Source organism: Desulfofundulus sp. JL263-se, from assembly GCF_056316025.1.
The window spans coordinates 1195001-1310343 of the sequence record NZ_CM149993.1; the positions used below are offsets into that span (position 1 = coordinate 1195001).

Below are 115343 nucleotides of genomic sequence, written 5' to 3' on the forward strand. Positions count from 1 at the left end.
TCCAGGGTGGCCGAAAATCCTCGCTTTAATAGAACCGGGTGATCAATTCTGCCCAATTCCCTGAGCAGGGTAAAATTTTGCATATTACGGCTGCCCACCTGGATTACATCGGCATACGTACATACCAGGTCCAGGTTTCTTACGTCGGTCAACTCTGTTACAACGGGCAGGCCTGATTCTTTTCTTGCTTCGGCCAGGATTTGCAGGCCTTCCTTCCCCAGTCCGTGGAAAGAATAGGGGGAAGTGCGGGGCTTATAGGCGCCGCCCCGCAGTATATGCACTCCCATTGCTTTTAAGCGGACGGCAAGTTCGATGGTATCCTCCCTGTTTTCCACCGCGCAGGGCCCGGCAATTATGGTAACGCCGCTGCCGATTTCAGTGTTACCGACTTTGATTACGGTATTATGGGGGTGGTTTTCCCGGCTTACCAGCTTATAAGGCGGCAATTGTCTCACCCCCCTGTTTTTTGAGCGCAGCTTTGATATCGGCAACCCTTTGGCTGACTTTTGCCAATAATTCCACAGTACCCCTATATTTTTCAACTAAACTTACGAGGCTGCTGCCGACAACCACGGCATCACAGTAGGCTGAAACGGTTGCCGCGCTTTGGGGGCCTGAGATTCCAAATCCCACCGCCACGGGTAAATTTGTATATTTCTTGACCCTCGAGGTGAATTTATCCAGGTCTGTTTTTATACTGTCACGTACTCCGGTAACTCCGGTAACCGATACGCAATAGATGAACCCCTTCGCTGCTCTGCAAGTGGCAGCTATTCTTTCTTCACCGCTGTTGGGGGCGATAAGGGGCACCAGGGCTATCCCCGTTTCTTGCAAAACCCTCCGCAGGGGCCCGGATTCTTCCAGTGGGAGGTCGGGGACAATAAGGCCGTCAATTCCGGCGTGGTACGCGGCATCCGCAAATTCCCGGAGCCCGTACTGGAGAACAGGGTTATAATAGGTCATTAAAACCAGGGGAATATCGGTTTCCTCGCGTATGGCGGCGGCAGCCTTAAAAATTCCGGCAATGGTTGTTCCTGCAGACAAAGACCGGGTGGCGGCTTGTTGAATTGCCGGCCCGTCGGCTACCGGGTCAGAAAACGGGATGCCCAGTTCCAGGGCGTCTGCCCCTGACTTTGACAGGGATACTGCAAGTTTTATACTCGTTTTCAAGTCCGGGTCACCGGCCATGATATAAGGGATGAGAGCTTTTTCACCTCTTTCTTTCATATGAAGCAATTTATTTTCCAGTTGATTAATCATAATTCTACCCCCATTTTTTCCGCCACGGTATTGACATCCTTATCTCCCCGGCCGGAAAGATTTACAATCAACAGGCTATCTTTAGAAAGGGAAGGCGCGAGGTCGATTGCCGCAGCCAGGGCGTGGGCGCTTTCCAGGGCCGGGATAATTCCCTCGGTACGGCAAAGTACGGAAAAGGCATTGAGGGCCTCCTTATCCGTTACTGACCGGTAGGTGACACGGCCGGTTTCTTTTAGGTAGCTGTGTTCCGGGCCTACTCCCGGGTAGTCAAGCCCGGCGGCGATGGAGTGAACCGGGGCCACCTGGCCGTTATCATCCTGCAAAAGATAGCTCAGTGCCCCGTGCAGTACCCCGGGGCGGCCCCGGGATAGCGTGGCCGCGTGTTTCCCGGTATCAAGCCCCTTGCCGGCGGCCTCTACACCTATTAGTTTTACATCGTTATCTTCCAGGAAGGGATAAAATATTCCCATGGAGTTGCTGCCCCCTCCCACGCAGGCGATAATGTAATCGGGGAGGCGGCCGGCCTCTTGCATTATTTGCCGCCTGGTTTCCTCTCCAATGATTTTTTGAAAGTCCCTGACAATCATGGGATAAGGGTGGGGCCCGGCCACGGAGCCCACCAGGTAATAGGTGTTTTCAATGTTGGTTACCCAGTCACGCATGGCCTCGTTCATGGCATCCTTGAGGGTTTTACTGCCGGTTTTTACCGGTATTACTTCCGCTCCCAGCATTTGCATGCGAAATACATTGAGGGACTGCCGCTTTATGTCTTCTTCGCCCATGTAAATGGCACATTGGAGACCGAACATGGCCGCGGTGGTAGCCGTGGCCACACCGTGCTGGCCTGCCCCGGTTTCGGCAATGATACGGTTTTTTCCCATGCGCCGGGCCAGGAGTGTCTGGCCCAGGGTGTTATTAATCTTGTGGGACCCGGTGTGATTCAAGTCTTCCCGTTTTAAATAGATGCGGGCACCGCCCAGGTGATCGGAAAGGGTGGCCGCGTAATATAAGGGCGACGGTCGTCCCACATACCGTTCAAGATAGTATGCAAATTCCTTATGAAATTCCGGGTCAGCCTGAACTGTCCGGTATGCCTTTTCCAGTTCTATTAGAGCGGGCATGAGTGTTTCAGGAACGAAACGACCCCCGTAGGGGCCGTAATATCCCTTGGGGTCGGGTAAAGTGTTCATAAAAATGCCTCCTTGGCCTTCTTAATAAATTCCCTGATTTTTGATATATCTTTTATTCCGCCTGTTTCCACCCCGCTGGAAACATCTACGGCAAAAGGCTTTACAGTTTTAATGGCTTCCATAACATTATCCGGATTTAATCCCCCGGCCAGGATTATAGGTTTAGTTGTTTTAATTTTCCCGGCTATGTTCCAGTCGAAGGTTTTTCCGGTACCGCCGGCCATTTGAGGGTGGTAGGTGTCCAGCAGTATGGCATCGGCCTTTACAGTATCGATTTGTGTCACATTAAGCTTATTCTTGACTTTTATGCATTTAATGACCGGCCGGCTAAGATCGGAATAGTCACCCGTTTTTTCCTTCCCGTGGAGTTGGATTATATCAAGGTTGCAATATGCGGCAATTTGATTTATTTCGGATGTTGACGTGTTGACGAAAACGCCTACGGTATCAACACCCGGGGGTAATGATGATATAATCTCCCGGGCCAATTGCGGTTTGACATAGCGCCTACTCTCAGGGACAAATATGAAGCCCAGGGCGTCTGCTCCTGCCTTGGCTGCCTCTAATGCCGTGTGAATGTCCTGAATGCCGCAAATTTTTACTTTAACCCTCATATCCCGGTCAAGGAAAATCTCAGCCCACCTCCCGGGTGTTGACGGAAAGCAGTTCTTGAACTGCCCTGTCAAGGTTGGCCTGGCGCATTAATGTTTCACCTACCAGGGCGGCATGGACATTATGTTTAGCAAGTTTTTCCATATCAAGGGGGGAGCGAATGCCGCTTTCACTGACAACGGTTATGTCGGGGTCGGTAATTTCTTTCCGTAGCCGTAAAGTGGTATTTATGTCAGTCCAGAAGGTGTCCAAATTTCTATTGTTTATCCCTATAATTTTGGCCTTGGCGGCTAAGGCTTGCTGAATTTCCTCCTCGTTATGGGCTTCCACCAGTACTTCCAGTCCCAGTTTTTCAGCCAGCTCCATCAGCTCTGTGAGTTGGTCAAAAGAAAGGATTTTGACTATGAGCAGTACAGCGTCGGCTCCCAGGGCACGGGCCCGGTATAATTGGTAGGGATCGATTATAAATTCCTTGCATAATACCGGCAGGTGGGTGTTTTTACGCACGTACCCGAGGTATTCCGGCTTTCCCCCGAAGAAACTGGTGTCGGTTAAAACCGATATGGCTGCCGCCCCGGACCTGGTATAGGCCCGGGTAATGTCGATCACGTTAAAATCCCACCGGATTAACCCTTTAGAAGGAGAACGTTTCTTCAGTTCCGCTATCAGCGTGATTTTACCCGGTTGGCGCAATTGGGAAGCAAAGGACCTGGCGGGAGGTAACTTTTTAATTTCCTTTTCCAGTTGCCACAGGGGAATAATTTCTTTTATCCTGGCTACTTCCATTTTTTTGACTTTTACTATTTCCGAGAGAATGGAACCCGGTACTGTTTCCTTCATAGGCCAGACACTCTCTTTCGGGCATGTTCCCGGGTAAATGCCACCAGTTGCTCCAGCTTCTCCATGGCCAGCCCGGAATCTATGATTTCTGCAGCAATGGCAATGCCTTCCTTGAAATCCTTTGCCCTGCCGCCGGCCACCAGCCCGGGTGCGGCGTTTAAAAGGACGGCGTCCCGCTGTGGACCTCGCTTTCCGGCTAAAATTTCCCTGGTTATGATTGCGTTTTCGCGAGGGGAGCCCCCTGCCAGCGCTGAAACCGGTGACCTGGGAATGCCGAGGTCGCTGGGATCCAGGGTGTATTCCCGCACCTGCCCTTCGTTAACTTCGCACACAATGGCCGGCCCGGAAGGTGATATTTCGTCCAGGCCCCCGTCACCATGTACCACAAAGGCCCTTTTTGTTCCCAGCCTGGCCAGGACCCTTACCAGTAGGCTGGTGAGCTTCGGGTGATATACTCCCACAATTTGCAGGCCGGCCCCGGCAGGATTGGTCAGGGGCCCCAGTATGTTAAAAACGGTGCGAAAGCCAAGTTCCCGGCGCGGGCCGGCAGCGTGCTTCATGGACTGGTGCAGCGCGGGTGCGTAAAGAAAGGCCATACCCACCTGTTCCAGGCATGCGCACAGGCTTTCGGTACTTAAATCCAAGTCCACACCCAGCGCTTCGAGGACATCGGCGCTGCCGCAGCTGCTGGATACGGAACGGTTTCCGTGTTTGGCCACTTTCATTCCTGCGCCCGCTAAAACCAGGGCCACGGTGGTGGAGATATTAAAGGTTTGGCTTCCGTCCCCGCCAGTTCCGCAGGTATCTATCAACAATGGGTGCCGGAAGTTTACAGGGGTGGCCCGCCTGCGCATTACCCTGGCAAAGCCGGTAATTTCGTCTTCCGTCTCTCCCCTCAGGCGAAGGGCTGTAAGCAGCGCGGCAATTTGAGCCGGGGTGGCCTCACCGCTCATAATGATTTCCATTGTTTCCTCGGCTTCATGCTCAGTCAGGTGCTCTCCTGCTACCACTTTGTGCAACTTGTCTTTTAACACTCGGCTCTCCTCCTCTCTTCCTGGCTCATATTTTCTTCAACCAGTTGTAAAAAGTTCCTCAACAAATCGGTGCCGTACTCAGTAAGTAAGGATTCCGGGTGAAATTGTACGCCCTCCACAAACATATTCTTATGTCTCAGTCCCATAATTTCGCCGTCGCCCGTCCAGGCGCTTATTTCCAGGCACGGGGGCAGGTTTGCCCTGTTTACCGCCAGCGAGTGATAGCGAACTACTTTAAAGGGACTGGGGATTCCGGCAAAAATGGTTTTTCCGTCGTGATAGACTTCGGAAATTTTTCCATGCATGATTTTCCGGCTCCTGGTAATCTCGCCGCCAAAAGCTTCACCAATTACCTGGTGCCCGAGGCATACTCCCAAGATGGGCAGCCGCCCGCGGTTGTGTTTCACCAGGTCCAGGGATATCCCTGCCGATGTCGGGGTGCCCGGGCCCGGTGATATAACCGCGCAGTGGTAGTTACCGCTGAAAATTTGGTTTAATGTAATACAATCGTTTCTATGGACCGCTACCTTTTGTCCCAACTTGGTGAAAACTTGGACCAGGTTATAGGTAAATGAATCGTAATTATCAATCATCAGCAGCATTGCCTTACCTCCAGTCCTTCAATGCCCAGGGCCTGAAGTAATGCAGCGGCCTTGTTCACCGTCTCCTGGTATTCTCTTTCCGGTACCGAATCGGCAACGATACCTCCGCCGGCCTGGATATGGGCAGTTCCGCGGGATATTACCAAGGTACGTATGGCAATGGCGGTGTCCAGGAGATTGTTAAATCCCGCATAGCCCACCGCACCGGCATAAACACTCCGCCGCGCGGGCTCCAGTTCATCAATTATTTCCATGGCCCGTATCTTCGGCGCGCCGCTTACCGTGCCCGCCGGGAAGCAGGCCTCCAGTGCCTGGAGGGGGGTTTTTCCCGGGGCAAGTGTCCCTACTACGTCTGATACCAGGTGCATTACGTGGGAGAATCTTTCCACCCTCATAAAGCTGGGGACTTCCACGCTTCCGGGTGTACATACCCGTCCCAGGTCGTTGCGCCCCAGGTCTACCAGCATAAGGTGTTCGGCCCGCTCCTTTTCATCTTGCAAAAGATCCCTTTCCAGTTCTTTATCCTTTAAGGAATCGCTGCCTCTGGGCCTGGTTCCGGCGATGGGTCTGGTTTGCACTGTTTTGCCGGTTACCCGTACCAGCATTTCCGGGGAAGTTCCCAGGATTACCGGGTCACCGAAGTCCAGGTAAAACATATACGGTGAAGGATTCAGCGACCGCAGGCGGCAGAAAGTGTCGAAGGGATCCGCTGCATAATGGAGGGAATATCGCCTTGATAACACCACCTGCAATATTTCTCCTGTCCGAATGTAATCCAGGGCCTTTTCCACCAGGGGAAAATATTTTTCCCTGGGTATGTTGGTTCGGAGAGAATTTGAACCGGTGAAAGTAGATTTACACGGCTTTTTTACAGGCTTTGGGCCGTTAATTATTTTTTCTACATTATCCAGGTGCAGTTGGGCTCTTTCATAGGCCTTTGACGGGTTATCCCCCGGTTCGGCCAGGGTAATAATTTTAATTACGCTTAGCAGGTGATCAAATACTATTATGGTTCCGGGAAACATAACCAGGCAGTCGGGCAGGTTAAGTTCGTCGGGAGGAGCGTCAGGTAATTTTTCCAGGGAACGGACCATGTCGTAGGCAAAGTAACCCACGGCACCGCCGTGGAAGTGGTGCAAGCCGGGTATTTCCGGTACCTTATATTGATTAAGTAGCTGCTCGAGCACCCTGGTGGGGGGGCCGTTTTTAATGTGCTTACTTTCCCCTTTGTAAACAGCCTTTCCTGAGCAGTCTTTGCTTGAATAACACAGTAAGGGGTTAAACCCAATAAAAGAATACCGTCCGCCTTCAACACTTTCCAGGAGAAAGGAAGGGCCTTGTCCGGCAGATTTAATCTTTAGATAAACGGAAATAGGGGTTTTTGTATCTTTGGGGAGCTCTGTGAAAACAGGAATGAGGTTATTATGACGGCTTAATGTTATAAAGTCCCGGTAAGGTGGATAAAACACGGGGATAACTTCCTCCTTGGGAGCTGACGGAGGGGAGGGTAAAAAACAAAAAACCGACACTCAGATGAGAGCCGGTTGCTTTTAAAGTAATAATTGCACCCACCTCATCTCAGCTCAGCTCCAGAATTTTAAAACTAATCTCTACTCACCTATTCTCAGCTGTCAACTTTATTAACTTAAGGTACATCTTAGTATATGTCTGAGTAAAAGTCAACTATTTTTTGCAGTCTATTGATCCATCATCAAAGAGTTTTTTCAGGCATAAACTCCTTTTTTATGCCGGAGAAGGTTATAAACGAATTTTTTGCCGGGCATCCCTCGAAATTTTTTACTTTGATTTATAATATAAAGGCGTAAAGGGATTAAAGCACGGCGTGAAGAATAATTTTAATTTGGGAAAGTGAAGGGGGTGCGAATTTGAGCAGGCCCGGTCTTAGTGCCGAAGAATGGGAGAAGCGTAACAGTGAATTAAAGGAACAATATGCTGCCGAAATAGATAATCTTCAGATTCCGGAGGATTTGACTGCCCGGGAACTTACCGGGTTTATGGCTGAGCTGGACCGCTTGTACAGCCAGGCCCGCCTGGATTATTATCAAACCCGCCGGCTTTACGAACTCGTAAAAAGAACTCAAAATCTCGCCATTAAAAGCGTCCAAAGTCGTATGACCGAGCGGGGTAGAACGGAGAAGGAGCGGGAAGGCCTGGCCATAGGCCAGTTGAGAAATTCTCCCTTGCACGGAATGAAAGTAGACATCTTTACAGCCCTGGACTTGGCCGAGGACGGCTATATGTTTATGGAGGAGGTTATCAGGGCCCTGGAAGGAAAATTTCGCCTCCTGGATTTGTATTTAAAGGCTATGCAATTGAAGGGCTAGGAGGGGCAAAAGGTGCCTGTGTCAATCGATAGCCTGGATTTAATGAAATGAAAAGCGAGCCGGGGAAGTTCCGGCTTTGTTTTTTAAGAACTTTAGTGTTATTAAAGTTATGGAAGGGGTGTAACTTTCGGTGGCCTAGTCAAAGGCATATTCCCTGGTAAGCCCCTGAGGTAAAAACCCATGTTAGCAAGCGGCGCCACAAGAGTAGCCTTGACAGCCGGGGCCCCTACGTGTGGTACAGTGGATGGACCGGCGGGGCATGAGGTAATATGCTGGCATATTCCCCGGAGCCGCCCCGCCGGCATTTAAATGAAATACCACATGCGGGGTGAATGTCAAGGCCGCCGCTCCTCCGGGAAACTGGAAAGGGTTTGCCTGCCTGGTTTAGTGTTTTGTTATGGGAGTCTACTTGATTTTTCAGAAACAGTACAATGCATGAAGCCACAAAAAAAATTGATACAAACCAAAATGTCTTTTATCACAAATCTTATGGGGCATATAATGCAAATTTATATGGTGAATTAACTACTCCAGACGGAATTAGTTGGGGAGTTACTGTAAAAAATAATTATTACTCAGATGGCGACGTTAAGCTTGAGGTGTGGCCATCAGATTGGCGTCCCAAATCGCTAATTATCCCAGAAGGCTGGCGAGATTATGGTGGCTATAACTCAGAAGACGTACTTTTACCTCTTAACAAATCAAGAAAGGTTGAAGCACTTATTATTGTAAGCGGTGATAAATTATGGTGGGCTGATACTGAAACCACGACTATAGATTTTACTTCTAAAATGCCCATAGAATCAACATCTAGCTTATCAATTAATGATATTTATGTTAGCAAATCAAATAACAAACAAATTAAAATAGCTAAGTCGTTTGGGACCAAAGCTAAAGAATTTAATAAGCTACTTAAAGATGAGCATATCATAGCACGAGTTGGTAACAAGTCAATTACCCTTAAAGAATTTGCGCTTAAAAAACTAATAAGAGCTGCACATCTTTTGATGGCTTATGCATAAGGTTTTCCTCCCTGGGTAGAAATCATTAGTCATAGTTAAATATTTCGATGTTTTTAACTGTTTTCCTGGCAGGGAGGGTAGTTTTATATGGGTTATCCCTATTTTTCTTGATTTTACATGTGATCATAATGAATTACTGTGGAAGACCATCTCGTTCATGACAAGGAATAGTATTTCCCCTGTGCTCTGCTAATATCTGACATTTGACTGGGGGGGTTGCGACTGTATCTTTTACAGTATGACATTCTTTAGCCAGTTCTTTAATGGTTTTGTTTGCTAAATTTTGCATAAATGGTCATCTCCTTTTGTTATAACCATTTACACAAGACTCTTTACGCTCTCCTACTGATTTTTTTTAAGGTAATTTTCTATTTCAATTATAACCATCAACCATTTATCATCTTCCCAAAATGCTATACCTTGACTCACTTCAAAATTGTTTCCTAGTTTCAATGAAATCATTTTATTAATATTAGAAATAAGCTCTAACTCTTTTTTTAATTTTTTTTGTATTTCAAGGTTTGCATTTATGTTGCATTTGTTGGCATTAGTAGGTATGGATTCCAAAAACAAGTATAATTCATTAATATTTTTTTCTAAATAACCATGATAATCTGTTAACCTTATACTATTGTTTATTTTTTTATAATCATATATAAGTCGGTTAATTTTAAACTGGGCATACCACGCATTATTTTTCTGAGCAATAGCTTCTTCAAGCGGAATCGACCCATTGTTTAACCAAGTATTAAAAGATTTTTCTATGCTTTTTAAAAAAATAAAGTAATTTATACAATCATGTGCCATCCTTTTACCTAATACTTTTTTATAATTCAAGTTTTGATTATAGTATTTACTTAAGCATGTAAATATAAAAGTACCGATAATAATAATGCAAAGCCATAAAATTACACTTTTTTTATTAAGCATAAATTCTCACCCCAAACCAAAAAAAAGTAAAAGCCCAGATCGTAGCTTGAGTACCTTATATACTAACAATTTGAGGTTATTTTACCATAAACAAGTGTTAATGCACAAAATAATAAAAGTCCAATTATGCTTGAGAATAGCGGAATTGCCAAGTTTTTTACGCTTTTTTAAAGAGAAGATGTGTTTAACAGTAACCAGTTTGTTAATTTTATCCAAGCTAATAAAAAATTACAAGGAGGTCAGTAGTGTTGCAAATATTTCATTTGAGTTACTGAGTTACGTTGGCAAGGGGTTTACACATTGGAAATCCGTGCTGCCGAAGCCCGCAATCAGGCCGACTTAAATAACAGCTGTTCTTGGTGAGCCTCGAGGCAATTTCAATCAAAGTAGCGCCGTAAGGGAAGTCTTGACAGACGGGGTCCTTGCGTATGGTAAAATGGCGTTTTCGACGGGGGTTGTATAATTTTCTCACATGTTCCCGGAGCCGCCCGCCGGCAGTTATTACGAACCATACGCGGGGTGGCTGTCAAGACCGCTACTTTTCCTGGCTATATAACCAATCAGCTTTCCGTCCTGGCTCATGAGACAGCCCGGTACCGGGGCATGTGCATGCCGGTGTTTACTGGCTTCTTTGTCCAATTCCCAATCTGTTTTCTCCTTTTCCTTCTCGGACCATAAGCAGGATGTTTCTGGACATAGGCCAAAATAGCCTCTTCAACATCCGGAGGAGTCTGGTTGGGCCAAATCTTTGGGGCACGTTCTTTATCATATAAGCCAGCCTTACCCTGTTCTTCATATCGTTTGAGGACCTTGTAAAAGGTGGTATGAGACATCTGGCACCTTTGAGCTATTTCCCGGCGGCTAATAACTTTCATGGTATCGAGTTAATGGCTTGCTTTCTGCAGCGTAGTACGATAGGATGAGTATATACAGTCAGCTCTCCCTTCTAGTGGTTGTTGTGGTAAACACTATTATACGGAGAGCGCTGTGGCTGTGGATACTCGACTATCTGGGGCAAGCCCAGGTGGTTGATTTTGTTTTTTCACCTTATTCCAATCTGTCAGCCCATACTCAACTTAACACAACTATCAAAGGTATTTGGTCATGCTTAAAAATAAAGTGATAATTATATAGCTTATTATTAGGCCACTAACAGCTCTATATTTCTTTCTTAATAAAAATGCTATAATCAAGAACAGAAACGTTTGCAAATACCTGGCGTAAATATCTGGTATTTTAAAAATAAAAAACAAATTGTCGGCCACAATATTTATTGAATAAACTAGAATTAGTATTAACATAATTATAAAAATATTATATATTCTAGAAGGCAATTAAGCACAACTCCTTATATTGAAAATGCAAAAAACCATTGTATTCCAATGTAATTAGTATTATATTATCTTACTTTGAAGAAGCAAGGGTGAATTATATATCTCCACCCTTACTTCCTAGCATCTGTGTGAGGAATAGTTGATTTAAAGCCGTAGATCATCATTAATAAAAAGTAGGCTAAATAGTAGCATCCCTTAAAAAATGGAAATTTAAGTGTAATTGATTATGCTGCCATTAAGTCAAATGGCTCTCTTAATATTCCGTGAGTGGCCCTTTAATGTATATGACCCAATACTTACCTTAAGTACCCTATTTTGCCGTAGAAATTTCTGCGGCGTTAGTTCACATACCCCATCACAATATTCTTCGGTCGGCTTTTATACAGGCACTACGCCGGGAGGTAGGAGTGCCGCGACCGGCTGGAGTGGCAGGTTGCAGTAAATTCCCTTTAGAGAACTGAAAATGGACTTGGTTAAAGCTTGCCTATAAGGAATTGGAACATTTTAAATTCCATCTTAGGGACAAAATCCCGGCAGAATACCCCGCTTTTTCAGCGGGGTTCTGTCTTTTTTGGAGTTCCAATAAGAAACCCTTTGGTGTTTATTGCAAGCTCAGGACAGGGATGAGCAGGTGTCAGTAACAAGTAAACGGTTTTAGGTTTTTTTAGTGATAATTATTCTAAAACGTGAAACTTTAGACATTTTATATTGCTCGATCGTCTTAAATATGCGGCAATAGACGGCAAATATATTGAGTTTTGAACCTTAGAAAAGTATTATAATTAAAACTTTCAGAAAAAAGGGGTGCCTTAAATGAACCGGATGCTTTTGGTGTTAAATGGGGCTAATTATTCAAAGGCAGCCGTCCGGAAGGCAGTGTGGTTGGCTAAAAATTATAGCAATATAAAACTAGATATGCTTTATATCAATCCATCGTGTTATGAACTGTACTCCAACCTGCCCGGTTACTGTTTCTGGCTGCCGGATAAGGAGTTTCAAAAGATCGCAGAAGATTTAAGAAATAGGGTGATGAAGGAATTAGTGCCAATTTTTGCAGAAATGGAAGTAGTTCCGAACATTATCGTGAGGAATGGAGATATTGATAGGGAAATTGGTGAATTGGGCAAGTACGGAAATTATGACAGTATATTTATTGCCAGTCCGTCCAGGTATTGTGGGAAAGGTAATAAATGGCGGAAGAAATGGCTTCAAGAAATATCCGCCAGCCTTATTTGTTTAGTTTAAATACCACCTTGTTAACAAGGTGGTAAAAAAATTTTTTTAAAAGAATTGCTTTGAGGTAATAATTATGCTATAATCCTTTATTAAATAAAATAAAAGTTCAAAATCAATGAAGGGGAAAAGTAAACCGGCCCCAGTTTCTACAGAGAGGGGACGTCGTGGGCTGAAAGCGTTCCTGAAACATGACCGGTTGAAGTTCTCTCCGGAGATGCCGGCTGAAACCATTGTATAGGCGGTAAGTAGGCTTGGACGTGATCTCCCTACGTTACAGGGGAGCGGGTATCGGAATGAAATATTCCCGTACCTTGTAAGGAGGGGTCTGTGCTTATCAGCACAGGCAATCAGGGTGGTAACGCGGAAAGCATAAAGCTTCTCGTCCCTGCCGGGCGGGGGCTTTTTTTATTGTCCCACCAGTGCTAATGGTATGGTGAATTGTTTCATTCCCGTACTCAGTCAGAAATGAGTGGGCCTTTATTCCCAAAGGTCAATTGGGGTGGTACCGCGGAAGTCCGCCGCTTTCGTCCCCTTGTGGAGAAAGCGGCGGCTTTTTTTATTAAATAAATAGAATGGAGGGAAGTTTTATGGTTATTGTTATGGATGTAAACGCGAAGGAAAAGGACATAAATGTTGTGATGGAGAAGTTGGCCGAGTTTGGTTTTCAAGGACACCTGATAAGGGGTGTCAAGCGGATAGTTATTGGAGCGGTAGGAGACCGGGCAGTTATAGATTCTTTAGGTTTAGAAGCACTGCCCGGTGTGGTAAAGGTGGTACCTATCATGCATCCCTTTAAATTGGTAAGCCGGGAAGTAAGGAATGAAGATACTTGTGTGATGGTGGGTAACACTGCAATTGGCGGTGGAGAGCCGGTGGTAATAGCCGGGCCGTGTGCCGTGGAAAACAGGGAGCAACTTATGACTACCGCGCGCCGGGCTGCAAAAGCCGGGGCCCGTATTTTAAGGGGAGGCGCATTTAAGCCGCGAACTTCGCCCTATAGCTTCCAAGGTTTGCAGGAAGAGGGTCTTAAACTTATGTCTGAGGCAGCGGCTGAAACCGGTTTGGCAACTGTAACGGAGGTCGTAGATGAAGCAAGTTTGGAACTTGCCCTTAAATATGTTGACATGGTACAGGTGGGGGCAAGGAATATGCAAAATTTCAGATTGCTGCAGGCCGTTGGGCGGTGCGGCAAGCCGGTTCTCTTAAAGAGAGGGTTTTCTGCTACGGTGGAAGAGTGGCTTATGGCGGCGGAATATATTGTATCAGAAGGTAACGCCGATGTGGTGTTATGTGAAAGGGGAATCCGTACCTTTGAAAAATACACCCGTAATACCCTGGATTTAAGCGCGGTTCCCCTGGTGAAGAGTTTAAGCCACCTGCCGGTGATAGTTGATCCCAGTCATGCTACCGGAAAGCGGGAACTGGTTGCTCCCATGTCCCTGGCGGCTATTGCGGCTGGTGCCGACGGGCTGCTCATAGAAGTACACCCTGAACCGTGCCGTGCCCTTTGTGATGGTCAGCAATCATTAACGCCGGATGAGTTGGATGCCCTAATGTTGAAAATTGCCAATTTAAAAGAGATTATTGCCAGGATAGGGGCCTAAAGTTAATTGCGGGGTGTGAATAATGATAACTCATAATATTAAAAATCAGATATCCCGAATTGCATTCTTGGGGCCGGCAGGAACTTTTTCCGAAGAAGCGGTTACCAAGTATTTAAGTGGAAGAAAGGCTTACCCGGTGGCCTGTAAAACTTTAGATGAGATTTGCAGGGGCATCCAGGAATGTCGGTGGGAAGAAGGTCTCCTTCCGGTGGAGAATTCTACCGAGGGGGCGGTGGGCCGGACAATGGATCTTTTGGTGGAATATTCAAGCCTGAAAATACGTCAAGAGATTTTGCTTCCTGTAAGGCACAACCTTATGGCTCCGCCCGGGGTGACCGTGGAGCAAATTGAATTGGTGGTTTCTCACCCACAGGCCCTGAACCAATGCCGGCGCTATCTGGAGAAAAATCTTCCGTGGGCAGCTACCAGGGAGATGGCCAGCACCGCCCATGCGGCTCGGGAAGTAGCCAGGGGTAACCGTCCCTGGGCGGCACTTGCCTCCGCGGTGGCCGCGTCAACTTATGGCCTTAAGATTTTAGCCCGGGATATTAACGATTGCGGGGAAAATGTCACCAGATTTTTAGTATTGGGCAGGGAGGAGGCAAAACCTGCCGGGGCAAATAAAACCTCCATAATACTTACTGTCAATGATCGTCCCGGGGCGCTTTATTCCGTCCTGGGTGAATTCGCCCGCCGGGGAATCAACTTGACCAGGATTGAATCCCGCCCGTCCAAAAAAAAATTAGGGGAATATATATTTTTTATAGATTTTGCCGGACATAAGGATCATCCTGAAGTCGCCGAGGCTTTGCAAAAAATCAAAGAAAAATGTGTAACTTGCCAAGTTGCCGGTTCCTATCCCGCTGCTTTAAAAATCACTTATAATTATCCTTTGGATTATTCCCTGGGTGATTTACGCCGGAATATAGATATGGTGGACCGGGAAATTTTAGATCTCCTGGCCCACAGGATGACTCTTTCAGATCAGGCTGCCCGGTATAAAAGGCCGGGTGAGGTAAGGGATAAGGAAAGGGAAAAGGAAGTTTTGGAGGGCCTGGCAAAAGAAGCACGGGAAAGGGGTTTGGACCCGGTTATTGTGATGGGCCTGTTCAAAGTAATTCTTAGTTACTCTGTCAGCCGCCAAAATGCCATTCTTTCTGGGCAGATCCCCGTGCCTTCTGCGGCGGTCCAGGCAGATGTATAAAAAAGCCGGTGCTTCCCGTTGAGCAAATTGCATAGCACTGTCGGCGGGGAGCACCGGCCATTACCGTTAAACCGGTATCCAACTCCCAACCACCTTTTTCAGGGCAGCTCGGGGCGCCATTGTGCATTAGGGAAGGAGTATGTGACCGTTAGCAGGATTATTATTGACGGGCACCGATATGGTGTATATAAAAAAGATAATAGGAATTGGGCCTATTTTGTCCTTTAAAAAGAGCTCCCCCCGGGCCAATCAACCCAGGGAAACTAGGTGGTATTAAGTGTTAAAAGAGAAGGGACTGGAAAAAGTTGAAGCAAGATTTTCTCATACTTTAAAGATCCTGTTGGAAATTAGCCGGGTTATTCATTCCAATTTAAGGTTGAGTGAAGTTTTTCAAGTGGTATATGCGTATTTACCTCATCTGTTGGATTTTGATGTGGGAGGGTATTACCTAAAAGATTTAAAAAACTTTAGACTTAAGCAAAGTTTGGCACTTGATGACGAATATATATCCGTTCTTGGACAAAAGGGTCCCAAAAATTTATTGCTGAAAAAAATTGAAGCCACCTGCCGGGCCTGGATTTGCAGCCAGTTTATGACACCTGGCCAAATAAAAAAACATCCCTTTTACCGGGATATACTTGCGCCCCACGGAATTTTTTACACCATGGGGGCGCCTATTCTTGTAAATGGGATGTTTCTCGGGAGTATTAATTTGGGCCGAAAGGAAGATAAAGGGGACTTTACAGTTGATGAGCTGAATCAGCTTGAGATGGTGGCCAATATGTTGGCCGCGGTGGTGCAGGGATGTTCCAGGGCCTATTATCAGAATGAATTTGAATGTAAGTCAGAAGAATGTCAATCTGCTCCTGAGAAGAAGCCGGCTGATAAGACGGGTAACCAGCCGGGATGGATGCAAATGCTTGGTAATATGACCACTGTAGTGGCCAGAGAGATCAGAAACCCGTTAGTTACCATGAAAATGGCATTTTATTCGCTGGCCCGCAGCGTTGCCAATAATGCGTTCCTTCAACCTGACCTGGAGCAAATGGAATATTCATTACAGTGCATGGATAAAACTTTGGATTTTTTATTAAGCCTTTCCCGGGACTTGGAATTGAATCCCGTGCAAGTAGATATTAATCGTCTATTGGATGAGGTATTGGAAATGATCCGTTCTAATTTGGACCCGGAAGTCCTGGTAATAAGGGATTATGCCCCAATACCTCCGGTTGTTATTGACAGGGAAAAAATGCGGGCTGTCTTTAACAATGTTATTGAAAACGCCGTGAATGCCATGCCAGCGGGAGGAACATTACGGGTTATTACCTTTGGCAATGAGAAGCGAGTCCGTATTATCATAGAAGATAACGGGCTAGGGATGAATCATACGGGTTCCCGTTTTTTTGACCCTTTTATCAGCTCCAAGCCCCAAGTTGCGGAATTGGGGTTTACCATTTGCAAGCGAATTGTAGAGTCCCACGGTGGTAATATAAAAGTGCGAAGCAATATTGGTAAAGGAACAGCCGTTTGCATAGATATACCAATGAAACTGGAAGAGCCTAATGCATAGTAAAAAACCTCCCTTACGGAGGTTTTTTGTTTGATTACTGATTATATATCTCTTCCTTTTGGGCCTATATTCCCCGTTCAACTGCATTATTTTTACCGTGCTTGTGTTCACTTTTTAGTTGGGCTTTCTGAGGCCTGGATTCCCGGGGCTGGGGTGAACCCGGTGGGCGGTGGGTGGCAGCAAGGGTTTCCGGTTGGTAATACTTATTTATTCTGGGCACCTATTAATCCCCCTCTACAGGTACTTTTTTTATTATATTGCGTTATCGGGTGAAAGGCTAACCCAGGTGATTTATTCAACCTCAGGAAGTGCGTGCCATCGCTGTGTCTTTTCTGTGCTTTGTAAGATTATCGCCGGCTTTAAGATGTTCCGGTTTACGAATAAGCTGGGAGGAAAGGAACCCAGCCTGGACTTAACATATTCACCTATATTGCAAAAGCGGGCGAAAACTTTAACCCTGTTACGCCCGCGGTCAAATATTGGGGCGTACTTTTTCAGCAGCAAGTCGGGATTTGCGGCGTTTTGTTTATCGACAATTTCTACTTGTTTTAATTTCAGGTTTTTGGATGCTGCCTGGTGAAAAAGTCTTTTAACGTAAAAATCCGTTGCCGGCAGACTGTATCCGATAATTACTATATTATCCGCGTGCAACAAAGCCTTATAGGCCTTGTGCCAAACAGTTTGCAGCACTTTACCGCTAAAATCCTTTTTTAATGTAGGGGGGACTATTATCCAGTCCAAGTTATGGTCGGGCGGCTCTTCCACTCCGGGATATTCTTTGTTGCGCCGGTAAATAAGGCTATGCGGATAGGCATCTTCTCTGGCGAATATATAAAAATTACCGCAATCTTGGCAGACCATCCAATTAAATGAACCATGCATTTTTAAGAGATGAACCCTGGAATGCCTTTTTAAGTTAACAGGATAGAAGGTATGTTTATCAATTATCCGAAAGCCGGGCAGTCCGTAACCGTCATCTAAGTACCATACCGGGCAATGTTGAATAAGGGCATTATCAATTAGCAGGTCGTAGTTAAAAGAGATAACGCAGTCACCGGGCCGTAAAAATGAGGCAAGACGGGCATGATAGGGACACGGCTCGCCGTAGAGTACCTTTTCAAAAGTTAGGGCCATCAAGGTAAGAAAATCCCGGCGGGCTGCTTTTAATTCCATTAGCTTGCCGGGAATTTCACAACGTTCTATTTCTATGTCCAGGAAAGTTAATATGTCTTCCATATCAAGGTTAACTTCCGCCAATCGCTCCAGGGGTGTACCGTAATGTTGTTCTACGAATTTTTCAAAATGATGGTATGTAATATGGCGGTCCCCGAAATTCCGCTCTGCACATTGATGAATGTTTCTTACCCGGTACGCTATTTCAAAGAAATTTTCAGCCACAGGGCTCCGTTCGCCTAAAAATGATCCTTCATAGCCGGCACTGGCTCCCGCACCCAATATATATACAGTAGGCATGCTTTGGCACCTCAAATCTTGCTATGTTGAAATTAAAAGTGGCACTCTTTTAATAGCATACCCGGCAGGGTTAAATTAATTATAAAAAATAAACACAAAAAAATACGCTTGTTTTAAGCGTATTTTTAATGTAAAGTTTTCTTATATTCTTTTAGAATTTCATTTGTTATTTCTTCCAGCTTCTTAATGGCTTCTTCGTCAATTAGTTCGTGTATTTTCAACATATGACCGGCTACTTTTTCAGTTAAAAAGATAGGGACTCCGGTTCGTACAGCTAAGGCAATAGCGTCACTGGGACGAGCGTCCAGCAATATATTTTCGTCTCCCTTTAACAAGTGAAGTTCGGCAAAAAATGTATTATCCCTCAGGTCATTAATTACAACTTTGGAAACTGATACTCCAAGGCTGTTAAACAGGTTTAGCATTAAATCGTGGGTTAAAGGTCGCGAAATATTATGGGCTCCCAGTGCCATAGCAATGGAATGTGCTTCGAACATACCCACCCAGATAGGTAGCACTTTTTTCTGCTCATTGTCGGTAAGAAGTATAATGGGACTGCCTGTTTCATCATAGGCCACGCCTTTTACCACTACACTTAACATGCCGTACACCTCCTGCCAAATTTGCCGTAAAATTCCCCTTTGGTGTTCGGCTTACAGTTATATATGCTAAAGGGAAAGGCATCATTCTTGGATTTAATGATATTTTATCAGTTTTCATATTATTGTCAAATTTATAAGGGGTTAAGCCCAGGGAGGTATCCCGGTACGGCAAGGGTTTAGGGATTATCTACGGGGAAATTAAGTTTTAAAGGGGCTTAGGTTATCCGGCAGGGTGGGTGGTAAGAAACGGTAAAATGTTAACCCCAGAGCAACTATATAAATATAATCGGTACCAGATAGACTTCCATTTGGTCTTCATCGGATTTATCCTTTTGCTGCACGGGGTGTTGTGTTTGCTCCTTATCCATTTAACCACCTCCAGGCAGTAATTTTTTAATTATTTAGAATATTTTTTAAAATCCTGATGAGTTGCGGATAACGCTATTATATTCTAAAGTTTGAATTTCGGTCAATAGCTTTTAAGATTCTTTCTTACATACATAAACATGCTCTTTTTTTACCTGTACAGTATATATTCAGCGGCAGTTTTGTAGGCCATCAAGCATACTTGTTGCTAAATTAATCAAATAAAAACTGCCTGTGCAGGCGTTTTTTATGGGGTAAAAATTTTGGTTGCTACTTGAAAATTATATTTAAAATCCAACCTATAATTGATGTAAATAATGCTCCCCAAAAAGCTCCTCCGAAACTGTATACGTGAAAACCGGGAACGAGGAGTGCGACCAGCCCGAAAGTAACGGCATTAAGCACTAATATAAATAACCCTAAGGTAATAATGGTGAAGGGTAAGGTGAATAGCATCAGAATGGGCCGGATAAAAGTGTTTATAATTCCGAGGGAAAGTCCTGCCAGTAATGCAGGTATCAATCCCTTTATCTTAATGCCTGCCACGAGGAAGTCGGCCAGTACCAGGGCCAGGGCGTTGACAAGAATCATTGTAATCCAATTCATATAAATGCACCCTTTTTAAATAATTAGCTAATTTCTTTTATTTTTACGTGAACTGTGCCCGGGTTTCCATTTATTGTCCGGATAAATCCCAGGATAATTATACACTATAATACTGGATTTAAAAAATTTATTTTATATGGAGGTGCTTGGATGGTTCAAGGTTGGACTGATTTTGAAAAAGGTGTTGAAGTAAGGCCTTCCTTCGGAAACCAGGTAAATATTATTTACAACGGATTGTTGTCTAAAGCAGGAGCAGATCAGGTATACCTGCATTGTGGCTTCGGGAATCCCGAAGATTGGCGCGATGTTCAGACCTTGAGAATGGAACGTACTGCCAGGGGTTGGGAAAAGAGTGTTCCCATGAAAAACCATTCCATGGCTTTCTGCTTTAAGGATAGCGCAGAAAATTGGGACAATAACAACGGCTATAACTGGATTGTTCGTGCATAGTGATTTGTATCCCGGTACCCGGTACCGGGGTTTTTTATTTTCCGTCATTTTAATTCAGAAGGGAATGGATGGAGTACATAGAAGTTTACAATATAGTTGCTGCAAATTTTTATATTCGCGAGGAGGTAATATGGTGATTTATCCTTACTTGGGGCACCGGCCTAAAATAAAGGATACCGTTTTTATCGCCCCCGGGGCCATGGTGATTGGGCGGGTGGAATTGGATGATGATGTAAGTATTTGGTATAATACGGTGGTGCGTGGGGACGTGGATATTGTTAAAATTGGCCCGCGGACCAATATACAGGACGTTTGTGTTTTACACGAGGATGAGGGTTTCCCTTTGATAATCGGTGCAGATGTAACGGTGGGTCACAGGGCCGTCCTGCATGGGTGTACCGTTGAGGACGAGGCATTTATAGGAATGGGAGCCATTGTGCTGAGCGGAGCCAAAATTGGTTCCGGGGCGGTGGTAGGTGCAGGGGCCCTGGTTTTACAAGGGCAGGAGATCCCGCCGGGTATGCTGGCTCTCGGTTCCCCGGCGAAGGTGGTTCGGGAGCTTTCCGAAGAAGAAAAAGTAAATTTTCGTCAGATGGCTGACCGGTATATGGAAAGGGCCCGGCAATACAAAGGTACATAACAAAAAGAATCCCCTTGTAGGGGAGTAAATGAGTGAAAAGCAATCCGCGAGGGTTAATAGTATTCCCGCAGTTTTAATTGTTATGTTAGGTTCTTTAAATTTATGACAGGTATTTTAAAAAAGTTAATGGTTTAAGTAGAAGTTTAAAATACTTTCCCTGTTTTCCCGTATATCATCAAGGTAACGCCAGCGCTTACGGACTTTTTTGATTAAGTCCATGTTTAGCCGGAAGTAATAGATTCCTGGAGCATTTCCACATTGTTGTAGTCCATGTCCGTCCGGGCGCGCTACAAAACTGCGGCCGGTCACCCTGCGGCCGTCTCGATAACTGGTTAAAGTGTTATTGGCCATGGCCACGTAAACAGTATTTTCCGCCGCCCGGGCGGCCCCCAGCCACTGCCAGAGATCCATCCGCGAGTCCGGTATGTTAGCCGGGTTGAAGATAATTTCCGCTCCTCTGAGGGCAAGGTTTCGTACCACTTCCGGGTAAAAAAGATCAACGCATACTGAAACTCCCATTTTTATACCTTTATATTCGATTACTGGCAATAATTTACCTTTTTGAATAAATTTTCTTTCATTAATGGCATGGGAGGGAAATTGTTTTTCGTATGGTATAATTACCGGTGATTTTTTATAAATAAAAGCTCCCCGGGAAACGGACATCTGTCCTGTTCGCACAAACCCGGCGCCTGCCACCAATAAGCAATCCCTGGGCAGTAGTTCCTTTATTTCAAGGGAAGCATTCAAAAAATCTTTCCACGGCATAAGTGATGTGCCCAGCCAGTCTTCAGGCAGTAGAACGATATCGGCATTTTTAATTTGATAAGCATATTCCCGGGCTTGAGTTAGATTTGATTGAAGTTCTCCAAGCTGGCGGGGAAACTGGATGATGGCAAGGGTAATAATATTCATTCTTTGCACCTCCGCTTACTATAATAACAAAGAAAAACTCCGGCATAATACCGGAGATTAAAAAATTATTTTTGCCTGGTAGCAATTATATTGTAAGTGTTCCCGTCATGGCTTCCCCGGGTTTGATATGTAAATCCGTTTTCATCAAGTAGCCCGAAAATGTTATCTGCCTGGTGCGCGTCTGCCGATTCCATTGTAATGGTTAAATGCTCGTCTTTGCCTATCCTGGGAAGGATAGATTTTACCCGTTCGAAGGCTTCCCGGTCAATTGCCGGGCCCAAATGAAGGGTGATGTCGCCCATGGATACCACCTCCGATAAATTTATTTGGTAAAGTTTTCCCGGTAACTTTAGTTTTATGCAGCTAAGAGTGCTAAAAGCTTGAGCATATTAAGTAATGCAGCAGAAATTTTTAAAACTATTACAGAAGGTGGTTTTGAAGACATCGTGGGAAAGCATTCGTATTTAAAATGGTTTAAGGCTAGGGTTAAAAGGGCTATTAAAGACTACGGGATGATAAAAAACGGGGACCGGGTTGTGGTGGGGTTGTCCGGCGGCAAGGATAGTGCGGTTTTATTGGATGTGTTAAGCCAAATCCGCAGGGAGATACCTGTTGATTATGAACTCCATGCCGTTTTGATTCATATGGGCTGGCCAATGGACATCGATACTTTGGAGCGGTTTTGCAGCGAGCGGGGGGTGCCTTTCACCTGCAAATACACAAATATCGGTGAAGTGGTTTTTGAACATCGAAACGAAAAAAGCCCGTGTGCCTTGTGTGCCAACCTGAGGCGGGGTGCGCTAAATAATACTGTTCGCGATCTAGGATTTAACAAACTGGCCCTCGGGCATCACCTGGATGACGCCATAGAGACATTCTTTATGAGCCTTTTTTACACGGGACAATTTAAAACCTTCTCGCCCTTGACCTATATGGACCGTAGCGAAGTTACCCTTATCCGTCCCCTTATTTATCATAGCGGCAAGACTGTGCAAAATTTTAGGCAGAGGTATGAGCTGCCCGTGGTGAAAAATCCATGTCCTGTAGCCGGTAAAACAAAGCGGGAAGAGGTGAAGGGGATTGTAAACTATCTCGGGGGAATTTATCCGGACCTTCGCCGGAGCTTTTTAACTGCTTTGCAGTCCCTGGACCCCCGTAATCTTTGGCCGCCACCGGTTAATAAGCGAAGACTGCCGGAGGAAAATCCCCCCGAGTAAAAAATATGTAACCCGCACCGGGTTACTTTTGGAGTTGGACCAATTTTTTCAGTATTTCCAGGTCCTTTGCTATTATATTTTCAAGCTTTCTGTTATAAGTGATTGCTCCGGGGTGGTGGATGGGGAATACTTTGGATTCACCATAGAAAAACAGGTTTCCGTGCCAGTCGGAAATTGATGCCTTTGGATCGCCCAGCAATTGCCGTAAAGGAATGTTACCGAGGGTAATTATCAGCCTGGGAGTAACGATATTTAATTCTTTTTTCAGGTAATAGGAACAGGCCCTTATTTCCGATGCGTAGGGGGCGCGGTTTTTCTTTCCCCTATACCCCACCGTGGGACGGCATTTCACGGTATTTGTAATGAATACTTCATTTCGCGACAAATTAAGGCGGCTCAAAAAGTCATCAAAATTACTTCCCGCCATTCCCACAAACGGGGTGCCCAATTCCGTCTCCCTGGCCCCGGGGGCCTCACCCACAAAGGCGATATTTGTCCCCCCTTCCGGATAATAGCCTTTTACAACGGTAGTAGTACCTTTAAGAGGACAATCAATTTGACAATTAACGAGCTCGGTATATAGCTTTTGAAGTTCTCCCGTCATTATAAAAAATCACCTCAAAGTTTTCGATTTTAGAAGTATAATACTATATGTCCTTTTTTAATCCCTTTAATGATTGGGTGAAGATTAAATGAAAATAATTTCCCTTGTGCCGTCTTATACCGAAACACTTTTTGCCCTGGGTTTGGGCCCCGAGGTTATCGGGGTGACCGAACATTGCGATTTTCCACCGGAGGCCAGGGATATTGAAAAGGTGGGCACCTTTGCCGGGCCGGATGTACGGAAAATCATGGCCATGAACCCCGACCTTGTTTGCGCCGATCCTGTTTTACATAAAAAATATATAAATCAACTTTTAACTGCTGGCATAAAAGTATACTCCCCCTGGCTGCAAAGGGTGGATGATGTTCTGCGTAGTATGAAGGAAATTGCCCAATTGTGCGGCCGAAGAAGAGCCGTGGAGGAAGTGGTGGCACCCTTGCGGGACAGGGTAAATCGTATTAAAAGGAAAACCGCCGAAAATTTCCGCCCCCGGGTGTTTCGTATCATGAATGACAATCCGATAATAACCCCGGGCCCTTATTCAGTTCAATACGATGCCATCAGACTTGCCGGCGGGCTTCTTATGCCCATGAAAAAAAAGGCTTACCTTAAAGTGTCCTGGGAAGAACTGGTTAGTTTCGATCCTGAGGTCCTGCTGTTTTGTGGCAGAAAAAAAGGGGAGCCCAGGCGCCCCCGCTGCAAGGGATGTCTATTAAAGAATCCACCGTGCCAGAGGCAGGTGGATGAAGTCATTACCGAAAAATGGTCAGTTATAACCGCCGTCAAAAATAACAGGATTTTCCCTTTATCTTGTGATCTTTTATGCCGGCCGGGTGTAAGGTTGATAGACGGTATTGAAAAGCTCAGTGAATATATTGCATTTTGAGATTGACGTTAAGAAACTTGCTTAGGGGCGGTTGAAGTTTATAAACCTTGAGAAGGAGGTTAAATAAATGAATGTAACTGAACTAATTAGCTGGAATTATGAGCAAAAATGCCAGAAGGCGGTACAAGCCCTTGAAAAAAACGGGTTTACCGCAATTTATTGCCCAACCAAACAGGAAGCAATTGATTACATAATGAAGGAAGCCGAAGACGCTGAAACAATTGGCTTTGGCGGCTCTATATCCGTAGCCGGTTTGGGAGTTGCCGGTAAACTAGAGAAAATGGGGAAGGAACTACTGATACACGGCAAGCCCGGACTGTCGCCCGAGGAAGTATTGAATATCATGCGCCGCCAGCTTACCTGTGACCTCTTCCTGGCGGGAACCAACGCTCTAACCCTTTGCGGTAAGTTAGTAAATATTGACATGACGGGCAACCGGGTGGGTTCAATGTTCTTTGGGCCCAAAAAAGTGATTGTAGTGGCCGGGCGTAACAAGATCGTTAACGATATAGAGGAAGCGGTTAAGCGGATTAAAAGATTTACTGCTCCGGCCAACGCCAAGCGCCTTAACATGGATACCCCCTGCGCTAGAACAGGTTTTTGCCAGGATTGTAATTCACCGGACCGTATTTGCCGCATCATGACGGTCATTGAGAAGAAGCCGAGATTAACCGATCTGCGCGTGCTGGTAGTCAATGAAGATATGGGTCTTTAAATGTCATAAATAAAATAAGAGCCTTGTCAACATATTGCTGACAAGGCTCCTTTTTTGTGCGCCCGGCATGGGCGATAACTTGGGGGTGAAAGTCCCCTGCGGGGGTTGGCAGCACCAACCGCTAGCCAACGGCAAGGGTGTCCACGGCGACGTGGAATCCGAAGGAAGCCCGAGGCAAAATCCCGACCCGAGGACCACGAACCGCGGGCGAGGCCGTCATATTCGGGCGAGCCTGCAAGACAAGGCAAAGCCCAATGCTGCCAAGGGGTATGGCGGTAAACGCGGCGGGTGTGGGAGGAAAGTTATCGCTCTTACCCGGGGAGGTCTGCCGGATATGCCCAGCACTCAGAACTTGAGTGCTGGGTAACCCGGGTCGAGAGGCCCGGCTGAACCGGCAGAAGTCAGCAGAGGTCATAGTACCTGCTTCAGACGTCAAAGCAGGGAAGGACCGAACACCAGGTGGAGGGATGAACTTGGCAAGTTCGCGAGACATGCGAAGACAGCAGAAAACTCCAAACGGAGCCTGCCCGCGGGAGGAAGCGGTGAAGCCGCGGGGGACCGCGGGAGGGCCGAGTGTGTCTCCGGCACGACCCGAGGATGCATCCCGCGAAGGAAATGATAACAACCTGCTGGAAGCCATGCTTGCGCGAAGCAACATGCTGGCGGCACTAAAGAGGGTAGAGCAAAACAAAGGAGCCCCCGGGGTAGATGGAGTGACGGTTGAATCCTTCCGTGCCTATCTGCGAGAGAACTGGGAGCGCATACGTAAAGAACTGCTCGCCGGGACCTACAGGCCGCAACCCGTGCGCCGGGTCGAAATCCCGAAACCGGGCGGCGGAGTGCGACTTCTGGGAATCCCAACCTTGATAGACCGCTTAATCCAGCAGGCACTTCTGCAGGTACTGACGCCCATATTCGACCCTGGATTTTCACCCAACAGCTATGGATTCAGGCCCGGGCGTCGCGCGCATGATGCCGTGCGCAAAGCGCGGCAATATGTGCAAGAAGGTTATGAATGGGTAGTGGACATCGACCTGGAGAAATTCTTCGACCAGGTGAACCACGATATCCTCATGGCCAGGGTAGCGCGCAAAGTCAAAGATAAGCGCATACTCAAACTAATCCGGCTATACCTGCAATCCGGGGTCATGGTAAATGGTTTGGTCCTGGTAACGGACGAGGGCACACCACAAGGTGGGCCTCTAAGCCCGCTACTGGCCAACATCATACTTGATGACCTGGACAAAGAGCTGGAGAAGCGGGGACACCGCTTTGTCAGGTATGCTGACGACTGCAACATCTATGTTCGCAGCCGCCGGGCCGGAGAAAGGGTCAAGGCCAGCATAACCGCCTACCTGCAGAAACGGTTAAAACTCAAAGTAAACGAGACCAAGAGCGCGGTAGACCGTCCATGGAAGCGCAAATTCCTTGGTTTTAGCATGTACAAAATCAAGGGGCAAGTGCGCATCCGCCTGGCCCCTCAAACCATCAAGCGGCTGAAGGACAAAATCCGGGAACTAACTTCTCGAAGCAAAAGCATAAGCATGGAAGAACGCATCCAGCGGATTAACCAGTACCTGATGGGTTGGGTAGGATATTTTGCACTGGCCGACATGTCCAACAGATTAATGGATATTGAAGGCTGGTTACGAAGGCGCCTGCGCATGTGCCTGTGGAAACAATGGAAACGGGTTCGCACCCGTTACCGGGAATTGCGGGCCCTCGGTCTCCCGGAATGGGTCGCACACCAGCTGGCGAACACCCGTAAGGGATACTGGCGCATAACCGGCGGCCCATTAAACAATGCCCTGAACACTGCCTACTGGCAGGCCCAGGGCCTCATGAGTTTAACCGAGCGTTATCATTTTATTCGTAGCGCTTGGTGAACCGCCCAGTGCGGACCCGCATGCTGGGTGGTGTGAGAGGACGGGGGTTAATCACCCCCTCCTACTCGATTACAGATTCTTTTCCAGTTTTCGACGGGCCGTGTCAAAATCATTGAGGGCGTCGAGAATAGGCTGCGGGGTAGACATATCCACCCCTGCCTTTTTGAGTAAGTTAATGGAGTAGTCTGAGCCACCCGACTTAAGAAAATCCAGGTACCCGTCAAGGGCGGATTTTCCGTTTAGTTTTGCTTTATTAAGTATTTTTCCGGCTATGCTAATGGCGGCAGAGACTCCGGTGGCATACTGGTAAACATAGAATGAATGGTAAAAATGGGGTATCCTTAACCATTCAAAGGTTAATTCTTCATCAATGACAAAATCCTTGCCGTAATATATTTCGTATAAGTCCCTGTACAGCGACCTGAGGGTTTTGGGGGTAATGGGCTGTTCTTTTTCAACCAAATTGTGAACCTGCATTTCGAAGTCGGCAAAGAGCGTCTGGCGGAAAAGGGTGGACCGGAGGCTGTCCAAGTGCATGCTTAACAGGTGGGCCTTTTCCCGGGACGAGTTGCTTTTGGATAACAGGTAGTGGTAAAGAATTGTTTCATTTAACGTAGATGCCACTTCCGCCGTGAAAATCGTATAATGCGAATTAGTATAAGGCTGATTTTCATTGCTGTAATAACTGTGCATCATATGCCCCAATTCGTGGGCAAGGGTGAAAACGTCATCCAATGTGCCGGAGAAGTTCTGCAATGAGTAAGGGTGGCAGCCGTAAATCCCCATGGCGTAGGCGCCTGACCTTTTCCCCTTTTGGGGGTAGACGTCTATCCAGCGCTCGTCGAAAGCCCTCCGGAGTATACCGGTATAATTTTCGCCAAGCACGGACAGCGCTTCCAGTACCAGGCTTTTGGCTTCTTCAAAGGTATAAGAAATGTTGGCTTTTTCAACCAGCGGGACAAAAAGATCATAAAAGTGGATTTCCTTCAGGCCCAGTACTTTTTTCCGCAAGGCAATATAGTCATGCAGGACGTTTATGTTGTCCCGTACCGTTTTAATAAGGTTATCGTAAACCTCGAGGGGAATAAAGTTTCCGGCCAGGGCCATCTCCCTGGAAGAATTGTATTTCCGGGCCCGGGCCACGAAAACGTCGTGTTTTACCGACCCGTAGTATGCTGAAGTAATTGAATTTTGATGGGTTCCGTAGGTAGATAAAAGGGACCTGAAGTATCTTTCCCGAAGGCTCCTGTCGTAGGAATTTAGACATTTCCGGTAATTGGTTTCATTGGCAACAACAGGCTTACCGTCCTCGCCCTCAATTTCTGGAAATTCAAGATCATTAACTGTTATATCATCATAAATCTTTTTGAAGGAATTTCCCAGGGATGCCATTTTTGCCAAGATTTCTTCCATTTCCGGGGCCAGGACATGTTCTTTTTTGCGGAAAAGTTTCTCCAATGTGTGGGAATAGGTATTCAATTCCGGAATTTCTTTCTTGTATGCTTCAAATGTCTCCGGGTTCATCTGCAGCAGTTCCGGTTCGAAAAAAGCCAGGCGGTCGCTGGTGGTGGATGCCAGTGCATCAACCCTCTCGAATCTGCCCTTTGCCTCATCGTTTCCCATGTTTGTGTCAAATTCCATGCGGGCATAGCTGTAAGCCCTGGCCAGTTTCATATTAAGTTCATCGCTGGTTTTCAGGGCATCGAGCAGGTTTTGGGCAGAGGATGCGATCTTTCCCTTCATGCCGGCAATTTTGTCGGCCAGGCCTTTAACCTCTGTTAAGGCTTTCTCCCATTCCCCCGGCGATTTATAAATATCAGTCAGGTCCCAGGTATATTTTTCTTGGCTCATGCTCTCCTCCTAAGATTTTTAATTATTATCACTGGCCCGGTGGCCTGTCATGTTTCTATAATATGGGTGACAACAACCTGGCGCTGGATTCCTTGAATCGGGTCAAAAATCCCTTGTTTATGCATTCTTCGTAAGTTACCAGCCGGCTGTCTTCAAGGTCCTTATAAAAGTCTTCTTCCAATCTCTTAACAATATTTTTATCGTAGATAAGGGCATTTACTTCAAAGTTTAAATTAAAGCTGCGCATGTCCATATTTGTTGTCCCTACCGAGGCCACCACTCCGTCGACAAGAAGCACTTTGGCATGCATAAACCCCTTCTGGTACAGGTAAACCTTGACTCCGGCCTCGATTACCTCCGGAAGATATGACATGGAAGCCCAAAATACAATACGGTAGTCAGGTATACTGGGTAAAATTAATTTGACGTCCACGCCGCTCAAAGCGGCTGTTTTTAAAGCCATTAATATACTTTCATCCGGTACGAAGTAAGGAGAAGTTATATAAATTCTTTCCCGGGCCGAGACAATGACTGCAAAATGTGACTGAAGTATGCTGGCCCACTCGGTATCGGGACCGCTGGTGGTTATTTGAACAGGCAGGGAGCCGTATTGGGGGAGTACCGGGAAATATTTGGGGGAAGTTAATTTCTTTTTTGTTGCAAAGTGCCAATCGTGCAGGAAAATTCTCTGCAAGAAATATACGGCTTCGCCCTCCAGTTTCATATGGGTATCCCGCCAGAACCCCAATTTACCCTGGCCCAGGTATTCATCTCCTATGTTAAGACCTCCAACATAACCCACCATGCCGTCCACTACTACAATTTTCCGGTGATTGCGGTAATTTATTCTGCTTTGGAAGAAGGGAAACTTTACCGGTAAATATACTGCTATCTCCGCGCCTGCCTCTTTCAGGGGATTCAGATAATCAGCCTTGAGCTTTCGGCCTCCCACCCCGTCGTAAAGCAGCCTTACTTCAACGCCTTGCCGGGCTTTTTCAATCAGCAATTGATGAATCTTGCGGCCGATATTATCGGGTTTAACAATATAATATTCCAGGTGCAGGTGGTCTTTAGCCTTGGAGATGGAATCCAAAATAGCAGCAAAAGTTTCCTGGCCGTTTGTGAGTACCCGGGCCCGGTTATTGATTGTGAACGGGGCGCTGGAGTTGTTTAAAACTAGGTTAATCAATCTTTTATGGGAATTGATGTTTTGGTACAATTTATACTCCGGCTCCTGGAGCATTTTCAGTTGATTTCTTATGACCGAGTCCAATTCCAGCACGTCACTATCTCGGAAATGCCGCCGGACTTTTCTCTTTTTGCGCAGGTTTTGGCCGAAGAGTATATATAAAATAAAACCCAAAACGGGAAAAGCCAACAAAATCAAGAGCCAGGCAACGGTTCTGGAGGGATTTCGATTTTCCAACATTATTAAAATGGCAATTAATATAGTGGAAAGGCCGAATACTACCGTAATAATTTCGGCAACTACTCTCCAAAAGCCATTTGCTTGATTCGTTAAGGGGACAGCAGTATTTACAACCGGTTGTGCGCTGCCCGGGTAAGCCGCTGATAATAAAAAAAATACCGGAATAATGCAGGCCAACACTAGTAAAATTAAGATACATTTTTGTAGTTTCATGTTAATCACCATCAGTTTTTGCCCGTTGTTACTTTAATTATGCAGGCCTGCGCGTGTTAAATCAATGACAAGGTGAAAGGGAATGAGGAGGGCCCGAATTACCGGGCCCTCCTATTTATTAATGGAAGTTACTCCGAAAATATCATAACCATTGCAAAACTCATCTATGTTCTTAATATCCAATATTTCCGGATCGTTAATAATTTCGATAATATGGGCTAAATGCTGACCTATTCTAAGATAGGCATTTATTAAATCTAAGTGAATAGTGCTTGTATTTTCCGACTCGCTGATTCCCTTACTTAGGCGTTGAATATGGGCAATCCGGGATCTGAATTCCAGGTCTACAATTTCATCATATACGGACCGGGCTTTACCAATCATCTCGGAATCATTGGTCAATATTACGTTATTTACTATGTTCGCCAGTTCGTATAGTTTTTTATAGAGATGGTCCAATTCCCGCTTACCTTCTTCGGAAAATTCACTGTTATTAATTTTTTTACTTTCCGCCAGGTAGAGGATGTTTTTTTCAATTATATCACCAATGGTTTCCAGTTCGTTTACTATATTTATTAAGCTTAAACACTTATTAAATTCCTGCCTGGAAAGGGGATGTCTTAACACCTGGATGAGGTATCGCCTGGTTTCGATGGTATGCTTGTCGATTTTGTTTTCTGTCTGAAGAATGGACTCTATCAGGTTTGAATCGTAATTGTCCAGGGAAATTTTGGCATCCCTTAACATTTTTACCGTGTTATCGGAGATATAAATAACTTCTTTTAAAGCCACGCCTATGGCCAGTGACGGAGTTTCAATCAAAGAATAATCCAGGTACTGGGGTTCCGTTTTGGGTTCTTTCTTTTCCGGCACAATTTTTTCTAAAAAAACTGCAAAATAAGAAGTAAACGGTAAAAACAATACTGCAATGGCAACGTTAAAAAAGGTATGAGCATTTGCCACCTGGAAGCCGGGATCTGACGTAAGAGACATTATTAACTTGGCAAAAGGCAACGTTAGCGGAAGGAATAAAAGAACTCCCGCTGTTTTAAACAACAGATGGGCGGTGGCCACCCTTTGTGCTTCTCTGGAGGAGCTGAGGCTGGAAAGCACAGCGGTAAATGACGTTCCTATATTTGCCCCGTACATCAGGTAAATGGCCGGTATTAGTGTTAACATGCCCTGGATGGTAAGGAGCATTATGATTCCAATAGTAGCTGCACTACTATGTATTAAAAAAGTAAACAGGGCTGCCACACAAATGGCCAGCAATGGGTTATTGCTCATTTGCAGTAAAGCATCTTTAAAATATTGAGAATCCCGCAGTGGGTGCATTGCGTCGGCCATTATTTTCAAGCCGAGGAACAGAAGGCCAAATCCCAGTAGCGCCTGGCCTATCCTTCTGTATTTATCACGCTTGGTGAAAAAGATTATGGTTGCCCCGATCCCTACAATAGGAAGGGAAATTTCCGTTACCTTCAAGGCTATAAGCTGGGCGGTAACAGTTGTACCTATATCAGCCCCGAGGATTATCCCCAGAGTTTGTTTTAAGGTAATAATGGATGCACTGGTAAGGCCAACCAGGATAACGGTGGTAGCGGTGCTGCTCTGAAATAATATGGTAACCAGGGCACCAACTATAAGGCTGATAATTTTATTCTGGGTTAAAGAACTTAAAGCATTTCTTAACCTGTGCCCGGCGATTTTCTGCAGGCCTTCACTCATTATATACATGCCATACAATAAAAGACCCATTCCACCTATTACGCTTACAATTATATATAGGGTCATTTCGTTTCACCTCCTTATCTTTCTGGATATCTCTGGATAATTAACCATTGTGTTATTCGTTAAACCAACCAAATAATTAACGGAAATATAAAAAATATCTCTTTATTTTAACATATATAAAGGTTATTTCCTATCCGTAGTTAAGGTTATTGATGCATATACCAGAAATCACCTGCCCGGGTTTGTGACATATGTCACAACCTTTGGAGAAATATTAATATAATGTTATAAATTTGTCAATTTAATGTTAAGAAGTTTGAATTTTAAAAATATTGCAAAAACCTTATTTCTTCCAAATAAAAAAAAACCTGTCCAAAACCTGTCCAAAACCTGTCCAATTATTAATTACAGACGGTCCTTCTTTATACTAAGCTCGATATTACTTTTTTTAATATACGTTTGAATAAATTTTTTCCAATCTCCCCCTTTTACCGGGGTGCCTGTTTTAATTATTTCTTTCTTTTTATGTTCAGGGCACACGTAGACCAGTGCCCGTACTTTCCAGGCCAGGTCGGGTAAGCGAACTTCCCTTTCCACCCGCTCATAAAGGTTATCCGGATGCCCCGGGCCGAAGAAATCTTCTAATTCGTCCAAAAGTCCCAGCATTGAAGAATTTTCGTGTATTTTCATAACTTCACCGTAAACGATGTCGCGGCTGCCCGTTACCAGCATGGGATAGCCGCAGGGCAGGTGATATAGTGTACCGGTGGTAGTGGCCCTTAAGCACTGTAAAATATGATCTTTTATTAAATGGTGGTTGGGCATTCCTCTCATCAGGGTGCCGTAAACGAAAACCCAGGGCATTCGACAAAACCTCCTTGACAAATAATATTATAAATCGATACCTTAAATCCTTTTTTACAAGTGAAATTAAAATTAAGCATTATTTAACAATACAGTTGACAAGACACCTGTAAAGACAGATAATAAAAAATAAATTTGCTGGGGAAAGTGGGTGTCTCTTTTTGCAAATTATTGAGGTGGATTATGTAATCATTGGAGCGGGGGTTGCCGGGCTTTCCTGTGCCCTGGAGGCCTGTAATTCCGGAAGTGTGGCGTTACTTTCCAAAGATAAATTGCCGGCAGGCAATACTCCTTTGGCCCAGGGTGGCATTGCCGTGGCTATGGGCATTGGGGATTCGCCGGAGCTTCATTACCGGGATACCCTGCTGGCCGGGGCGGGGGTATGTGACGCTGCCGCGGTGGATGTATTGGTTAGGGAAGGCATCAGCCGGGTTAAGCAGCTTATAAGCATGGGATTTCCTTTGGACAAAGGTGAGGGCGGGCATCCTCTTTTTAGGAGAGAGGGTGCCCATTCCAAATCCCGGGTGATTTCGGCCCGGGGGGACGGCTCCGGCAGGGCACTGGCGGAAACTCTTATTTGCCAGGTAAAAAAGCGGGAGAATATTTTTGTACATGAGGAAACAACCGCCATTGACCTGATACGGGACGGGGACAGGTGTACGGGGGTATTGGCGGTGGACATTTCTAAAGGAGAAATCCTGGTTTTTATATCCCGGGCCGTGGTTTTGGCCACGGGCGGGTGCGGGCAAATATTTGCCCATACCACCAATGACATTCATTGTACCGGTGACGGGTTTGCCCTGGCCTACAGGTGCGGGGCCCGGCTGGAAAACATGGAATTTGTGCAGTTTCATCCAACGGTGCTGAATACTGAGGAAAACCCCATGTTTCTTATTTCTGAAGCGGTCCGTGGAGAGGGGGCCGTTCTTGTAAATGATAAGGGGCAGCGGTTTATGTTTCGTTATCATCCCTGGGCGGAATTGGCGCCCCGGGATGTGGTGGCCAGGGGGATTTTTGCTGAATTAAGCAAGGGAAATGGCGTCTTCCTCGATGTTTCCGGTTTGGGAAATGATTTCAGTACGCGTTTTCCTTCCATTTACGCCGCCTGTAAGGAGCGGGGATTAAATGCGCCGGGTGATTTAATTCCGGTTGTGCCGGCGGCCCATTTTATCATGGGCGGGGTTAAAACCGATTTGGACGGGCGTACCAGCGTAAAAGGACTCTATGCCTGTGGGGAAGTGGCCTGTACGGGGGTGCACGGAGCCAACCGCCTGGCCAGTAATTCCCTGCTGGAAGGGCTGGTTTTCGGTTACAGGGTGGGACGGGCAGTGGCCATGGAGGGCTTGCCGGCAGTAGGGCCTCAAGCGGTTAAAAACTTGCTGCCTGTCCAGTTTCGGGAAGCATATGCCGGGTATCCGGATGCAGATGACAAATTGTGCATTTTGAAAGAACTCCGGGAATTAATGTGGGATAAGGTGGGCTTGGTTCGTTCCGGCCAGGGACTTTTCCAGGCGATCAGGCGCATTAATGAAATAGAAGCATCCCTGGAGCCGGGAGATTTTATCCTGAAGAATATGGTTACGGTAGCCGGTTTGATTGCTAAAAGTGCCTTGGCCCGCCGGGAAAGCCGGGGAAGTCATTTTCGTTCTGATTTCTCTGGAAATCAGAAGACCAGCAGCCGCTTACAGGATGCGTGCATCATTTAAGGCAGAAGGGATGAGCCAATTTGCTGATTGAAAAAATTATCCGCCGCGCCCTTGAAGAAGACCTGGGCCGGGGGGATATCACCAGTCAGGCGGTGGTTCCTCCTGACTTGAACGCCAAAGGTCACTTCATAAGCATGTCTGAAGGTATAATAGCTGGAATTGGTGTTGCCGAAAAGACTTTCAAAGTTATTGATCCCCGGGTGCAAGTGGAGCCCGTGGTCTGCGACGGTGGCGCCGTAAGCAGTGGGACCATTATTGCACGGGTGCGCGGAAATGCCCGGAGTATACTGGCTGCGGAGAGGGTAGCACTGAACTTTCTACAACGCCTGTCGGGAATTGCCACCGCCACTTCGCTGGCGGTGAAAGCAGCCAGACCATTTGGGGTGCAAATAGCCGACACCCGCAAAACAACTCCCGGGCTGCGTGTATTGGAAAAATATGCAGTTACCGTGGGGGGAGGGCGAAATCATCGCCTGGGTTTGGACGACGCTGTTTTGATTAAGGATAATCACATTAAAATGGCCGGGGGCGTCAAAAAGGCTGTTCGCCTGGCCCGGGAAAATACTGGCCACCTGGTAAAAATTGAAGTCGAAGTGGAAACTTTAGAACAGGTCCGGGAAGCCGTGGAATCTGGGGCCGATATAATTATGCTGGATAACATGAGCCTGGATGATATGAGGCGGGCTGTGGAAATAATTGGGGGAAAGGCACTGGTAGAGGCTTCAGGGCAAATAACGCCGGATAAGGTTGCCCGGGTTGCTTCCACAGGCGTGAACGTAATATCCCTGGGTTGGATTACCCATTCTGCCAGGCCTCTGGATATAAGTTTAGAATTAAAATAATTTCCTTGGGTGGTGTTATATAATGGCTTGTAGAATTTTAAATAATAGGGAGCATACTACAAAATATGCAGGCCTAACCGATGAAGAAATAATGGAACGTATCCAACGGGCCAAAGGGAAATTGGGTTCAAAGTTATTAATTTTGGGCCACCATTACCAGCAGGATCAGGTTATTCAATTTGCGGACCTGCGGGGGGACTCCTTTCTACTGGCCCGCAGGGCTGCCGAATGTAAGGAGGCCGAATACATTGTTTTTCTCGGCGTGAATTTCATGGCCGAGACGGCGGATATTGTAACTTCTTCTTTTCAAAAAGTAATTATTCCCGATTCCGGGGCGGGCTGCATAATGGCCGATATGGCGGAAATCAGCCAGGTACGGCAATGCTGGGAGGATGTTCAAAGGCTTTTCCCCGGTGGCGTAATACCCATTACCTACGTAAATTCTTCGGCGAAGGTAAAAGCCTTTTGCGGCAAAAACGGAGGTTTAACCTGTACTTCAGCCAGTGCCGTAAAGGCATTCAGGTGGGCATTGGAGCAAGGTAAAAGGATCTTGTTTTTTCCCGATGAGCACTTGGGGCGTAATACAGGGGTAAAAATTGGGGTTAATCCGCAAGAAATGGCTGTCTGGGACCGGCACCGGGGTTTGTTAACCGGTTGCACAAATCCCCGTATTATTTTGTGGAACGGCTACTGCCCGGTGCACCTGGGGTTCAGCCGGGAGAGAGTTCGAGAGATTCGAAAGAAGTATCCCGGCATAAGGGTGGTAGTTCACCCGGAATGTCCCCATGAAACGGTTTGTGAGGCAGATGAAAATGGTTCAACTGAATATATAATCAAGTGCGTTGAAAATTCTCAGCCGGGTTCGGTATGGGCCGTGGGCACGGAGATAAATCTTGTAAAAAGACTGGCTAACAGTCATAATGATAAAAAGATTATTTCATTAGATGAAAAAGTAAAGCCGTGCCCGGATATGATGAAGATAAATATACGAAATCTTTTGTGGTGTTTGGAAGGTCTTTTAAACGGAAGAGTTGAAAATCAGGTAATAGTGGAGCCGGAAACGGCAGAGTGGGCCCAAATAGCCCTTCGAAGAATGTTAGCCACCGGGTGATACTTAATGAGCCGAGAGCGCAGGGAAAAGATTCTCTTAATTCTTGATGAAGCTTCGGAACCTGTCAGCGGTTCCTGCCTGGCAAAAAAATTGGGGGTAAGCCGCCAGGTTATTGTGCAGGATATAGCCATATTGCGGGCTAAGGGGTATGATATTATGGCTACTCCCCAGGGGTATATTTTACCCCGGGGGGCGGGTAATGTTCAAAAGGCGGTACTGGCGGTGAAACACGGCCCGGCCGATACGCAAGATGAGCTCAATATAATGGTGGATCACGGCCTAAAGGTGCTGGATGTTTTGGTGGAACACCCCATTTACGGGGAATTGAAGGGATATTTAATGCTTGAATCCAGGCAAGACGTAAAGAAATTTATAGAAAGGGTCAAGAAGGAGCGAGCGCCCCTTCTTTCATCCTTGACAAACGGTGTTCACTTGCATACCGTTGAATACCGTAAACAGGAGGACCTGGAAGGGGTGCGCCGGGCATTACGAAGACGGGGCTTTTTAGCGGGTGATTGATACAGATACTATTGAAACTTTGCGCCATGCTTAAAGCGCTGTCCGCCAGGCGCTCCTATCTTTCCCGCCTACGCGAGGGTAAGAAGGCCAGCCTGCCCAAATTTGAGAAAACAGTTTCGGTAATGGTGCGGCAGGACTGCTGCTCAATACATCAACTGCCTTCTGGCACATGGATTGTCAAGTTTCCCGTCTCTCCCGGCAGAAGTCAGACAGCAGTACCGCTTGCCATTTCTGAATACCACGCCGGGAGACTCCAGGACCTGGCAGGAGGTTCCTGCCGCCAGGGGTCCACGGAGATATGGCGGAACAAAAGAGGCGAGTGGTATGTGGCCATATTCCTTATCTACGAAACACGTCTTAACGAGCCAGGCGGCGTAATTGGGGTTGACTTCGGTATCGTCAAACTGGCCGTCCTGTCCAATAACGTGTTCTTTGACGGCCGCCAGGTAAGGTGGCGTAAGGAACGATGGGCAGAACGGGGGAAAGCACTCCAGCAGGCGGGCAGGCTCTCCCGCGTCAAGAAAGAAGCCGGCCGCGAAGAAAGGTGGATGCGCTGCATTAACCACTACCTCTCCAATCCAGCACTCAATTTATTGAGTGCTGGGTGCTCCCCAATTTATTGGGGAGAGGATGTCACATTTTAAGACCAGCATCTTTTCGGGCGCTTCAAACAACACAGAGGAGGAGTTTCCTTGAAAAAACTTATAACGCCTTGTACCGGTGGTTGTCCGGTGAATACTGATATACCCGGTTACATAAGTGCTATTATCAACGGGAATTACGTTGAAGCATACCAGATAATTAGAGAAAGAAATCCCTTTCCCTCCGTTTGTGCCTGGGTATGTTCCCACCCGTGTGAAGATAACTGTCGCCGGGCCCAGGTGGACGAACCGGTAAATATAAGGGCCCTGAAGCGGTTTGCTGTTGAGCGGGGAAGTGAAATAGAAGTAAAACAAAAAGACATCACTTTTAATGTTGGAGATAAAGATCTCCCCGGAGGTGACGTCGCCGTAATAGGTGCCGGACCCTCTGGTCTCACTGCCGCCTACGATTTGGCACGCCAGGGGTTTTCCGTAACTGTGCTTGACCGGTACAGCAGGCCCGGCGGCCACTTCTTTGCATCCCTCCCCCTTTACCGGCTGCCACGGGAGGTTTTATACCGGGATGTACTTGTTCTTCAAGAGTGCGGGCTGGATATCCGGTGCGGAGTGGAAGTGGGAAAAGATATTACCTTGGAGGAGTTGCGGCGTAAATACCGGTCAGTGGTATTAGCTGCCGGATTGCAAAAGAGCAAAATGCTCCCCATTCCCGGGGGGGAACATCCCGCGGTACTTGCGGCCTTGCCTTTCCTTCAGGGGGCCAACCTGGGTAATCCCGTATCAATCGGCCAAAGGGTTATTGTGGTTGGTGGCGGAGACGTGGCCATAGATGTTGCCCGTACGGCTTTGCGTCAGGGAGCCAGTGAAGTAGCTGTGGTATGCGTTGAGGCCCGGGAAGAAATGCCTGCCCATGAATGGGAAGTTCGAGAGGCCCGGGAAGAAGGTGTGGCGTTCTTTAGCCGGTGGGGGCCAAAAGAAGTTATAATCGAGGATGAAGGGAAAATTAAAGGTCTGGAGGTGCAAAGGGTAACGCGGGTTTTTGACGAGAAAGGGCGTTTCAGTCCCCAATTCGACGGAAACGTCACCGAATTTATGCCGGCGGATAACATAATACTGGCTGTGGGACAGGCTGCGTCCCTTGATTTTGTAAAAGGTTATTTAGAGGTGGACGCGCGGGGAAATGTTGTGGTTAACAGAGAAACCCTGGCTACCAGTGCAGAAGGAGTTTTTGCCTGCGGTGAAGTGGTAAACGGGCCGGGTCCGGCCATTTCTGCAGTGGCTTCGGGACATAAGGTGGCCGAAAGGGTTGCGGCATATCTGACGGGGAAACAGTTACCGGAGAAAGAGGAGGTAAAAGTAATAGGGCAACTTCCTTTTGAGGTTGCTGAGCATGTAATTTCCCGGGGCAGGGAAAACTTATTCCAAATTATTCCGGAAATTCGCGTTAGAAACTTTGAAGCTTTTGAAGTTGGATACAGTGAAAAGCAGGCCCTTGTTGAGGCCGGAAGGTGTCTTCGCTGTGGCCTGGGTGCCGAGGTGGATATCTCCCGGTGCGCAGGTTGTTTAACCTGTCAGCGGGTTTGCCCCTTTGGGGTGCCTGCAGTGGAAAGCAGGGCAAAAATATCCCCCGATGCCTGTCAGGCCTGCGGTATATGTGCCGCAGCCTGTCCGGCGGGGGCTATTACCATACTGGGATTAAAGAAGGAGCATAGGAGTAAAAACGGACAACCCGGTAGTTTCCCCTTAAAGATTTACGTATGCCGCCGGGTATTGGGAAGGGAAATTGTTCCGGGCTTTGAAAAAGAAATCCAGGAGTTTCTCTGTTTAGATTTAAAGGTTCTTCCCTGTGCAGGTGCTTTACGTAAGGACTGGGTGCTGAGGGATTTTGAGCAGGGCGCCTGCGGTGTTGCCCTGGTTTCTTGCGGTGACGGTTGTACCAGGGATGGTATTTCCAAGTGCCGGGATGCGGAATTTAATGCTGCTTATAATCTTTGCAGCAAAATCGGGATAGACGGTGGGCGCCTGGCTTATTTTAGCCCCAAAAACAGCGGTAGTTTGTTACAGGAATTAAGCCGCTTCGCCCGAAAGGTGGCCCGCATGGGCCCGCTGTGGGAAAATTTATAAAAACCACCTCCGGTAATGGGGGTGGTTTTTAATTAGTGCAGGATTTTTTATCCGGGTTGTGGAAAAAGTCAAAACGGTACAGGCAGGCAATTTTAAGGAGGAATGGAATCTTGACCAGGAAAAGGGGAACCCCGTATGCCACGGGGCAATTGCTTATAATGACCATAGTATTGTTATTACTATACAGTTATTTTTATTATGCGTATTACACTGCGAGACCTTACCTTTCAGCTCCTTTTTCTGTCCCGGTATGGATTTCCAGTATATTGCTTTCCCTGATGACCGTGCTGGCGGGGGTACTTATTGAGTTGAGTCGTTTCTGGGGTTGGGTTATACAGTACAGGTTCAAGCAGGAGCTTTTGATACTCCAGGGAATACCGTCAGGCTTGCTTGGATTGGTGCCTAATGCCGTGTGGACATATTATTTTGGCTCCCATTATCCTTTTTGCTTTTTTGCTGACCCGGCAGTTTCCGGAGCTGCCGGTATTTGGTTTGGGATTATTTTAATAAGATCGCTGGTGGAACAAAAGAGAATTGGGGAAGAAGAGGGCAGTGAAAAAATTAATTGAAAAAAAGGAGGTGCGGATATCTGCAGAGTTCCGGGGTCCTCTTTTTTTTCGCCGGGAGCTTCGCTTTTTCAAAAACCATTGTTTTAAGGGGCTGATTTCTTTCTGGTGCCTGCTGAAAATTTTATACGGCCCGCGCGGGAATGGCACGAAGTCGCTGTCTTCTTGCCAATGTCCAACACGGGACAGTTTGCAAAGAAACAAATTCTACCTGCCAAATATGAGGAACTATGTCATATTTTTACCCTGTTTGCTACGATATCTTCACTATGCTATATTTATATAGGTAAGCGGTTTTGAAACATAGTTTGTATTCTTTGGGGAAGTGATTAAATAATGCATGTTACCGGCTCAACCAAAACCAAATGGATAATTGCTGAACTGACCAGGCAAAACCAACGGCTAGCCATTATTAACCAGATAGCCAAAAGTATTAACGTACGGATGAGCTACGAAGATATTATTAATCAAATGGCAGCCCCCTTAAAGGGCGTTATTTCGTATGACCTATTGAGTTTTTGCCTGCTGGAAAACAATAACCTGGTGATCAAGGCCAGCATACCCAAGGACCCAAAATTATTAGGAGTCGGTACCGTTCTGCACAATTACAATTCTGCGCCCTGGCAGGCTGTTAAGCACAAACAATGCTACCTGCGCCAGGATATTTGGCACGAAACCCATAAATACCAGGAAGATGACCACCTGCGTACCATCGGTATAAAATCGGCCATTATGGCGCCGCTTTTGGTCAAGAATGAAGTGATCGGCACACTCAATTTGGGCAGCCAAAAAGCATATGCTTATTCGGAAAAGGACTTTGTATTTGTGCAACAGCTGGCTGACCAGCTAGCGGTTTGTATCCAGAATTCGCAGCTTTACAACGAAGTATTTAAAGCGAAAAAAGAATGGGAACAAACTTTTAAAGCCGTACCGGACCTGATTATTCTTATGGACCCCGCACGCACAGTCCTGCAAGTGAACAATCACATTAACGGCAAGAAACCACGGGAACTGGTGGGTAAAAATTGCTGGGAAATCCTTCCCTTCTGCAATAATAGTTGTGCAACCTGCCCCGTGGAAATAACCCTTAACACGGGGGAAAGCATTTCCCGGGAAATAAACCTGCCTAGTTCAAATAGAATTTTAAATATTTTTACTTATCCCGTTTTAAATGAAGTACGCGCCGTACACAGCATGGTCATCTATATAGTCGACGTCACGTCCAAGAAACAAATGGAAGCCCAACTGTTTCAATCGGCCAAACTGGCAGCTATAGGTGAAATGGCTGCCGGTGCCGCTCACGAGCTAAACAGCCCGCTTACGGCGGTTATAGGCAACGCCAATATTTTATTAAGAAGGGCCGACCCGCAAGATAAAACGTATAAGCTTCTGCAAGACATAAAAAAGTGCGGGCAGCGCTGTAAGAGCATCATTCAAAACCTGCTCACTTTCGCCCGGCAAGACACTTATATTTTCGAACCGGTAAACATTAATGAGGTGGTCGAAAACAGTCTGTCCCTGGTTGCCTATCAAATTCAGAAGTGCGGTATTACCATTGATACAGAATTGACCCCAAATATACCCCCCATCACGGGCAACGGGCGCCAACTGGAACAGGTAATCATAAACTTCCTGCTCAACGCCAGGGATGCCCTGGACGGTATGGAGGAACAAAAAATAGTGGTCACTACGGGTATGAAGGAAAGGGAAGGGGTACCGGTCGTCGAAGTAAGCGTTGCCGATACCGGCACGGGGATCGAACCACAACACTTGGAGTATATATTCAACCCCTTCTTTACCACAAAAAAGGAAACCAGGGGTACGGGATTGGGGCTTTCGGTGAGCCTGGGCATAGCCGAAGCCCACGGAGGGACAATAGAAGTTGAGAGCAGTCCGGGATTTGGCAGCAAGTTTTCCCTTATCCTGCCTTGTAAATAACTATATTGGGGAGAGGTGCCATGAACCCCCGCATTCTAGTCGTTGACGACGAAACTGAAATAGGAACTTTTTTCAAATTTCTCCTGGAAGAAGAAAAGGGTTACCAGGTAAGTGTGGCCAACAGCGGGAAGGAAGCAAAAACGTACTATTCCCGCCAGCCGTTTCACCTCGCCCTGGTCGATCTGAAGCTGACGGATACTGACGGCATCGCCTTGCTCAAAGAGATAAAGATGTACCAGCCGGAATGCAATGTTATTATTATGACTGGCTACAGCACGATAAAATCGGCTGTTGAGGCCATCAGGCTGGGAGCTTTTGATTACATTGAAAAACCGTTTGACGAGCTGGACGAGCTGGAAGAAATAGTGGACCGTGCTTTAAGAAATGCCGGCACAAGTAATTGGAAAAATGAAGAACTAGGCGAAAGGGCGCGGCAATTTGGCATAATTGCGGGTCCAGACAGCCCGCTACTCAATTTACTTGACCTGGCCATAAAAATAGCGCCCAAAAACATTACGGTGCTGCTAAACGGCGAAACGGGTACGGGCAAAGAAGTACTTGCCAGGTTCATACACTTGAACAGCCACCGGTCGGACAAGCCTTTTTTTGCCGTTAACTGCGGGGCCTTTACGGAAACCCTGCTGGAAAGCGAGCTATTCGGTCACGAAAAAGGTGCCTTTACCGGGGCTCAGGCTTCCCGCAAGGGAGTATTCGAACTGGCGAACAACGGAACCCTTTTCCTTGACGAAATAGGAGAAGCCAGCCCGGCCATTCAGGTGAAGCTCCTCCGGATACTGGAAACGGGGGAATTCATCCGCGTCGGTGGCGAAATCCCGCGCAAAACGAATGTGAGAATAATTGCAGCTACCAACATCGACCTGAAAAGTGCCGTGCGGGAAGGAAATTTCCGGGAAGACCTTTTCTACCGCCTTGATGTGGTAACTTTAAACCTACCCCCCCTGCGCGAGCGTAAAAAAGATATTCCTTTGCTGGCCCGGCATTTTATTTTCAGAAACTCTCCTCCGGAGAAGGGAAATAATATTAAATTCAGCCCGGAAGCAATGGAACTACTCAAAGCATACCACTGGCCCGGTAATGTGCGGGAACTGGCGAACGTGGTCACCCGGGCCCTGGCACTGCGCAACTCGGATATTATTGGAGTTGAGTGCCTGCCGGAAAAGATAACCGGCATAAATTTAAGCCGCTACCGGCAATACGGAGACATTGAGTGGAAGGACCTGGATTCCCTGGTGCGCTGGTGGGGTAGCCTGCTGCCCCCCCTTTTGAAGCAAATGCCCGATCTTAACCTGGAACATTTACGTACTTTGATGAAAAATGTAGAAGCGGGCATAACCAGGGAAGTTATCGAAAACACTCTGCGGGAAGTGGGGGATAGTCAAATCGAGGCAGCAAAAAAATTGGGAGTAACCCCGAGGGTTTTACGTTACCTGAGAAGGGAAAAAGGTAAGTAACCCGGCACAAGTCGCAATGTGCCGGATTTTTTATTATTGCATCATAACTCTGCCGATTTTTCGGCATTTTTTTTTGAAAAAAACGATAATTCGGCACAATAAAATTGTTCACAGTGTCCTGCTGGCGGAATTTTTCTGCTTTTTTAATGATTTAAGCAACTGGCACGTCAATTGCACAAAGTAACTGAAAAAAGTAAGGCAAAGGAGGTTAGACCATGTATCAAGATTATCTTATGCCGGATTCCGTGAGCGATGCCCTGTCCATATTGCAAAAATATCGCGGTAAGGCACGCATCATTGCCGGCGGGACAGATTTAATACTTGATACGCAGGAAAGGAAGCACGACCCCGAACTGCTGGTTGATATCACCAGAATAACTGAGTTGCAGGAAATTTCCCAGGATGGCGACTTTATTAAAATAGGTGCCGGGGTCACCCACAATCAAGCAGCTAAATCGCAGCTGCTGAAAGAAAAAGGCCTGGTATTGGCGGAAGCCTGCAGGACGGTAGGATCCCTGCAAATAAGGAACATTGCCACCGTGGTTGGCAACGTGGTTAACGCCCAGCCCGCGGCTGATGCGGCCGTTGCCCTGGTGGCACTGGGAGCGGAGGCGGAAATTGCAGGTTTCGACGGCACTAAGCTGGCACCAGTGGAAAAGCTTTACGCCGGGGTAGGCAAATCCGTCATCGACAGCACCTCTGAAATAGTAACCGGCGTAAGGTTTCCCGCCTTGCAGTCCATGCAAGGTTCTGCTTTTATGCGCTTGGCCCAGCGTAAGGCCCTGGCCCTGCCCATGCTTAACGTGGCAGTAGTAGTATCCCTGGACGGGGATAAATTTGAGTGGGCCCGTATAGTGATGGCGCCGGTGGGCCCGGGACCCGTAAGGGCCACAGAAAGCGAAGAGCTGCTGAAGGGCTCTCCCGTGGACGATGCCGTAATTGAAAAGGCCGCGGAGGCCGCCAAGAATCAAGCCAATCCCCGCAGCAGTGCCCTGCGCGGTTCAGCTGAATACCGCCGCGAGGTGCTCAAGGTCTTGGTCCGCCGCGCTTTAGAACAAGCCGTGGCCCGGGCCGGTAACTAACCCATCACTGTACAAGGAGGGAAGCCAAAGTGAGTAAAAAAGTAGTTGAATTTACCCTCAACGGAAAGCCGATCAAAGTGACCGTATCACCTTCGGACACTTTGCTTGATGTGCTACGGGATGAATTAAAACTTACCGGCACCAAAAAAGGTTGCGGTAAAGGAGAATGCGGTGCCTGTACCGTCATTCTGGACGGAGAAGCCGTTAATTCCTGCCTGGTACCGGTTTTAAAAGTAGCGGGGCGCAGCGTTGAAACCATTGAAGGCATCGGTACCCAGGAAAAACCCCACCCGCTGCAGGAAACTTTCATGGACCTGGGTGCAATCCAGTGCGGTTTCTGCACCCCCGGTATGATTATGTCCTCCAAGGCTCTCCTGGATAAAGTAGCAAATCCCACCCGGGAAGAGATTAGGGAAGCAATTGCCGGCAATATCTGCCGCTGTACCGGCTACGTCAAAATTGAAGAAGCAATAAGAGCGGCAGTAGATAAAATGAAAACCCAAAACTCATAGCAGAGGAGGGATAGAGCAATGAAAGAATACAAGGTTGTGGGAAAAAACGTTCGCCGGCTTGACGCCTGGGAAAAGGCCACAGGTACGGGAACTTTTACTACCGACCTTTACCTGCCCGGTATGCTTTACGGCAAAGTTCTGCGCAGTCCGTATCCCCACGCCAGAATTAAAAGGATTGATACTTCCAAGGCCGAGCAGTTGCCGGGAGTGGAAGCCGTTATTTGCTATAAAAATACTTCCCGCGTAAAATTTAATACTTCTGCTACGATGACCTTTACCGTACCGCCCCTGGAGCCGGTACTGGACCAGTATATTTTTGACGAAGTGGTACGTTATGTTGGTGACGAAGTGGCTGCAGTGGCCGCCACCAGTGAAAAAATCGCTGCCGAGGCCCTCGAGTTGATTGAAGTAGAATACGAGCCCCTACCGGCGGTATACGATCCCAAGGAAGCCATGGAACCCGGGGCGCCGGAAATCCACCCCTGCAAAGCCGGGAAAAATATCCCCGGGGAGGTAATCAATTTAGCCCTCGGTGATATCGAACAGGGGTTCCGGGAAAGCGACCTGATAGTTGAAGACGAGTTTAAACTGCCCATTGTCAAACAGGCACAAATGGAAACCCAGGCAGCTGTTGCCCAAGTATCCAGCGACGGGAGTATTACCGTATGGTCTACCACCCAAACCCCGCACCCCTCAGCGCAAATTTTGGCCCACGTTTTCCAGGTGCCTGTTAGCAAAGTTCGCGTCTTGAATCCCCCTTATATTGGGGGAGGCTTCGGAGTTCGCATAGGCCTTAGTGCCAAAGCAGAACCCATTGCAGTGGAACTGGCCAAGAAAACGGGTAAACCCGTAAAAGTAGTTTACGACCGCAAGGAAGACTTTATTGCTTCCGATACCAGGCACGGCGGATACGTTTACGTAAAACTCGGCGTTAAAAAGGATGGTACCTTCCACGCCCTTCAGATGAGAGGGCTTCTGAACACGGGGGCGTACTGCAGCTTCGGCGCTGAAACGCCGGGCGTCCTGGGTGCCATGGGCCTCGCCGTGTACAGAGTGCCTCACCAGAAGTACTACGGTCACAGCGTATATACAAACTGCACTCCCGCCGGGGCCATGCGCGGTTTCGGCAACCCGCAGGCCATGTTCGCCCTGGAGTCCGTGGTGGATATCGTTGCTGAAAAGCTGGGCATGGATGCCAAGGAACTGCGCCTGAAGAATATCATTAAACCCGGGGACAAGTGGGTACTTCCTTACCCCTGCCAGTCCACGGGCCTGGCGGAGTGCATAGAAAAAGGCGCCAAAGAAATAGGCTGGGAACGCCGTGGTAAGCTCAACAAACCCGGAGACAAGGTGCGCAGGGGTATCGGTATGGGCGTGGGTACCCACGTGAGTAACGCCTGGCCCTTCTGCGGTGATTTTTCCAACGCCTATGTGAGCATTAAGAGCGACGGTTCCGTCCACGTGGCCACAGGCGTACCCGACATGGGCACGGGCACACGCACCACGCTGGGACAGTTTGCTGCAGAAACTATTGACGTAAGCTTCGACAAGGTCTCGGTTTCTATTGCTGATACCCAGTCCACACCGTTCGATATCGGTAGCCACGCCAGCCGTACCTGTTACGTTGCCGGCCAGGCCGTAATTAAAGCAGCCCAGGAAGCACGTTCCCAGGCCCTTGCCTATGCAGCCGAGATGCTGGAAGTGCCCGTGGAGAGCCTCGACATAAAAGATGGCATCCTTTACTGCAACGGAGAACAAAAAATGACCCTGGCGCAGTTAGCAATGCACGCCCACCTGCATAACAAGCAGTTCTTGGGCGTTGGCAAAGTTATTCCCAGCAATGCACCACCATGGATGGCACACTTTGCGGAAGTGGAAGTGGATACGGAAACCGGTCAGGTCAGGGTAATCAAGTTGGTTGCAGCCCACGATGTGGGCAAGGCCATCCACCCCGTCATTGTTGAAGGACAGCTGGAGGGTGGTTTGGCCCAGGGTATGGGTTACGCCCTCAGCGAGGAAATCAGGTATAACGATAAAGGTAAACAACTGCAGGACGGTTTCCATAAATACATGCTCCCCACAGCGGGTGACATGCCTGAAATAAAAGCAATTTTGGTAGAGCCCGGAGACCCCACCGGCCCGTGCGGCGCCAAGGGGGTAGGAGAAACCGGGCTTGTACCTACCGCCGGGGCCATCGCTAATGCCATTTATAATGCCATAGGTGTACGTTTTAAGGAAATACCAATTACCGAAGAAAAAGTTTTCCGGGCTCTCAACAAGCTTTAATAAAGTAACTTGCGGCTGCCCTAGCACACGGGGCAGCCGGATTATTGTAATTGATAAAGGTTAAGGAGGGAAGGAAAATCAACCATGTTTAAAATTTTGGACAAACAAGAATTTTCCCCGGTAATTAAACAAATGGTTATCGAAGCACCGAGAGTGGCCAAAAAATGCCAAGCCGGACAATTCATCATCCTGCGCATTTACGAAGAAGGCGAACGCATTCCTCTGACCATAGCCGATTTTGACCGGGAGAAAGGAACCGTTACCGTAGTGTTCCAGGAAGTTGGTAAGACCACCATGCAGCTCGGGACCCTGGAAGCTGGAGACTACATTCAGGATTTTGTTGGACCCCTGGGTGAGCCGTCTCACATAGAAAACTTCGGCACTGTCGTGTGCGTGGGCGGAGGCGTCGGTATAGCTCCCGTGCATCCCATAGCCCGGGAGCTTAAAAGAGCGGGCAACCATGTCATCGGTATTATTGGCGCCAGGAACAAGGAACTAATGTTCTGGGAAGACAAAATGAGGGAAGCGTGCAGCGAGTTGCACGTGACCACCGATGATGGTTCTTATGTACGTAAAGGGTTTGTAACTGACGTATTGAAGGAAATCATCGAGGAGCGGGGTAAGGATAATATCGCCCTGGTCCTGGCCATCGGCCCCCAGCCCATGATGAAAGCCACCTGTAACTTGACCAAGGAATACGGGCTAAAAACCATCGTCAGCCTCAATGCCGTGATGGTGGATGGTACGGGCATGTGCGGGTGTTGCCGCGTTACCGTGGGCGGCGAGACAAAGTTTGTGTGTGTGGATGGCCCCGAATTTGACGGCCACCAGGTGGAATGGGAAGAACTCGCCCGCCGCTCGGCTATTTACAAGCCGGAAGAACAGCGCGCCGTTGAACATTTCAAAAAATGCCAGTGCGGATGCGGAGGTGGCAAATAATGGCCGATAATGAAAAACCTAAAAAAGAAATCATTCCTAAAAAGCACCCCATGCCCGTCCAGGACCCCGTTGAGCGGTCACGTAATTTCAATGAAGTAGCCTTCGGGTACGACGAAGAAACAGCTGTTGCTGAAGCCAAGCGGTGCCTCAATTGCAAAAAGCAGCCCTGCCGCCAGGGCTGTCCCGTGGAAGTTGACATACCGGCTTTCCTGCAGTTAGTAGCTGAGCGGGATTTTGAGGGCGCCATTAAGAAAATCAAAGAAAAGAACGCCCTGCCCGCCATTTGCGGTCGCGTGTGTCCACAGGAAAATCAATGTGAAAGCTATTGCACGCTGGGCAAGAAATACGAAGCCGTGGCTATAGGGCGCGTGGAGCGTTTCTGTGCCGACCGGGAACTGGAAAAGGGAGTGACCCTGCCTGAGGGAGCTCCTCCCACCGGTAAGCGGGTTGCCGTTGTAGGGTCCGGTCCCGCCGGTCTCACCTGCGCAGCTGACCTGGCCAAGAAGGGTCACGAGGTCACCATCTTTGAAGCTCTGCACGTGGCCGGCGGCGTTTTGATGTACGGTATTCCGGAGTTTCGCCTGCCGAAAAGAATTGTTCAGGCCGAGATTGAAAACTTAAAGAAACTGGGCGTTAGGATAGAAGTCAACTCCGTGGTGGGCAAAGCCACCACCGTGGACGAACTCATGGAACAGGAAGGGTTTGACGCCGTGTTTATCGGCACGGGAGCAGGTCTTCCCTACTTTATGCGCATACCGGGCGAGAACGCCTGCGGCGTTTATTCCGCCAATGAATTTCTCACCCGCACCAATTTGATGAAGGCCTACCTCTTCCCCGACTGGGATACCCCCATTAAGGTAGGTCGTAGGGTCGCCGTAATAGGCGGCGGTAACGTGGCCATGGACGCGGCTCGTACGGCGCTGCGCTTGGGAGCCGAAGAATCGTGGATCGTATATCGCCGTTCCCGGGAAGAACTTCCGGCCCGGGCCGAGGAAGTGGAACATGCTGAAGAAGAAGGCGTAAAATTTGCCCTTTTGACCAGCCCGGTAGAAATTTTCGCCGATGAAAACGGCTGGGTCAACAGCATGAAGTGCATCAAATACGAGTTAGGCGAGCCGGATGAATCCGGTCGCCGCAGACCCGTACCGATTGAGGGTTCGGAATACACAATGGAAGTGGATACAGTAGTTATTGCTATAGGTCAGGGACCGAACCCGCTGGTGCCCCGCACCACCAAGGGGTTGGAGTTAACCAGGAAAGGGACCATCGTGGCGGATCCGGAGACAGGCGCAACTTCCAAGCCCGGCGTTTTTGCCGGTGGGGACGTGGTTACCGGTGCTGCCACCGTTATTTTGGCCATGGGTGCCGGCCGTAAGGCTGCTAGCGCCATTCATGAATACCTTAGCAAGTAGAGCAAGTAGTTACTTTACAATAAAGACGCCGAGGCAGTACAAAAGTCCCTGCGAAAAGGCCGCAGGGACTTTTTGATCATATATTTATTGCCGCCCAGAGGGCAATGACGATACTGAAAACGGCCAGAGCCAGATAATCGACAGGTTTCATTCTGACATCCCTGTAACAGGTCCTGGTAGGGTAAGCTCTAAAACCCCTGGCCTCCATTACCATGGCCAATTCCCGGGCCCGCCACCAGATGGTGTATAACAATGGTCCGAGTATAAAGGACAATATTTTGACTGACTTTCTCAGGTGCACCTTTTTTAAATCAACACCGCGCAATTGCAGGGCATTTAAAGTATCACTAATTTCCTGCGCGAAAAGTGGCAGAAAGCGACAGGCGACTTGGACCATAAATACTATTTCATAGGGAATCCTGGCTTTACTTAAAACCGGAACCAGATCCCTTATACCCGACGAGAAAAATAAAAGTCCGGAGCAGGTGATTACAGCCAGGCGTAAGGCCACAGCAAACCCGTAAGCCAAGCCCCCTGTCGTTATAATACTAATCCCCTTAAAGGCAACCAAAACAGATCCCGCAGGTTGGAAGATGCTGCCCACAAACAGCAAAACCATAACAACCGACCATAGTTTTATGATGCGCCGGGACAGCCCGGTCAAGGGTACTCGTAAAATAAAAAGAATGATAATACTGAGGCCCAGGAGCTGCAACAAGACAACAGGATTCTGCCAGATTACCGCCAACAGGCTTAAAACCGCAGCCAGAAACAACCGCACCCGGATATCAAGCTCCATCAAAAACCACTCTTCCCCCCGCCATTTCAATCCTGCGCCCGCCAAATCTCTGCAAAAAACGCTGGTTATGGCTGATAACTATTAGTCCCATTCCCTGGGACCAAAGATCTGCCAATAGTGTTTCCAAGATGCCCAGCTGGTAGCCGTCAAGGCCCTTGGTGGGCTCGTCAAGAATCAAGCAGCGCGGTTTAATTGCCGTTATAGCAGCCAGGGCAAGCAATTGTTGTTCACCCCCGCTTAAGGTAAAAGGGTGACGGTGTCGTAAAGGCCAAAGTTCAAAATACCTCAGGTGCTCTTCCGCGCGCACGCGGCATTCTTCCCGGCTCATACCGTGCCACTTAAGGGCAAAAGTTACTTCATCGTAAACTGAAGGGCAGAAGAGCATCTGAACGGGATTTTGCAGTAATAAGCCGACCCTTTTTCCTATTTCACCGGGTCTATATGTTTTCAGGTCGCGGCCTTCCAAAAACACCGCTCCTTGTTGGGGGACCAGCATTTTCACCATTAATTTGACCAGGGTGGACTTTCCGCTACCGTTTCTCCCGGTAATGACTACCTTTTCGCTGGCGGAAAAGTTGGTAGAAACCTGATCGACTGCTTTGGATTTCTTACCGGGATAAGTATAACTAACTCTGTCCAGGCGTAAAAAATCCATTCCTCAGCCCCCGACAAAAAGTTTATGGTCACGCAGGAACAGGTAATCGGATAAAATTTCTTCCCTTGGCCCCCGGCGAATGATCCTGCCGTTTTCCAGAACAAAAATTTTATCCGTACTTTTTAAGGCTTGCCCGGTGTGATCAACAACGACCAAAGTCTTCCCCTGCTGCCGCAATTTTTTTATTACCCTGGTTATTTTTTGTATTCCCTCTTGGTCAAGGTGGGCCAGCACTTCATCAAAGATTAATATCTTGGGATCCAGGGTGAGCACACTTCCCAGGGCCACCAGTTGCTTTTCCCCGCCGGAAAGGTGGTGAGGATGCTCCAAGAGCAACCTTTCCAGTCCCAACATTTTAGCCACGGTATTTATTCTTGTTTTGATCTGCTCCCGGGGTAGGCAAAAATTTTCCGGGCCAAAGGCAAGCTCGTCCTCCACGGTGGGAGAGAAAAGCTGGGCGTCGGGGTCTTGCAGAACCATACCCACCAGGGAAGCAAGTTTGCCCAAAGGGGTTTCCCGGGTATTGCAACCAAATACCTCTATTTCCCCCGTCATTTTACCTGTTAAATAATGGGGGATTATTCCGGCCAGGCAGCGGCAAAGCGTGGACTTACCGCTACCGCTCAGGCCGATTATACCCAGAGCTTCCCCCGGACGTACCTTGAAAGTCAGATTGGACAAAACAGGTGCACTCCCGCCGGCATATCTAAAGGACAAATTATTAACTTGAATTGCCTTCACCGGACAGCCTCCACGCTTACAACGTATTTGCCTGCCCGCCGGGCGAATTCATCTTTTAAAACCGCAGTGGCAAAGGGGCCAATGCCCCCTTCGGGCTGTGGTTTTAAAATCTTGCCATCCATCGCGTAGATCAGATAAATATTATCCTCTTCGAGAACCTCACTCATGTCATAACTGATTGTATAGCCATCACGGGCGGTGACAATAACCTGCCGGTAGTCATGCAATAAATCTGGATTACAGGCCTCCAAAACATTTTTTAGAGCGGTCCCGGTGAATTCATGCGTTTCCTTGCGCCCGTTAATACGAATTCTGTAGGAAAAGTCCCGGGCCGGCAGTGACTGCAGGCGGGAAATATCGATTGTACATAGCTTTTCCCCGCTTGCTTTAACTACCAAACCTTTTTCACCCGTATTGGCTGCTTGGCGCATTAGATAATAAGTTGATCCGGTTAAAAGCAAAAGGGCGACTAATAAAATCACAGCGGCTCTATTACGCATTTATCTTCTTCTCCTTTTGAAAATTTTCTACAACTACAACTAACCTGTAGGCCACCAACCCGCCCAGGGCCCCGGATAAAGCGGCAACACAGAGAGAAAAAATAAGGGGAACGACAGGCAAGCGGAAAAAAACTACATTGGAAAGAAAAGTCCCCCCGATATTGGCCAGGAGCCCTGCATACATGGCCGTCAGCAAGTTGTGCACATATTTCGGCGTTACGAGCAGGCCCAATTCCACGAGTAAAACCGGAAAGGTATATGTAACCAGGGAAAGAATGCCGTGACTACCAAGAACACCGGTAGAAATCATCATCACCGCCTGCACTAGGCCGGTCAGAAAAGCCGTTCCCCTTTTTCTTACCAGCCCGCAAGCCAGCACTATCCACAGCATGAACACCCCGCCGGCCACAACCCCGGCGGGAACAAACAGGGGTCCGGTAACCACGCGGGCCAGCATATAGACAAAGGGTTTGGTTGCCACCCCTGCCGCAGCCAGCAGGGCTATCAGAATAAAATCAAAAGGAGTAAATTTCTGCAAGAAACGCTTGCTCACCAAAACCACCACCTGTACATGATTTAGGCTCGCCGGCCCTGAAACCAGATCAATGCGCTACGGCGGATATTGGGCAGCCACAAGTGCTCTCCCCGCCGCGCGGCTATTTTTCGCACGTGAGCCCGCAGGTCTGCTCCGGGGAAAGGCAGCCGCTCGGCCAGAAACCTTTCCCCTTCGGCTATATCAGCCACGGGCTGGCCGAAATCATAACTTACCAGCTCCAAATTATAAGGGACATCCAATTCCTTTAGAATCCTGATCGTATCCGTATAGGTGGTCGTGTGTTTCTTCATCTCCATCCCCTGGCGGCGAAAGAGGTCCGCACTGCCAAAGGAAGACCTATACCGCTGGGCTGGAACAATTAGAAATATAGGCCCCGAGGTAATCTCGGCCATTTTTTGCAAGCTTGGTTTCGAGGCCAGAACAGCGGGGCCGCTGTAGGCACTAACCAGCGCGTCGATCTTTTCCGGCGCTTCCCCGGGCCAGGTACCCTTTATGCACTGGATGTTAGAGAGACCCATTTTTGCCTTTGTCGCCGCCAAAAACTTCAATACTACGGGGTCTTCATCCATGGCAAATACCTTTTTAACCATGGGTGCCAGGTGCAGGGCAAAGGCTCCGGGCCCGCAACCAATATCCAGCAGGTGGGCGGAGGGCTGTAGAAAAGCCGACATTTTTTCAATAAAAACCCGGGGGTAATCACTGTTCCATATGGCAGCAAGATAAAAGTTCATGCTCGCGGCATCCCATTTAAACATAGCTCTCGCCACCCTAAATGCACTAAATTCATTCCTTGTTCACCGCTTGTAAAAACCTTTCAATTTGCTTTCCCACTTGGTTTTGGTGCCCGGGCAACAATTCGACACATTTTACGTCGGCTCTTTCCCGTACCCGGTGCAAAAAAGGGTTCGTTTCTAACTTTAATACCCCCAGAGCGCGTATTGACCCATCCAGTGCCGCAAATACGGCCGCCTGGAAAAGGGGGGCATTTAATTCCAAATGGCCCAGTTCATCCAGCAGTAGAATTCTCTTTCCTTGCTGCAGCGCTTCGGTAATGCTTTTCACGCCTACCGTCTCAAATACTTCCGGGAAAGCCTGCCACCGGTTGTCCTCCGCCCTCGCTACTATAACGTTGGTCAATCCCGCAAAAGACGGCGCTTCCAGGTTCAACCGGTAAGGTTCCCCCGACTGCAGGGGCACCAGGCGAAAAGCAATATATTCTGAGCGGTAAAATACCCTCTGGATGAAAAATCCTCCGGCAACCGGCAGGTAAGGCCTTAAATAATCTCTTATCAGAGATGATTTCCCACCCCATCTTTTTCCCGTTATAAACAGGTGTTTTCGCATAAGTCACCCATCACCCTTCGCTATTTGCATCCAAGTATAACGGCGATGAAAAAATTATTAATTTTTGCCGAAACCGCACACCGGGTACCGGCAGTCTTTACAGTTTTGACACAGGCCTCCAACGCCCATCCGGGTTATATCTTCCCTTAAAACACGTTCCCCAGCCAAAATGCGGGGCAGAAGAAGATCAAGGATAGTTGTGGGAGCAAAGATAACACAAGCGGGAAGCCCCATGATAATCGTTCCTTCCAGCTCGGCCAGCATAAACATCGCGCCGGGAAGTACCGGTGAACCGTAAGTTATGATCCTGGCACCTGTTTGTTTAATAGCTCCGGGCGTGCGGTCATCCGGGTCAACGGACATTCCCCCGGCCACAAAAATAAGATTGCGGCCGTTTTTATGGAGATTTAAGATGGCCTCAGTAATTTTTGCGGGGTCATCGGGCATGTAAACTTGTTCCCGGATAGAATAACCGAAACCGGCCATTTTTTTCTTTAAAACGGGTCCAAAAGCATCTTCTATACGCTTGTAATACACTTCATTGCCGGTGATAACCGTACCGATGTTAAACGGTTTATATGCCAAAACCTTGATAAACCACCGGTATTTTTCCTGCATGGCCTCAATATCTTCGATCGCCTTTTCCTCGATGGTGAGGGGTATTACCCTTGTGGCGGCTACCGTTTGTCCTTGATTGACCGCTTGATTATCATGCAAAGTACTCAGGCACATGTTCCAAATGGAATTTATATGGTTTACAGCGTCCTTATTAATTTTTAACAGCCCGTCCCGCTCGGCCTTAAAACTAACCTTACCCTCATGGGGCTCACTGTAAATCAGCCCCGGCCCGGCCACCACCCGGGCTATTCTTTGGGCAGCTTCATTTTCATGGATGTGCCCTGGCGGGGGATCCCATACGTAAATGTGATCCTTGCCCATTTTAAGCAATTCCGGGATATCTTCCGGCTTGATGACATGCCCCTTTTTAAAAGCGGGTCCCTTGAATTTTCCAGGCACAATTTTAGTCAGGTCGTGGCTCAGAACCATTCCTACGCTCTTCTCTACCGGAATTTTTTTCACTATTGTTACCTCCCAAGAATCTGCCGTTTTAACTAGTAATAAAATTACCGTGTCCCTGTCCCGTTGATGACCTCAATATATAAAACTCCTGAACCGCCGCATAGCATACCCTCATCAGCCAAGTCCCGTTCCCAAAGTACGGCTTGCCCGCCCGTCTCGATTAGTTCCAATGCCTTTTTTACCGCTGCCAGTTCCAGGGCTCCCCCACCTATGCTGCCCAAGGTGCTTCCGTCGGCAAACACCAGCATTTTGGCACCTGCTTTTCGTGGGGTGGAACCGCGGGTACTGCAGAGTGTAACCAAAACGGCCTTTTTACCTTGGCTGTATACATCGACCACTGCTTTCACAATCTTACTGTTCATTCCCAGATCCCCCCTTTTATTTCCTTAAGGGGTAATCCCGAACCGCCATTTTCCCTGGCCACCATTTCGGCCACAATACTGAGCGCTATCTCCTCCGGCCTTTGCCCTCCCAGGTTCAGCCCTATGGGTGCGGAAACCCGCTGTAAAAGTTTTTTGTCAACCCCTTCATTTAGAAGGGCCTGGAAAGTTTTCCTTACTTTAACTTTACTGCCGATCATGCCAATGTAACGAGCTGGCGAATGAATAACTGCGGTCAGGCAATTTTTATCGTAGGTATGTCCCCGAGTAATTATCACCACGCTGGTTAAGCGGTCTATCTTTTGCTCGATAAATTGATGGTCCAACACTTCTTCAAAGCTGGCGCATAGCACTTCTTCCGCCCTAGGGAAACGCTCCCGGTTGGCAAAATCCGGACGGTCATCAATTACAACCGGCCGGTAGCCGAGGATGGATGCTATTTCCACCAAAGGCTGGGCCACGTGTCCCCCTCCAAATACGACCAATTTCTTGTCCGGGAAATAGGAATCTTCCAGAACTTTAACAGCTGCTTTAGCCGGGGAAGGGGATAATTCAACAATCCCGGTAGTGGGCACGGAATGCTGCAGGATTTCTTTCGCCCGGCCAACTACTTGTTCGTCCAGGCTTTTTGTTCCCAGCGTACCGTACACCTCACCTTCCTCGCACACCAGCATACGCGCGCCTTGCTCAAGTTCTTCATGGCTGCCGGTATCCACAAGGGTATACATAACGGCTGGAGCCCCTTTGTTAGTACTTTCCAGTAGCTTTAAAAAAATATGTTTCATGTTAATCCCCCGCTAGAATTTTTATTTATCAAGGCCCGGACTGCCTCCAGTGCTCCCCGGCCTACCGCCAGAGCTTTGTCGGTGACAGTGTAACAGACATCCGGGTTCTTTTCAGGGTGAATGTCACCTACTTTCATCCCGCGATAAACTTTCAGCCCGTCCCTTAACAGCCCCCTTACAACCCCACCGATACCGGCTTTAATAGGTTCGCCGTCCGTGTATGCTACCGTATCTCCTTTATCCACTATATCGCCAATTGCCAGTTTTGCGCGGAAGATGCCTTCCCGCGGGGCCCGTAGAACCCTTTCTTTTGTATAGCCCAGTACATTTCCCGGAATACCCGTGTTGGGTGCAGCTGTTCCCTTGTAAATGGGTCTCCCCAAGTTTGGACCCCTTTGGGTCTCAATAACCGCGTGCACGTCACGGCCGGCTTCAAACCCGGGACCCAGGGCAATAACTATGCCAGCGTCTGTAATAGAGGTCCCCAGATTTTTTTTCGCCATGGTGGCGTCAATAAATATTGCCGGGCGGTTATTTTTTACCACCGCGCCTTCCGGGTCGATCAAGACAGCAACGTCACCCCGCCCGGCAATATCTCTGGCTGCGGAAAAACTTTGGACTAAACAACCGCGTATGCCCCTGATGTAAATTTCTCCTTCGTAAACCGCCTCGGCAAAGGATACCTTCCTTCTAACGCAAGTTGGCTCTTCAATTTCCGTCGTTATTACGGGGTAACCGGCCTCCCGGAAAACACAGGCCACACCACTGGCCAGGTCCCCGGCACCCTTGATCAGTACATATTCCCATTCCATAACTCGCTGCCCCTTTCTCGTCCTGCGTTATACTTAAATCAAAATAGCGACCGGTAAAAAAAATCAACTTCTCCCTAGCCAAAATGTTTTAAAAAAATATTTTCCAAGTTTTTCTTCACTTCTGCCCGGAAGCTGGCGTACCTGCGCATCAAATCCCGGGCTTCTGTGGTGAGATAAGAACCGCCGCCGGAACTTCCACCCACCTCCCGCTTTAATAATTTAAATCCCAACCGCTTCTCCAAAGTGTTTATGAGCTGCCAGGCCTGGCTGTAAGACATTTTCATTTCCCTGGCCGCTTTGCTCAAAGAACCCAGCCTGTCCACCCGCTGCAGGAGGTCATAGGGCCCGTCGCCAAAAGCCTTGCCGCTGGTTTCGAGCCAGACCTTGTAGCGCAGTCGCAAAACTCATCACTCCCTGATTAGTTATTTAATTTTATCAAATTCGACAATTTTTTTGCAAACTTTATTTGGACACGTGTTAGATACCTTTTCTTTTTTCTCTCCGGGCCAGATCAACATAATCCTCCCAGCTATCAATATCCATAAGCACTTCGCTGGTCTTGACTTCAACCCGGCAGGTACTGCCGCTGTATTTATTTAATATTTTCCTGCCGCCGGTATCCCCGGAGAGCTTCAGTAATTCGGGGAAAAGCTTTTTATCAAATAGAACGGGATGCCCTCTTTTCCCGTTATAAACGGGGTAAGTTATAAGGCAATTAGAGTTTATATAGGTCTGGTGAATAAGGTTGACGGTGGCGGGACTGACAAAGGGCATGTCCCCGGGCATGATCATAACAGCATCTGCCGAGTCAAGCACGCTTTCCACGCCCCTGCTTATAGAAGATCCCATGCCTTGCGCGTAACCGGGGTTATACACTATTTTGACATCATACGCTTCGAGCACTCTTTTTATGCTTTCTGCCTGGTTACCCAGCACTACGGTTAATCCTTGAATACCGGAAGCCAGAAAATTAGACACGACGTGTTCAACCAGTGACCGGCCCGCCAGCTGTAAAAGCAGCTTGTTTTTATCCCCCATGCGCGTGGAAAGGCCAGCCGCCAGCACCAGTGCCTCTACATGTGGCATTTAAACGTCCCCCTTACAAAATTTCTCTTACCGGCACGTCACGCCCGGCGGCACCCATCACAACCCTGCTGGCTCCCGCCTGTTTTAATAGAACGGCCAGTCTACGTGCCTTTTCCAGGTCACCTTTATGGTCCACTTTATTAATATAAGGAATCCACCTGGCACCAGCCGGTATTCTTTTTTTATAACCTTCTTGGTGCAGTAAGACCCGGGTTATGATCTCCGCCTCTACCGGATCACCGTAATTTATCCCCGTCAATTCACTGATCCGGTCGATGCAATGAAAGTGCAGACCCGTCAGCGGTTTACCAATACAATCTGCACCAATTACCGGAATCACCAGGGTTGCTGAACTGGGAATCACCGGCTCGTGCTGCCGCGGGGCCTTGAAAGGTTTTCCCCTGGCGCCGTCCCCTTCAACCAGCAATAAATCCAGCTGCTTGATTGTAAATAAGCTGTCCACGTATTCCGGCCGCAAGCCGATTAATTTTCGCTCGGGGCTAAACTTATGCGCCACGACTATACAACCGCGGTGCCCCAACTCAGCCTTAATTGCCTCCAGCGGGGTGCTTGTTGCAAAAACCGGAGGAGCAAAGCCTGCGGGAGGATACATTTTAGTTGTGGTGGTGATTATAACTTTTTTTCCGCAGCAAAGAGCTTCCCGGGCCAGGGTGCAAACCAGTGTAGTCTTACCCCCTCCGCCAACGGCAACAACCATTTCTTTCTGCTGCTTCAGATCAAAAGCTTTACTAAGTGTCGACATCTGGATCCCTCAAGTCTATTATATCACCTGACAAAGGAGATTGGATGTAGGTGCTGGTATACGGAGCTTTTGATTTTGTAAAAGGTTATTTAGAGGTGGACGCGCGGGGAAAAACAAAAGAGAATTGGGGAAGAAGAAGGCAGTGAAAAAATTAATTAGAAAAAGAAGGAAATAAATTATTTTTGGCGAAGCTACTTTTAGATGTAATAATATACCAGAAAAGGGGGTATCAGGTGCATTTTGCTTTTTGCTCGCTATAAAGAAGTTACCGACCGGTGTCTTGAATTGGGTGCTAAAATGGATGTTATAACTAATGAGGAAGGTGTAGAACTCCGGCGGCTCTTGGAAGAACAGGCTTGGTTGTCCAAAACCATTGCCCGGCAGGTAAAGGGTATTTTGGAAGAATTACGGCAGGGATTGGGATGCATTCAAAATTGGATAGCTGAGGCATTTTCAAAAGTAGAAAGAGCCCTTGATGAGAAGGGGATTCCCTCGGATATATTGGCCCTTGAGGAAGTAATGGTCCGGGGTAGTGCTTTACGAGAACAGGTTCGGGGTTTAATGTTGGAGAGCGAAACTTCGGGGCAGGTTATTGGTTCTGATGAAAATGCCTGCCAACAAGAGATATATCCCCGGGCAGCAGAAATTCGTATTGATTTGTTAACGGACGGTGAAAGTGAGGACATAAAAACTTTAGCTCCCCGGGAAGAAATTGATGCGGGGGTTAAGCAAGTGGCGGTTTCAGCGTTGGAACCTGATATTGGTGGTGTAATTGAACCACAACAGGTAGAATTTCAAAGGGATAACAGTCAGTCTGTAGAAGCAATGACCTATAAGGTTTCCGATGAAATAATTGCCAGGCTGGAAAATAAGCTGTCTCCCAAATTATTGGTTGCAGAGTTTTCTAAAGCCGGGTCCTTGACCGAGAGGGAATTTACTTCTAAAAAGGCAGGTAATAAAAAAGCTAAAAAGAAGAAGAAAGAATAATAAAATAAACCCCGGAAAGTATGGGTATAACCTTAATACTGTCTCCGGGGTTTTATTATCTTAGTTAAAAAAAACTTAACATATTCTTTTTATATTTTTAACCACAATTTTTTTTAATATGACATAATATACTTTACAATCTTTCATATTTAATTGTCGCTGATAAAGTTTCCTCAATTGGAGGTGAATTAGATGAAAGAATTAAAGAAGAGGCAACAGCAACAGCTTTGCAAACAGTGCCGCCAATGCATTTACCAGTGGGCCAATAGCTGCCCGGGATTGGCGGAGTTTAGCCGGCAAGCGTGTGCCCAGGCAAGCTCTAAATAAGGCTAAAATGCCCTTGGGGGCATTTTTGTTATTTCTGGCGGAAAAATTGCTAGCTTAAAAGCAAAGCAAATCTAAAGTATTCCGGGGGCTAAGTTTACCTGTTTTGCCGGTTTTTCCAGGTACAATTCCGGTTTCCAGATTAATGTAGTTTTATCCTCACCTGTGGAAAAATAGACGCCTGATTGATGATATACAAACCAGATGCCAAAAAATTCTCCGTCTCCGCGCTTATATAAGCTAAGCATAATCTTTTTAGTAGTAATATAAGGGCGGGGAACATATGAAGAGGATTCCTTTACCAGAATATCATAAATTTGGGCGTGCAGTTCCCGGTTAAATAAATATGCCTCGGGCATGCGAGGTGATAGAATATGTCCCAGCTTAGTCCACAATTCACGTCCATGTAAAAGACTTTTACCATGCACGTAATACCATTTCCAGCCTTGCCTGTTGCAATAACGTACAGCTTCTTTAAAGATAAAGTATCCTGATTTTAAAATTTTATTTTCCCGGGGATCTATAATTTTATCGCCAGTGATATATACCTTCAAAATTCCCCCTCCCTGAAAGTGTATAATACCTGCTGTCTACAAATTTTACAGTGTCTACTTAATATACCCGCATGTGCAAAATCAGTGCCTGATTGTAGTGTAAACAAGAGTGGCACCCAAACTGAAAGCTTTTCAATTCGTATTAATAAATAAAGAATATATGTACCAGCACGAGCGAAGATACTTTTAAAGGGGTAATTTGTTTGTTACAATTTTTAAAAATTGTATATAATATTTAGAATTTAATAAAAATTAATAAAAGAAATAATATTCATATCATCTCCTCCATTTAAGGGACGAACTGTTTTTAAACATGATAGTGGGTACATACTAGGGGTAAAGCAAGATCAGGAGGAGGTATAAAATGTCCCAAAACATTTGTATTGTTGGTATTATGGTTGACCACAGGGCTTCCCGGGCACCTGAAGTTCAGCAGGTGCTTACCCGGTACGGCTCGTCGATTCTGAGCCGCAACGGCATTCCGGATCCCAGCCGTGAAAGGGGAATTATTACTCTCACCATGCAAGCAGATGACGAAACCAGGAATGCGCTGGAGGAAGATTTGCGGAAGGTCCCCGGTGTTACTGTAAATTCAATAATTTTGGGTCAACCCGTACAGTAAAATCCGGTCTGCGGCAAGGCCGGATTTTTGTGTCAAGAATTTGTTTCTAAAGAAGGCTTTTGTGGAGAGATTGCAGAATTGAGTAGCATATTAATTAAAAAAGTTTTTAAAGAAGGTGTAAACCATGGAAGAGTATATTAAAGGCGCCCTCTACGGTGCTGCCATTGGTGATGCCCTCGGGGGGCCGGTAGAGTATATGAGCAAGGACGAAATAAAAGAAAAACACGGTATACTGCGGGATATGGTCGGGGGAGGAAGACTTAATTTAAAGCCCGGTGAATTTACAGATGATACCCATATGCTCTTGCATGTTGCCGAGGGAATTCTGGCCAATCCAATGTTCCCTGTGGAAGAGGTTGGCAGGCGCTTTCTGGCCTGGTACAGGGCCCGGCCCCATTATGTAGGGCGGACTACCGCCCTTTCATTTAAAAATTATCTCCGGCTGGGTAACTGGAAGGAAGCAGCCAGGGCAACGGCCAGAACCATAAACAAAATGGATAGTAACGGGGGGCTAATGCGTACCCTGGCTGTTACTTTCGGGTACCAGAAAGATTTAGGATTAATGGCTTACTGGTCAAAGGAAATTGCAAGCATGACTCATTACAGTGAAGAAGGGGCGGCATGTTGCATTTTTTATAACTACCTGGTATTTTTGGCCGGGACTTCTAAAATCTCCAAAAGGAAAATGATTACCGCAGCCCTGGAATTTACCGATGAGCAGTGTAAAAGATTAGATTTGAATCCATCAAATTTTTTCTGGTTTATGATCAAATATATACAGCCGGGCGCTGAGGAACTGTTGCCCAAAGGAGATGCAATGCACACCCTGGGCACCGCGGTACAATGCTTTTTACATGAAAATTCCTTTGAAGATACTTTGGTTTGTGCAGTTAACCGGGGTGAGGATACTGATACGGCGGGAACGGTGACCGGTGGCCTTGCCGGCGCGTATTACGGTTATCGGTCTATTCCTGACCGCTGGATTCGCCAGTTGAAGGATAAAGAAAGGCTGGATGAGGTGGCAGAAGGTTTTTTAAAATTAAACAGCTATAAGTGAGACCATATAGCCCCCTTATAGGGGGAATTTTTATTTTGTTTGCATAAAAAAATTAAATAAGAAATATTATTAATTAAGAATAAAAAATTATGAAGCACCTTGACACGGGAGGGAAATAATAATACAAATTAGTAAATAGGAATGTTTCTTAATTAGGGTGATAAATATGGTGAATGAAAATAAGTTTTTGGATCAATTAAGAAACCACGGATACAGGGTAACTCCTCAGAGACAGGAGATAATCAGGGTTCTTTCCAGAAAAAAGGGGCACCAAAGTGCGGAGGAAATTCATAAACAAGTATGCTTGAATTATCCGGGTATGAGCTTGGATACCGTTTATCGTAATCTGGGGCTCTTAAAAAGCCTTAATATAGTCAATAAAATCAATTTTAACGGGAAAAATCACTATGAACTTAATATCGGCGACGGCCATTACCACCATCTTATTTGTTTGAAATGCGGAGAATCCCAAAAATTAGATTTTTGTCCCCTGGAATTTTTGGATTGGCAAAAGATACTTAAAAACAGTTTTAAAGTTAAAAAACACCGCTTTGAGGTTTTCGGGTATTGTTCGGCCTGTATGGATAAAGAAGAAAATCAAGGAAGGGAGGAGAATGATTGATCTTAATGCGCAGAAAAGTTTTTATCTTAACTTTGGCTTTAATAAGCCTGGGATTAATTTTCACAGGTTGTTCCCAGGAGGTAAGCAGTAATTCTCCGGAAGGAGATGAACTTACGGTATTTACAACGATTTATCCTGTACATTACTTTACCTCTGAAATCGTTGGCAATAAAGGAAAGGTTATAAGCTTGATTCCCGCCGGGAGCGAACCCCACCATTGGGAACCCTCTCCCGGAGACTTGGTAAAATTAAATAATGCCAACGCCTTGGTTTATAACGGTGCCGGTATGGAATACTGGTTAAGGGACGTGCTAAAGGCGCTGGAAAAAGATGTTAAAGTTATAGATTGCAGTAAGGGAGTCGATTTGTTGGAGGTGGAGTCCGGACGTCAAGAGAATGGGGCCGTAGGTGCCCGTGTTGACCCGCACATTTGGCTGGACCCGGTGAATGCCATTGTTATGGTGGAAAATATAACAAGGGGGCTTTCTGAAATTGACCCCGATAACGCGCAATATTTTAAGGAGCGGCGGAATTTACTGGTTGAAAAATTGACAGAGCTTGATAAGGAGTTCAGCCAAACGCTGAAAGAGTTGGATAAGAGGCAAATCGTTGTATCCCATGCGGCATTTGGGTATATGGCCAGGCGTTACGGGCTTGAGCAAATTCCGGTGCGGGGACTTTCAGCGGAGGTTGAGCCCGGGCCGGCACGCCTGGCTGAAATAGTAAAAACCATTAGAGACCGGGAGATTGGGTGTGTTTTTTTTGAGTCTTTGGTTAGCCCGAAAGTTAGCGAAACCATTGCCCGGGAGGCCGGTGTAAAAGTCCTTGAACTAAATCCTTTGGGCGGATTATCCGTGGAAGATGAGAAAAACGGTGAGAATTATTTTTCCCTGATGCGCAAAAATTTGGCGCACCTTAAAGAAGGGCTGGGGACAAAAAATGAGTAAAAGTCCTGTTGTAGAATTACAGGAAGTTTATTTCACCTATGGGTGCCATCCCGTACTGGCTGGAGTCAATTTTAAAGTTTATCCGGGAGAAAGTATTGGTATTACCGGGCCCAACGGAGCGGGCAAAACAACCCTTTTAAAGTTAATTTTAGGACAATTGCGGCCCCAAAAAGGCAGGATAAAACTCTTTGGTGTGGACAGCGTATCGTTTAAGGAGAGGCACCTTATAGGCTACGTTTCTCAAAATGCCCGCCATTTTAACAAATCTTTTCCCGCTACAGCCAGGGAGGTTGTGGCATCCGGGCGGGTTGCTGTCAAGGGCCTTTTTCGGTGGCTGAAAAAGGATGACTACCGCATTGTTGACGAGGCCCTGGGTTTGGTGGGCATGTTGTCCAAGGGTAACCAGAGGATCGGCACAATGTCCGGCGGGCAGCAGCAAAGAGTCTTACTGGCCAGGGCCCTGGCAGCGGAGCCCCGGCTGCTCATTCTGGATGAGCCTACAGCAGGATTGGATGTATCGGGCAGAAATGAATTGTACGGAATTCTTGCCAGGTTAAATAAGGAAAAAAAAGTTACCCTGCTGCTGGTATCCCACGATGTTGAAGAAATATCATGGCTTATTACCAGGCAAGTGTGTCTGAACAAAACATTGTGCTCCTGCCAGAAGAGTGTATACAGTGACGGGCGGAATCTGGTGGGGGAGCCGTGTGCCAAAACATTGGCCACTGTATAAAAATTTTCGGGCGGTTCCGGGGGGGGGGGACAGGATGGAGATATTTTCTTATGCCTTTATGCAAAAGGCCTTTATCGTAGGAATAATTGTAGGAATTATTTGTCCCGTAGTAGGGCTGTTTATAGCTTTGCGGCGCCTGGCCCTGGTGGCCGATGCTTTATCTCACCTGTGTCTTTCCGGTGTTGCAGCGGCCCTTTTTGCAGGTACTCACCCCGTGCTTACAGCGTCAGCTTTTGCAGTGGGAGGGGGCCTGCTGCTGGAAAGATTGCGGGTGGCCTATAAAGATTATGCCGAACTGTCCCTGGCAATTATCCTTTCCGGGGGGATAGCCCTGGCAGCGGTATTAATGGGGCTTGCCGGAGGCTTTAATGCCAGTTTTATGGGTTATCTCTTCGGTAGCTTGGTTGTCATGAACCCCGCCGATGTTTGGATTATAACGGGGATTGGCGGTTTGGTTCTGGTAATGGTGGCCCTTTTTTATAAAGAATTATTTTATGCGACCTTCGATGAAGAGGCCGCGGAGGTAAGCGGAATTCCGGTAAGGTTATTAGGAATGGGCTTTATGATACTGACGGCCCTAACCATTGCCGTGGCCATGAGAATCGTAGGGATATTGTTGGTTGGTTCCTTAATGATACTGCCGGTTGCGGTCAGCCTGCGGTTAGCCGCCAGCTTCCGGTCCGCCTTGGGCCTTTCCATTCTATTCAGTGAATTATCTATATTTTTAGGTCTTATTATTTCTTTTTACATGGATTTGCCCCCCGGCGGCACCATTATACTTACTTCCATTGTCATTCTGATAACCGTTCTGGCAGTCCGGGGGAATGGGCACAGCTGGGTTACGGGAAATTAGGGAACTGTATAATAAAAATAATACATAAAAGGTTGGTGGTATAAGCGGAATGGTAAAAGCAGGTCAGCGCTTTTTTTTCTGTCCCATGTGCGGTGGAAAATTAAGTTATAAAAATTATAACGGACGGTACAGGCTTACCTGTACGTCATGTACTTACATATTTTATGAAAACCCCATCGTGGGAGTGGCTTGCATAGTCATAGACGAAAAAAAACGTATTCTTTTGGGAAGGCGGGCCAGGGGTAAATATAAGGGACTGTGGTGCATACCTTGCGGGTATGTAGAGTATGAGGAAGATGTTCACGAGGCGGCTGTGCGGGAATTCAAGGAAGAAACAAATTTAGATGTTGAGCTGGTTAGGGTGTATTCCGTGCATTCCAATTTTCACGACCCGAAAAAACACACGGTGGGGGTGTGGTTTCTGGCCCGGGTAGTGGGCGGTGATTTAAAGGCGAGCGATGAACTGGACGTTGTGAATTATTTTGAGCTGGATAGCTTGCCGCCCCTTGCCTTTCCCACTGACCATTTGGTTATTAATCAAATAAAGAGGGATGTTGAAAGGAATCGCCTGCGGCCTGAAAATAATGTTTTTGAACTATTTGACAAATGATTTGGATATCTCTTGAAACTATTGACAGAGGATTCTGAACTATAATAAACTGAAAGCGTACAACTGAAAGCTGAGTTGAGCCAGGCGAGTTGAGCTGAGAAAAAGACGAGACGACTCGGAGATTTGGGGTGAGGACCAGTACGTTTGTACTGGTCTTTTTTATTGGTAAAAACTGCCTGGGAATGTCTGGAGGTAGGATGAATGGTATTGCTTCTGGATAATTACGATTCCTTTGTTTACAACCTGTTCCAGTTTCTTGCTGAGCTGGGGGCGGAGGTGGAAGTTTTCCGCAATGACAGGATAACACTGGGGGAAATTGAAGAAATGAAGCCGGACCATATTATTTTATCGCCCGGCCCCTGCACCCCCAGCGAAGCCGGTATTTCCGTGGAGGTGGTACAGGAGTTCGCAGGGAAAATTCCTATTTTGGGTGTGTGCCTGGGGCACCAGTCCATAGGGCAGGCCTTTGGCGGCAGAGTAACAAGGGCCCGCCGCCCCATGCACGGAAAGACTTCAAATATCTGGCACGACGGCAAAGGGGTTTACCGGGGCCTATCCACTCCCTTATTGGCTGCCCGCTATCATTCCCTGGTGGTGGATAAAGAGAGATTGCCGGATATCCTCCAGCCGACATCATTCACCGGTGACGGGGAATTGATGGGTATAAGGCACCGGTGCTTTACCGTGGAGGGCGTTCAATTTCACCCGGAATCCATATTGACCGGGGAGGGGAAAAAGCTGCTGGCCAATTTTCTTTCTTTACGCGGAGGTGAGTGGGTTGGAAACATTACCCCTGGTAAGGCAAGTTGACCTGAAGGCCGACGGGCCTTTGCTGTACAGCGCCTTAAGGAATTTGCCCCATAGTTTTTTGCTGGATACCGGGATGGAAGTGCGCGGCCTGGGCTACCACTCTTTCATCGGCGCACTTCCCTTTATAGTATTTGAGGCCAAGGACGGCCTGGTCAGGGTGATGCGTGACGGGAAAATGAGCCAATACAGGGGCCGGCCCTTAGATGAGCTGCAGCGCCTGATGAAGGAGCTTGCCATGCCGCCCGCCAATACCGGCTTTCCCTTTAACGGGGGGGCTGTAGGTTATTTTAGCTATGACCTCGGCCGGTACCTGGAAAAATTACCTGCGCGGGCCGAGGATGACCTGAAAACACCCGATTGCTGCCTGGGGTTTTATGATGTTATTGCCGTAATCGACCACCGGCAGGGGGCAGTGCATCTTATTTCCAGCGGCCTTCCCGAGAGGGGAGAGCGGGCAGTGGCCAGGGCCCGGGCCCGGCTGGATGAGATGGAGGCATTATTAGCCCGCCGGGCGGAAAACTATATGGGGAACCTGGATCACGGAATCCTGGAAGGCCACTTCACCAGGGAAGAATACATGCAGGCTGTTCAGAAAGTAATTGATTATATTTACGCCGGGGACATTTTCCAGGCCAACCTGTCCCAGCGCTTTTCAGTGGGCTTTCAAGGCGATCCGTGGGTACTTTATTGCAAATTACGGGAAATCAACCCGGCCCCCTTTGCGGCATATCTAAATTTCGGCCAGTTCAAGGTAGTATGTGCTTCCCCGGAACGGTTCTTAAAAGTAGAAGGCGGTAAAGTGGAAACCCGGCCCATCAAGGGTACCAGGCCCCGGGGTAAAACTCCGGAGCAGGATAAAATGTTAAGGGAGGAACTTTGGCACAGTGAAAAAGACAGGGCCGAATTAATGATGATAGTCGACCTGGAGCGCAACGACCTGGGGCGGGTGTGCCGGGTGGGCTCGGTGCGGGTTCCGGAATTGGTGCGCCTGGAGGAATACGCTACGGTATTTCACCTGGTTTCAACGGTGGGAGGAGAGCTGCCGGAAGACAAGGACGTGGTGGACTTGTTGAAAGCAGCTTTTCCGGGAGGCTCCATAACCGGTGCCCCCAAGATACGGGCCATGGAAATAATCGAGGAACTGGAGCCGGTGCGCAGGGGAATATATACCGGGTCCATAGGTTATATAGGTTTTGACGGCTGCGCCGACTTAAACATAGTTATTCGCACTATTATTATTAAAGAGAACAAGCTTTACTTTCAAGTAGGGGGCGGGATTACCGCCGACTCGGATCCTGCTGCCGAATATGAAGAAACCCTGGACAAGGCCAGGGCCATGATGAGGGCCCTTGGCCTGGACAGGCCGCAATGAGGGGGGTAAAAAAAAGTGGGAAAGTATATCTGTGTTAACGGTGAGATTGTAAGCCGCGAGAATGCAGTGATTTCGGTTACAGACCGGGGCTTTTTGTACGGGTACGGGCTTTTTGAAACCATGCGCGTGCTGGGCGGGCAGCCGGTTTTCCTGGATAAACACCTGGACAGGCTGGTAAATTCCGCAGCAGAAATAGGCTTGCAAATTGCCGGCGGCAAAAAGAGATTGGCGGCCATGCTCGAGGATACCATTGAAGCCAACCGGCTGGAAAACGGCAGTTTGCGCCTCACCGTTACGGCAGGGCCGCTGCCGGGCGAATTCGCAGGCGAGGGAGGGGGAAACGTTATTGTTACGGTGCGCCCCGGCGAGCCCTACCAGGAAAAATTTTACCGGGAAGGTTTCAAGGCAGGCTTTTTAAAGACCCGGCGCAATGAAAGGTCTCCCTTAGTTCGCTTAAAAACCCTTAATTACCTGGAAAACATCCTGGGACGCCGGGAGGCGGCCCGGCGGGGGTGGGATGAAGGATTATTCTTGAATAATGCCGGCTGCCTGTGCGAAGGGACGGTGAGCAATCTTTTTCTGGTGTTCAATGGAAAGCTGGTGACGCCCCATGTTGATTCAGGCTTGCTTCCGGGAACGGTCAGAGGCGTAGTGGTGGAGCTGGCCTGTCAAATAGGTATCGGGGTAGAGGAGCGCCCGGTACTGCCGGAAGAGCTGGAAAAGGCGGAGGAAGCCTTTTTAACCAATTCATTGATGGGCGTTATGCCGCTGGTTAATGTTGGCGGGCGTAAAATTGGTAATGGCAGGCCCGGTTCCTTGACGCAAAAGGTGATAGAAGAATATAACTGGTTGTTGGAGAACAGCCTGGAATAGCATGTGGTTGCGACGGACGTTTTACAATTCTTGAAACGCGGGATTATAATAAATTTGGATTTAGTCAGAAAATTTTGAATTTTAAATCTGTGCAGGACAAGATATGTAGAATATAGTATCTTTAGGGTAAAAGAGGAAAGGTAAATTATAGAATTAAAAACCGGGCAAACCGGTTGAAAGGCCGGGACGCAAAGCTGTGGGCCTAAGGCTTTTAAGCTATGGCTGCCAGGCTGCTTAAATAATTTTTAAAGGTTAGTTTTAAGCGGTCACGAGCAGTATGGCCGCTTTTTTCGTTACTTTTGACTTTCTGAAAGGAGGTGGAGGTTTTTAGTGTCTACGGCAAATTCAATCTTTTGTAAAAAAATGTAACAAGAAACTTATACGGAATGTTACCTTAGTATTTTGGGAGGGAAGTTGCTTGACTGCAAACAACCAGATAGTTGTTTTCGGGTTAAATAATCAGCAATACGCGTTGCCCGTAAGTAATGTATCAGAAATTATTCGGGTAATGGAAGTAACCAGAGTTCCAAATATGGAACATTATTACAAAGGGATAATAAACCTCAGGGGTTCGGTTATTCCTGTTATGAGCTTAAGTTTACGCCTTGGTCTGGAGGAGAGCGAGTTAGATAAGGATTCTCGAATTATAGTCTTAGAAAAGGATAAAGTAAAAATTGGTTTAATTGTTGATAATGTTTTTTCGGTAACCCAGTACTCCGAAAATGAATTAGAAGAGCCGGAATCAATGAATACCGGGTACCAGTTTATTGATGGCATTATCCACCAGCAAGATAATATAATTTTACTTTTAGCCCCGGATAAGATACTGGATTAATTTATATAGTTTACAACCTATTGAAAGGATGGTGCTTTTTGAATAGTCTAAGGTTAAAATTAATGCTTATAATTGTCGTTACCACAGTTGTGGCATTGGGGGCCGTTTCCTACCTGAATTACGGGAAAGCGTCAAATATTCTTAAAGAAGAATTATCGAAAGCGGCGGCCAATAATGCCGAGTATAATGCCCAAATTGTGGACAAGTGGCTGGAAGGTATCATAAAAGAAGTTGAAGATTTGGCTGAAACTGAAGCTGTCAAGAGTGGTGATCCGGAACAATACCTGCCGCTTTTAAAACGTGTGCAGAAAAAGCATAATGAATTTGAATTACTTTATGCCTCCGACAGGAATGGTGACAGCGCAGGGACAAACGACACAACTTTCAATATTGCAGACAGAGACTATTTTAAGGAACTTATGGAAACAGGCAAACCTGTTGTCTCTGATCCTATAGTAAGTAAAGCCACGGGTAACGATATTATCGTAGTGGTAGCCCCAACATATAAGGGGAATGAAACAACACCAAGTGGATTAGTGGGTGTTTGTGTTGCATTGGGCTACTTGCAAGAACTGGTTAAAGAAATGAAGATAAGCGGGTACGGGTACGGATTCATACAAAACTCGGACATGACTACCATTGTTCATCCCGATAACAAATGGGTGGGTAATAAAAAACTCGCCAGTGCCGGTGACAGCCGCTTAACGGAATTGGTTCGTCGCATGACTGAGGAAAAAAAGGGTTACGGGACTTATGCCTATCAGGGTAGCGAAAAAATGCTGGCCTTTGCCCGGGTGGAAACAACCGGTTGGTCTATTGCTCAGACAGCAGACATAGCAGACGTACTGGCACCCCTGGGAACTATCCGTAATGCTAACCTTTCGGTAACCCTAATTGCCATGCTTATCATGCTAGGCATCGCCCTGCTCATTGCCAACTACATATCCAAACCCATAATAAAGCTGAGTCAAACAGCTGAAGCCGTTGCCCGGGGAGACTTAACAAAGAAGGTAGACGTGACCGGCAAGAGTAAGGACGAAATCGGTTTTCTGGCAGGAGCATTTCAGAAAATGGTGGATAATCTAAAAACCATGATTGCCGATATTCAAGATAATTCCGATAAACTGGCTTCTTACAGCCAGGAACTGGCCTCCTCCAGCGAAGAAGTGAGCGCTGCCGTGGAAGAAGTGGCCAGCACCACCAACGAAGTTGCGGCCACCTCCAGCCAGGGGGCGGAAAGTGCAGAAGCCGCAGCTGAAGAATCCGAGCAGGTACGGCAAGTGGCGGAGGAAGGCAACCGGGCCGTGCAGGAAACCGTGGAAAAAATTAATTCCATTTCCCAGTCATCCCAGACCGTTGCCGCGGCCATCAAGAATCTCGGGGAGCAGTCTAACCAAATCGGGCAAATTATCAATACCATTACCAATATAGCGGACCAGACCAATCTTTTGGCTTTAAACGCTGCCATCGAGGCGGCCCGGGCCGGGGAACACGGCAGAGGATTTGCCGTGGTGGCTGAAGAAGTTCGAAAACTGGCCGAGCAGTCTGCCGAAGCAGCAAGCGAAATAACGGGCTTGATTGAAAAAATACAGGTTGGGGTTAAGGAAGCCGTAACGGCCATTGACAACAGCGTGGCGGAAGTAGACGAAGGAGTTCAAGTGGCCAATAACGCCGGTGCCGCCCTGGAGCAGATTATTAAGGCGGTGGAAAGGAACACGGCTGTGATCAAGGATCTGGCTGCCGGCTCCAGGCAGGCTGCTGAAGGCACACAGCAGCTTTCGGCGTCTCATGAACAGATTACGTCTACCATCCAGCAGGTATCCAGTGCGGCCCAGGAGCTGGCCAACATTGCCGGTAAGCTGCAAAATACTGTAGCCAAATTTAAGGTGGACAACTCTAGAACTAGAGTAGCTCCGGTAATAGAATTAAATGGTTATGAGGGCAGCGGTGAGGTCGAAACCACGAACTCATGATAGATATAATGCTTCACAGCGGGTGACGTTTCCTTTGTTTTTTATGCATAAATATGGTATAATCAAGAAAAAAAGGAAGCGAAAATTGTCGAATCAAAACGGGCAAACCGGTCGAAAGGTCGGGACGCAAAGCTTTGGGCCTAAGGCTTTTGAGCTATGGCTGCCAGGCTGCTTATAAGGTTGCTTGTGGGGCGGTCCGGGTAGCGGGGCCCCTTTTTTGTAATTTTTTGTAAGAAGAGTGCTTTTAATCAGTCTAAGATTAAAACTAATGTTAAAACTAATGCTTTTAATAAAAATTAATTTATAATAAAAATTAATTTAGGAGGGATTAACGATGACTGGGAGCGGTAAGACACTGGCACCTCCGCCGCAGGACGACCTCGGCAAGAGGTACGATAGCAAAATTCGGGAAGCAGAGATGAACAAAAAAGAACTGGCAAAAAAACTGGAGGCCCAGCGCAGACAGGCCCGCACATTTGCCAAACAGCAACAAATTGCTGAAAGACTTGCTGCTGCCACTGAAGAGTTATCATCCAGTGTAGAGGAATCCACAAGTGCGGTGGAGGAACTGCGGTCTGCTGTTGAACAGATTGCTTCGGGGGCAGAAGAGTCAAGCAGTGCGGCCCAGGAATCACTGGCTGCCATTAGCCAGATAACCAGGGGTGTCGAGGTGGCTGCAAGAAATGCAAGCACAGCCCTTGAGCGTGGAAAGGCCATCCAAAATGTTGTCAGGGCAACTTCGGCTGATATAGGAGAAATAGTAAATAGTGTTAATATTGCAGCCCAGTCAAACGCCGAGTCGGCCAGGCTGGTCGGTGAACTGGAAAACCAGGCAGAAGAGATAGGCAACATAATCAGTACAGTGGTTAAGATAGCCGACCAGACAAATCTTTTAGCGCTTAACGCGGCTATTGAGGCGGCCAGGGCCGGTGAACACGGAAAGGGGTTTGCCGTGGTGGCCGATGAGGTGCGGACGCTGGCCGAAATCTCGGAAAAGGCCGCCAATGATATTCGCGAGCTGGTGAGCAATATTCAGCAGGATGTTAATGCTATTGCCAAAGATATTAACGGCACTGCCGATGCAGTCCGGCAGCAGTCGGAAAAAGGCCAGGCAATCTCGCAAGACCTGGTGCAGATTGGCGAAGACATGAATGATGTGGTAAGCGCAGCGGAGGAAATAAACAGTTTATCCAATGAATCTCTGCAGAGCGTCAAAATTTTTCAGCAAGGTGCAGCTAATATTGCTAAAGCGGCCGAGGAACAATCCCAGGCCTCCCAGGAAATATCCGGCGTGGTGGAACAGCAGGTTAAGGCCCTGGAGGATATTGGTTCCAGCGCGGTTGAGCTGGCAGAAATGGCAGAGGAATTAAGATCGTCCACCGATATCAGCAAGTCTTCAGAGGGGCTGGCGGCCGCTGCGGAAGAGCTTTCCGCGGCCATTGAGCAGGTTGAACGCTCTGCCAGTGAAATTATGTCTGCCCTGAACATGGCCGCTCAGGGTGCCGAGAGACAATCCAAGTCCTGTGAAGAGTCTGCCTCTATTTCTAATAAGGTAGAACAGCAGTTAACCGAAATAGCTGAGAAAGCCGAGGTTTCCCTGCAAAAAGTCACCAACCTGTCGGATTTACTGGCAAAGAATAAGGTTAATACGGATGATTTAATAGCCGGTATCAGTGCGGCACTGGAAGCCAACCTTGAAAACCTGAAAAAATTAAAAGAATTGGATGTTAGTGCCAGGCAAATTGATAAAATTGTGGATACTATTGTTAGTGTGGGCATACAAACAAATATGTTGGCCGTAAGCGGCGCCATTGAAGCGGCCCGTGCAGGTGAGTACGGAAGAGGATTTGCCGTGGTAGCCTCGGATATTCGCAACCTGGCCCAGGACAGTGCGCGTAACGCCGAGCAAATCAAGGATATGGTAAAAGCAATTCAAGATCAAATAATAACTGTGCTGCGTGATGTAGAACAGGTGGCCAACGATGCCCGGCAGGAAGTGGAAAAAGCCAGGAAAACCATATCTGGTTTGGAGCAAATTGAGGCGGAAATGAAAGTTATATTAAACGGTGCGAAGGAAATTGCTGAAAATGCAGCCGACAACCAGGCGGCCATAGAACAGGCCAAGAAAGCAGTGGAACAGATTTCCGCAGCCGCCCATGAAGCCGCGGCGGCTACGGAACAGGCTGCATCCGCCGCCAGACAGCAGGCTGCCGGTGCCCGTGAACTGACCCGCGCCATTGAGGAAATTGCTGCCCTAGCCGATCAACTACAGCAAGGTTAGGGGGAGAAAGCAATGACTGTAACCAATCAACTGGTCACCTTCTATCTCGGACAGGAAAACTACGGTATTGAAATAGATTACGTGCAGGAAATCATCCGCATGCCCCGAATTGTACACCTACCGAAGGCTCCTGCCCATGTTGAAGGGTTGGCCAATTTGCGCAGCAATATCCTGACGATCATCAACGGCCGGGAGAAGTTTGGCCTGCCCCGCAAGGATCATACAGATGCAACCCGCGTAGCGGTACTGGACTTTCATGGATACAAACTGGGCTGTGTAGTAGACAGGGTATCCGAGGTGATAACAGTTAATGCCGAAGAGATAGAGGAAATTACTGCCGAAAAAGACTATCAAAAAAATTTTTTAAAAGGTGTAGCCAAGCTAAATAACGGGCAGCGTTTAGTAATGATTATTGACCCTGCTTATCTGTTTAGTCAGGCAGAAAAGAACATTATAAACAACAATGGGGGACGGTCGGGGATGGAGGAAAATAGTCGCCGAAGCTCCCAGATAACCGAAAATCAGGCAACAGAAAAAATAGAGCAATTTGTAAACTTTCGTGTAGCTCGGGAGGATTATGCCATACCCATTACACATGTACAGGAGATTGTACATGTGCCTTCAGTAATCAACCGGGTGCCCAACGCACCGGACTATGTCGACGGTTTGTTCAGTCTACGCAACCGTATTTTGCCTATTATTAACATTCGTCGTTTGTACGGTCTGGAACAGTCCGATTTTGATGAAAGGTCCCGGATAGTCGTAGTCAAAATCAAACATTCCGGGCAAACTCTTACCGTTGGTTTGGCCGTGGATGCGGTAAACGAGGTGCTGCGCATTTCCTCCGACGCCGTTGCCCCTGTACCTGATCTGCTGCGTACCCAAAAAACAAGTGAAATTACTGGAGTTTGCAAAAGTAAGAATCAGAATCTGGTTTATATAGTGGATCCTGCCCGTCTTTTCTCGCTGGAGGAAATGGTAGAGTTTACTTCTCAGAACGTTGAATCTGAACAAGAAATACAAAATACCGTGCAACCGGATGACGAAGAACAGCTGGTTACATTCTGGCTGGATAATGAGGAATTTGCCGTCAGTATAACTCAGGTGCAGGAAATCATTCGCGTACCTCAGGTGGTCAGGGTTCCTAAGGCGCCCAATTATGTAGAGGGAGTAATTAACATTCGGGGCGCCATTATACCTGTTATCGACTTGCGAAAAAAATTTAAACTATCGCAGTGTAGTCGTGATGAACAGTCGCGCATTGTAGTAATAAACCTGGACGGTCAGCGCACAGGGTTGATTGTGGATTCGGTGCGGGAAGTAGTGAAAATAAGTTGTACCGATATCGAACCGGTGCCCGAGATGCTCGATACGCGTGTTGACACGGCCTTTATCAAGGGAGTAGGAAAACTTGCCGGGGGTCAACGGATGGTGATTATTTTAGATATGGCCAAAGTAATCCTGGCAGATGATAACGGTGCTTCCGATATGAATTAGAACAGGTGGTGTACCAAGGATGGGGAAAATCGGGGTACTTGTGGTGGATGATTCGGCTTTGATGCGCAAGTATATAAAGCAAATCATTAATGAAGAGCCTGATATGACAGTACTGGATACCGCCAGGGACGGCCAGGAAGCGGTGGAGAAGGCCATTTCACTAAAACCGCAGGTTATCACCATGGATATCAATATGCCCCGCATGGACGGGATAACAGCGTTACAGTATATTATGGCGCAGGCTCCCTGCCCGGTGGTAATGCTGTCATCACTTACCCAGAAAGGGGCGCTGGCCACCTTTGAAGCCCTGGAACTTGGGGCGGTGGACTTTATATCCAAACCCGACGGTACTGTTTCTCAAGAAATATTTAAGATAAAAGAGGAAATTAAAGCCAAGGTGAGGGCGGCGGCTAGAAGCCGCCGCCCTGGCCAATTCCGGTCGGAACGAAAAAGAGTTGTCCGGGAGAAAAAAGACGTTCCGATAAAAACCGGTACGGTGCCCGTAAATATAGAAAAAGTTGTAATCATAGGGGTTTCCACAGGGGGGCCCAGCACGCTGATGGATATTTTACCACTCCTGCCGCCTGATTTTCCGGCTCCGGTGGTGGTTGTCCAGCACATGCCGGCAGGATTTACGGCCCCCTTTGCGCAAAGGTTAAACCAGTACTGCCGGTTAAGGGTCAAGGAGGCTGCCAACGGTGATGTGCTGGAGCAGGGAGTAATATATGTAGCCAGGGGAGGTTATCATCTTAAAGTAAGCCGGTTTCAGGTTAACAAGAGGGTCAAATTGTTTCTTTCCCGGGAACCGAAAGATTTGCTTTTTATGCCTTCTGTCAATGTAACCATGGAATCCTTCTGTAAAGCATTGGGACCGGATCGCCTGGTGGCCGTGCTGCTTACCGGCCTGGGCGACGACGGGGCGGATATGATGGTGCAAATACGCCGGGGCGGCGGGGTGACCATAGCAGAATCGGAAGAAACGGCAGTGGTATGGGGGATGCCCCGGGAAGCTTATTTGCGGGGCGGTGTTCAACACCTTGTACCTTCATATCAGATAGCCGAGTGCATTGTGGAAGCTTTAAAGCAGGTCTAGCCGGAGGTGCGCTAAATGAATACTGACGTTCTGGTCACCAAATTGAAAGAGGGTAATGAAAAGGAACGTCTGGCGGCTCTTCGCCATCTGGAGCAGCAGGGGGACGAGATGGCAATTAATGCCCTGATTGATTTGTTAACGCATGAACATAGCCGTTTGGTTCAGGAGGCGGCGGTAGCTGCGCTGATTCGGATAAATACGCCGCAAGTGGCGGAAGCAGTGGTTCAACTGCTGGAGAGCACCGATGCCTGGGTGAGAAATGCAGCTGTTGAAATCTTGCAGGGACTGGGCGAAACCGCATTTGATGTTGTCAGGGATCTTTTGCAATCTTCCGACCCCGACCTGCGTCTTTTTGCTGTTAATGTGCTGGGAGAGGCCAAATACAGGAAGGCCATTTCGCTATTACAAGAGGTTGTCAGTAATGATTCCGATGTCAATGTAGTGGCGGCAGCAGTGGAATATTTGGGAGAAATGGGCAGCCGGGTAACAGATGTCAGGTGTCTTGAGGATGCCGGTCGGCGTTTCCAAGATCCTTTTCTTCACTATGCTGTAGCCGAAGCATTAAAAAAAATAGGTCACATGTTGTAGAAGAGCAGGTGGTATAAAGTGACTTTCGCCGAGTTTATCAAACTAAGAGATTACATTTATCGAAAATCAGGTATTTTTTTTGAGGATAATAAACAATATTATGTGGAAAAACGGGTGCATGATCGTATGGCTGCCACCGGGCACCAAAGCTTTCAAAATTATTTTTTGTTTTTGCGTTTTGATAGTTCAAACAACGAGTGGCAGGAACTGATTAATGCGCTGACGGTAAACGAGACATACTTTTTTCGTGAGTATCCCCAGCTGAAATGCTTTGCTGAAGAAGTTATTCCGAGTATCCTAAAAAAAAAGGAAGCACAGGGTCAGATGCCGATCAAGCTGAAAATCTGGTCGGCAGGCTGTTCTACAGGCGAAGAGCCATATACACTGGCCATTATTCTGAAGGAGATGACGGGAGGGGTAGTATCCGCACCGGTTACATTTGAAATTCATGCCACTGATATTAATACTGACGTACTGGATAGAGCCAAAACAAGACTGTACAGTCAACGCTCGGTCAAAGATGTACCGCATGAATACATGAATAAGTATTTTCGCCGGTGCGGGCAAATGTATGAGTTGTCCTCTCATATAGGAAGCTATGTTAAATTTTATCAGCTTAATTTGCTTGATAGTGCCGCCATGGAGCGCATGAAGAATTTTGATGTTATATTTTGTCGTAATGTCTTAATTTATTTTGACGATAATTCTCGCCGGGAAGTAGCTCTGTACTTTTATGCAGCGCTTGTCGAAGGTGGATACGTATTCCTTGGTCACTCGGAATCTATGAGCCGGATAACCACTGTTTTTAAAATGCTAAGGCTAAAAAATGCTATAATATACCAAAAGTAGGTGGTGACTGGTGGTTTTAAAAGCATTGGTGGTGGATGATTCATTGACGGTGCGAGGATATCACTCTCATATCCTGCAGGAAGCGGGCTTTGAAGTGGAACAATCAGTAAACGGTTACGAAGCTCTGGAAAAGACCCTCCTGGATATTTACCACCTGCTGGTGATTGATATTAATATGCCCAAGCTGGACGGAGTCAGTTTGCTCAAGCAGCTACGCCAGAGAGAGGAATATGTAGACACACCGATCCTGGTTGTTTCCACCGAAACAGGTGAGCAGGATATCCGGGCCGGTCTGGTGGCCGGGGCGACAATTTATCTGACCAAGCCCTTACATCCGGAATCACTTGCCTTTTGGGCAAAGATTTTTGCAGCCGGAAGCGGGGGTGATTGTGATTAATTTGCTTGCCACATTTGTCCAGGAAGCCAGAGAATATCTTGAAAATATAAGTCAAGGATTGTTATACCTGGAAGAAAACCCGGCAGATGTAAAAGTATTGGACGAAATTTTTCGTGTCGCCCATACACTCAAAGGATCCGCGGGAATTGCCGGACTGACTGAAGTCCAGAAATTGACTCATGCGTTGGAAGATGTTCTTGGCGCGCTGCGTGACGGTCAGATAATTTATGATTCGGAATTGGCAGATGTTTTACTGAATGGTTTTGATGGGGTGAAGGAACTGGTGGAGGCAGCTGCCGGCGGGCAGGCACCCACTGTAGATTATCGCCAGCTAATAAAAATGATTCGGGAGTACCTGCCTTCAGTTTCCGACGGTGCCTCAGAAGCTACCCATATCTTGCGGGATGTAGATAAAGATGCTCTGGCTGCCCTGCCGGAAAATGTGCAAAAAAATATTTCTGTTGCAGGAGAACAGGGACTTAATATATATCAGATCTGCTTTATGCCCGATGCCGGCATTTTTTATACCGGTACAGACCCGCTTTTACTTATTGACCAGTTGATGGAGTTGGGACAAATAATTTATCTGCAAATTGATGATAGCGGACTTCCTCCCCTGTGCGAAATGGACGCGGAACTCTGTTACCTGGGCATAAATGTCTATTTAGCCAGCACAGCAGAACCGGCCCGGGTGGAAGAGGTATTTCAATTTGTGGAATCCCCTGAAAATTACCTCCGGGTAGCAGTTGTGGGAGAAGTGGAACAATCGACTGCAGTTAAAGTTGCTAACACCCTGGCCGACCTGTCGAGCAAAGAAAGGAAAATGCTTAAAGAATTTCTGGAACAGCAACAGACGGCCCTGGATGCTGCTGAAACGGACGAAGATCGGGATTGGCGGGCACAACACATAACTAAAATTCTTCACCGGGCGGCCCAAAAGTACCAGTGGCAGTGGTTAATTGAACAGTTGCCCGACCTGCCGGTTAAACATAAGGAATTTCAAGATTTTTTGGCGCGCCTGGTAAATTTGCTGGCTGAAAGTGACGAGCAGGATTTGTCGGGCATAGAAACTGCCCGTAATGCGGAAATTGATTCCATGGCAAGTACAGCTTCCGCTAATGACAGGAAAAACATGTTCTCTTCGCCGGGCGGCGGTTCTCCTGGCGGCAGGAACGGAGAGAAGACGTTGGAAAGCGGTATAAACCAGCCCATTAAAGTAGAACAGGAAAAATTAGACCGCCTGTTTTCACTGGTCGGTGAGTTAGTTGTGGCCAAAAACGCCTTCCCCTATCTGGTTAAAAAACTGGAAATAGAACATGGCCTGGTCGAGCTAGCCCGGGAAATGAAAGAAAAATATAATATTTTGGATCGTATAGCCCGGGATATGCAAGATACCATGCTTGACGTGCGGTTAATGCCCATATCGTACATATTCCAAAAAATGCCCAGATTGGTGCGAGATATTTCGCGCTCGCTGGGAAAATCGGTGCGGCTGGTAACCTCCGGTGAGGAAACCCAATTGGACAAGAATATCATCCAGGTTTTAAACGAACCAATGGTTCATTTGGTGCGCAATGCTCTGGATCATGGAGTGGAACCTCCGGAAGAACGACAGAATTTGGGGAAGCCTGTACCTGCTACTGTAACCTTGCGTTCCTATCGGGAAGGTGACCGGGTAATTGTAGAAGTAGAGGATGACGGCCGGGGTATTTCTCCGGACAGGGTCAGGGCCATGGCGGTGAAAAAAAATTTATTAACACCTGAAGAGGCAGTGTCCGTTAGCGATGAAGAGGCGTTAAATTTCATTTTTATGCCCGGTTTTAGCACCAGTGAAGAGGTATCCGATTTTTCCGGCAGGGGGGTAGGGATGGATGTGGTGGCCACATCGCTGCGTCAGGTAAACGGAAAGGTGCGGGTTTATAGTGAGCCGGGTGTAGGTACCTGTATTCGGCTGGAATTACCGCTGACCATGGTCACGTCAAAAGTTCTGCTGGTGAAAGTTTCCGGACAGTCATATGGTTTACCTCTGGATGCAGTTCGGGAAACGGTAAAACTCAACACATCTCAGATAAAAACAATGAAGGGACAGCCGGTTACCGTGCTTCGTAATGAATTGGTACCCCTATTTGACGCGGGCAGCTTGCTCGCCCGGCATAAAATTATAAGTACTGATGCTGATGCCGATACCGGTACTGATGAGGAAATCTATATTGTGGTGATGAATACAGGTGTGGGGTTAGCAGTACATGACTTGCTGGGCGAACAGGACATCATTTTAAAACCCCTTGAAGGCGAACTGGCGGAAATTGCTATTTTTGCCGGAGCAGCCGTTTTAGGTGACGGAAATGTTTTATTGGTATTGAACCCACATGAACTGACTCAAACGGGGGGAGTAAAGGATGGGGTATAGTTTTGAAAGTAATGAAGATCGCCTGGTAGTACAGCTGGCAGATCGTTTTGATATCACCCAGGTGAAAGAGTTTACCGCTGATATATGTTGCCGGCCTGAACGTCAAGTGGTGCTGGATATGAAAAATTTAACCGGGTTTGATATGGCTGCATTGCAAGTATTATGGGCTATGCGGCAAGCATATACCGGACTGGAAATAATCTGGCCCCGTGATAATCAGGTCGTGGAACGCCTGGAACTCCTGGGGTTCAAAACAAATTAGTTTATTGACAGAATTTTAGAATTGCAGAATATTCGGCTAGGAACGGTGATGTGTTTTGGAACTTTACTGGTTGACGGCGGGTTTAGGTTGGCTTATTGCCGGAGGGATAGGATATAAATACTATCAGCTACGAAAAAAATATTACTCCAGCAAGGAGGCAAGTGATGCTGTTGCCCGCGGTGCGGTTAACATTATTCAACAAATCGGCCAGGTGTTACCTGTGGCACTGGGCAATATTCAGACGGTGGTGGCTACTACCGAAGAGTCAGTGCTGCAGTTAGGCAACAAAATTGCCGGCATCTGTTCGACTGCCAGGGAAAACGCCCAGGAAGGTCTACGTATTTTAGAGGAATATTTAAGCCAGGAAAACAAGCAAAGCTTGATATCGCAGTTATTGAGGGAAAACCAGCAAACCATGCATGACTTAATGAACGATTTAAAAAAACTAAATGATGATATCAGATCAGCGCAGGAAAAATTTATCCAGGATGGAGCATACTGGCGGGAAAAACAATCCGCGTTGACCGGTAAGTTGAGAGATATTGCCGATCGTTCCCAATTGCTGGCACTCAATGCTTCCATTGAAGCGGCTCGTGCCGGCGAACACGGGCAGGGATTTGCCATTGTGGCCCGGGAAGTAGGTAAGCTGGCAGAACTGACTAAAAGTACCCTTGATGAAATGGATAAACAGAATATGGATATTTACAGTCACGTAGAAAAGATGACTGCAAGTGTCATGGATACAATCGACACAATCAACGATTCAACCAGTGTCATACAGCATATCAGGGAGCAGGTGTATAAAACACATGAAAGAATGACCGAGGCAACAAAAACCATTCATGAGGCGTCTACCACTCTGGTTGCTAATGTAACCGACCTGGCCCGGCAGGTGGAGAACACAGTTTTTAATCTCCAGTTTCAGGATATGGTTGCCCAGGAACTGGGTCATGTTTTGAAGATAGTTGAGGAATGCAATCAGGAACTCCAGCATCTGGCGCTGGCGTTGCAAAGCGGAGAGGCTTTGAAAGAGCAAGCACAAATAATGGATAAGCTGGCAAAGCTTTATACCACCGCCAGTGAGCGGCGGGTACACCAACAAGTGACCGGTGAAAAGCTTCTGGATACGACCCGTGTGGGGAAAGTAGATGAGGAACTGGGTGATAATGTAGAACTGTTTTAACTAAACAAGGATGGTGTTTGTATTGGGCAGGACCATTTTAACCGTCGATGATTCATTAACAATGTTGATGAGTATAAAAATTGTTTTAGAAAATGCCGGTTATCAGGTGGAGCAAGCGCAAAATGGTAAAGCAGGTTTGGCTGTTTTGGACAAAATAGGCAAGGTAGATGCTATTATTACCGATTTGAACATGCCAATCATGGACGGGATAAGTTTTATCAAGGCAGTGCGGCAAAAAAAGGCTTGCAAGTTTACTCCTATTATCATGCTTACAACAGAAGCGCAGGCTGCAAAGAAGGAAGAAGGTCGAAAAGCCGGTGCCACGGCCTGGATAGTAAAGCCGTTTAAGCCTGAACAACTGTTAGCGGTGTTGAAAAAGGTGGGTGTGTAAGGCTAACATTAGCAGCCGAAAAAGTTACATTCAGGTGCGAGGAGTACTGAATTCCAAGCTCAAATTTTCTTTGTGGATTATGGGTATGACAGTTACCACTGTGGTATTTCCTTTCCGGTTATTCTTCGCCAGTAACCCGGGGACAATTTCCCCCGACTTATAGTTCAGTGCACCGGCAGGCTTTGCTGGAAAGCAACAGGGGGGGTAACCGTGGTCCGGGCAAATGGATACCCTCTCTGTTGCTCTCCGCCGCTTAGCTCCTTTTTATGAGTGAATAACAATACCTTGACGCGGGACAGTAAGTTTTGGTAAAATTTGGACAATAGCTATCCTTTTATTGGTTCGGTTTTTGGTAATAAAAAAGCAGGAAATTTTAAAAAATTAACGCGGGGGGCAGTTCAGAAGCGTGTTAAAGAGGACGGTCGCGGTAAATAACAGCAATGCACGGTGGAACATGTGTTCGCGTGTCCCCTCGGGGGGGGGGGGGGTAAATGTTTTAATTATTGTAAAAAAATTGATAAAAAAGAATTATTTACCATCCAAGCGTTATCGCCTCGCTCTTTATCTTTTCTCTTTTTCTCAAGCATAATCATTTCGCTCTCCACCTTTTCCCTTTTTCTCAAGCATAATCATTTCGCCCTCCACTTTCCCCCTTTTTATTGCCTGAAGTATTTCAATTATTATTTTCATGCAATAAGTTAAAGGACTGGTTGCAAGAGTCATAACATTACCCGGCACGTTAATCAGTAAACGTCTTAAAGTAAGTGCTTCACGGTGTTTGTGTTTTCCGGGTATAAGCGCCGTTTTAAACCAATTGAGCAGGTTATAAGCCAATACCTTTATTGCATCTTTTATTTATACCAGCGCCAAACCTCTTTTAAAGTAAAACAAATTAGTTTATTAACAAATTTTTTATGTTGTTTGGTTTGGGTTTTCAAAATATTGGCCGAGGTGATATATTTTGGAACTTTACTGGTTGACGGCGGGTTTGAGTTGGCTTATTGCCGGAGGGATAGGATATAAATACTATCAGCTACGAAAAAAATATTACTCCAGCAAGGAGGCAAGTGATGCTGTTGCCCGCGGTGCGGTTAACATTATTCAACAAATCGGCCAGGTGTTACCTGTGGCACTGGGCAATATTCAGACGGTGGTGGCTACTACCGAAGAGTCAGTGCTGCAGTTGGGCAACAAAATTGCCGGCATCTGTTCGACTGCCAGGGAAAACGCCCGGGAAGGTCTACGTATTTTAGAGGAATATTTAAGCCAGGAAAACAAGCAAAGCTTGATATCGCAGTTATTGAGGGAAAACCAGCAAACCATGCATGACTTAATGAACGATTTAAAAAAACTGAATGATGATGTCAGAATAGCGCAGGAAAAATTTATCCAGGATGGAGCATACTGGCGGGAAAAACAGTCTGCGTTGACCGGTAAGCTGAAAGATATTGCCGATCGTTCCCAATTGCTGGCACTCAATGCTTCCATTGAAGCGGCCCGAGCCGGCGAACACGGGCAGGGATTTGCCATTGTGGCCCGGGAAGTAAGTAAGTTAGCTACACTGACCAAAAATACTCTTGATGAGATGGATAAACAAAATATAAATATTTACAGTCATGTAGAAAATATGAATACGAATATCATGGATACAATCGACGATTCAACCAATATCGTACAGCATATCAGGGAGCAGGTGTATAAAACACATGAAAGAATGACCGAGGCAATAAGAACCATTCATGAGGCATCTAACGATCTGGTTGCCAATATAACCAACCTGGCCCGGCAGGTGGAGAACACAGTTTTTAATCTCCAGTTTCAGGATATAGTTGCCCAGGAACTGGGTCATGTTTTGAAGATAGTTGAGGAATGCAATCAGGAACTCCAGCATCTGGCGCTGGCGTTGCAAAGCGGAGAGGCTTTGAAAGAGCAAGCGCAAAGAATGGATAAGCTGGCAAAGCTTTATACCACCACCAGTGAGCGGCGGGTACACCAACAAGTGACCGGTGAAAAGCTTCTGGATACGACCAGCGTGGGGAAAGTAGATGAGGAACTGGGTGATAATGTAGAACTGTTTTAACTAAACAAGGATGGTGTTTGTATTGGGCAGGACCATTTTAACCGTCGATGATTCGTTAACAATGCGGAACAAGGGCAGAATGGCGGCAATTCTCCAAAAAACTGCCGGAAAAAGTGGAATATTTAAGGCCGAAAACTTGGCGCATCTAACGAAGTCCGGCACTCAACCAGTGTAACTAATTAATTGGGATAGCAGCCAGTACTTCTGATACAGTGAGTTGAGTACCGGACAAAGCAGTAAACGCCTGTGGCCGGGCCTGGCTGTGGCAGCACGGACATGTAACTTACGAGAAAGACGTAAGACCTGCTTTTTAATGAGCTGCCTTTCGATGGCATGAGAAAGTTCCGTAGAGAAGCCTCCGGGTTTGTACCGGAGGAGGTCCACTTTATTTCTTGAATTTCATACCATATTCTTCCTTTGCCTTGCGGGGAGATACCAGCCCGTTTCTTACATCTCTCATTACCAGCTTGGGGTCCCTTTCCTTCGGGTTTCCGTATCCTCCCCCCCCTGCAGTTTGGAGTGTTATAAGGGTGCCTTCCGGGACTTGGGCCGTAAATTTTGCCGGCTTGTATTCTTGGGGCTCGGAATCACCCGGCTCCAGTATGGTGCAGCGAGCCGGCGCGCCCTCTTTGCCCCCTTCCAGGCCCCAGGGGCTGAAAACGGAGCGCTCGGCGCTTACCGATACCGTTGCCTCCCGGCAAAGTATCCTGATTTGTCTCTCTAAACCGCACCCGCCGCGAAATTTTCCGGCTCCGCCTGAGTCCGGGCGCAGGGAATAGCTTTCCACACGTAAGGGATAGGTGAGCTCTATAACCTCCACCGGGGTGTTGCGGGTGTTGGTCATGTGTACGTGTACCCCGTCCATGCCGTCCCTGTCATACATGCCGCCCTGGCCGCCCCCGTATGTTTCCACGTAGGAGAAAAGTTTACCGTCCCGTCCCAGGCCCCCTATAGTGAAATTATTCATGCTGCCGGTTCCCGCAGCCGCAACCCTTTGGGGAACCGCCCTGGCCAGGGCGCCTAAAATAACGTCTGTTATTCGCTGGGCGGTATTGATATTGGCGTGGGCAACCGGGGCGGGGAACACCGGGTTTACGAGGGTGCCCCGGGGGGTGATGATCCGGATGGGCCGGGCAATTCCGTGGTTTCCTGGCAGTTCCGGGTCGGCAAGGGCCTTGGCCGCGTAATAAACGCAGGCCTGGGTGACGCCCCGGGTGGCGTTTACCGGGCCCTGGGCCTGGGGAGACGTGCCGGTAAAATCTACGGTCATTTCCTCCCCTTCCAGGGTAATCGTTACGGCAATTTTTATTTTATCCATGGAGATTCCATCGCCCTCCAGGTAATCTTCAAAACTGTATTTACCCCGGGGGAGTGCCGCCAGGGCGGAGCGCATTCTGCGCTCCGTATAAGCGATGATGTCTTCCATATACCGGCAAAGAGAATCTGTCCCGTACTTCCGGGCCAGTTCCTGCATGCGCTTTTCCCCGGTGTGCCCGGCCGTCAGCTGGGCCTGAATGTCACCGTGAAATTCTTCAGGGGTGCGCACATTGTTGGCCAGCAGGTTAAGTATATCCCTGTTAATTTTACCCTTCCGCATTATTTTCAGGGGAGGGATGCGTATTCCTTCTTGAAATATATCCCGGGAAGCCGTGGACATACTGCCGGGGGCACAGCCGCCCACGTCTACGTGGTGGGCCAAGCTGGCCACCAGGGCAATAGGTACGGAGCCGGAAAAAACGGGTTTTATGATACAAATGTCCGGGAGGTGTGAGCCGCTGATATACGGGTCATTGATTATAACGGCGTCGCCCGGCCTCATCTCCCGGAGGGGAATTTCCTTTAAAACGGCCTTCACAACAGCCGGCATAAGGCCCAGGTGCAGGGGAATATGCTCGGCCTGGGCCACCAGCTCGCCGCCAGCGGTATAAATGGCGGTGGAACAGTCCCGGCGGTCCTTGATGTTGGGGGAAAGGGCGGTGCGGGTAAGGATTACGCCCATTTCCTCGGCCACCGACTGCAGGACGTTGCGCAAGACTTCCAGGGTAATAGGGTCAGTTTGCATTATTCCACTCCCACCTCAATAATTAAATTACCCCACTTATCACACCGGGCCTTGTCTCCGGGCCACAGCAGGGTAGTGGAATCCCCTTGCTCTATTACTGCGGGCCCGGTCACAGTGGCCCCGGGCCCTATCCGGCTGCGGTCGTAAATAGGGGTTTCCGTTTTCCTGCCGTGGAAGATTACCGGGCGCGTGGTCTTGGCCTCCGGCCTTGGAGAACCCGATGCTGGCCCTTTAAGGGCCGGTGTGGGCAGTATCCCCAGTGCTACCAGCCTGACTGCAACAATCTCCACCGGTGCTTCCTTTCTTAAGTAACCGTATTGCTGGTTGTGAGCCTGGTGGAAGGATTGTTGTAAAAGTTGCAGGTCGGGGGCAATTAAATTGCCGCGGGGTACTTCCAGGGAAATCTCGTAGGACTGGCCGGAATAACGCAGGTCGGCAAATCTAATAAAATCTACCGTTTCCGGGTTGAATCCTTCCCCGGCAAGTTCCCGGCGGGCTTCCCTTTCCATATCATTAAACAGTTTATTTAATTTAACGGGGTCCAATTCCGCAAGGTTGGCCAGAAAGGCTTGTACATAATCCCGGCGCACATCAGCCGCCAGCATGCCGAAGGCAGAGGTTACCCCTGGATAAAGAGGTATCATGACCCTGGGGGCGCCCAGTTCCCGGGCCAGTTCTACCGCGTGCAAGGGGCCGGCCCCGCCGAAGGCAAGCAGGGTAAATTCCCTGGGATCATGGCCCCTGTGCACCGAGATTACGCGCATGGAGCGAACCATGCCGGCATTTACCACTCTGATAATGCCCTCTGCCGCCGTTTCCACATCCATACCCAGGGGTCTGGCGATTTCTTTTTCAATGACATACCTCGAGGCCTCGGCATCCGGCTGCAAATCTCCGGGAAGAGCACCGGGGGACAGGCGGCCCAGAACGACGTTGGCATCGGTTACGGTGGGGCGGAAACCGCCCTTTCCGTAACATGCCGGGCCGGGAACGGCCCCGGCGCTTTGGGGGCCGACCTTTAAGGCACCTCCCGGGTCAATCCAGGCAATGCTGCCCCCGCCCGCACCCAGGGTATGGATATCAAGCATGGGCAATCGCAGAGGATGCCCGCCGATAACGCCTTCTGTGGTATATTGGGGCTCGCCGTTGGCGATAAGACACATATCCATGCTGGTGCCGCCCATGTCTGCGGTAATCAGGTTTTTTCGGCCCGTCAGGCGGGAAAGGAATTTCCCCGCCAGCACCCCTGCGGCGGGCCCGCTCAATACCGTGCGGGCGCTCTCCCGCCGTGCCTGGCCTGCTGTTATAACACCTCCGTTGGACTGCATGATGAGAAGCCCGCCCTTAAAGCCCAAATTCTTCAGGTCCTTTTCCAGGTGTTCCAGGTAGGCCTGCATGAGGGGCTGTACCAGGGCGTTTATCACTGTGGTGCTGGTTCGCTCATATTCCCTGAATTCGGGCAAAATATTAGAAGAAAGGGTTACCGGAATTCCGGGAAGGAATTCCTCAATAAGCCTGGCCATTTGTCTTTCGTGATCCGGGTTGGCGTAAGCATGTAAAAAGCAAACCGCCACTGATTTAATTCCCATTTTCTGCAGGCCGGTTACCACGTTTATGGCGTTTTCTCTGTTCAGGGGCCGGATTACCTTTCCGCCGGGCCCTATTCGCTCGTCTACTTCCAATATCAGCTCCCTGGGTACCGGAGGAGCATTTCTGGTGATTTTAAAATTATATAAATCGGGACGGTTCTGGCGCCCTATGTATAAAATATCCCGGAATCCCTTGGTGGTTATCAGAGCCGTGGGGCCGCCCTTTCCCTCCAAAAGGGCATTGGTGGCCACAGTGGTGCCGTGGAGTAGTAATCCGATATTTGCGGGCCTTATTTCTGCTTTCTTGCAAATTATTTCGAGACTCCGGATAATGGCCCTGGAGGGATTGTCCGGGGTAGAAGGAACTTTGGCTATTTTCAATTCGCCGGTTTCTTCGTTTTGCAGGCACAAATCGGTAAAGGTTCCGCCCGTGTCCACTGCCAGTTTATATGTTTGCAAAGGAATCCAACCTTTCCGTGTATTGCAATAATTATTACATTTAGTATATTATCTAGATGTTTAAGAGTAAAATTAAGTCTTTAACAAAATACTTTTAAAAAATCCTTATTTCCACTTATTATTAACTAATTTTTTAGTGAATGAACTAATAAAATTTCTCCTTTAATATAGTCCTGAGGCTTTCCTCTATTTTTAGGGAGGGTTAACTTTTGAGAATATTTGCCATTAGCGACCTTCACCTGTCTTTCAGTTCTCCGGTAGACCCGAATAACTGGGAAGATGCCAGAGAATACAAGCCCATGGGTGACGTTGATGAAAAATGGGCCGGACACGCCCGGCGGATATATGAAAACTGGATAAATACCGTGACCGATGAGGATGTGGTGCTGGTTGCCGGGGACATTTCCTGGGCCATGAAACTGGAAGAGGCTCGCCCTGACCTGGACTTTTTGGGAATGCTTCCGGGGCGGATAGTGGCAGTTCAGGGCAATCATGACTATTGGTGGCAGAGTATTTCCCGCGTTCGCGAGGCAGCACCCCTCAATATGAGTTTTATCCAAAATGATCACGTAGAGGTAAATGGTGTGGCCATATGTGGAACCCGGGGATGGTTATGTCCCGATGGGGCTTATTTCGGAGAACATGATATGAAAATATACCGGCGGGAATTAATACGCTTGGAAAATTCCCTTAAAAGTATGTTGAAGCAAAGGGATTTTTGGGACGACGTGATAGTCATGATGCATTACATGCCCACCAACGAGAAACATGATTATTCCGGCTTCGTAGAAATACTGCAGAATTACGGAATAAAAAAGGTTGTTTACGGGCACCTGCACGCCAGGGCGTGCGGCTACAGGTTGCCCGACTGGGCCTGGGGAATAAATTTTATCCTTACCAGTGCCGACTACCTGGGTTTCAAACCTCTGCTGCTCGGCGAGTATTAAAAAAAGATTTCCATAATAATTTTTATTTGTGCGGGCAATATAATTAACGAAGGGCCCGTAATGACCAGTCAAATTGTTGCGGATATTTCAAATCTAACCTTAAATCGTAGTCCGCGGGGCTTTGCAGGCTAGCAGTCCGCTGTATCCGTAGCAAAGGTTATTGCGGGCCCTGATCATAGAAGCCCTCCTCGCTTGAGGAGGGTTTTGATTTGGGTTTATTTCATTAATCCTACTTCTCTGGCCAGCTTTTCAAAGGCCGGCAGGGAATTTAAAATTACCTGCTTGTCTATACAGTAAGATATCCTGAAATAGCCCGGCCTGCCAAAGCCGCTGCCCGGAACCACCAGTATGTTGAATTCCTGGGCTTTTTTTGTGAATTCCACATCGTCAGCCAGGGGTGATTCCGGGAACAGATAAAAGGCCCCCTGGGGTTTTACCATTTTAAATCCCAGGCGGGTAAGGTTATCGTAAAGGATATCCCGCTTTTCCCGGTAAGCATCTATATCCACCGTTTCCCGCTGTAACGGAGTTACCAAACGCTGGGCCAGCGCCGGGGCATTTACAAATCCCAGGGTTCGGTTACAGAAAACCAATCCCTCCATAATTTCGGCAGCATCTTCCATTTCCGGACTTACGGCGGCATAACCGATGCGCTCGCCCGGCAGGGCCAGGTCTTTACTGTGGGAAGTTACCACTATAGACCGTTTGATATGTTTAAATACGCTCGGCACCTTGATTCCATCGTAAACGATTTTGGCGTACGGCTCATCGGATACTACATAGATGGCCCGGTTAAATTCTTTTTCCTTTTGTTCCAGCAGGGCGCCGAGGCTTTTCAGTTCCCGGGCTGAATAGACTACGCCGGTGGGGTTATTGGGCGAATTGATTATGATAGCCCGGGTATTGGGGCCGATGGCCCGGCCTATGGCTTCAATATCCAAAGTAAAATCATTCCGGGTGGGTACTTCTTTAACGGTACCCCCGTGGTTATCTATGTAGAATTTATATTCCACAAAGTACGGTGAAAGGATGATAACCTCTTCCCCCGGGTTTAGCAGGGTCTTCAGTGCTACGTTAAGTCCTCCGCCGGCACCCACTGTCATAATTATATGTTCCGCCGTGAAGGGCAGCCCGGATTCTTCGGATAATACTTCGGCTACCGCGGCCCGGGTTTCAGGATAACCGGCATTGCTCATGTAGCGGTGCATGCCCGGCTGCGGGTTATTGGCAATTTTCCGTAATTCTTCCCTGAACGCCTCCGGCGGCTCAACGGTGGGATTCCCCAGGGTGAAATCATATACATTTTCTGGCCCGTGTATCCGGCGCAGCCGCTCCCCTTCCTCAAACATTTTCCTTATCCAGGAAGCCCCTTCCAGAAAGTTTTTAATCTTATTGGCAACAGGCATATGTAGCACTCCTTTTGTTTTATGTGGCGTATTTTCATACATTCTTTATGTTTGCGGCAAATACCTGCAACGAGCCCGGTATTTTTACTGGATGGCCGGTACTCCCCAACAAGCGAGTTGCGTAATACGAATCCTCACTCTGCCTGTACTTGTTTCGTGGCCGTGTCGGGAGATTCCTGCTCTTCCCGGTGGAAAACCTTGCGCTCCAGGGTAAAGCCGTGCCTGATATCATAAACCTTCAGGGAATCCGCCGCCACCAGCTTCATTTCACCATCTATTTTTCTGAAATGCAGCAACACTACGGAATAGGGGGATTTAAGGGACTGCAGCCCCCTTATGCCCGATGCCCCGCTGGTACCGGCATTCACCAGCACCGAATCCTCTTTCTCCTCAATCAACAGCTGGTGGTTATGACCGAATAAAATTACGGGGGCAAATCCTGCCAGGCGCTTGCCGATATGGTGATTATGCACCGCAACCAAATCCACTTTCTCCGCCCGGTCCAGTTTTAGCTTTATCTGCTCTGCATATTTCGGTATAGCGTCGAGACTGGGAGGGACAACATCGGCGCTGAATGAAGCCGGATCGGGGAAACCCATAATGCGCAGGCTGTTAATTTCCGTCAGGCCGTCCAGTACCGTAACCCCGGGAATTTGTCTCATGTGTTCCACTATGTCCGGGGAATCGTGGTTGCCCGGAATAAAAATGTAAGGTTTATTTATAGTTTTCAAGCGGTCGAGGAGCAGGGCCTCCAGCGGGGTGCCGAAGTCACTGATATCGCCGGTATCGATTATCATGTGCACATCAAAAAGCTGGGCAACCTTTTGTATGAATTCTACCCCTGCAGGGTTATTATGTATATCTGAAACATGTAGAACCCTAATATCTTTTTCGGTATCCGTCAGCGGTTTTATTTTGTCAATTTGTTCAAAAAGGTCATATAAATTTGTGGCCATCACTTCCATTTTTTGGCCCAGAGTTTCTATTTTTCCAAATGCTTGTTCGGCAAAACTGACCATCCAGGGAGCGGCCCGCAAAACCCCTTCATATTCCGGATTTTGGAATTCCCTGACATTATAGGTATAATAAGTACCTGCCAGTAAAACAAGGGTAAGGGCAAGACCCCCAAGCGCTCCCTTTAATAAAGGAAGTATATCTCTCCGCTGCAGTAAAAAAACTCCAAATGCGCCGCCCAGCGCTGCCAGTCCCAGGAGTTTTATAATATAAAGAGTTACAATGTGGCGGGCCTGCTTGCGGACGCCGGCTATGACCTCCTCCTGCTGGGGTAAATCGGTAATAAATTCTTTTAATAACTGTAAGTTTATGTTTTCCAGGCGTACAATGATTTTTACCGGCGTTAAGTGGGTATGGGCCCTTATTACCCCCAGCGGAGGGATTTCCACCTGGGTGAGCCCTTCGCCGCTGAATTGGACGGCGAGGCGGAACTGAAATGCTTCTATGGAAAATTTCATTTGACCAAAGAGGCTTACGAAAAGCATCATGCCTATGGTTATCAGAAGAATGGCTGCCATTATGTTGAGCGACTTTCTCCTGTTCACATTGAGCATCTCCCAAATATAATATTTACCCGGGGATAATTGGTTCTGGCAATGAATGGTTAGGTGAAAATTATTAGAATTTTGGTCAATAACTATATTTTAAAGGATCCGGAGGGTTTATACTAGAAAACTCTTAGTGGTGCAAATAAAAAATAAAGTTATGAAAAAGGAGGGAATTGGTGCCTAAAAAAGGCGCCTTGAGAGCATGACAGTTATCCCCGCAGTGGCCGGAGGGAAGCCGGTCCGGGAAAAAACGCTTCCCCTGGCGAGCCCTAGCTTGAATGAAGAAGATAAACGGGCGGTTATGCAGGTGCTGGACAGTGGAAATTTAAAAAACGGCCCAATGGTAAGGGAATTTGAAGAAAATTTTGCCCGGTACGTGGAAACCCGCTACGCGGTAGCCGTTTCCTCAGCGGCGGCAGGCCTGCATATTGCGTTGATGGCAGCTGCCGTGGGACATGAAGAAGAAGTGATAACAAGCCCGCTGGTTCACCCGTCGACACCGACTGCCATACTCCACCAGCATGGTATGCATACCTTTGCGGATATAGACCCTGAGACTTATAACGTAGACCCCGAAGAAATACGGAAAAAGGTAAGCTCGCGAACCGTGGCCCTCATGCCCGTTCATTTTGCCGGGCGCCCGTGCGATATGGAGGCTATACAGGATATTGCCCGGGAAAATAAACTGGAAGTGATTGAGGATGCCTCCCACGCCCTCGGGGCCGAGTACCGGGGTAAAAAAATAGGTACCTTAAGCTCCCTCACCGTATTTAGCTTTAGCGGGCCGCAGGGTGTGTATACCGGGGAAGGCGGTATGGTGGTAACTGATTCGGAAGAGTTGTATTTTTGGCTGTCGGTTTTCCGTAACGGCGGCATAGTGACTGATCCCCAAAAACTTTCCCGGCGGGAGGGGCCCTGGCACTTTGAAATGCAGGACCGGGGTTTTTATTACCAGATGACCGAAATGCAGGCGGCCCTTGGCCTTTCACAATTGAAGCGGGCCGACGAATTTGCAGCTAGGCGGAGGGAAATAGCTGAAATTTATAACGCGGCGTTTGCCGGCATGGAACAATTTGACCTGCCGGCCACCTTCCATGGAGGCAAGCACAGCTGGTATTATTATATAATCGCCCTGCGCCCCGAGAACCTAAAAGCAACCCGGCTGGAAATATATAATGCCCTTCGGGCCGAAAATATCGGCGTAGGTGTACATTACATGCCGGCTTTCCTGCACCCTTATTTCAAGTGGGTGGGGCATCCGGACGTCTGCACCCTTGAGGGCAGCCTGTGTCCCCGGGCCGAAAACCTTTACAGCAGGTTCTTGACTTTACCGCTGTTTCCCGGCATGACGCGGCAGGATGTGGAAGATGTTATTGAGGCCGTGCACAGGGTCATGAAATATTATGCCGTCTAATTTTTCGTGATTAATATCGTGAGAAAACATTTAAAAAAAACAGGCCGGGGAATTACCTGGCGTAAAAATGCTTTCGCTGCGGGTGGGATGAGAATGAGGTGCCGGAGGAAGGGAGAAAGCATTTGGATGTGCACAAAATGCCTGCCGGGATTGATTCACGGCTAAGAGAAACGTCCCTTTAGTTGTCAGCTGGAGGGGTTTACATTTATGTCTTCTTCCAAATTCACTCCTACTACCGTATCCCGTCCGCATACCAGGCAGGTTAAAAGATGGCAGCATACGGGAGATTCAAATTCCATGTTGAAATACGGGCTGTAGGGACCGTAATAATCGGCCACCGGCCCGCTGTCTTGCATCGGAGCCCCGCAGGTACACCTGATATTCGGTTCCCTAAGTTGATTGCATAAGGGGCACATGCTCACGGAATAAACCGGCCTTTCCATTTATAAGCTTGTCCCAAGGATATTTTGTTCCGGGGGCGGGGGTTTTTATACTGCGGCTGTATTCCAAGGGTCGGAAAACAGGCGTAAAAAATTTTTTGTTTACAGGACGGGTCTCCGGCCTTTCCCGCCGCCTGAATATGGGAGTTTGGCTAATTATTTATTCCGCTCCATTATTTTCAACCAGGGTTCCTGTTCAAGGAAACTTCCCTCGACGGGTTTAACCAGGAAAACCACAACTTTAGGTCTTTCATCTTCGATTACCTCTTCAATAGGCTTAAGCACATGATCAGTGATTTGAAAGGGATTATGAAAGATACAGTGACCCGGCTTTGAATAGGTAATTTGCCGGTAGCGCAGAAATGGTTGCCTTGATTTGGACCATAAGAAGATTTGAGGTTAACCGGTAGGCGTTGGATCGATTTGGTGGAATTAATTTGAGATAGGGAAGAGGAAAGTTGATGAAAGTTATATCAGCGAATCAAAAAAACTTTTTCCTCACCGGAATGCCTGGATCGGGCAAAACCACGGTAATAATCAGGCTTGCCCGGCTTTTGGGAAATAAAGCAAGTGGTTTTTATACAAGTGAAATTCGCGTTGAAGGTAGACGTAAAGGGTTTGAGGTTGTCACCTTGGGCGGGAAAAGGGCAATTCTTGCCCATGTGGATTTTTCCTCGAGGTATCGTGTTGGCAAGTACGGCGTGAAGCCGGAAAGCTTAACGGATGCTATTGGTGAAATAAAACAGGCTATTAAGCAAAATAAACCCAAATGCCTGCTTATTGACGAAATAGGCAAGATGGAACTTTTTGCCCCCGGATTTCAAGAAATGGTCTTAGCGGCTGTAAATTCTCCTTTGCCCGTTGTGGCTACCATTTTAGTTAAACCACATCCTTTTTGCGATGCTTTAAAGGGACGTTCGGATGTCAGGTTAATTAAAGTTAACCCTCAAAATCGCGAACTGTTACCCGAGGAACTTTATAATGTAATAATTGCCCATTTGCCTCAATCACCTTGTTAGGAGATTTAGGAGATGATAAAAATGTTAAAATTCAGAGGGCACCACCTTATTTGTTTGCACTTTTTTAAGGGAGAGGGTTACAACCGGGAATTTGTTGAAAATCTCAAGGATTTAGTTGAAAGGGCAGAGAAAGGGGAAGAAATAGAAGTAGTTGCAGGTGCCGATGATGTGTGCCGGTTATGCCCGTATCTAACGGGTGGCAGGTGTATGCACAAGGATGACGCTGATGCGGAAATTAAAAAACTTGATAATATGGCCATAAATTATCTTGGGGTTTCAATAGGTGAAAAGGTGAAGTGGGGGGAAATAAAAAACAAAATTAATTTTGCTTCAAAAAAATTCTTTTCTGCTTTTTGCAATGACTGCGACTGGGAAAAGGTTTGTACCAGAGCAAGATAATATTAAAATATTAAAGTTAGTTTTAAAGTTAGTTCCTATTTTTCAGGTTTGGGGGCTTTTTCATTATGTACGACATGGGAACAAATCCAATGGTAGTTCTTCTTACCGATTTCGGGAATGACTCCTATGTTGGAGTTCTGAAGGGTGTTATACTTTCTATTTGTCCAAATGCCCAGCTGGTCGATCTAACTCACTATGTAACTCCCCAGAACATTCGCGAAGGGGCCTGGCTCCTTTTATCTAACTATTTTTATTTCCCTGAAAGAAGCATATTTCTTGCCGTTGTTGACCCCGGGGTGGGGACAGGGCGAAAATCCCTGGCCATAAAAACAAAAGACTATTATTTCATAGGTCCTGATAACGGTTTACTTTACCCTGCCGCTACTAAGGCAGGGATTATGGATGTTATCGAACTGAACGTGCCGCCGGATGCCAGTCCCACCTTCCACGGCCGGGACGTTTTTGCGCCTGCCGCGGCAAAATTGGCCGCCGGTATGCCGCTCCACCAATTGGGTAAGCCGGCTGTGCCTGAGGTTTGCTTCAATTTTTACTTGGCCGGAAGGGAGGGGGAAATAGTTACCATTGACCATTTTGGAAATATAATTACCAATGTACCTCCCTTGTCATGCCGGCAAAGTTACATGGTAAGCCTGGCGAGAAGAGAAAAAACTTATTTTGAACAGAAATTGCCTTATTATCCCCTTTATGCCAGCGCCCCGGGTGATACATTGTTTTTAATCACTGGTTCCAGCGGGACCCTAGAGATATCTATAAAAAACGGGTCGGCGGCTTCACGTTTAGAGGTACAGATTGCGGACAGGGCAGTTATTGAGTAATGCAAGGTTCCTGATTACCGGGGCTGGGTCTAGGATAATGAGGGCAGGGATAGCTTTTTCCGGGTTAAAATGGAGGGATAATTTTTGATCGGTGAATATATTCCCCGCGATATTTTTAGGGCCATAATTAATTCAACTTATAATGCCATTATTATTATAGATAAAACCGGTAAGGTAATTGTTTTTAACAAACAGGCGGAAAAAATAGTAGGGTTAAAAGAAGAAGAGGTACTATCCCGTAACATTAAAGAGATCATTCCCAATACCGGTCTTTTGAAGGTATTAGAAACAGGTAAGCCGGAGATAAGCCAGAAAATAGTAATTAATAATTATGTTTGTGTAAGTCACCGCACACCTATTACTTATAATTCAGAGATCCTGGGTGCCATAGTTGTCTTCCAGGATATCTCTGGCCTGGAAAAAATCACAAAAGAATTAAAGAGTTATACTTCCCTGGTTGAAGAGTTGGAGGCTATAATTGAGTCTTCCAGTGACGGGATATACGTAACGGATGGAAACGGTTATACCATTAGAGTTAATTCGGCATATGAAAAAATTACTGGCATTAAAAGAGAAGAAGTGCTTGGTAAACACATGAAAGATCTGGTTGAACAGGGTTTTTACTCCCAGTCTGTAACTCTTCTTGTTCTTCGAAACAAAAAGCCGACCACTATAATGCAAAGAATAAAAGACAATAAAGATGTTATGGTCACCGGTGTTCCGGTAATAAATGAATCCGGCGATATCAAGTTTGTGGTTACCAGTGTCAGGGACGTTACTACCTTGACCCAACTGCAGCAGGAATTGCAAAATACCAAGGCACTTAGCAATATATACCAGGAACAATTAAAACATTTAAAATCTTCCAATTTGGTTGTTAAAAGTCCTAGAATGATTGAGCTGCTTTCCTATGCTAAACAAGTGGCCCCGTACCCCACAACGATTCTCATTCAAGGTGAGTCCGGGGTGGGAAAGGAATTGGTTGCGGAATTTATACATAAAAACAGTAAGAGGGCGGATAGCAATTTTATTAAGGTGAACTGCGGGGCTATACCGGAAAACTTGTTGGAATCAGAATTGTTCGGGTACGAAGGGGGTGCCTTCACGGGGGCGCAAAGCAAGGGTAAACCGGGAATGTTTGAGTTGGCGCATAACGGTACAATATTGCTAGATGAGATTGCAGAACTTCCCTCTAATCTGCAAGTAAAACTATTGCGAGTTTTACAGGAAAACGAGGTAATCCGGTTGGGGGGAGTTAAACCAAAAAAAATTAACGTGCGTGTAATTTCAGCTACTAATAAAGATCTGGAGTCCTTGGTCCAGAAAGGTCTGTTCCGGGAAGATCTGTTTTACCGCTTGAATGTTATAAATATAAAAGTACCGCCGTTGAGGGAAAGGCCCGAAGATATAATGTTTTTGGCTAATTATTTCCTTGAAACGTTTAATAAAAATTATAATTTAAACAAAAGGTTCAGCCCGGAAGTAAAAGACTATTTTGAGAATTATAAATGGCCGGGGAATGTCAGGGAATTAAAAAATCTGATAGAAAATTTGGTAGTATCTGTTTCCGGAGATATAATTACTGGTATGGATCTGCCCAAAAGAATGACAGGTGGCGGGGAAACGGTGTTTCGGGAAGAAGACGAGTTGATTCCTCTTCAGGAATCAGTGAGGCGGGCGGAGATTAAATCAATACAAAGAGCGTTGCGGGAAACCAATTCCCTGAGAGAAGCAGCCAAGCTGTTAAAGGTAAGTCATTCTACGTTATCCCGGAAAATAAAAAAATATAATTTGGATGGTCTGGTGCAAAAGTGAACCACGTGGTGCACATTTGAACCGGGATATATAAAAAACATGGTGCATTTATGCACCATGTTTTTTATATAATCGGAAAATTCACCAAAACTCTGTACAGGCACGAGACTTGCACATATTGTATTTCCCAAAAGGGGGTGAGACCCATTTTAGGACTTCACGGAAAAATTCTGGTAATTGACCTGAATACCGGGGAAAGTACAACCAGAAGCATTCCGGACGAGATATGCCGGAAGTTCCTCGGCGGAAAGGGGTTGGGAACTTATCTTTTAAATGAATATGTTGAAGGGGACACCGATCCTTTATCGGAAAAAAACTGCCTAATTTTCACCGTTGGCCCGCTAACTGACAGCGGGATGTTCGGTTCCAACCGCTACGGTGTTTTTTCCAAATCTCCCTTAACCGGCTGCTACGCCGAATCGTATTCCGGGGGAAATGTTGCCCCGGCAATGAAAAGAACAGGATACGATGCCATCGTAATAAAAGGAAAGTGCCAAAAGCCCTCCTATCTTGTAATAAGTGATGCGGGAATATCCTTAAAGGATGCCGGTAACATCTGGGGCCTGGACACCTACCGGGCGCAGGATATGCTGCTCAAAGAAGTGGGGAAGGAAAATGCCCGGGCCGTAGTTATCGGTCCCGCCGGCGAGAACCTGGTGCGCTTTGCCTGTATTGAAAACGATTACTGGCGTTCGGCAGGCCGTACCGGGCTGGGGGCCGTGATGGGATCAAAAAAATTAAAGGGAATTGTTTTTTACGGTGATTCCAGGCCGCAACTGAACGCCCCCGAAAAATTAAAAGAATACTATAAGGATTTTGCCCAAAAAAATAAAGATGACAAAGGGGTAAATTCCTACAAAACCTACGGAACAACTGCCCTGGTTTCCCTGTTGAATTCCGTGGGCGGTTTTCCCACTAACTACTGGCGGCAGGGAACTGCAAGTCACTGGAAACAAATAAGTGGTGAATACCTATTGGAAAATTTCGAGGTTAAATCCCGCTCCTGCCCGCCCTGCCTGATGTCCTGCGGGAAACTCACCAGGGTAAAGTCGGGTAAATACGAAGGCTTGACCGTGGAAGGCCCGGAATACGAAACCATATATGCCTTTGGCGGTTTATGCAATATAGAAAAACTGGAAGATATAATCTACCTGAATGACCTTTGTGACCGCTACGGAATTGACACCATTTCCACCGGAAACATTATTGCGTTTGCCCTTTATGCGGCGGAAAAGAAACTGCTGGAACTGCCGGCGGGAAGCAGAATGGAGCAAGTTGTTCAACTGCTTGAGTCAATTGTATACCGGCAGGGAATAGGGACAATAATGGCCGAAGGGATAAAGCTTTTCGGCCGGGATTTAGGCCTGGAAGACGAGGCCGTTCACGTTAAAGGATTGGAGCCGGCGGGGTACGACCCGAGGCGCCTTAAAGGGATGGGCTTGGCCTACGCAACTGCCACCAGGGGTGCCTGCCACCTGCGGGCCACCTTTTACAAGCCGGAACTGGCCGGCATGATAGACCCGCAAACCACGGACGGCAAGGCCCGGTTGTTTGTGGACTTTGAAAACAGGCTGGCCGTTTTTGACGCCCTGATTATGTGCAGGTTTTACCGCGATATAGTGGGCTGGGGAGAAATAAAAGATTTACTGGAACTGGTAACCGGGTATGTTTATAGCATTGATGAAATGCGGGCCATGGCAAGCCGTATTATTACGGAGACACGCCGGTTTAATTATAGATGCGGGTTGAGCAAAAAGGACGATAAATTGCCGAAAGTATTTTTCGAACAGCCCCTGGGAGATAAGGGGTACGTGCTGACAGAGGATGAAATGGAAAAAATGCTTACCGAGTACTACTTGCTGCGCGGGTGGGGTAAGGACGGAAATCCCTTTTAAATAAGAGGCGAGAGAAGGGGGTTAAGGTTAAATTGAACATGGATTTTGGCTGGTACAGCCCTATAAATATTATTTTCGGTAGTGGAAAAATAAAGCAGATCGGAGAAGAAATTAAAAGATTTAAAGCAAAAAAAGTGCTTATGATAACCGATAAAGGGCTGGAGAAAGCCGGCATAACCGAAAAGATTGTAAAACACATACCCGAGAACGTAGAGTGTGAAGTTTATACGGATGTTATTCCCGAGCCTCCCATGGGAAGTATTGAAGATTGTGCCAACAAAGCTAAAAACGGCGATTTCGACCTGATAATAGGCCTTGGCGGGGGTAGTTCTATTGATGTTGCAAAACTAGTTTCTGTATTGGCAACAAATGAAAAGCCCCTTCCGGAATTGTGCGGGGTGGACAATGTGGAAAAAGAAGGGCTGCCCACGATCATGGTCCCCACTACCGCGGGAACCGGTTCGGAAGTAACGCCGATTGCCATTGTAACCAACGAAAAGGAGCATTTAAAAGTAGGTATAGTAAGCAGGTATTTATTCGCAGATTGTGCCATTTGCGATCCGGAACTAACCATGTCAATGCCGCCGCATATTACAGCTGCTACCGGCATGGATGCTTTAACCCACGCTGTGGAGGCATATATATCGGTAAATGCCACCCCTGTAAGTGACATATTGGCGCTGGAAGCAGTCAGGGTAATACATGCCTTCCTTCGCAAGGCTTTTGCAAACGGTGAAGATAAACAGGCCCGGGAGAAAATGCTCTACGGCGCTTTGTTGGCCGGTATGGCCTTTGCAAATGCAGGCGTAGGCGCGGTTCACGCCCTTGCCTATCCCCTGGGAGGAGAATATAAAATAGCGCACGGGGTCAGCAATGCCTTGCTGCTGCCCTACGTATTGGAAACAAATATGATAGCCTGCCTGGGCAGGCTGGCCCGCGTGGGTGAAGCAATGGGGGTTGTGGATGAATACGCTCCCTTGCGGGAAAAAGCCGAACAAACTGTTGAAGCTATCAAGGTTCTTTCTTCGGATGTTGAAATACCGGGAAGCCTTAAGGATGTGAACATTCCCGAAGAAGCGTTGCCCAAACTTGCCGCTTCAGCGATAAACGTTACCAGACTTCTGGCAAATAACCCGAGAAAACTAAGCGAAGAGAAAATTTTGGAGATTTACAAGAGGGCTTACGGTAATTAAAAATTCTTTTTGATCAAATAAGTAAGGCGGGCTATTATCCCGCTATGCCAAAAAAAATCAAAATATTATATTGGTACGAGGTGAAAATATGAGAGAATTGAGACCTCATGGAGCCGAGCAACCTTACATACCAGCGGGCCCGTTCAAAATAAGGTTGCCTAGAATTCATTACAGGTGGGAGTGGGCCGATTATATTCAAGGACTGGTAATGTGTGCTGTGTGCCTGTCTATAATACCGGTCCTTCAAGATGTATTGGGAATGCCCTTCGAGGTCGCCCTGGCCATTGTTGTATTAAACGGTCTTCTTTATTGCTTGCACGTATTACTTGGCGACCCGGTAGTACCGGGATGGATTACACCGGCAATACCTCTCCTTATTGCGTATGTTTCGACGTTTCCGGAAGGTCCTGAACGGGTACAGGCACTGGTGGCTTTTGAAGTCACCCTGGGCTTATTTGCAATCTTTTTGGGAGCTACCGGGCTAGCTAAGAAGTTAATCAGTTTCGTTCCACAGGCTATTAAATCGGGAGTTGTGATGGGTGCCGGTTTTGCAGCGGTATACATGATTTTCCAAGAAGGCGGGCGATTTGAAAAGTTCCCCTGGACGATCTCTATTTGCATTGGTCTCGCTTTTTACCTTATTTTTTCGCAATCATATAAAGTTCTCGGTACCAAAAATGGATTCTTTAAATTGCTTGGCAATTTAGGAATATTACCATCCATTTTACTGGCAATTGTGGTTGCCCCACTGGTAGGAGAGACTACTTGGCCAACTATAGAGTGGGGAATTTCAAAACCTGATTTTATCGCTCTTTGGAGAGATTGGACGCCTTTCGGTGCCATTGGCTGGCCCAGTATCTCCATGTTTATTGCTGCAATCCCTACTGTTTTTGCCTCATATATTGTATTGTTCGGCGATGTGGTGCAGAGCCAGGCTTTAATTAAAGATGCCGACATAGTCAGAGACGACGAAAAGATAGACTATAACCCAAACAGGGCACACCTGGTTTTTGGCGCAAGGAATACCTTAATGGGAATGTTCGGCCCGGATATTTCTATGTGCGGCCCACTGTGGGCAGCCATGCAGGTAGTTGTTTGCGAGAGATACAAGCAAGGGCGAAAGGCAATGGATTCGTTATTCGGAGGGGCAGGTTGTTTCAGGTGGGGAACTTTAACAGGATATTTCTTGTTGCCCATAGTTACACTTACCAAGCCCATTTTACCGGTGGCGCTTGCCCTTACCATGTTGGTGCAGGGATTTGTAAGTGTGCGGATAGGTGCCATGGAAACCCGCAGCTTTAAAGATCTGGGTATCGCAGGCGTTATGGGAGCCGTGCTGATGGCAAAGGGCGCGGCATATGGATTTGCCGTTGGTATTCTCCTGTGCCTGTTGATTTATGGTAAAAACTTTTTTAAGGGCGATGTTGAGTCTGCACCCATCTGGGCTGAGCATATAATCAAGCAGCAAGAAGAAAAAGAAGGGGAAATAAGAAATCTTTCCGGGAAAGGTGCTACGGCTTAAGGTCATGGGAAAATATGCTAGCTAATTTTAAAACAGGTCCTGCCTATTGGCAGGACCTTTATTTAACGAAAAATCTGGCTTCATAAAGCGTTGGCAATAAAATATATTTAGAAAATAAAAAAATCTACTTTTCCAACATAATATTTCGGTAAAAAACTTTATTAAACTGTTGCTTTTGAGAAGATTCCATGTTAATTTTAAGTACTTGGGTGAGAAACCCCTTAAAAACTTACAGAAAGGGACCTTAAAGATTATGTCTGTTCTACACGTACTACTAATTCTGGTTACGGGCATTGTGGCGGGTTTTTTAAACGTAGTAGGCGGGGGCGGTTCCCTGTTAACCATGCCCATGCTTATTTTTTTGGGATTGCCCTCTGCCACTGCCAACGGGACAAATCGCATTGCCTTAATGGTGCAAAATATTATAGCTATTGCTAACTTTAGGCGTAAGGGTTTTTTCGACTTTAAGCTGGGGCTGCTGTTGGGTGTTCCCGCAGTAATGGGTTCCATAGTAGGCGCCCGCTTTGCCATTACGCTGCCCGACGAGGTTTTTAATAAGATACTGGCTGTAATAATGCTGCTTGTGCTGAGTGCCATCATCTGGTGCCCCGAAAAGAAACTAGAGGAGGGGGAAGAAAGTCTGAAGCCCGGACGCCGGTTAATAGCCGTCCTGGCCTTTTTTCTGGTTGGATTTTACGGCGGGTTTATCCAGGCAGGCGTGGGATTTATTATTATAGCCAGCCTGACGCTTATTACCGGAATGTCGCTGGTTAGAATTAACAGCATTAAAGTGCTGGTGGTGGCCATTTACATGCTGTCATCCCTGCTTGTATTTATTTTCAGCGGTAAAGTGAATTGGATACTGGGCTTTACCCTGGCCATCGGTAACGGTATCGGGGCATATCTGGGCAGTAATTTTGCCGTTGCCAAGGGCGATAAGTGGATCAAAGTGATTTTGGTGGTCACGGTTCTTATTATGTGTGCCAAGCTGCTGGGACTTACTCCTTTTTAGCGCAGTTAGTTGGGGCAGATAACCCGGGATACTAATTCCGGGGTAAAGATATACTACATATTTATGTTATAAATTACCATTATAATTCCTTTTAAAAGGGCCATAATAAAAATGTCGGGTTCGTAATGGCCGAGCCAAGATCGTTGCAGGGTCGAAAGGCTCTGTAACGGTCGGCCAAAGGTTAGTACCGGGTCGATGGGCTCGGTATTAGCCGGAGGGAAGACCGGTGGATGTTCTGAAAGGCTATATTGCAGTCCTTCGGACTGCAATATGGTCATAAAGAATATCCATTGGTCGAGCTAAGATTATCATGGGTATCGATTTGTCTGTATTGCCATAGAGGTATGGTTTTATATAGCGCGGGGTTTGCAGTGGCCGAGAGGCTACTGCAGGCTCCTGAGATATCCGTGGTAGTCGAGCAAAGGTCATTGCGGGTGTCGTAATGGTCTGCGGCAGCCGAAAGGTTGCCGCGGGCTACGTGGATATTCGCAGTGGCTGTAGCGCAGGTCATTACGGGCTCACACCCCTTGAAACCCTCTTCCTTTGGAAGGGGGTTTCTTATTTACCTTTGGGTTTGTTATATATTTTCGTATTTTGTCGTTATACTGACAGAAACATTGCGTAAATTGAATAAAATATAACTGAGAACGAGCCTATTAAGGTACTGGTAAAAACCTCCTTATTAAAACCTCCTATTTCTTTTAAAAAGCCCCGTGTAAGGGGCGTTTTTTTCTTAGAATCCTTTAGCGGGGCCCGGGTTAGTTATTGCATTTCATCCTTTTTCCGTCTCAATTTTTTTGCTATAATTTGCCCGGTAAATATAATTAGCAGGGCAGCCATGGCTCCAATAGTATCTCGCAGCAAATCGGCAATTTCCGGCCGCCTAGTGGGGACGAAGGCCTGGTGAAATTCGTCGGTAACACCGTATATAATTGTGAGCCCCAGGGTAGCTACAAATGGTCTTTTTGTCCCTGATTGATTAAAAGAATTAAAAGCAAGCAAGGCCAGTATAAAATATGCTGCAATATGTCCCGGGTTAAAGTTTTCGATAAAAGGAAAAGTTAAGCGAAGTTCGCTGCTTGTTTGGGCGGAAAAATAAAAAATTAGCATCATCCAGGCTATTGTTGGCAGCCAGTAGATAAACCTAAAAATACCTGATCATCCTTTCCTGTGGTTAATCTCAGTAATTATAACAATTAAGGTGTTAACCGGTAAAGGTAAATTCCAGGTATAGTTGTGGTATCATATTAAATAACGTTATATTTTGGGAGGGCTGGGATTGCGGTTTATTTTAATTATAATATCTACTTTGGCGGTAGATCAGGTTTCCAAGTATCTTATACAGGCCCATATGCTTCGCGGTGAATCAATTCCCATAATTCCCCCGGTGTTTTACCTTACTTATATTCAGAATCCCGGTGCCGCCTTTGGCATTTTGGCCAATCAAACAATGTTTTTTATAACGGTAACTTTTATTGTAATAGGAGGTATACTGCTGGGTTACAGGTATATACCTCCTACCAAGGAACCGGTACGTATCGCTCTGGGTTTAATTATGGGCGGGGCATTGGGAAATCTCATTGACCGCTTGCGCCTGGGCAGGGTGGTAGACTTTTTGGATTTTCGCGTTTGGCCCGTTTTTAATCTGGCCGATACCGCCATTGTGTTGGGAACCGGTATCCTTATATGGTTTGTTTGGAAATCCGATAGGGAAAAGGAGAAGGTGGACGGGGATGCCGAGGGTTAACACCTTCATTGTAGATGAAAACAACTCGGGACAGAGGCTTGATGTTTTCCTGGCGAAGCAGGATTTGGGGCTTAGCCGCTCCCGCGTCCAAAAGCTGGTAGCAGAGAAAATGATAAAAGTTAACGGAAAAAATGTTGCACGTTCCAGTTATAAAGTGCGCCTGGGAGATAATATTTTGGTGGAAGTTCCTCCGCCAAAGGAGTTGAAAGTGGAGCCCGAGAAAATTCCTTTGGATATATATTATGAGGATTCCGATGTGGTGGTGATCAATAAGCCCAGGGGCCTGGTGGTTCACCCAGCGGAGGGAAACTGGCATGGCACCCTGGTAAACGCGCTTTTATACCATTGCAAGGATCTATCGGGAATAAGCGGAGAGATCCGCCCGGGCATAGTACACCGCCTGGATAAAGATACTTCCGGCCTTTTAATGGTAGCCAAAAATGATGCTGCACACCTTAAACTGGCGGAACAACTGAAGGAACGCGAAGTTGTTCGGCGTTACCTGGCCCTTGTTCACGGCCGGGTTAAGGCTGACCGGGGTAAAATTGACGCTCCCATTGGCAGGCATCCAGTGGACAGAAAGAAAATGGCCGTTGTTGGGCGTAATTCCAGGGAAGCGGTGACCCATTACAGGGTGTTGGAGCGGAAGTCCAATTACACTCTGGTGGACCTGAGGCTGGAGACGGGGCGTACCCACCAGATAAGGGTGCACATGGCATATATTAACCACCCTGTAGTGGGGGATACCTGCTATGGCCCGGCAAAGCCCCATTTTGACCTGGAGGGGCAATTTTTACACGCTTACAGGCTCGGTTTCCTGCACCCGCGCACGGGGGAGTATCTAGAGTTTAATGCACCTCTTCCCGGGGTACTCGTAAAAATTTTAAATGAAATTGCCATTCCGGTCCCCGAGGTCAGGGCTTTAGCAACCTGATAACCTCCAGGAATAATGCGGCTATCCCTGCCGCCATAAGCGGGCCCACAGGGATGCCGCCTAAAAAGATAATGCCAAGTATAGAGCCCAGCACAAGGCCGAAAATAAGTTCGGGGTCAAGTTGCAGCAGCTTGAGTCCCTTGGAGTTGAGATGGGTGGCCAGCGCTCCTCCCAGTATGGCTATCAGTCCCGGCAATGATTTCAGATTATATAATAAATCTTTTTCCGTAACCTTGCCGGTGGCCACGGGTACCAAAATGGAGAGTAAAAGAAAAAGAAGGCCGATTTCCAGACCCCTCTTTTCCAAGAGAGGAAAAACAAAATCAAGCTTTGCCAGCTTTAATAGAAGCAGCATGCATGCTGCCATGGCTATAAGGTTGGACCTGGCAGTAACGCCTACCAGCAGTAGGGCTACAAGGATAGGTATTCCTGACATGGTATTCCGTCCTTTGGGGACAAGATGATTATTAATAACTTATGTTAGTTGTTTGGGAGATATAACCAAAAAGGAAGCCGCCCTAAAAAGGCGGCGTTATAAGGTTCTATTCCGCTGTTGCACAAACAGCCTTCAGAGTGTCGGCCCGCAGGCCCACACGAAGTGCTTCCAGGGCTATTACCTCGTGAGGGGTAATATTACCCAGATTAACATTACAGCCGAAGCGCAAAATCATGTCTTGCTGTTGCTCTTTCCGTGGTGTTTCCCAAATGACCAGTTTGGGGTCTCTTATTCCCTCCAATAGTTGTCTTAAATCATCCTCAACAATGTTGCCCGCGGCATCATAAAGCCCCACATTTTTCCCTGATTCGCGTCCTTCCAGAATGACTTTACATGCCCCGCATTCCAGGTCTCTTAGCGCCACCTCAATCAGTTTGGCTATAGATGGCCTTTGTTTTCCCTCTTTTTTTCCTACTTCCGTCAGCACCTTAAAGTCCATATCGGCGGCCATTTTTATAGCTTTTTCTCTCACCTCTTTACTCATGGTTATGGTGCCGTCGCTAACCTCAATGGCGGTAAAACCTAATTCCTTTGCCATTTGTAGGTATTCGGGAAGCTTATTTTGTAAAATGGCCACTTCAGGCGCGTAGAATCAAATGGAGTAAAAAAATATTCTTCCTGCAGGCCGCTCAGCACTTGAGATCCAGGCGTATATCCAGCTGAATCTTGGTGGACGCCCCGTAGCCCCGGGCGTTGTCCGTGCGCCGGACATAAATCCCGTTTAAGACACCGGTTAGGAGTTCTCTTTTTTCATCAAAAGCCAGGGTTTTCGGGTCACTTATGGATTGCAGTTGCTTAACTATACTGTCTACCACGTCCTTACCAGTACCGGTGCTGGCCAGTTCTTGCTGCAGTCTCAACCGTTTCTCTTTAAGTTCAAGCAGTTTAATTTTTATTTCCTTCAATTCCTTTTCGGCTTCCAGTTCGCTTATTAGTTCTTCCCGGAACCATTTGGTTATTTTTTTACGTTTGTTGAGCAAATTATTCTCTTCACGTGCCAGCTCTTCCAGGATTAGCCTGCCGTCAACGAATTTGGCTTTGCTTCTGCCGTTGTAGATTTTTTCTATTTCCTTACGCATAGCCTTTTCATCACAACTGATTAAACCGCTGATAAATGACCAGACCTCCTTTTCAATCACATGGACGGGTATGGTTCTGGCAGGACACTTAGCACTTTCACAACTGTTGTTGGCAATGTAAAACCTGCGCTCGTTAGGTTTGTCTTTGGGACAAACATAATATGCCGGTACCTTTTTATTGTTGCGTACCCGCTCAGGGTTGATGGCCAAGCGGCGTCCACAGTGAGCACAGAATACCAATCCCTGTAAAAGATACTTATGTTTAGTATTGCGCCGGCTGTTATGGAAATTTTTCTGCAGTTTTCGCTGAGCTGCGTCAAAGGTTCCCTGGCCAATAATCGGGGGAACCGGTACCGCCAGCCACTCACTTTCAGGTCTTTTGGTTACCTCAATGGTGTGTGGGCCGATTTTCCTTTTTCTTTCGCGGTAGAAATAAGCCGTGCCCGTATAAATAGGGTTTTTTAGTATCTTGTAGACAGTAGCCTTGGCCCACGAATCCCCGGCCCGGCGGGGCGGTTTTATTCCCAGTTGAGCCAGTTTCTTTGCAATGGCTACTCCGCCCATAGGACCGCGAATTTCATCACCGTAGAGAAACCAGTGGAAGATTTTACGAACCACTTTGGCTTCCTCTTCATTAATAATATACTTGCTTTGCTCTTTATCATAAGAGTAGCCGTATACGTGGCTATTCAGTGGAATTTTCCCGGCCAGAACCTTTGCCCTGCGGCCCATCATGGTGCGCTCCCGGATTACTTCTCTCTCGTAATCGGAAATTACGCCCTGCATATTCATCAGCAGCCGGCCTTCGGGTGTATTTTGCCAGTCGAAAGTCAGAAATTTTAACTGAGCGCCCGATTTAAGTATTTCCTCAGTCAGGATAAGCTGATGGGTAATATTTCTGGAAAGACGGTCCGGGCTCTTGGTTATAACAACATCAAAGCATTTCTGTTTCAGAGCGTGCCTTAGTTTTTCCAGCCCCGGCCGCTCGAGGAATGCCCCGGACTCGTTATCCACGAATTCTTTGATTACCGTAGCGCCCAGTTCCCTAGCCTTTTCGCGACATTTTTTCAGCTGGTCGGGAATGGAATAACCGGATTCAGCCTGTTCCCTTGTGGAGACGCGACAGTAAATCGCGGCCCGCAATCACTTTCACCCTTTACATCATTGTTGTAATATTGAGCTGTTTTTTCATGTTTTGTGTCATGCCGGTGAATAAGGGCTATGAAACCGCTGGAGTCGATAGAAACTTTAGAGGGGCTATAAGTCCTCCTTGTAAATTTTGCGAACCCTTGAAGTCTATCAACTACCAACCCGTCAATCACCACCTTAATTGAATTTAACAAACAAATTTTACCATATTCTGTAATATCCTTCTCTTTCATTTTAACCTCCCTCATTTTAGAAATTTGGGCAAAGACTGCCTTTATCCCTAATTATATGAAATTTTTCTTGTATGAATAGGATTTTCCTTTAATTTTCAGGGATTTTTAACGATTGACAAGCATAAATTTTGTTTATATTAATAAAAAAATATCGGATACCCTTAACTTCAATTTCCAATTAGCTTGGTAATCCCATATGGATGGGTATGAATATTTCATAAAAATTTCGAGGGGGCATTTGGCATGTTTTTTGCAACCAACCAACCAACCAACCAACCAACCAACCAACCAACCAACCAACCAACCAACCAACCAACCAACCAACCAACCAACCAACCAACCAACCAACCAACCAACCAACCAACCAACCAACCAACCAACCAACAATAAATAAAGTAATAAGAGGATATTACTTTATTTTAGCTGGCGCAGAAACCTGGAAATATTATGCAATATTTCCAGGTTTCTGCGCTTTGTTTTTGTAAATAATTCTTTTAGGGAGGTGATAAGTATCTTTCTTTTTTGAGCTGATGTGCTTTGGACGCGAACGTTCCTGAAGTGTTATTTTAAAAGTTAGTAGAGTGCTTATCTGTAAAGTAATGCAAAATCCTGAAAAGGGCAAACCACTCGAAAGGGTGGGGCGCAAAGCCATGGGTCTAAGGCACAAGCTATGATTGCCAGGCTGCCGAGAAGGATTAGTTATTTGTTTCTTTGATAGGCAGCCTTTGGCTGCCTATTTCGTCATGTGTTTTCTAAAGAGTTGGTATGGTGCATATGTGCGGTGTCCGGGTCGGGCTTTCTTCGGTTTTGCACGGCCTCAAGCTGATTAAAATCCATATTTAAAAAATTTTAATCAGCTTTTTGACTGTGCAGCTTGATAAACATATTTAATACATAGATAAGGAAGGTGCGTAATATGTTTAAAAGATTAAGTTTAAAAGTTAAGCTAATTGCTTTGTTTTTGTTGATAGGTTTAGTACCTACCATTTTTATCGGTATTTTAAATTTTCGCAATGCCAGTGACAACATACGACGGGAAGCCTTCGACGCCAATAACTTGTTCTTGAGCTTAACAGTTACACAATTAAATGATTACTTCGCCGAAAGAGAAGGTGATTGCCAGCTTATAGCTAATTCCCGCGATATTTATCAGAGTATGAATATCTTAAAAGAAGCAGACTGGGATACGACTGATTCTCGTTGGGTTGAAAGAAAATCCATACTTGAACAATTTTGTTATAAAGTTGTTGAGGAATATGGTTACTTTTTTATTTTTGTAACTACCCCGCAGGGAAAAGTGGTATTCAGTACCAGAAAAGAAATTGAAGGGACTGACGTATCAACCAGTGACTATATACAACAATCTCTGGAAGGAAAATTAAACTGGTCTTCCCTGTTTTACTTAGATGTTATAAATGACAATATTATGGTTGTATCTTCACCGATTAAAAGTAAGGGTAATTCTGGAGAAATCGTTGGAACTGTTAATTTAGTGTTTTCAGGAAAACAGATAGATGACCTTGTTCATGTGGGAGTTGAAAAACTGGGAAAATCTGGTGATTCCTACTTGATTGATGCCAATGGCATGCTCCTAACCAATACCAGACTGGGTGAATATAAGGAAGGTGCTGCTTTGAAAAAAACTATAGATACTAAAGCAGTAAAACTTCTTTCTTCTGCTATCCAGGCCGGGGATTATAAATTTGGTGTACAGGCCGTTTATCTGGATTATCTTGGTAATGAGGTGCTGGGGAACCTGGGAGTTATTAAGCTTGGAGATAAGCCTGCCGGATTAATAGTAGAAATCGATGAGGCTGAAGCCTTTGCAGGCGTATACAAGATGAAAAGCTCCATAGTGCTAATCACCATTATTTTTGCTATTGCTATAGCGTTACTTAGTTACTTTATTGCACGCGGCATAGCAAGGCCGGTAGAAGAACTGGCAGGCGTTGCTGCTAAGGTTGCTACGGGAGACCTGACTGTTAAAATTATTATGAACCGGTATGATGAAATCGGCCAGCTTGCTAATGCCTTCAACAATATGGTTAATAATCTTAAGAATGTGGCTGTCACTCTCAGAGATAAGTCCGATTCCCTGGCGTCGTCTGCGCAGCAGCTTTCTGCAAATGCCGAAGAAACTTCCGCCGGTGCTAATGAGACGTCTTCAACCATGGCAGAAGTTGCTTCCACTGTAGAGCAGGTAGCCCAGAATGCCAAATCAATGCGAGAGGCTGCCAAGAGAACATCAAGCGAAGCAGGGAAAGGGCAAGAAGGCTTGGAAAAGATAACCAGACAAATGAAGAATATAAGCGATTCGGCTCAAAACGTGGCACAGGCAATTAGTAACCTTAATGAAATGTCGGAAAAAATAGGAGTTATCGTTGACACAATTACTAATATTGCCGATCAAACTAACCTTTTGGCCTTAAATGCAGCCATTGAAGCTGCCCGTGCCGGAGAGCAGGGTCGCGGATTTACCGTGGTTGCCGAAGAAGTACGGAAATTGGCCGAGCAGTCGGCGACAGCAGCACAGGAAATTCAGGAACTCATCGGCAATATCCAGATTGAGTCCAAAAACGCGACTGAAGTAATGAATCAGGGAGCAAAAGAAGTACAGGAAGGGGTTAAAGTTGTAGATGAAGTAGGTCGTTCTTTTGGTGAAATTATTAGCAAAATTAAAGAGCTTGCTAGCCATATTGATGAAATTGCAGCAGGTACAGAACAAGTTTCTTCTGCTGTTCAAAACGTAACCAGTACTACGGAAGAGTCTGTTGCTGCCATGGAAGAAGTTGCGTCTTCAACCGAAATGTTAACCCAAATGGCAGAAGAGTTGCAAAAAATGGCAGCACAGTTCAAAGTGGATGATGAACAACTTGCATCAATACCCGATAAAAGAGACCAGCCTCAAAAGAAAAAATGAACAAAAAGCTTTTATTGGAAAAAAGAAACTTGTGAGTAATTGGATTAGCAGCTAAAAGTTGAAGCTTGAAATTACAGCAGGTTCAGGTGAAGCTCGTCCGCCTTGAAATAAAGAGAATTGTTTTGCAGATTGCTCTGGCATCAAAAGCGGTTGCAGGTTGTTCAATCTGATATATGGGCCCGGTTGGGGCTAGGCTTGGGCTAAATAAAAATGAGAATTTAGAAGAAGGGGTGGCTGAGCGCACATGATGAAGGGAAAGCCGGTGTTCTATCAAGAGCTCAAACAGATAGGTTTACAGGAACTTTTAAAGAGTATGAGCCGGGCCCTGGGACTGGCGGTTATGGTTGCGTACCCGGGCGGCCATCCGCTGACCGAACCCTCTAACCTGTGTTCTTTCTACGCCCTGCTTGACAGCAATCCGGAAGCGCGGGCAAGGTGTGCAGCTTCGCACGCGGCCTCTGTGAAGGCTGCTGTAGCTGCAGGAGAGGAGGTTCTTCACACCTGCCGTGCCGGGCTGGTGCATATGGCGGTTCCCCTGCAGGTGGGTGGAGAGATCGTAGCCGTGGTGCTGGGCGGCAACGTAGCCCTGCGTCCGCCGGCATCTGTATGAAATACACAGCCGGTGGAAGGGCGACCTTCCAGGCTTGGCGGTCTACGGGTGCAGCCGACGGCCTGGTGAATGAAGCCGGGAAGTATGCCGGGCTGTAGTTTCCAGCAATTTCGTTTGGAGTTTTTTGAGGGTGACCCGCAAATCGGAACCCATAAGTTAGCCGCACTCTGGGCCGACTTCGGATGACAAGAAAGGTTAGCCCGGTGTGCGGTTATATGCTAGCCGGGATAAAAGTGTCGTTAACTTGCCGGGCAGGACGTACTCTGGCCCGGGGCCCATAGAGTTTTATCCAAAAGTGCCCGGAGCGGTGTGTGCCCAAATACGCAACAAGTTTTCCGGGATGTTTAACGGCTGCAGTTGCAGCTGGTTATCTCCGGGCCGCAAGCAAGGTAGTCTGCACGACCCGGGAAAAGTCCAATAAAAAGCATCGGTGCTAGCTTGGTACCCCAGAGAAATACCCCGGCCAGGCAGAGACCGGTACTTTCCTTAATGCTTCATATGCCTTGTCCCGGGGACACTCACAGCGACCAAAAGAGCTGGGCCCTAGCCCAGCTCCGGTAAT

Annotated in this window: 114 protein-coding genes, 3 riboswitches and 1 other annotated feature (1 of these 118 cut by a window edge); of the genes, 65 read left to right on the top strand and 49 right to left on the bottom strand. The window is 47.2% G+C overall.

Annotated elements, in window-relative coordinates; translation table 11 throughout:
* The 8 genes in view from aroF (ACX4JR_RS06070) to trpE are tightly spaced (at most 19 nt apart) and all read right to left on the bottom strand, a layout consistent with a single transcriptional unit that may run on beyond the window.
* Positions 1 to 446, bottom strand: the 5' portion of a protein-coding gene (gene aroF, locus ACX4JR_RS06070; RefSeq protein WP_476060123.1) for a 3-deoxy-7-phosphoheptulonate synthase. The gene continues 364 nt to the left of window position 1, outside the view; only the first 446 of its 810 coding nucleotides appear in the window; its start codon is at positions 444 to 446; its stop codon lies off the left edge, out of view.
* Positions 433 to 1260 carry a tryptophan synthase subunit alpha gene (gene trpA, locus ACX4JR_RS06075; protein ID WP_476060124.1) on the bottom strand — a complete coding sequence of 276 codons (828 nt, stop codon included), beginning with the start codon at positions 1258 to 1260 and terminating at the stop codon, positions 433 to 435. The genes aroF (ACX4JR_RS06070) and trpA overlap by 14 nt, the downstream gene beginning before the upstream one ends.
* On the bottom strand, positions 1257 to 2450 hold the full coding sequence (gene trpB / locus ACX4JR_RS06080; protein ID WP_476060125.1) for a tryptophan synthase subunit beta: 1194 nt from the start codon (positions 2448 to 2450) through the stop codon (positions 1257 to 1259). Before trpB ends, trpA begins: the two co-directional genes overlap by 4 nt.
* A complete protein-coding gene (locus ACX4JR_RS06085; protein WP_476060126.1) occupies positions 2447 to 3064 on the bottom strand; it encodes a phosphoribosylanthranilate isomerase in 618 nt (205 codons plus the stop codon). The genes trpB and ACX4JR_RS06085 overlap by 4 nt, the downstream gene beginning before the upstream one ends.
* A 19-nt stretch (positions 3065 to 3083) precedes the next feature.
* A complete protein-coding gene (trpC, locus tag ACX4JR_RS06090) occupies positions 3084 to 3902 on the bottom strand; it encodes an indole-3-glycerol phosphate synthase TrpC (protein ID WP_476060127.1) in 819 nt (272 codons plus the stop codon).
* A complete protein-coding gene (gene trpD / locus ACX4JR_RS06095; RefSeq protein WP_476060128.1) occupies positions 3899 to 4936 on the bottom strand; it encodes an anthranilate phosphoribosyltransferase in 1038 nt (345 codons plus the stop codon). The genes trpC and trpD overlap by 4 nt, the downstream gene beginning before the upstream one ends.
* Complete coding sequence (locus ACX4JR_RS06100; protein ID WP_476060129.1) at positions 4930 to 5538, bottom strand: anthranilate synthase component II; 609 nt, start codon at positions 5536 to 5538, stop codon at positions 4930 to 4932. The genes trpD and ACX4JR_RS06100 overlap by 7 nt, the downstream gene beginning before the upstream one ends.
* Positions 5529 to 7067 carry an anthranilate synthase component I gene (trpE, locus tag ACX4JR_RS06105; protein ID WP_476060130.1) on the bottom strand — a complete coding sequence of 513 codons (1539 nt, stop codon included), beginning with the start codon at positions 7065 to 7067 and terminating at the stop codon, positions 5529 to 5531. The genes ACX4JR_RS06100 and trpE overlap by 10 nt, the downstream gene beginning before the upstream one ends.
* A gap of 357 nt (positions 7068 to 7424) precedes the next feature.
* On the opposite strand from trpE, the gene ACX4JR_RS06110 reads away from it, so the two are divergent.
* Together ACX4JR_RS06110 and ACX4JR_RS06115 are read left to right on the top strand one after the other, a co-directional pair.
* Positions 7425 to 7883 (top strand): hypothetical protein, encoded by a 459-nt coding sequence (locus ACX4JR_RS06110; protein ID WP_476060131.1) that lies wholly within the window; start codon positions 7425 to 7427, stop codon positions 7881 to 7883.
* A gap of 431 nt (positions 7884 to 8314) precedes the next feature.
* The gene (locus ACX4JR_RS06115) at positions 8315 to 8905 is read left to right on the top strand and encodes a hypothetical protein (protein WP_476060132.1); all 591 of its coding nucleotides are present in this window, start codon (positions 8315 to 8317) and stop codon (positions 8903 to 8905) included.
* A 342-nt stretch (positions 8906 to 9247) separates the two neighbouring features.
* Here the strand turns inward: ACX4JR_RS06115 and ACX4JR_RS06120 are convergent, their stop codons facing one another.
* A complete protein-coding gene (locus ACX4JR_RS06120) occupies positions 9248 to 9835 on the bottom strand; it encodes a hypothetical protein (RefSeq protein WP_476060133.1) in 588 nt (195 codons plus the stop codon).
* A 578-nt stretch (positions 9836 to 10413) separates the two neighbouring features.
* Positions 10414 to 10710: a helix-turn-helix domain-containing protein gene (locus ACX4JR_RS06125; RefSeq protein WP_476060134.1), complete on the bottom strand. Its 297-nt coding sequence runs from the start codon at positions 10708 to 10710 to the stop codon at positions 10414 to 10416.
* A gap of 1341 nt (positions 10711 to 12051) precedes the next feature.
* Here ACX4JR_RS06125 and ACX4JR_RS06130 point away from each other — a divergent pair.
* From ACX4JR_RS06130 to ACX4JR_RS06145, 4 genes are all read left to right on the top strand, one after another.
* Positions 12052 to 12414, top strand: coding sequence for a hypothetical protein (locus ACX4JR_RS06130; protein ID WP_476060135.1), 363 nt, complete (start codon positions 12052 to 12054; stop codon positions 12412 to 12414).
* A 97-nt stretch (positions 12415 to 12511) separates the two neighbouring features.
* Positions 12512 to 12795: a binding site (T-box leader), on the top strand.
* A gap of 197 nt (positions 12796 to 12992) precedes the next feature.
* The gene (aroF, locus tag ACX4JR_RS06135) at positions 12993 to 14009 is read left to right on the top strand and encodes a 3-deoxy-7-phosphoheptulonate synthase (protein ID WP_476060136.1); all 1017 of its coding nucleotides are present in this window, start codon (positions 12993 to 12995) and stop codon (positions 14007 to 14009) included.
* Positions 14010 to 14031: 22 nt separating this feature from the next.
* Positions 14032 to 15213 carry a prephenate dehydratase gene (gene pheA, locus ACX4JR_RS06140; RefSeq protein ID WP_476060137.1) on the top strand — a complete coding sequence of 394 codons (1182 nt, stop codon included), beginning with the start codon at positions 14032 to 14034 and terminating at the stop codon, positions 15211 to 15213.
* Positions 15214 to 15490: 277 nt separating this feature from the next.
* On the top strand, positions 15491 to 16783 hold the full coding sequence (locus ACX4JR_RS06145; protein ID WP_476060138.1) for an ATP-binding protein: 1293 nt from the start codon (positions 15491 to 15493) through the stop codon (positions 16781 to 16783).
* Between the two features lie 64 nt (positions 16784 to 16847).
* On the opposite strand, the gene ACX4JR_RS06150 is transcribed toward ACX4JR_RS06145, so the two are convergent.
* The 4 genes from ACX4JR_RS06150 to ACX4JR_RS06165 form a co-directional block, all read right to left on the bottom strand.
* Positions 16848 to 17003 (bottom strand): hypothetical protein, encoded by a 156-nt coding sequence (locus ACX4JR_RS06150; protein WP_476060139.1) that lies wholly within the window; start codon positions 17001 to 17003, stop codon positions 16848 to 16850.
* A 71-nt stretch (positions 17004 to 17074) separates the two neighbouring features.
* A complete protein-coding gene (locus tag ACX4JR_RS06155) occupies positions 17075 to 18256 on the bottom strand; it encodes an SIR2 family protein (protein WP_476060140.1) in 1182 nt (393 codons plus the stop codon).
* A 125-nt stretch (positions 18257 to 18381) separates the two neighbouring features.
* Entirely contained in the window at positions 18382 to 18858 is a 477-nt protein-coding gene (locus tag ACX4JR_RS06160; RefSeq protein WP_476060141.1) for a bifunctional nuclease family protein, read from the bottom strand.
* 636 nt (positions 18859 to 19494) lie between these two features.
* A complete protein-coding gene (locus ACX4JR_RS06165) occupies positions 19495 to 19830 on the bottom strand; it encodes a phage holin family protein (RefSeq protein ID WP_476060142.1) in 336 nt (111 codons plus the stop codon).
* Between the two features lie 150 nt (positions 19831 to 19980).
* On the opposite strand from ACX4JR_RS06165, the gene ACX4JR_RS06170 reads away from it, so the two are divergent.
* Both ACX4JR_RS06170 and ACX4JR_RS06175 read left to right on the top strand, forming a co-directional pair.
* A complete protein-coding gene (locus ACX4JR_RS06170) occupies positions 19981 to 20280 on the top strand; it encodes a carbohydrate-binding protein (protein ID WP_476060143.1) in 300 nt (99 codons plus the stop codon).
* Positions 20281 to 20410: 130 nt separating this feature from the next.
* Positions 20411 to 20920 carry a gamma carbonic anhydrase family protein gene (locus ACX4JR_RS06175; RefSeq protein ID WP_476060144.1) on the top strand — a complete coding sequence of 170 codons (510 nt, stop codon included), beginning with the start codon at positions 20411 to 20413 and terminating at the stop codon, positions 20918 to 20920.
* A gap of 123 nt (positions 20921 to 21043) precedes the next feature.
* Here ACX4JR_RS06175 and ACX4JR_RS06180 read toward each other — a convergent pair whose 3' ends face one another.
* Both ACX4JR_RS06180 and ACX4JR_RS06185 read right to left on the bottom strand, forming a co-directional pair.
* Entirely contained in the window at positions 21044 to 21835 is a 792-nt protein-coding gene (locus ACX4JR_RS06180) for a carbon-nitrogen hydrolase family protein (protein WP_476060145.1), read from the bottom strand.
* Between the two features lie 65 nt (positions 21836 to 21900).
* A complete protein-coding gene (locus ACX4JR_RS06185; protein ID WP_476060146.1) occupies positions 21901 to 22137 on the bottom strand; it encodes a hypothetical protein in 237 nt (78 codons plus the stop codon).
* A 78-nt stretch (positions 22138 to 22215) separates the two neighbouring features.
* On the opposite strand from ACX4JR_RS06185, the gene ACX4JR_RS06190 reads away from it, so the two are divergent.
* Positions 22216 to 23052, top strand: coding sequence for a tRNA lysidine(34) synthetase (locus tag ACX4JR_RS06190; protein WP_476060147.1), 837 nt, complete (start codon positions 22216 to 22218; stop codon positions 23050 to 23052).
* Between the two features lie 22 nt (positions 23053 to 23074).
* Here the strand turns inward: ACX4JR_RS06190 and ACX4JR_RS06195 are convergent, their stop codons facing one another.
* Positions 23075 to 23656, bottom strand: a complete 582-nt coding sequence (locus ACX4JR_RS06195) for a uracil-DNA glycosylase (RefSeq protein WP_476060148.1) — start codon at positions 23654 to 23656, stop codon at positions 23075 to 23077.
* Between the two features lie 88 nt (positions 23657 to 23744).
* Between ACX4JR_RS06195 and ACX4JR_RS06200 the strand changes: the two genes are divergently transcribed.
* The 4 genes from ACX4JR_RS06200 to ltrA all read left to right on the top strand — a co-directional run bounded on the left by ACX4JR_RS06200 (position 23745) and on the right by ltrA (position 27143).
* A complete protein-coding gene (locus tag ACX4JR_RS06200; protein WP_476060149.1) occupies positions 23745 to 24542 on the top strand; it encodes an ABC transporter substrate-binding protein in 798 nt (265 codons plus the stop codon).
* Positions 24543 to 24609: 67 nt separating this feature from the next.
* The gene (locus ACX4JR_RS06205; protein ID WP_476060150.1) at positions 24610 to 25257 is read left to right on the top strand and encodes a lactate utilization protein; all 648 of its coding nucleotides are present in this window, start codon (positions 24610 to 24612) and stop codon (positions 25255 to 25257) included.
* Positions 25258 to 25324: 67 nt separating this feature from the next.
* A complete protein-coding gene (locus ACX4JR_RS06210; RefSeq protein ID WP_476058436.1) occupies positions 25325 to 25624 on the top strand; it encodes a hypothetical protein in 300 nt (99 codons plus the stop codon).
* Positions 25625 to 25886: 262 nt separating this feature from the next.
* Positions 25887 to 27143 (top strand): group II intron reverse transcriptase/maturase, encoded by a 1257-nt coding sequence (gene ltrA / locus ACX4JR_RS06215; protein ID WP_476060484.1) that lies wholly within the window; start codon positions 25887 to 25889, stop codon positions 27141 to 27143.
* 69 nt (positions 27144 to 27212) lie between these two features.
* Here the strand turns inward: ltrA and pepF are convergent, their stop codons facing one another.
* From pepF to ACX4JR_RS06235, 4 genes are all read right to left on the bottom strand, one after another.
* The gene (pepF, locus tag ACX4JR_RS06220; RefSeq protein WP_476060151.1) at positions 27213 to 28994 is read right to left on the bottom strand and encodes an oligoendopeptidase F; all 1782 of its coding nucleotides are present in this window, start codon (positions 28992 to 28994) and stop codon (positions 27213 to 27215) included.
* 55 nt (positions 28995 to 29049) lie between these two features.
* Positions 29050 to 30648 carry a cardiolipin synthase gene (gene cls / locus ACX4JR_RS06225; RefSeq protein ID WP_476060152.1) on the bottom strand — a complete coding sequence of 533 codons (1599 nt, stop codon included), beginning with the start codon at positions 30646 to 30648 and terminating at the stop codon, positions 29050 to 29052.
* Between the two features lie 99 nt (positions 30649 to 30747).
* Positions 30748 to 32427 carry a Na/Pi cotransporter family protein gene (locus ACX4JR_RS06230; protein WP_476060153.1) on the bottom strand — a complete coding sequence of 560 codons (1680 nt, stop codon included), beginning with the start codon at positions 32425 to 32427 and terminating at the stop codon, positions 30748 to 30750.
* Positions 32428 to 32772: 345 nt separating this feature from the next.
* On the bottom strand, positions 32773 to 33231 hold the full coding sequence (locus tag ACX4JR_RS06235; RefSeq protein WP_476060154.1) for a gamma-glutamylcyclotransferase family protein: 459 nt from the start codon (positions 33229 to 33231) through the stop codon (positions 32773 to 32775).
* A 161-nt stretch (positions 33232 to 33392) separates the two neighbouring features.
* On the opposite strand from ACX4JR_RS06235, the gene ACX4JR_RS06240 reads away from it, so the two are divergent.
* The 14 genes from ACX4JR_RS06240 (at position 33393) to gltA (ending at position 50339) form a co-directional block, all read left to right on the top strand.
* Entirely contained in the window at positions 33393 to 34937 is a 1545-nt protein-coding gene (locus ACX4JR_RS06240) for an L-aspartate oxidase (RefSeq protein WP_476060155.1), read from the top strand.
* Positions 34938 to 34957: 20 nt separating this feature from the next.
* Positions 34958 to 35779, top strand: coding sequence for a carboxylating nicotinate-nucleotide diphosphorylase (gene nadC, locus ACX4JR_RS06245; protein WP_476060156.1), 822 nt, complete (start codon positions 34958 to 34960; stop codon positions 35777 to 35779).
* A 22-nt stretch (positions 35780 to 35801) separates the two neighbouring features.
* Positions 35802 to 36890: a quinolinate synthase NadA gene (nadA, locus tag ACX4JR_RS06250; RefSeq protein WP_476060157.1), complete on the top strand. Its 1089-nt coding sequence runs from the start codon at positions 35802 to 35804 to the stop codon at positions 36888 to 36890.
* A 6-nt stretch (positions 36891 to 36896) separates the two neighbouring features.
* Complete coding sequence (locus ACX4JR_RS06255; protein WP_476060158.1) at positions 36897 to 37409, top strand: 3H domain-containing protein; 513 nt, start codon at positions 36897 to 36899, stop codon at positions 37407 to 37409.
* Between the two features lie 26 nt (positions 37410 to 37435).
* A complete protein-coding gene (locus ACX4JR_RS06260) occupies positions 37436 to 38053 on the top strand; it encodes a nuclease/transposase family protein (protein WP_476060159.1) in 618 nt (205 codons plus the stop codon).
* 48 nt (positions 38054 to 38101) lie between these two features.
* The gene (locus ACX4JR_RS06265; RefSeq protein ID WP_476060160.1) at positions 38102 to 40132 is read left to right on the top strand and encodes an FAD-dependent oxidoreductase; all 2031 of its coding nucleotides are present in this window, start codon (positions 38102 to 38104) and stop codon (positions 40130 to 40132) included.
* Between the two features lie 110 nt (positions 40133 to 40242).
* Positions 40243 to 40701: a hypothetical protein gene (locus ACX4JR_RS06270; RefSeq protein ID WP_476060161.1), complete on the top strand. Its 459-nt coding sequence runs from the start codon at positions 40243 to 40245 to the stop codon at positions 40699 to 40701.
* A gap of 333 nt (positions 40702 to 41034) precedes the next feature.
* Entirely contained in the window at positions 41035 to 42636 is a 1602-nt protein-coding gene (locus tag ACX4JR_RS06275; protein WP_476060162.1) for a GAF domain-containing sensor histidine kinase, read from the top strand.
* Between the two features lie 20 nt (positions 42637 to 42656).
* Positions 42657 to 44108, top strand: a complete 1452-nt coding sequence (locus tag ACX4JR_RS06280) for a sigma-54-dependent transcriptional regulator (protein WP_476060163.1) — start codon at positions 42657 to 42659, stop codon at positions 44106 to 44108.
* 215 nt (positions 44109 to 44323) lie between these two features.
* Positions 44324 to 45190, top strand: a complete 867-nt coding sequence (locus ACX4JR_RS06285; protein WP_476060164.1) for an FAD binding domain-containing protein — start codon at positions 44324 to 44326, stop codon at positions 45188 to 45190.
* A 29-nt stretch (positions 45191 to 45219) separates the two neighbouring features.
* Entirely contained in the window at positions 45220 to 45702 is a 483-nt protein-coding gene (locus tag ACX4JR_RS06290) for a (2Fe-2S)-binding protein (RefSeq protein ID WP_476060165.1), read from the top strand.
* A gap of 18 nt (positions 45703 to 45720) precedes the next feature.
* Positions 45721 to 47988: a xanthine dehydrogenase family protein molybdopterin-binding subunit gene (locus ACX4JR_RS06295; RefSeq protein WP_476060166.1), complete on the top strand. Its 2268-nt coding sequence runs from the start codon at positions 45721 to 45723 to the stop codon at positions 47986 to 47988.
* 84 nt (positions 47989 to 48072) lie between these two features.
* Positions 48073 to 48927 carry a sulfide/dihydroorotate dehydrogenase-like FAD/NAD-binding protein gene (locus tag ACX4JR_RS06300; protein WP_476060167.1) on the top strand — a complete coding sequence of 285 codons (855 nt, stop codon included), beginning with the start codon at positions 48073 to 48075 and terminating at the stop codon, positions 48925 to 48927.
* Positions 48927 to 50339: an NADPH-dependent glutamate synthase gene (gene gltA / locus ACX4JR_RS06305; protein WP_476060168.1), complete on the top strand. Its 1413-nt coding sequence runs from the start codon at positions 48927 to 48929 to the stop codon at positions 50337 to 50339. The genes ACX4JR_RS06300 and gltA overlap by 1 nt, the downstream gene beginning before the upstream one ends.
* A 76-nt stretch (positions 50340 to 50415) precedes the next feature.
* Here the strand turns inward: gltA and ACX4JR_RS06310 are convergent, their stop codons facing one another.
* From ACX4JR_RS06310 to yqeC, 14 genes are all read right to left on the bottom strand, one after another.
* Positions 50416 to 51168: an energy-coupling factor transporter transmembrane component T family protein gene (locus tag ACX4JR_RS06310; protein ID WP_476060169.1), complete on the bottom strand. Its 753-nt coding sequence runs from the start codon at positions 51166 to 51168 to the stop codon at positions 50416 to 50418.
* Positions 51128 to 51793, bottom strand: a complete 666-nt coding sequence (locus tag ACX4JR_RS06315; RefSeq protein WP_476060170.1) for an energy-coupling factor ABC transporter ATP-binding protein — start codon at positions 51791 to 51793, stop codon at positions 51128 to 51130. The genes ACX4JR_RS06310 and ACX4JR_RS06315 overlap by 41 nt, the downstream gene beginning before the upstream one ends.
* Positions 51794 to 51796: 3 nt before the next feature.
* Positions 51797 to 52534, bottom strand: a complete 738-nt coding sequence (locus ACX4JR_RS06320) for an energy-coupling factor ABC transporter ATP-binding protein (RefSeq protein ID WP_476060171.1) — start codon at positions 52532 to 52534, stop codon at positions 51797 to 51799.
* Positions 52531 to 53034, bottom strand: coding sequence for a molybdopterin-dependent oxidoreductase (locus ACX4JR_RS06325; protein WP_476060172.1), 504 nt, complete (start codon positions 53032 to 53034; stop codon positions 52531 to 52533). Before ACX4JR_RS06325 ends, ACX4JR_RS06320 begins: the two co-directional genes overlap by 4 nt.
* A complete protein-coding gene (locus tag ACX4JR_RS06330) occupies positions 53027 to 53587 on the bottom strand; it encodes an ECF transporter S component (protein WP_476060173.1) in 561 nt (186 codons plus the stop codon). Before ACX4JR_RS06330 ends, ACX4JR_RS06325 begins: the two co-directional genes overlap by 8 nt.
* A 23-nt stretch (positions 53588 to 53610) precedes the next feature.
* A complete protein-coding gene (locus ACX4JR_RS06335) occupies positions 53611 to 54345 on the bottom strand; it encodes a class I SAM-dependent methyltransferase (protein ID WP_476060174.1) in 735 nt (244 codons plus the stop codon).
* Positions 54346 to 54373: 28 nt separating this feature from the next.
* Positions 54374 to 54934, bottom strand: coding sequence for a nucleoside-triphosphatase (locus ACX4JR_RS06340; RefSeq protein ID WP_476060175.1), 561 nt, complete (start codon positions 54932 to 54934; stop codon positions 54374 to 54376).
* A 57-nt stretch (positions 54935 to 54991) separates the two neighbouring features.
* Entirely contained in the window at positions 54992 to 56014 is a 1023-nt protein-coding gene (locus ACX4JR_RS06345) for a molybdopterin-binding protein (protein ID WP_476060176.1), read from the bottom strand.
* Positions 56015 to 56058: 44 nt separating this feature from the next.
* Positions 56059 to 56376 (bottom strand): XdhC family protein, encoded by a 318-nt coding sequence (locus tag ACX4JR_RS06350; protein ID WP_476060177.1) that lies wholly within the window; start codon positions 56374 to 56376, stop codon positions 56059 to 56061.
* Positions 56373 to 57179: an XdhC family protein gene (locus tag ACX4JR_RS06355; RefSeq protein WP_476060178.1), complete on the bottom strand. Its 807-nt coding sequence runs from the start codon at positions 57177 to 57179 to the stop codon at positions 56373 to 56375. The genes ACX4JR_RS06350 and ACX4JR_RS06355 overlap by 4 nt, the downstream gene beginning before the upstream one ends.
* Positions 57176 to 57991, bottom strand: a complete 816-nt coding sequence (gene yqeB / locus ACX4JR_RS06360; RefSeq protein ID WP_476060179.1) for a selenium-dependent molybdenum cofactor biosynthesis protein YqeB — start codon at positions 57989 to 57991, stop codon at positions 57176 to 57178. The genes ACX4JR_RS06355 and yqeB overlap by 4 nt, the downstream gene beginning before the upstream one ends.
* A 74-nt stretch (positions 57992 to 58065) precedes the next feature.
* Entirely contained in the window at positions 58066 to 58392 is a 327-nt protein-coding gene (locus tag ACX4JR_RS06365; RefSeq protein ID WP_476060180.1) for a winged helix-turn-helix domain-containing protein, read from the bottom strand.
* A 76-nt stretch (positions 58393 to 58468) separates the two neighbouring features.
* Positions 58469 to 59077, bottom strand: a complete 609-nt coding sequence (locus ACX4JR_RS06370; protein WP_476060181.1) for a nucleotidyltransferase family protein — start codon at positions 59075 to 59077, stop codon at positions 58469 to 58471.
* A 13-nt stretch (positions 59078 to 59090) separates the two neighbouring features.
* On the bottom strand, positions 59091 to 59840 hold the full coding sequence (yqeC, locus tag ACX4JR_RS06375; protein WP_476060182.1) for a selenium cofactor biosynthesis protein YqeC: 750 nt from the start codon (positions 59838 to 59840) through the stop codon (positions 59091 to 59093).
* A 240-nt stretch (positions 59841 to 60080) separates the two neighbouring features.
* Here yqeC and ACX4JR_RS06380 point away from each other — a divergent pair, with 240 nt between their 5' ends.
* A complete protein-coding gene (locus ACX4JR_RS06380) occupies positions 60081 to 60827 on the top strand; it encodes a hypothetical protein (protein WP_476060183.1) in 747 nt (248 codons plus the stop codon).
* Between the two features lie 398 nt (positions 60828 to 61225).
* Here the strand turns inward: ACX4JR_RS06380 and ACX4JR_RS06385 are convergent, their stop codons facing one another.
* Positions 61226 to 61705, bottom strand: a complete 480-nt coding sequence (locus ACX4JR_RS06385; RefSeq protein WP_476060184.1) for a hypothetical protein — start codon at positions 61703 to 61705, stop codon at positions 61226 to 61228.
* A 364-nt stretch (positions 61706 to 62069) separates the two neighbouring features.
* Between ACX4JR_RS06385 and ACX4JR_RS06390 the strand changes: the two genes are divergently transcribed.
* The 22 genes from ACX4JR_RS06390 to ACX4JR_RS06495 all read left to right on the top strand — a co-directional run bounded on the left by ACX4JR_RS06390 (position 62070) and on the right by ACX4JR_RS06495 (position 83963).
* Positions 62070 to 62327, top strand: a complete 258-nt coding sequence (locus ACX4JR_RS06390) for a TM1266 family iron-only hydrogenase system putative regulator (RefSeq protein ID WP_476060185.1) — start codon at positions 62070 to 62072, stop codon at positions 62325 to 62327.
* Between the two features lie 124 nt (positions 62328 to 62451).
* Positions 62452 to 63384: an ADP-ribosylglycohydrolase family protein gene (locus ACX4JR_RS06395; RefSeq protein WP_476060186.1), complete on the top strand. Its 933-nt coding sequence runs from the start codon at positions 62452 to 62454 to the stop codon at positions 63382 to 63384.
* A 187-nt stretch (positions 63385 to 63571) separates the two neighbouring features.
* Positions 63572 to 64006, top strand: a complete 435-nt coding sequence (locus tag ACX4JR_RS06400; protein WP_476060187.1) for a Fur family transcriptional regulator — start codon at positions 63572 to 63574, stop codon at positions 64004 to 64006.
* Positions 64007 to 64011: 5 nt separating this feature from the next.
* Positions 64012 to 64953: a metal ABC transporter substrate-binding protein gene (locus ACX4JR_RS06405; protein WP_476060188.1), complete on the top strand. Its 942-nt coding sequence runs from the start codon at positions 64012 to 64014 to the stop codon at positions 64951 to 64953.
* Complete coding sequence (locus ACX4JR_RS06410; protein WP_476060189.1) at positions 64946 to 65686, top strand: metal ABC transporter ATP-binding protein; 741 nt, start codon at positions 64946 to 64948, stop codon at positions 65684 to 65686. Before ACX4JR_RS06405 ends, ACX4JR_RS06410 begins: the two co-directional genes overlap by 8 nt.
* 34 nt (positions 65687 to 65720) lie before the next feature.
* A complete protein-coding gene (locus ACX4JR_RS06415) occupies positions 65721 to 66539 on the top strand; it encodes a metal ABC transporter permease (protein ID WP_476060190.1) in 819 nt (272 codons plus the stop codon).
* Between the two features lie 49 nt (positions 66540 to 66588).
* Positions 66589 to 67149, top strand: coding sequence for an NUDIX domain-containing protein (locus ACX4JR_RS06420; protein ID WP_476060191.1), 561 nt, complete (start codon positions 66589 to 66591; stop codon positions 67147 to 67149).
* Between the two features lie 201 nt (positions 67150 to 67350).
* Positions 67351 to 67959: an anthranilate synthase component II gene (locus ACX4JR_RS06425; RefSeq protein WP_476060192.1), complete on the top strand. Its 609-nt coding sequence runs from the start codon at positions 67351 to 67353 to the stop codon at positions 67957 to 67959.
* Positions 67928 to 69331 carry an aminodeoxychorismate synthase, component I gene (pabB, locus tag ACX4JR_RS06430; RefSeq protein ID WP_476060193.1) on the top strand — a complete coding sequence of 468 codons (1404 nt, stop codon included), beginning with the start codon at positions 67928 to 67930 and terminating at the stop codon, positions 69329 to 69331. The genes ACX4JR_RS06425 and pabB overlap by 32 nt, the downstream gene beginning before the upstream one ends.
* A 15-nt stretch (positions 69332 to 69346) precedes the next feature.
* Positions 69347 to 70204 carry an aminotransferase class IV gene (locus tag ACX4JR_RS06435; RefSeq protein ID WP_476060194.1) on the top strand — a complete coding sequence of 286 codons (858 nt, stop codon included), beginning with the start codon at positions 69347 to 69349 and terminating at the stop codon, positions 70202 to 70204.
* Between the two features lie 153 nt (positions 70205 to 70357).
* A riboswitch (cyclic di-GMP riboswitch) is annotated at positions 70358 to 70442 on the top strand.
* Positions 70443 to 70622: 180 nt separating this feature from the next.
* Complete coding sequence (locus ACX4JR_RS06440) at positions 70623 to 71039, top strand: chemotaxis protein CheW (RefSeq protein ID WP_476060195.1); 417 nt, start codon at positions 70623 to 70625, stop codon at positions 71037 to 71039.
* A gap of 62 nt (positions 71040 to 71101) precedes the next feature.
* A complete protein-coding gene (locus tag ACX4JR_RS06445) occupies positions 71102 to 73012 on the top strand; it encodes a methyl-accepting chemotaxis protein (protein ID WP_476060196.1) in 1911 nt (636 codons plus the stop codon).
* A gap of 91 nt (positions 73013 to 73103) precedes the next feature.
* Positions 73104 to 73188: riboswitch (cyclic di-GMP riboswitch) on the top strand.
* Between the two features lie 158 nt (positions 73189 to 73346).
* A complete protein-coding gene (locus ACX4JR_RS06450; RefSeq protein WP_476060197.1) occupies positions 73347 to 75293 on the top strand; it encodes a methyl-accepting chemotaxis protein in 1947 nt (648 codons plus the stop codon).
* A gap of 12 nt (positions 75294 to 75305) precedes the next feature.
* A complete protein-coding gene (locus tag ACX4JR_RS06455; RefSeq protein WP_476060198.1) occupies positions 75306 to 76790 on the top strand; it encodes a chemotaxis protein CheW in 1485 nt (494 codons plus the stop codon).
* A gap of 19 nt (positions 76791 to 76809) precedes the next feature.
* Entirely contained in the window at positions 76810 to 77883 is a 1074-nt protein-coding gene (locus tag ACX4JR_RS06460) for a protein-glutamate methylesterase/protein-glutamine glutaminase (RefSeq protein ID WP_476060199.1), read from the top strand.
* Between the two features lie 15 nt (positions 77884 to 77898).
* Positions 77899 to 78471: a HEAT repeat domain-containing protein gene (locus ACX4JR_RS06465; protein WP_476060200.1), complete on the top strand. Its 573-nt coding sequence runs from the start codon at positions 77899 to 77901 to the stop codon at positions 78469 to 78471.
* Positions 78472 to 78489: 18 nt separating this feature from the next.
* Positions 78490 to 79320: a CheR family methyltransferase gene (locus tag ACX4JR_RS06470; RefSeq protein ID WP_476060201.1), complete on the top strand. Its 831-nt coding sequence runs from the start codon at positions 78490 to 78492 to the stop codon at positions 79318 to 79320.
* A gap of 10 nt (positions 79321 to 79330) precedes the next feature.
* On the top strand, positions 79331 to 79717 hold the full coding sequence (locus ACX4JR_RS06475) for a response regulator (protein WP_476060202.1): 387 nt from the start codon (positions 79331 to 79333) through the stop codon (positions 79715 to 79717).
* Positions 79710 to 82127, top strand: a complete 2418-nt coding sequence (locus ACX4JR_RS06480) for a chemotaxis protein CheA (protein ID WP_476060203.1) — start codon at positions 79710 to 79712, stop codon at positions 82125 to 82127. Before ACX4JR_RS06475 ends, ACX4JR_RS06480 begins: the two co-directional genes overlap by 8 nt.
* Positions 82117 to 82389, top strand: a complete 273-nt coding sequence (locus ACX4JR_RS06485) for an STAS domain-containing protein (RefSeq protein ID WP_476060204.1) — start codon at positions 82117 to 82119, stop codon at positions 82387 to 82389. Before ACX4JR_RS06480 ends, ACX4JR_RS06485 begins: the two co-directional genes overlap by 11 nt.
* A gap of 55 nt (positions 82390 to 82444) precedes the next feature.
* The gene (locus tag ACX4JR_RS06490; RefSeq protein ID WP_476060205.1) at positions 82445 to 83572 is read left to right on the top strand and encodes a methyl-accepting chemotaxis protein; all 1128 of its coding nucleotides are present in this window, start codon (positions 82445 to 82447) and stop codon (positions 83570 to 83572) included.
* 10 nt (positions 83573 to 83582) lie between these two features.
* Positions 83583 to 83963 (top strand): response regulator, encoded by a 381-nt coding sequence (locus ACX4JR_RS06495; protein ID WP_476060206.1) that lies wholly within the window; start codon positions 83583 to 83585, stop codon positions 83961 to 83963.
* A gap of 579 nt (positions 83964 to 84542) precedes the next feature.
* On the opposite strand, the gene ACX4JR_RS06500 is transcribed toward ACX4JR_RS06495, so the two are convergent.
* Entirely contained in the window at positions 84543 to 84797 is a 255-nt protein-coding gene (locus tag ACX4JR_RS06500; protein ID WP_476060207.1) for a hypothetical protein, read from the bottom strand.
* A gap of 154 nt (positions 84798 to 84951) precedes the next feature.
* On the opposite strand from ACX4JR_RS06500, the gene ACX4JR_RS06505 reads away from it, so the two are divergent.
* Complete coding sequence (locus tag ACX4JR_RS06505) at positions 84952 to 86043, top strand: methyl-accepting chemotaxis protein (protein ID WP_476060208.1); 1092 nt, start codon at positions 84952 to 84954, stop codon at positions 86041 to 86043.
* A 385-nt stretch (positions 86044 to 86428) separates the two neighbouring features.
* Here ACX4JR_RS06505 and ACX4JR_RS06510 read toward each other — a convergent pair whose 3' ends face one another.
* On the bottom strand, positions 86429 to 88105 hold the full coding sequence (locus ACX4JR_RS06510; RefSeq protein ID WP_476060209.1) for a hydantoinase B/oxoprolinase family protein: 1677 nt from the start codon (positions 88103 to 88105) through the stop codon (positions 86429 to 86431).
* A complete protein-coding gene (locus ACX4JR_RS06515; protein WP_476060210.1) occupies positions 88105 to 90153 on the bottom strand; it encodes a hydantoinase/oxoprolinase family protein in 2049 nt (682 codons plus the stop codon). The genes ACX4JR_RS06510 and ACX4JR_RS06515 overlap by 1 nt, the downstream gene beginning before the upstream one ends.
* Before the next feature lie 209 nt (positions 90154 to 90362).
* Here ACX4JR_RS06515 and ACX4JR_RS06520 point away from each other — a divergent pair, with 209 nt between their 5' ends.
* Positions 90363 to 91100 carry a metallophosphoesterase gene (locus ACX4JR_RS06520; RefSeq protein ID WP_476060211.1) on the top strand — a complete coding sequence of 246 codons (738 nt, stop codon included), beginning with the start codon at positions 90363 to 90365 and terminating at the stop codon, positions 91098 to 91100.
* Positions 91101 to 91315: 215 nt separating this feature from the next.
* On the opposite strand, the gene ACX4JR_RS06525 is transcribed toward ACX4JR_RS06520, so the two are convergent.
* A complete protein-coding gene (locus ACX4JR_RS06525) occupies positions 91316 to 92506 on the bottom strand; it encodes a pyridoxal phosphate-dependent aminotransferase (protein ID WP_476060212.1) in 1191 nt (396 codons plus the stop codon).
* Between the two features lie 134 nt (positions 92507 to 92640).
* Positions 92641 to 94065 (bottom strand): metallophosphoesterase family protein, encoded by a 1425-nt coding sequence (locus tag ACX4JR_RS06530; protein ID WP_476060213.1) that lies wholly within the window; start codon positions 94063 to 94065, stop codon positions 92641 to 92643.
* Between the two features lie 205 nt (positions 94066 to 94270).
* Between ACX4JR_RS06530 and ACX4JR_RS06535 the strand changes: the two genes are divergently transcribed.
* Positions 94271 to 95482: a DegT/DnrJ/EryC1/StrS family aminotransferase gene (locus ACX4JR_RS06535; RefSeq protein WP_476060214.1), complete on the top strand. Its 1212-nt coding sequence runs from the start codon at positions 94271 to 94273 to the stop codon at positions 95480 to 95482.
* A gap of 185 nt (positions 95483 to 95667) precedes the next feature.
* Here ACX4JR_RS06535 and ACX4JR_RS06540 read toward each other — a convergent pair whose 3' ends face one another.
* Both ACX4JR_RS06540 and ACX4JR_RS06545 read right to left on the bottom strand, forming a co-directional pair.
* The gene (locus ACX4JR_RS06540) at positions 95668 to 95838 is read right to left on the bottom strand and encodes a hypothetical protein (RefSeq protein WP_476060215.1); all 171 of its coding nucleotides are present in this window, start codon (positions 95836 to 95838) and stop codon (positions 95668 to 95670) included.
* A 240-nt stretch (positions 95839 to 96078) separates the two neighbouring features.
* Positions 96079 to 96207 carry a hypothetical protein gene (locus ACX4JR_RS06545; protein ID WP_476060216.1) on the bottom strand — a complete coding sequence of 43 codons (129 nt, stop codon included), beginning with the start codon at positions 96205 to 96207 and terminating at the stop codon, positions 96079 to 96081.
* A gap of 176 nt (positions 96208 to 96383) precedes the next feature.
* On the opposite strand from ACX4JR_RS06545, the gene ACX4JR_RS06550 reads away from it, so the two are divergent.
* The 8 genes from ACX4JR_RS06550 (at position 96384) to ACX4JR_RS06585 (ending at position 105613) form a co-directional block, all read left to right on the top strand.
* Positions 96384 to 96941, top strand: coding sequence for an NTPase (locus ACX4JR_RS06550; protein WP_476060217.1), 558 nt, complete (start codon positions 96384 to 96386; stop codon positions 96939 to 96941).
* A 21-nt stretch (positions 96942 to 96962) separates the two neighbouring features.
* Complete coding sequence (locus ACX4JR_RS06555; protein WP_476060218.1) at positions 96963 to 97340, top strand: DUF1284 domain-containing protein; 378 nt, start codon at positions 96963 to 96965, stop codon at positions 97338 to 97340.
* Positions 97341 to 97405: 65 nt separating this feature from the next.
* Positions 97406 to 98176 carry an SAM hydrolase/SAM-dependent halogenase family protein gene (locus ACX4JR_RS06560; RefSeq protein WP_476060219.1) on the top strand — a complete coding sequence of 257 codons (771 nt, stop codon included), beginning with the start codon at positions 97406 to 97408 and terminating at the stop codon, positions 98174 to 98176.
* 84 nt (positions 98177 to 98260) lie between these two features.
* Positions 98261 to 99991 (top strand): sigma-54 interaction domain-containing protein, encoded by a 1731-nt coding sequence (locus ACX4JR_RS06565; protein WP_476060220.1) that lies wholly within the window; start codon positions 98261 to 98263, stop codon positions 99989 to 99991.
* A 50-nt stretch (positions 99992 to 100041) separates the two neighbouring features.
* Positions 100042 to 101886, top strand: a complete 1845-nt coding sequence (locus ACX4JR_RS06570; RefSeq protein WP_476060221.1) for an aldehyde ferredoxin oxidoreductase family protein — start codon at positions 100042 to 100044, stop codon at positions 101884 to 101886.
* Positions 101887 to 101924: 38 nt separating this feature from the next.
* Complete coding sequence (locus ACX4JR_RS06575) at positions 101925 to 103079, top strand: iron-containing alcohol dehydrogenase (protein ID WP_476060485.1); 1155 nt, start codon at positions 101925 to 101927, stop codon at positions 103077 to 103079.
* 88 nt (positions 103080 to 103167) lie between these two features.
* Positions 103168 to 104601 carry a hypothetical protein gene (locus ACX4JR_RS06580; RefSeq protein ID WP_476060222.1) on the top strand — a complete coding sequence of 478 codons (1434 nt, stop codon included), beginning with the start codon at positions 103168 to 103170 and terminating at the stop codon, positions 104599 to 104601.
* A 205-nt stretch (positions 104602 to 104806) separates the two neighbouring features.
* Positions 104807 to 105613: a sulfite exporter TauE/SafE family protein gene (locus tag ACX4JR_RS06585; protein ID WP_476060223.1), complete on the top strand. Its 807-nt coding sequence runs from the start codon at positions 104807 to 104809 to the stop codon at positions 105611 to 105613.
* A gap of 762 nt (positions 105614 to 106375) precedes the next feature.
* Here the strand turns inward: ACX4JR_RS06585 and ACX4JR_RS06590 are convergent.
* The gene (locus ACX4JR_RS06590) at positions 106376 to 106765 is read right to left on the bottom strand and encodes a VanZ family protein (protein WP_476060486.1); all 390 of its coding nucleotides are present in this window, start codon (positions 106763 to 106765) and stop codon (positions 106376 to 106378) included.
* A gap of 127 nt (positions 106766 to 106892) precedes the next feature.
* On the opposite strand from ACX4JR_RS06590, the gene lspA reads away from it, so the two are divergent.
* Together lspA and ACX4JR_RS06600 are read left to right on the top strand one after the other, a co-directional pair.
* A complete protein-coding gene (gene lspA / locus ACX4JR_RS06595) occupies positions 106893 to 107360 on the top strand; it encodes a signal peptidase II (RefSeq protein WP_476060224.1) in 468 nt (155 codons plus the stop codon).
* Positions 107347 to 108294, top strand: a complete 948-nt coding sequence (locus tag ACX4JR_RS06600) for an RluA family pseudouridine synthase (RefSeq protein ID WP_476060225.1) — start codon at positions 107347 to 107349, stop codon at positions 108292 to 108294. The genes lspA and ACX4JR_RS06600 overlap by 14 nt, the downstream gene beginning before the upstream one ends.
* Here the strand turns inward: ACX4JR_RS06600 and ACX4JR_RS06605 are convergent.
* The 5 genes from ACX4JR_RS06605 to ACX4JR_RS06625 all read right to left on the bottom strand — a co-directional run bounded on the left by ACX4JR_RS06605 (position 108275) and on the right by ACX4JR_RS06625 (position 111638).
* Positions 108275 to 108730: a DUF441 domain-containing protein gene (locus ACX4JR_RS06605; protein ID WP_476060226.1), complete on the bottom strand. Its 456-nt coding sequence runs from the start codon at positions 108728 to 108730 to the stop codon at positions 108275 to 108277. The genes ACX4JR_RS06600 and ACX4JR_RS06605 overlap by 20 nt on opposite strands.
* Before the next feature lie 106 nt (positions 108731 to 108836).
* Positions 108837 to 109367: a phosphosulfolactate synthase gene (locus tag ACX4JR_RS06610; protein WP_476060227.1), complete on the bottom strand. Its 531-nt coding sequence runs from the start codon at positions 109365 to 109367 to the stop codon at positions 108837 to 108839.
* A gap of 52 nt (positions 109368 to 109419) precedes the next feature.
* Positions 109420 to 111012 carry a recombinase family protein gene (locus ACX4JR_RS06615; protein WP_476060228.1) on the bottom strand — a complete coding sequence of 531 codons (1593 nt, stop codon included), beginning with the start codon at positions 111010 to 111012 and terminating at the stop codon, positions 109420 to 109422.
* Complete coding sequence (locus ACX4JR_RS06620; RefSeq protein WP_476060229.1) at positions 110937 to 111251, bottom strand: hypothetical protein; 315 nt, start codon at positions 111249 to 111251, stop codon at positions 110937 to 110939. The genes ACX4JR_RS06615 and ACX4JR_RS06620 overlap by 76 nt, the downstream gene beginning before the upstream one ends.
* A 132-nt stretch (positions 111252 to 111383) precedes the next feature.
* Entirely contained in the window at positions 111384 to 111638 is a 255-nt protein-coding gene (locus tag ACX4JR_RS06625; protein WP_476060230.1) for a hypothetical protein, read from the bottom strand.
* 220 nt (positions 111639 to 111858) lie between these two features.
* A riboswitch (cyclic di-GMP riboswitch) is annotated at positions 111859 to 111941 on the top strand.
* Between the two features lie 226 nt (positions 111942 to 112167).
* On the opposite strand from ACX4JR_RS06625, the gene ACX4JR_RS06630 reads away from it, so the two are divergent.
* Together ACX4JR_RS06630 and ACX4JR_RS06635 are read left to right on the top strand one after the other, a co-directional pair.
* Positions 112168 to 114171 carry a methyl-accepting chemotaxis protein gene (locus tag ACX4JR_RS06630; protein WP_476060231.1) on the top strand — a complete coding sequence of 668 codons (2004 nt, stop codon included), beginning with the start codon at positions 112168 to 112170 and terminating at the stop codon, positions 114169 to 114171.
* Between the two features lie 244 nt (positions 114172 to 114415).
* On the top strand, positions 114416 to 114781 hold the full coding sequence (locus ACX4JR_RS06635; protein WP_476060232.1) for a PocR ligand-binding domain-containing protein: 366 nt from the start codon (positions 114416 to 114418) through the stop codon (positions 114779 to 114781).
* The last annotated feature ends 562 nt before the right edge of the window (positions 114782 to 115343 follow it).

What these genes read in the sequence shown, in the direction of transcription:
- ACX4JR_RS06560 (WP_476060219.1), top strand. Translation starts at nt 97,406, where the DNA reads ATGTACGACATGGGAACAAATCCAATGGTAGTTCTTCTTACCGATTTC.
- ACX4JR_RS06510 (WP_476060209.1), bottom strand. Translation starts at nt 88,105, where the DNA reads ATGCAAACTGACCCTATTACCCTGGAAGTCTTGCGCAACGTCCTGCAG.
- pheA (WP_476060137.1), top strand. Translation starts at nt 14,032, where the DNA reads ATGATAACTCATAATATTAAAAATCAGATATCCCGAATTGCATTCTTG.
- ACX4JR_RS06235 (WP_476060154.1), bottom strand. Translation starts at nt 33,231, where the DNA reads ATGCCCTGGGTTTTCGTTTACGGCACCCTGATGAGAGGAATGCCCAAC.
- ACX4JR_RS06315 (WP_476060170.1), bottom strand. Translation starts at nt 51,793, where the DNA reads ATGGATTTTTTACGCCTGGACAGAGTTAGTTATACTTATCCCGGTAAG.
- ACX4JR_RS06390 (WP_476060185.1), top strand. Translation starts at nt 62,070, where the DNA reads ATGTCCCAAAACATTTGTATTGTTGGTATTATGGTTGACCACAGGGCT.
- ACX4JR_RS06575 (WP_476060485.1), top strand. Translation starts at nt 101,925, where the DNA reads ATGGATTTTGGCTGGTACAGCCCTATAAATATTATTTTCGGTAGTGGA.
- ACX4JR_RS06550 (WP_476060217.1), top strand. Translation starts at nt 96,384, where the DNA reads ATGAAAGTTATATCAGCGAATCAAAAAAACTTTTTCCTCACCGGAATG.
- ACX4JR_RS06495 (WP_476060206.1), top strand. Translation starts at nt 83,583, where the DNA reads ATGGTGTTTGTATTGGGCAGGACCATTTTAACCGTCGATGATTCATTA.
- cls (WP_476060152.1), bottom strand. Translation starts at nt 30,648, where the DNA reads ATGGTGATTAACATGAAACTACAAAAATGTATCTTAATTTTACTAGTG.
- ACX4JR_RS06335 (WP_476060174.1), bottom strand. Translation starts at nt 54,345, where the DNA reads ATGTTTAAATGGGATGCCGCGAGCATGAACTTTTATCTTGCTGCCATA.
- ACX4JR_RS06200 (WP_476060149.1), top strand. Translation starts at nt 23,745, where the DNA reads ATGAAAATAATTTCCCTTGTGCCGTCTTATACCGAAACACTTTTTGCC.
- ACX4JR_RS06170 (WP_476060143.1), top strand. Translation starts at nt 19,981, where the DNA reads ATGGTTCAAGGTTGGACTGATTTTGAAAAAGGTGTTGAAGTAAGGCCT.
- ACX4JR_RS06425 (WP_476060192.1), top strand. Translation starts at nt 67,351, where the DNA reads ATGGTATTGCTTCTGGATAATTACGATTCCTTTGTTTACAACCTGTTC.
- ACX4JR_RS06465 (WP_476060200.1), top strand. Translation starts at nt 77,899, where the DNA reads ATGAATACTGACGTTCTGGTCACCAAATTGAAAGAGGGTAATGAAAAG.
- ACX4JR_RS06415 (WP_476060190.1), top strand. Translation starts at nt 65,721, where the DNA reads ATGGAGATATTTTCTTATGCCTTTATGCAAAAGGCCTTTATCGTAGGA.
- ACX4JR_RS06115 (WP_476060132.1), top strand. Translation starts at nt 8,315, where the DNA reads ATGCATGAAGCCACAAAAAAAATTGATACAAACCAAAATGTCTTTTAT.
- trpB (WP_476060125.1), bottom strand. Translation starts at nt 2,450, where the DNA reads ATGAACACTTTACCCGACCCCAAGGGATATTACGGCCCCTACGGGGGT.
- ACX4JR_RS06165 (WP_476060142.1), bottom strand. Translation starts at nt 19,830, where the DNA reads ATGAATTGGATTACAATGATTCTTGTCAACGCCCTGGCCCTGGTACTG.
- ACX4JR_RS06535 (WP_476060214.1), top strand. Translation starts at nt 94,271, where the DNA reads ATGACAGTTATCCCCGCAGTGGCCGGAGGGAAGCCGGTCCGGGAAAAA.
- ACX4JR_RS06460 (WP_476060199.1), top strand. Translation starts at nt 76,810, where the DNA reads ATGGGGAAAATCGGGGTACTTGTGGTGGATGATTCGGCTTTGATGCGC.
- nadA (WP_476060157.1), top strand. Translation starts at nt 35,802, where the DNA reads ATGGCTTGTAGAATTTTAAATAATAGGGAGCATACTACAAAATATGCA.
- ACX4JR_RS06405 (WP_476060188.1), top strand. Translation starts at nt 64,012, where the DNA reads ATGCGCAGAAAAGTTTTTATCTTAACTTTGGCTTTAATAAGCCTGGGA.
- ACX4JR_RS06300 (WP_476060167.1), top strand. Translation starts at nt 48,073, where the DNA reads ATGTTTAAAATTTTGGACAAACAAGAATTTTCCCCGGTAATTAAACAA.
- gltA (WP_476060168.1), top strand. Translation starts at nt 48,927, where the DNA reads ATGGCCGATAATGAAAAACCTAAAAAAGAAATCATTCCTAAAAAGCAC.
- ACX4JR_RS06340 (WP_476060175.1), bottom strand. Translation starts at nt 54,934, where the DNA reads ATGCGAAAACACCTGTTTATAACGGGAAAAAGATGGGGTGGGAAATCA.
- ACX4JR_RS06410 (WP_476060189.1), top strand. Translation starts at nt 64,946, where the DNA reads ATGAGTAAAAGTCCTGTTGTAGAATTACAGGAAGTTTATTTCACCTAT.
- ACX4JR_RS06635 (WP_476060232.1), top strand. Translation starts at nt 114,416, where the DNA reads ATGATGAAGGGAAAGCCGGTGTTCTATCAAGAGCTCAAACAGATAGGT.
- ACX4JR_RS06555 (WP_476060218.1), top strand. Translation starts at nt 96,963, where the DNA reads ATGTTAAAATTCAGAGGGCACCACCTTATTTGTTTGCACTTTTTTAAG.
- ACX4JR_RS06205 (WP_476060150.1), top strand. Translation starts at nt 24,610, where the DNA reads ATGAATGTAACTGAACTAATTAGCTGGAATTATGAGCAAAAATGCCAG.
- ACX4JR_RS06570 (WP_476060221.1), top strand. Translation starts at nt 100,042, where the DNA reads ATGCACCATGTTTTTTATATAATCGGAAAATTCACCAAAACTCTGTAC.
- ACX4JR_RS06445 (WP_476060196.1), top strand. Translation starts at nt 71,102, where the DNA reads ATGCTTATAATTGTCGTTACCACAGTTGTGGCATTGGGGGCCGTTTCC.
- trpA (WP_476060124.1), bottom strand. Translation starts at nt 1,260, where the DNA reads ATGATTAATCAACTGGAAAATAAATTGCTTCATATGAAAGAAAGAGGT.
- ACX4JR_RS06455 (WP_476060198.1), top strand. Translation starts at nt 75,306, where the DNA reads ATGACTGTAACCAATCAACTGGTCACCTTCTATCTCGGACAGGAAAAC.
- ACX4JR_RS06285 (WP_476060164.1), top strand. Translation starts at nt 44,324, where the DNA reads ATGTATCAAGATTATCTTATGCCGGATTCCGTGAGCGATGCCCTGTCC.
- ACX4JR_RS06260 (WP_476060159.1), top strand. Translation starts at nt 37,436, where the DNA reads ATGCTTAAAGCGCTGTCCGCCAGGCGCTCCTATCTTTCCCGCCTACGC.
- ACX4JR_RS06395 (WP_476060186.1), top strand. Translation starts at nt 62,452, where the DNA reads ATGGAAGAGTATATTAAAGGCGCCCTCTACGGTGCTGCCATTGGTGAT.
- trpC (WP_476060127.1), bottom strand. Translation starts at nt 3,902, where the DNA reads ATGAAGGAAACAGTACCGGGTTCCATTCTCTCGGAAATAGTAAAAGTC.
- ACX4JR_RS06125 (WP_476060134.1), bottom strand. Translation starts at nt 10,710, where the DNA reads ATGAAAGTTATTAGCCGCCGGGAAATAGCTCAAAGGTGCCAGATGTCT.
- ACX4JR_RS06155 (WP_476060140.1), bottom strand. Translation starts at nt 18,256, where the DNA reads ATGCCTACTGTATATATATTGGGTGCGGGAGCCAGTGCCGGCTATGAA.
- ACX4JR_RS06255 (WP_476060158.1), top strand. Translation starts at nt 36,897, where the DNA reads ATGAGCCGAGAGCGCAGGGAAAAGATTCTCTTAATTCTTGATGAAGCT.
- ACX4JR_RS06085 (WP_476060126.1), bottom strand. Translation starts at nt 3,064, where the DNA reads ATGAGGGTTAAAGTAAAAATTTGCGGCATTCAGGACATTCACACGGCA.
- ACX4JR_RS06100 (WP_476060129.1), bottom strand. Translation starts at nt 5,538, where the DNA reads ATGCTGCTGATGATTGATAATTACGATTCATTTACCTATAACCTGGTC.
- ACX4JR_RS06630 (WP_476060231.1), top strand. Translation starts at nt 112,168, where the DNA reads ATGTTTAAAAGATTAAGTTTAAAAGTTAAGCTAATTGCTTTGTTTTTG.
- ACX4JR_RS06605 (WP_476060226.1), bottom strand. Translation starts at nt 108,730, where the DNA reads ATGTCAGGAATACCTATCCTTGTAGCCCTACTGCTGGTAGGCGTTACT.
- ACX4JR_RS06280 (WP_476060163.1), top strand. Translation starts at nt 42,657, where the DNA reads ATGAACCCCCGCATTCTAGTCGTTGACGACGAAACTGAAATAGGAACT.
- ACX4JR_RS06620 (WP_476060229.1), bottom strand. Translation starts at nt 111,251, where the DNA reads ATGAAAGAGAAGGATATTACAGAATATGGTAAAATTTGTTTGTTAAAT.
- ACX4JR_RS06120 (WP_476060133.1), bottom strand. Translation starts at nt 9,835, where the DNA reads ATGCTTAATAAAAAAAGTGTAATTTTATGGCTTTGCATTATTATTATC.
- pepF (WP_476060151.1), bottom strand. Translation starts at nt 28,994, where the DNA reads ATGAGCCAAGAAAAATATACCTGGGACCTGACTGATATTTATAAATCG.
- ACX4JR_RS06370 (WP_476060181.1), bottom strand. Translation starts at nt 59,077, where the DNA reads ATGCCACATGTAGAGGCACTGGTGCTGGCGGCTGGCCTTTCCACGCGC.
- ACX4JR_RS06180 (WP_476060145.1), bottom strand. Translation starts at nt 21,835, where the DNA reads ATGAATATTATTACCCTTGCCATCATCCAGTTTCCCCGCCAGCTTGGA.
- ACX4JR_RS06160 (WP_476060141.1), bottom strand. Translation starts at nt 18,858, where the DNA reads ATGTTAAGTGTAGTGGTAAAAGGCGTGGCCTATGATGAAACAGGCAGT.
- ACX4JR_RS06540 (WP_476060215.1), bottom strand. Translation starts at nt 95,838, where the DNA reads ATGCAAGACAGCGGGCCGGTGGCCGATTATTACGGTCCCTACAGCCCG.
- ACX4JR_RS06450 (WP_476060197.1), top strand. Translation starts at nt 73,347, where the DNA reads ATGACTGGGAGCGGTAAGACACTGGCACCTCCGCCGCAGGACGACCTC.
- ACX4JR_RS06600 (WP_476060225.1), top strand. Translation starts at nt 107,347, where the DNA reads ATGCCGAGGGTTAACACCTTCATTGTAGATGAAAACAACTCGGGACAG.
- ACX4JR_RS06275 (WP_476060162.1), top strand. Translation starts at nt 41,035, where the DNA reads ATGCATGTTACCGGCTCAACCAAAACCAAATGGATAATTGCTGAACTG.
- ACX4JR_RS06580 (WP_476060222.1), top strand. Translation starts at nt 103,168, where the DNA reads ATGAGAGAATTGAGACCTCATGGAGCCGAGCAACCTTACATACCAGCG.
- ACX4JR_RS06295 (WP_476060166.1), top strand. Translation starts at nt 45,721, where the DNA reads ATGAAAGAATACAAGGTTGTGGGAAAAAACGTTCGCCGGCTTGACGCC.
- ACX4JR_RS06350 (WP_476060177.1), bottom strand. Translation starts at nt 56,376, where the DNA reads ATGAACAGTAAGATTGTGAAAGCAGTGGTCGATGTATACAGCCAAGGT.
- ACX4JR_RS06355 (WP_476060178.1), bottom strand. Translation starts at nt 57,179, where the DNA reads ATGAAACATATTTTTTTAAAGCTACTGGAAAGTACTAACAAAGGGGCT.
- aroF (WP_476060136.1), top strand. Translation starts at nt 12,993, where the DNA reads ATGGTTATTGTTATGGATGTAAACGCGAAGGAAAAGGACATAAATGTT.
- ACX4JR_RS06525 (WP_476060212.1), bottom strand. Translation starts at nt 92,506, where the DNA reads ATGCCTGTTGCCAATAAGATTAAAAACTTTCTGGAAGGGGCTTCCTGG.
- ACX4JR_RS06420 (WP_476060191.1), top strand. Translation starts at nt 66,589, where the DNA reads ATGGTAAAAGCAGGTCAGCGCTTTTTTTTCTGTCCCATGTGCGGTGGA.
- ACX4JR_RS06185 (WP_476060146.1), bottom strand. Translation starts at nt 22,137, where the DNA reads ATGGGCGACATCACCCTTCATTTGGGCCCGGCAATTGACCGGGAAGCC.
- ACX4JR_RS06230 (WP_476060153.1), bottom strand. Translation starts at nt 32,427, where the DNA reads ATGACCCTATATATAATTGTAAGCGTAATAGGTGGAATGGGTCTTTTA.
- yqeB (WP_476060179.1), bottom strand. Translation starts at nt 57,991, where the DNA reads ATGGAATGGGAATATGTACTGATCAAGGGTGCCGGGGACCTGGCCAGT.
- ACX4JR_RS06175 (WP_476060144.1), top strand. Translation starts at nt 20,411, where the DNA reads ATGGTGATTTATCCTTACTTGGGGCACCGGCCTAAAATAAAGGATACC.
- ACX4JR_RS06195 (WP_476060148.1), bottom strand. Translation starts at nt 23,656, where the DNA reads ATGACGGGAGAACTTCAAAAGCTATATACCGAGCTCGTTAATTGTCAA.
- ACX4JR_RS06210 (WP_476058436.1), top strand. Translation starts at nt 25,325, where the DNA reads ATGGGCGATAACTTGGGGGTGAAAGTCCCCTGCGGGGGTTGGCAGCAC.
- ACX4JR_RS06485 (WP_476060204.1), top strand. Translation starts at nt 82,117, where the DNA reads ATGGGGTATAGTTTTGAAAGTAATGAAGATCGCCTGGTAGTACAGCTG.
- ACX4JR_RS06325 (WP_476060172.1), bottom strand. Translation starts at nt 53,034, where the DNA reads ATGCGTAATAGAGCCGCTGTGATTTTATTAGTCGCCCTTTTGCTTTTA.
- yqeC (WP_476060182.1), bottom strand. Translation starts at nt 59,840, where the DNA reads ATGTCGACACTTAGTAAAGCTTTTGATCTGAAGCAGCAGAAAGAAATG.